The sequence below is a fragment of the Micromonospora sp. NPDC005173 genome (assembly GCF_040608515.1).
Taxonomy (GTDB): domain Bacteria; phylum Actinomycetota; class Actinomycetes; order Mycobacteriales; family Micromonosporaceae; genus Micromonospora.
This window is the reverse complement of record NZ_JBEXIK010000018.1, coordinates 53,505-135,908: the sequence shown is the minus strand read 5'-3', so window position 1 is coordinate 135,908 and position 82,404 is coordinate 53,505. Positions and strand designations below refer to the sequence as shown.

Below are 82,404 nucleotides of genomic sequence, written 5' to 3'. Positions count from 1 at the left end.
AGGCCCAGCGAGTCGTGGTCGTTCATGTCGCCGAGGTGGCCGAGGTTCTCCAGCTTCGACTCCTGCAGACTCGTCGCGATCGAGATGACCGCCGCCCGCTCCGGCAGACCGGCCTTCTTCGTCGCCGCGATGATCGCCTTCACGTTGGCCGTCTGCTCACCGTTCAAATCGATGCGCGACTGCTCACCCTGCGGCGAGACCGACTGCACCGCCACGGCGGCGGGCTTGGTGTCGACGGGGGTGGCGGCGTGCGCGGCGATCGGACCGGCGAACACACCACCGGCGAAGGCCAGACCAGCAACAGACAGCACACTCTTACGCATGATCGTGTTCATGGGGGTAGCTCCTTCACGGGGGTAAACACCCAAACCGACCGGGGGATCGGCGTTACCGGGTGCGAGCACCTCGTCCGGCGCTAACAACAAAGTCTTTTCGGCGGCCTACAAGCGGGGGGCTCGTGGCACCGGGTCTGTGTGTAACGACCGGCGGGCCGAGGTCATTCCGGCATTGGCACCGGGTCGAGCGGGTGCCTGGTGCGGTCGTTCAGGGGATCTGTAACGACCGGGCCGGGCCTGGCATTCCAACCCCGGGAGTTGGGGCGGCGGGCCGTGGTACTGCGATCGTCAGGGTATGTAACGACCCCGGGCCGGCCCCCATTCCGGCCGACGGGTGCAGCCGGTCACACGCCAGAGACCCCGATAACGGACATTCGGCGCCCGGATCGCCCACCGCTCCCGGCGTCAGCCGGACATTCGACGCGCTCGACAACCGCTCCGTCGCAGCCGGACATTCGGCGCGGTCGACCACCGCTCCCGGCGTCAGCCGGACATTCGACGCACGCTCGACCACCGTCCCGGCGCCAGACGCGGCCGGCTGGCCATGGTCAACTCCAGGTCACCGACATGGGGGAATCGTCGCGCCGGGATGCCGCGACATCGCCGACACCGAGTCGATCACCCCGAAACCTCGCGACCCGGCCCGCGGGTCGACAACACCGGTGATACCTCACAGGCATATTTATGCCTCACAGGTATCACGCCAACAACAGCGACCGACCCGAAGACGAGGGCTCGGGTTGGGGCTGAGGGCTGGGGCCGCGTTCAGGGCGATCGGGACAGAGGGCGACCACCGACGCGCGATCGGGACAGGCGGTGACCATCGACGCGGCGATGGACTGACCGCACCCAACCGTGGGTCGGGAAAGACGACCACTCCCAGGGCGGGCCCGCCTGCCAGCGCAGGCATCAGGACCGACGACGGCAGCCGACACGGGGTGGAGCCCGCCGCCGTCCAGCGCAGGAACCAGAAAGCGACGGCGACCACCGACAGGGTGGTGCCCGCCGTGCCCGGCGCAGGGATCAAGCCTGACTGCCCGGAGCCGGGCACGGCGGGCCCCACCCCACCCACGACGCAAGCCCACCATCGGAGCAGACGCCACCCCGGGAGGCAAGGGGCAGGCAGCAAGCCATAGCCAGCCCAGGAAGCCGACAAAAGCCTAGGATCGGGGCAAGAGCCCGAGGAGGTCGGCATGACCACAGCGATCGAGATGCCCCGAGTTCAGGAGTGCGTGGTAGCTGCCTGCGCGTACAACCACGCCGGCGACTGCCACGCCTACGCGATCACGATCGGCAGCATGGATCACGCCCACTGCCACACCTTCGTCGAGTCACCGGTCCGGGGCGGCGTGGAGAGTCTGATCGCCCAGGTGGGTGCCTGCCAACGTTCCGACTGCCAGCACAACGAGCAGTTGGAGTGCCACGCGCCGTCGATCAGGGTCGGGCCGGACAACGACCTGGCCGACTGTATGACCTACGTCGGCCGCTGACCTGCCAAACCCACCCGCTCAGGGCAGGTCGTTGGCGCGACGGATGACCGTCACCAGGTCGTCGATGATGCTGGTGAGGGCGAAGTCCTTCGGGGTGAAGACCCGGGCCACCCCGGCGGCCCGCAGCGTGTCGGCGTCGCCTGCGGGGATGATGCCGCCAACGACCACCGGCAGGTCCGCCCGGCCGGCGGCGCGCAGCCCGTCGAGCACCGCCGGTACGGCGGCCAGGTGCGAGCCGGAGAGCACGGAGAGCCCGACCAGGTCGACGTCCTCCTCCACGGCGGCGGCGACGATCTGCCCGGCGGTCAGCCGGATGCCCTGGTAGACGACCTCGAAGCCGGCGTCGCGGGCGCGTACCGCGATCTGTTCGGCGCCGTTGGAGTGCCCGTCCAGGCCGGGCTTGCCGACCAGCAGCCGCAGCCGGCCGCTGCCCAGCTCGCGGGCGGTGGCGGTGACCCGCTCGCGGACGTCCGCGAGGCCGGGGTCGCCGCCGGTCCCGGTGGCGCCGGCCAGCCCGGTGGGCGCCCGGTACTCGCCGAAGACCTGGCGCAGCGCGCCGGCCCACTCGCCGGTGGTTACCCCGGCCCGCACGCACTCCAGGGTGGCCGGCATCAGGTTCGTGGTGGTCGCGGCGTCCGCACGGAGCCGGGCCAGGGCCGCGTCGACGGCCGCGCCGTCCCGGTCGGCTCGCCACCGGCGTACGCCCTCGGCGGCGGCGGCCTCGACCGCAGGGTCCACCTGCTCGACCGCTTCCGCTCCGGCCCCGGTCAGCGGGGAGGGCTCGGTCTCGGCGAACCGGTTGACCCCGACCACCACATCGGCGCCGGACTCTATCCGGCGGCGACGCTCGGCCAGCGAGGTGACCAGCGCGCTCTTGAGGTAGCCGGTCTCCACGGCGGCGACCACACCGCCCAGCTCCAGCACCTTGTCCAACTCGACCCGGGCGCCGGTGACGATCTCGTCGACCAGCGCGGTCATCACGTGCGAGCCGGCGAAGAGGTCGGGGTATTCGAGCAGGTCCGACTCGTACGCCAGGACCTGCTGCATCCGCAGCGACCACTGCTGGTCCCACGGGCGGGGCAGGCCGAGCGCCTCGTTCCAGGCGGGCAGTTGCACGGCGCGGGCCCGGGCGTCGCGGGACATCGTCACGCCGAGCATCTCCAGCACGATGCGTTGGATGTTGTTCTCCGGCTGCGCCTCGGTCAGACCGAGCGAGTTGACCTGCACGCCGTAGCGGAACCGGCGCTGCTTGGCCTCGGTGACCCCGTACCGGTCGCGGGTGATCTCGTCCCAGAGCACGCCGAACGCGCGCATCTTGGCGATCTCCTCGACGAAGCGCACCCCGGCGTTGACGAAGAACGAGATCCGCTGCACCACGTCGCCCATCCGCTCGGCGGGCACCTGGCCGGAGTCGCGCACGGCGTCGAGCACGGCGACGGCGGTGGCCAGCGCGAAGCCGACCTCCTGCACCGGCGTGGCACCGGCCTCCTGGAGGTGGTACGAGCAGATGTTGACCGGGTTCCAGCGCGGCATCTCGCGCAGCGTGTACGCCACCACGTCGGCGGTGAGCCGCAGCGACGCAGCCGGCGGGAAGATGTACGTCCCCCGGGACAGGTATTCCTTGATGATGTCGTTCTGGGTGGTGCCGGCGCAGCGGGCCAGCTCGGCGTCCTGCTCCAGCCCCACGGTGCCGTACAGGGCGAGCAGCCACATCGCCGGGGCGTTGATGGTCATCGAGGTGTTCATCTCGGCCAGCGGGAGGCCGTCGAAGAGCGCCCGCATGTCGCCGAGGTGGGCCACCGGCACGCCGACCCGGCCGACCTCACCGGCGGCCAGTTCGTGGTCGGGGTCGTACCCGGTCTGGGTGGGCAGGTCGAAGGCGACCGAGAGCCCGGTCTGCCCCTTCGCCAGGTTGCGGCGGAAGAGGGCGTTGGTCGCGGCGGCCGAGGAGTGGCCGGCGTAGGTGCGCATCACCCACGGGCGGTCCCGCTCGGGCAGGCGCCCCGAAAGTGCCTTCTCATCCATGGCCGGAGTTTAAGTTACCGTTCAGTAAAACGGGCTGTGGAAAACCACACAGGTCCATGTCGCGGACGTCCGGGTGCGAACTGCCCGCAGTGGCGCGGACCGACACACCCCGGGCGCCGCTCCGCCCCAGCAAGGACGCACACTGGACGCCATGGATGACGAGCTGGCCATCTCCGTCCGGGGGTTGCGCAAGGCGTACGGCGGCAACGTGGCGGTGGCAGGCGTGGACCTCGACGTCCACCGTGGCGAGGTGTTCGCTCTGCTCGGCCCGAACGGTGCCGGCAAGACCACCACGGTGGAGATCCTGGAGGGCTACCGGCGCCGGGATGCCGGCGAGGTCTCCGTGCTCGGCGCGGACCCGGCCCATCCGGACCCGGGCTGGCGATCCCGGGTGGGCATCGTGCTCCAGGGCACCGGCGAGTTCGACGAGCTGACCGTGGCCGAGGTGATCCGGCACTTCTCCGGCTTCTACCCCGACGCCGACGACCCGGACAAGGTGATCGAGCGGGTCGGGCTGGCCGGTAAGGCGAAGGCCCGCACGCACACCCTCTCCGGCGGGCAGAAGCGCCGCCTCGACGTGGCGCTCGGCATCATCGGCCGCCCCGAGCTGCTCTTCCTCGACGAGCCGACCACCGGTTTCGACCCGGAGGCGCGCCGCGAGTTCTGGGAGCTGATCCGCGACCTCGCCGCGGCCGGCACCACCATCGTGCTGACCACCCACTACCTGGACGAGGCGGAGGCGCTGGCCGACCGGGTCGGCGTGATCAGCGGCGGCCGGTTGGTCGAGGTGGCCGCGCCGAACCGGCTGGGCAACCGGCAGGAGGCGCTGGCCACGGTCTCCTGGCGTACCCCGGACGGGACGCCGGAGAGCGCGCAGAGTGCCACGCCGACGGCCCTGGTGGCCGAGCTGGCCGCGCGCTACGGCGGCGAGGTCCCCGGGCTCACCGTGACCCGGCCGACCCTGGAGGACGTCTACCTCACGATGATCGGACACGCGCGATGACGACCACGACGAAGCCGGCGACGCCGGTCGCCGCGACCCCGGGCCGCCGGCCGGGCGTCGCCGCGCTCGCCCTGCGGCAGGGCCGGCTGGAGATCACCCAGTTCCTGCGTAGCCGGGAGTCCGTGGTCTTCACGATGGGCTTCCCGATCATCATGATCCTGATCTTCGCTTCGATCTTCAGCGGGGAGATCGGCGGCGGGGTCAAGTACACCCAGTACTTCATCACCGGCATGATCGCGACCGGCCTGATGACCGTGAGCTTCCAGAACCTCGGCATCTGGATCCCGATCGAGCGGGACCGGGGCGTGCTCAAGCGCTATCGCGGCACACCGATGCCCAAGTGGGTGTGGTTCGCCGGCAAGGTGATCATGGTGGTCGCGATCGGCATCGCCGAGACCGCGCTGCTGCTGGCGGTCGCGGTGGGGCTGTTCGACCTCGACCTGCCGGGCACCGCCGGGAAGTGGTTCACCTTCGGCTGGGTCTCCGTGCTCGGTGTCACCGCCTGCACCCTGTGCGGCATCGCCATCTCATCGCTGGCCCGCACCGCCCGCAGCGGCTCGGCGGTGGTCACCCCGGTGGCCCTGGTGCTCCAGTTCGTCTCCGGCGTGTTCTTCATCTTCACCGACCTGCCCACCTGGATGCAGCAGCTGGCCGCGCTGTTCCCGCTCAAGTGGATGTGCCAGGGGCTGCGATCGGTCTTCCTGCCGTCCAGCTTCGGCGCCCAGGAGCCGGGCGGCTCGTTCGAGCTGGGCCGGGTCGCGCTGATGCTGGCCCTGTGGTGCGTGATCGGCCTGGTGCTCTGCCTGACCACCTTCCGCTGGACCACCAAGCGCGACGGCTGACGCTGAAAATGGGGGCGGGCGCACGGCGCCCGCCCCCTTTCCATGTCCCGCTCAGTACGTGTAGAAGCCCTTGCCGGTCTTGCGGCCCAGGTCGCCGGCGGTGACCATCCGCTGGAGCAGCTCCGGCGGGAAGAACTTCTCGTCCGCCGTGTCGGTGTAGATGTTCTTCGAGGCGTGCAGCAGCACGTCCACGCCGGTCAGGTCGGTGGTGGCCAGCGGGCCCATGGCGTGCCCGAAGCCCAGCCGGCAGGCGGTGTCCAGGTCCTCCGCGGACACCACGCCGGACTCGACCAGCTTGACCGCCTCCACCACCAGGGCGGAGATCAGCCGGGTGGTGACGAAGCCGGCGATGTCCCGGTTGACCACCACGACCGTCTTGCCGATCTCCTCGGCGAAGGCCCGCACGGTGGCCAGCGTGGCGTCACTGGTCTTGTAGCCGCGGACCAACTCGCAGAGCTGCATCATCGGCACCGGGGAGAAGAAGTGCGTGCCGACGACCGCCTCGGGCCGCTCGGTGACCGCGGCGATCTGGGTGACCGGGATGGCCGAGGTGTTGGTGGCGAGCACCGCGTCGGCCTTGCAGATCTTGTCCAGGGCGCGGAACACCTCGTGCTTGATCTCCAGCCGCTCGAAGACCGCCTCGACCACGATGTCCGCGTCCGCCGCCGCCTCCAGGTCGGTGGTCGGGGTGATCCGGGCGAGCGTCGCCTCGACCTCGGACGCCTCGATCCGGCCCTTCTCGGCGAACTTCTCCAGCGACTTCCGGATGCCGCCGAGCCCCCGGGTGGTGGCCGCCTCGTCGAGATCGCGCAGCGTCACCTGCCAGCCCGCCTGCGCCGCCACCTGGGCGATGCCGGAGCCCATCAGCCCGGCCCCGACGACCGCGAGTCGACCCGCCATCTACTTCTCCCTCGCTGCGATTGAGTGCCTCCCTGCACCCTAGTCGGCGAGCCTGAACGACGGCTAAGGGGCTGTCGGGAGACCCCGCAGCCCCTGGGCCATGTCGGCGTCAGATCTCCAGCGCCGGCTCCTCCGGCGTGGTGCCCCGCTCGACGGCCACCCCGAGCGCACGCAGGTCGGCCACGAAGTCCGGGTAACCCCGGTCGACGTGGTGCACGTGGGAGACCTCGGTGAGCCCGTCCGCGCAGAGCCCCGCGATGATCAACCCTGCCCCGGCGCGGATGTCGGTGGCCCGCACCGGAGCCCCGGAGAGCCGATCCCGGCCCCGGACCACCGCGTGGTGCCCGTCGGTCTTGATGTCCGCGCCGAGGCGGGCCATCTCATTGGCGAACATGAACCGGCCGTCGAAGATGTTCTCGGTGATCAAGGAGGCGCCGTCGCTCACGGCGGCCAGCCCGATCGCCATCGGCAGCAGATCGGTGGCGAAGCCGGGGTACGGCAGCGTCACCACGTCCACCGCCCGGGGCCGGTCGTCCATCCGTACCCGGAAGCTGTCTCCCCGCGTCTCGACCAGGCCGCCGGCCGCCACCACCTTGTCCAGCGCGACCTCCAGGTAGGCCGGGTCGAGCCCGGTCACCGTCACGTCGCCGCGGGTCATCGCCGCACCGAACGCCCAGGTGCCGGCGACAATCCGGTCCCCCACCGTGGCGTGCCGCACCGGGCGCAGCCCGGGCACCCCGGTGATCCGCAGGGTGGACGTGCCGGCACCGGAGATCCGCGCGCCCATCTGGTTGAGCATGGTGCAGATGTCGACGATCTCCGGCTCGCGCGCCGCGTTGTCGATCACCGTGGTGCCCTGGGCCAGCACCGCCGCCATCACCAGGTTCTCGGTCGCGCCCACGCTGGGGAAGTCCAGCACGATGTCCGCGCCGCGCAGCCCGTGCGGGGCGGCGGCGATGACGAACCCGTGCTCACCGGAGATGTCCGCGCCCATCCGGGTCAGCCCGGAGACGTGCATGTCCAACCCACGCGAGCCGATCGCGTCGCCGCCCGGGTGGGCCACCCGCACGTACCCCCGGCGGGCCAGCAGGGGGCCGAGCACGCAGATCGACGCGCGCAGCCGGCGGACCAGGTCATAGTCCGCGTCCGCACCCGGCTGCTCGGGTACGTCGATGGTCACCGACCGGGACCGGGCCACCCCACCTCGGGCGACCATCGGGTCGACGGGGTCGTCCTCGTCGAACCGGACCTCGCAGCCCAGCCGGCGCAGCACCTCCCCCATGATCGCGATGTCGGTGATCCGCGGGACGTTGGTGATCACGCTGCGGCCCGGGGCGAGCAGAGCCGCGGCCATCAGCTTCAACGCCGAGTTCTTGGCACCGACGACGTGCACGGTGCCGGTCAGCCGGGCGTCACCGCGTACCCGGATGACATCGACGTCGTTGACCGCCGGATCGCCCGCGTCGCCGGGGCCCACCACCGCGGGCCAGCCGGCGGTGTCCGGCCGCGCCGGGATCGTCAGGTCCGGTATCCGTAGGCTGTGCGTCATGGCCGTCCACCTCACGCGCATCTACACCAAGGCCGGCGATGCCGGCATGACCAGGCTGAGCAACAACGAACAGGTGCCGAAGAGCGATCCGCGGATCGCCGCGTACGCCGACGTCGACGAGTGCAACGCGGCGATCGGTGTCGCGCTCGCCCTAGGCCAGCTCGACGAGGAACTGCGGGCCGTGCTGGGCTCGGTGCAGAACGACCTCTTCGACGTGGGCGCCGACCTGTCCAACCCGGTCGAGCCGGAGCCGAAGTATCCGCCGCTGCGGGTGACCGAGGAGTACGTCGAGCGCCTTGAGGGCTGGTGCGACGAATACAACGCGCGCCTGAGCAACCTCGACTCCTTTATCCTCCCCGGCGGCACCGCGGGCGCGGCGCTGCTACACGTGGCGCGGACCATCGCCCGGCGTGCCGAACGGGCAGCGTGGGCGCTGGTCAGCCACGATCCGGAGCGGACCAGCACGCTCCCGGCAAAGTATCTCAACCGGCTCTCCGATCTGCTCTTTATCCTGTCAAGAACGGCAAATCCGGCTGGAGATGTGCTATGGGTGCCGGGCGGGAAGCGCTGAACGTCGGCGCGCTGCACCACGTCGAGGTATGGGTTCCCGATCTCGGGGCGGCCACGCGTAGCTAGGCGAGCTGGGCTGGACGCTCCACCAGGACTGGCCGGCCGGTCGCTCCTGGCGCCTCGGCCACCTACCTGGCACTGGAGCGCACGCTAGCGGTCCGCAGACCTACGCCGCCTAGTTCAACGACAACCAGGGCTACGAGGCAGAACTGGTCGCTACAAGTAACGGCAGTTGACAAAAAGCCGCGCCTGGACGACGCACAGCGCCTCGGCAGGGTTTCCGGGGAGCCCGCCCGGCGGAGGGATCAAGCCTGACCGCCCGGAGCCGGGCGGGCTCCCCGGAACCCCCACGGCGAGAGGGAACTAGGCAGCAGGCCAATCTTGGGAGGCCACACGCGGCGAGACCGCCCCCGGAGGGGCGGCCTCGAGCCAGGAGAGGAATCCGGTCACTGTTGACCGCGCCATGGCGATCTCCACCGGTGCGTGGTGACTGGTACAGCGGAGGATCACCCAGTCGGCCGGCATGGAGAGGCGTTCCTGACCCTCGGGCAACCGGCGGCGCTCCACCGCGAGCCCCTTGCGGGAGAGCACCCGCTTGGGCCGCAGCGCGAAGCTGAACATGCGGTACCAGCGCAGCTCGTCGCCAGCGAACCGGCCGAAGCCCGGCGACCAGCCGCGGCCGTCGAGCATGGTGGAGACCCGGACACTGAGCCGGATGATGCCACCGCTACGGGTGACCAGAGCTCGCCGGACGAAGAGAATGAGGAGCGCGCCGAGGATGACTGCGACGCCGATCCCGAATCCCTCGACGATCTCCATCCCCGGTACGGCTCAGTGACTCTGCGCGGAGACCGGGGTCGCGCTCTCGGCCAGGACGGTGACACCGTCGGCGCTCACCGAGAGGAAGCCGCCGGCCACCTCGTAGGAGACCTGCTCACCACCGGCAAGCTTGATGCGTACCTGGCCGGGCTCGGCGAGCTGGCCAAGCAGCGGCGCGTGCCCCGGCAGCACGCCGAGCTCACCCTCGGTCGTCCGGGCGACGACCATCTCGGCCTCACCGGACCAGACTTTCTCCTCGACGGCGACGAGCTCGACGTGAAGCTGCTGTGCCACGCTGTCTCCTTGCTGCGGCGACGGATTGCCGAAAGTCTAGTCGGGTGGCCGACGCGCACCCAAGGCGGGTGGGGAGAGCTGCGCCACGGCTACTTGGTCTTGTTCTGGAACTCCGGGTGCTCCAGCAGGAACGGGTCCAGTTGTTCATTGTGCAGGGCGGTGAAGAAGTCCGGTACGCCTGCCTGGAACTGCTCACCCTTGTATTTCGAGCCGTCGTAGACCGGACCACCGGGCAGCTTGATCATCTGGATGGTGTTCGGCCGGATGTCCTTCAGGGCGAGCCCGAAGTCGACCACGCTGTTGCCCCGACCGTTGAAGACCAGCGACTGGCCGGCGGCGCGGAGCACCTTGTCCAGCTTGAGCGGGTTGGCCACCACGTCGGCGCTGAACGCCTGCCCGACCATCGCCTTGACGAACTGCTGCTGGTGGCGCTGCCGGCCGTAGTCGGCGTCCGGGACACCGTTCTTCGGGTAGCGCTGCCGGACGTAGTCCAGGGCCTGCCACCCGCTCAGGTGGTGGTTGCCCTTCTTGTAGACCGCCTGCGGGCCGACGTAGCCCTCGCCGCGCGTGTTGCCGGGCCGCGGCGTGCCGTCCGGCTGCTTGTGCTCGGACCTCACTTCGCGCTCGACGTACATGTCGACGCCGCCCATCGCGTCGACGATCTTCTGGAAGCCGGTGAAGTTGATGATCGCGCCGCCGTCGAAGCGCTTGATGCCGGTCACCGTCTGCACCGTGGTGGCCAGCAACTCGAAGCCGCGCGCCGCGTCGGGTTTCCCGCCGGGCACCCGGCTGCCGAACGACATGGCCGCGTTGATCTTGTCCGTGGTGCCGTTGAAGTCCGACCTGCGGAACGGCGGGATGTCGACGTAGAGGTCGCGAGGCAGCGAGAAGAGGTACGCCCGGTCCATCGTTGCCGGCACGTGCAGCACCATGATCGAGTCGGCCAGTGGCAACGCCGTCGCATTACGTGGGTCGATACCGACCAGCAGGATGTTGAGCGGGCCCTTGATCTCAGACTTCTTCGCCTGGGCCCCGGCCGCCTGGTCGCCGAAGAGGTCGGCCTTGCCGACCGCGCCCTCGTAGCGGGCCATCAGCACCTCGGTGCCGACCAGCACCGCCCCGCTGAGCATGGTCAGCACGGTGCCGAACACCGTGCAGATCCTGGCCCAGCGCGGCACACCCCGCCAGATGGACGACTTGCGGCCACTCTTGCTGGCCTTACCCACGAGCATCTCCGTTCGTTACGCCCATGAGAAGGAGACGGGCGCACGTCGCCGAAAGGTTGCAAAGATCAACGCTCGTTCAGGTGAACGTGCGGAAGAACCGTATCTCGGGTGGCGCGCAACCGACGACCGCGAGAAACGGACTGCGGCGATGGTAAGGCCTGAAGATGAACAAAAGACTGCCCCGGCATTGCCGGGGCAGTCTTTTGGGTCAGCTCTGGTCGGAGCTGTCAGTCCTTCATCAGTTCCTCGGCCTTGCGCTCCAGGTCCTCAAGACCGCCGCACATGAAGAACGCCTGCTCGGGGAAGTGATCGTACTCACCCTCGCTGATCTTGCGGAACGCCTCGATGGTCTCCTTGATCGGGACCGTCGAGCCCGGCACGCCGGTGAACTGCTCCGCAGCGTAGGTGTTCTGCGACAGGAAGCGCTCGATCCGCCGCGCGCGCTGCACGGTGATCTTGTCTTCCTCGGAGAGCTCCTCGATGCCGAGGATGGCGATGATGTCCTGCAGGTCGCGGTAGCGCTGCAGGATCCGCTTCACCTCGGTGGCGACCTGGAAGTGCTCGGCGCCGACGAACTCCGGGGCGAGGATCCGGGACGAGGACGCCAGCGGGTCCACGGCCGGGTAGATGCCCTTGTCGGAGATCGACCGCTCCAGGTTGGTGGTCGCGTCCAGGTGGGCGAACGTGGTGGCCGGGGCGGGGTCGGTGTAGTCGTCCGCCGGCACGTAGATCGCCTGCATGGAGGTGATGGCCTGGCCCCGGACGGAGGTGATCCGCTCCTGGAGCTCGCCCATCTCGTCGGCCAGGGTCGGCTGGTAACCCACCGCGCTCGGCATCCGGCCGAGCAGGGTGGAGACCTCCGAACCCGCCTGGGTGAAGCGGAAGATGTTGTCGATGAAGAGCAGCACCTCCTGCTTCTTCACGTCACGGAAGTACTCGGCCATGGTCAGCGCGGAGAGCGCCACCCGCAGCCGGGTGCCCGGCGGCTCGTCCATCTGGCCGTAGACCAGCGCGGTCTTGTCGATAACGCCGGACTCGGTCATCTCGGCGATGAGGTCGTTGCCCTCACGGGTGCGCTCACCCACGCCGGCGAAGACCGAGGTACCACCGAAGTTACGGGCCACTCGGGTGATCATCTCCTGGATGAGCACCGTCTTGCCCACACCCGCGCCGCCGAACAGGCCGATCTTGCCGCCCTTGACGTACGGGGCGAGCAGGTCGATGACCTTGATGCCGGTCTCCAGCATCTCGGTCTTCGGCTCCAGGTCGGCGAAGGCCGGGGCCTTGCGGTGGATGCCCCACCGGTCGTCGGCCTGGATGGTCTCGCCCTCGGTGAGGTTGAGGCACTCGCCGATCGCGTTGAACACGTGCCCCTTCACCGCGTCGCCCACCGGCACGGTGATCGGCTCGCCGCGGTCACGCACCACCGCGCCGCGGACGAGGCCGTCCGTCGGCTGCATCGAGATGGCGCGGACCAGGTTGTCACCCAGGTGCTGGGCGACCTCCAGGGTCAGCGTCTTCTCACCGCCGGACAGGTGCACGTCCACGTTCAGGGCGTTGAACAGGGCCGGCATGGCGTCGCGCGGGAACTCGGCGTCGACGACCGGGCCGATGACCCGGACCACGCGACCCGTGGCCGTCTTGGTCTCTACTGGTGCAGTCATCACACTTCACTTCCCGACGCGGCCAGCGCGTTGGCGCCGCCGACGATCTCGCTGATCTCCTGGGTGATCCCGGCCTGCCGGGCCGAGTTCATCTCACGCGTGTACTTGTCGATCATTTCTTCGGCGTTGTCGGTGGCGCTCTTCATCGCCCGCCGCCGTGCCGCCGACTCACTCGCCGCCGACTCGATCAACGCCGCGTAGATCCGCGTGTTGATGTACCTCGGCAGGAGCGCGTCGAGCAGCGCCTCCGCCTCCGGCTCGAACTCGTACGCCGGCAGCAGCCCCTCGGAGCGCGGCCGGTCCTCGACCTGCATCGGCCCGATGACCTTGGTGACCGGGGTCTGCGTCATCAGCGACTGGAACTCGGTGTAGACGATGTGCAACTCGTCGACGCCGAGCACCCCGTCCGCACCGGCGCTGCCGTCGACGTCGTCCGCACCGGCCGTGAACGCCTTGATCAGCGTCTCACCGACCGTACGGGCGTCCTCGAACGACGGCTGCTCGCTGAACCCGGTCCAGTTCGCCTCCATCGGCCGACCGCGGAACCGGTAGAACCCGACGCCCTTACGCCCGATGACGTAGAGCACCGGCTCCTTGCCGTCCTCCCGGAGCCGCGCGATCAGCGACTCTGCCTTCCTGATCGCGTTGGAGCTGTAGCCGCCGGCCAGGCCACGGTCGCTGGTGACCAGCAGGACGCCCGCCCGCTGCACCCGCTCGCGCGGGGTCAGCAGCGGGTGGTCGATCCGTGCGTTGGACGCCAGCGCCGTGAGCACCCCGGTGATGGCCTGGGCGTACGGCAGGGACGCCTGCACCCGGGCCTGGGCCTTGGCGATCCGGCTCGTCGCCACGAGCTCCATCGCCTTGGTGATCTTCTTCATCGACTTCGCCGAGCGGATTCGTTGACGAAGAACGCGTACCTGGGCCGCCACGGGATCAGCTCTCGGCCGGGCGGTCGGTCGTGCCGTCGCGGAAGCGGGTCACCGTCTCGCGGTTCTCCTCGCCCTCCAGCGGAGCGGCCGGCGCGTCGTTGATCCGACGCTCGTCGGCCTTGCCGAGGAAGACCTGCTTGAACTCGCTGATCGCGGTGTCCAGGGAGCCGATGATCTCATCGTTCCACTGGTTGTCGGCGATCCCGGCCAGCACACCCGCGTGCTTGTGCCGCAGGTACTGGAGGAACTCCGACTCGAAGCGCCGGACCTCACCCACCGGGATGTCGTCCAGCTTGCCCTCGACGCCGGCCCAGACCGAGACGACCTGCTCCTGCACCGGGTACGGCGAGTAGTTCGGCTGCTTGAGCAGCTCGACCAGCCGCGAACCGCGGTCCAGCTGGGCCCGGGAGGCCCGGTCCAGGTCGGAGGCGAAGGCGGCGAACGCCTCCAGCTCGCGGAACTGGGCCAGGTTGAGCCGCAGCGAACCGGCGACCTTCTTCATCGGCTTCACCTGCGCGGCGCCACCGACCCGGGAGACCGAGGTGCCGACGTTGATCGCCGGACGGACGCCCTGGTTGAACAGGTCGGTCTCCAGGAAGATCTGGCCGTCGGTGATCGAGATGACGTTGGTCGGGATGAAGGCCGAGATGTCGTTGGCCTTCGTCTCGATGATCGGCAGACCGGTCATCGAGCCGCCACCCAGCTCGTCGGAGAGCTTCGCGCAGCGCTCCAGCAGGCGGGAGTGCAGGTAGAAGACGTCACCCGGGTACGCCTCACGGCCCGGCGGGCGACGCAGCAGCAGCGACACGGCCCGGTACGCCTCGGCCTGCTTGCTCAGGTCGTCGAAGACGATCAGGACGTGCTTGCCGCCGTACATCCAGTGCTGCCCGATGGACGAGCCGGTGTACGGGGCGAGGTACTTGAAGCCGGCCGGGTCGGAGGCCGGGGAGGCGACGATGGTGGTGTACTCCATCGCGCCCGCCTCCTCCAGCTGGCCCTTGATCGAGGCGATCGTGGAGGCCTTCTGGCCGATGGCGACGTAGATGCAGCGAACCTGCTTCTTCGGGTCGCCGGTGCGCCAATTGTCCCGCTGGTTGAGGATGGCGTCCAGGGCGACCGTGGTCTTGCCGGTCTTCCGGTCACCGATGATCAGCTGCCGCTGACCCCGACCGATCGGGGTCATCGCGTCGATGGCCTTGATGCCGGTCTGCAGCGGCTCGTCAACGGACTGCCGGGCCATCACGTTCGGAGCCTGCAGCTCCAGCTCGCGGAAGCCCTCGTTGGGGATGTCACCGAGCCCGTCGATCGGCTGGGCGAGCGCGTTGACCACGCGGCCGAGGAAGGCGTCGCCGACCGGGACGGAGAGGACCCGTTCGGTGCGCTTGACGCGCTGCCCCTCCTCCAGCTTGGCGGAGTCACCGAGAACGACGACACCGATCTCCCGGACGTCGAGGTTCAACGCCACGCCGAGCGTGCCGTCCTCGAACTCCAGGAGCTCGTTGGTCATGGTCGAGGGCAGGCCCTCGACGTGGGCGATTCCGTCGCCGGTGTCGGCGACGGTGCCGACCTCCTCGCGGGAGACGTCGGACGAGTAGGAGGAGACGTAGCGCTCCAGGGCGCCGCGGATCTCCTCCGTCGAGATGGTCAGCTCGGCCATCCTCTGCTTCCTTAAAATTCAGGGGCCCGGGATACCTAGTACCGACCGGTCCGAATGGCGTCTGTCAATCCGGGCGCTGCGCGGCGGAGCCGCCCCAACGTTGGGCGGCGGAGCTGCTCAGCGCTTCGCGAGCGCGTTGCGGGTCTCGTTGAGCCGACGCAGGATGGTGCCGTCGTACAGGTCGGAGCCGACCCGCACGCTCATGCCACCCAGGACGTCGGGGTCCACCGTCTGCCTGACGGAGACCTCTCGACCGTATATCGCGGTGAGGCTCGCACCCAGCCGCCGCTCGTCCTCGTCACTCAACGGGGCCGCGACGGTCACGTACGCCACCTGCCGGTCGCGTCGCTCGGCGGCGAGCTCGACCAGCCGGGTGAGCGCCCCGATGAAGGAGCGTCCGCCGAACCCGCCCAGCGCCACCTCGACGAGGCGGACGGTCACCGGACGAGCCTTGTCGGCGAGCAGCTCGCGAGCCAGGGAGGCGCGCTGCTCGACCGGGGCGACCGGGTCGGCCAGCGCGTTGCTCAGCGCCGACTGACCCGCCACGACCTGGCCGAAGCGGAACAGCTCGTCCTCGACCTCGCCGAGGTCGCCGGCCTTGTCGGCGCTGGCCAGCAGCGCCTCCACGCCCAGCCGCTCGGCGCCGTCGAGCAACTCCGACGGTGCCGACCAACGGCCGGAGACCAGCGACACGAGCAGGTCGAGCGCGTCGACGCCGATCCGGCCGCCCAGCATGTCACCGAGCAGAGCGCCGCGGTCCTCGCCGGAACGGGCCGGCTCGGACAGCGCCCGGCGCAGCCGCGGCTCACGCCGCAGCAGGGTGGCGACGGAGAGGACGGCGTCAGCGGTGGAGGCCACCGCCGACGGCTCCGCGCCGCGGACGTACGCGTCGAGGCTCTCGGCCGCGATCTTGTACGACTCCCGGCTGGCGGCCTGCATCAGCGGGCCCCCGTGCTCTCAAGACCGCTCAGGAACCGGTCGACGGTGCCCTTGCGCCGCGCCTCGTCGGCCAGCGACTCGCCGACGATCTTGCTGGCCAGGTCCACCGCGATGGTGCCGACCTCGGTGCGCAGCTCGCGCACGATGGTGGCCCGCTCGGCGGCGAGCTGATCCTTGCCGGCCGCGATGATCCGGTCGGATTCCTCCCGCGCCTTGGCGAGAACGTCCTGCCGGATCCCCTCGGCGTCGGCCCGGGCGTCGTCGCGGATCTTGGCGGCGTCGGTCCGGGCTTCGGCGAGCTGGGCACGGTACTGCTCGAGCAGCTGGTTCGCCTCGGCCTGGGCGGCCTCGGCGCGCTTGATGCCACCCTCGATCGCGTCGACCCGAGCCTGGAACGTCTGCTCCATGCGGGGGAAGACGAACTTCATCAGCACGAAGCAGAGCACAGCGAAGGCGACCGTACCGACCACGATCTCCTGCCAGAGCGGGATGATCGGGTTGTGGGTCGACTCACCACCCTCAGCGGCGAGGAAATACATGGTTACCTCCCAGTCGAGGGGCGGAATCAGCTAGCAGTGCCGGCCCAGATGAAGCCGAAGGCGATGCCCAGCAGCGCGAGCGCCTCGATGACGGCGAAGCCGATCCAGACGTACGGCAGGGTCATCCGGGACGACTCCGGCTGGCGGGCGGTCGACTGGATGTAGGCGGCGAAGACCAGGCCAACGCCGATGCCCGGGCCGATGGCGGCGAGGCCGTAGCCGATGGCAGCGGTGCTACCGGTGACCTCGGCGAGAACGCTAGCGTCCATTGGTGTGGTTCCTCCTGGGTATCACGCGTGACTCTCACGCGGGACGACAACGGATGGTGCGGTGGATCAGTGCTCTTCGGCGAGCGCGCCCTGCACGTAGCTGGCGGTGAGGACGGTGAAGACGTAGGCCTGCAGGCAGATCACCAGGAACTCAAGGAAGGTGAGCGCGATGGTCATCACCCAGGAGAGCACCGAGACCGGAGCCAGCCAGGCGTTGGCGCTCAGCATGGCGAAGCCGCCGAGCGTGAAGACCAGCAGGAGCATGTGGCCGGCGAACATGTTCGCGAAAAGACGAACCGCGAGCGAGAACGGCCGGACGAGGAAGGTCGAGAAGAACTCGATCGGGATCAGCAGCGGCAGGATGTACCAGGGTGCCGGCGGGATCAGGGAGTTCCGCACGTACTTCTTGAAGCCATGGTGCTTGATGCCGATGTAGTTGAACAGCACGTAGCTGATCACCGCGAGGATCGCCGGGAAGGCGATGTGCGAGTTCGGCGAGATCTGGAAGAACGGGATGATCGCGAACGCGTTCGTCAGCAGCACGAAGCAGAACAGCGTGGTGAAGTACGGCGCGAACCGCACCCCCGCGTGCCCGATCATGTCGACCGCGATGTTGTTCCGTACGAAGCCGTAGATCGACTCGGCGAACCACTGCTTCTTGGTCGGCACCAGTTGCGGGTTCCGGTAGCTCGCCAGGAAGAAGATGATCAGGACGCCGACCGCGATCCAGACCATCGCCGTGATCTTGGTGAACCAGTATGAGTCGTGCGCACCCCAGGGCAGGATGCTGGGCAGGTAAAAGTCCTCCACACTGGGTGGGAATGCCGCCTGGCCCGCTGCCAGAACGTTCGCCTGTCCGAACACCGCGTCCCTTCCTAAGTAGGCGTGCCGAGCCGGCGGACGACGAGGATGATTCCCCCGGCCATGCCGAGCACGACGCCGATCCCGGTGGCGACGCCGCCGGTGTCGAGCCACTGGTCAACCAGCCAGCCGATGAAACCCCACACGAGCATGCCTCCGATGAGGTAGCTGAGCGCGGTCCAACCCTGACCGGCGCCGGACGGAATGTCGTCCGGTTCGCCGGCGGGACGGGGGGTTTGGTCACCAGCCATGACGGGGCGAACGATATCAGCCGGGAAGACGAGGCTGTGCCTCACCCCCCGCACAACCGTCGTTGTGTGGGCATCTCGGGGGCGCCGTCGTCTGTGGGCACGCTACTCCCCTTCCGCCCATGAGAGAATGACCGATGGCCGACAGCTTGTCGCGCGTCCGATGGATGGGACGAGCGGCCGATTGCCAGGTCAGCTACGCGATCGTCGGGCGTGCACGGTGGTCAACCACCAGATGTGCACCGCCGTCCACACTGCCACTCCGGCGACGATGCCGAGGCAGAGCGGGACCAACCCGGGCCAGCCCGTCGACGCCACCGCCACCATCACCACACCCAGCAGGGTGAACTTCAGCGCGTACAGGCCCAGCCCGAGCGGCAGCATCAGCTGTGGGTTGATCCGGTCCGCCCAGGCCAGCACCACGGTGGTGAGGGTGTAGCTGAAGACCGTGACACCGACACCGGCCGCCGCGCCGAACGCGGCCGTCATGCCGCCGGTCACCCCGCCGATCACCGCGGCGACCGCGGCCAGCGCCACCGACGCGGTCAGGAGCACCGGCAGGTGCCGCAGCCGCCAGCGCCGGTCGGCGTCGGGCTCGACCACCCCGGGCTCAGCCACGGGGGTACGCCGGGAACGCGGCAACCAACTCGGCCACCTCGGCACCGATCCGGGCCAGCTCGTCCGCGCCGCCCGGGACGCCGGGATCGGCGCGTACCGCCCGGGCGATCAGGCTGGCGACCTGCCGCAGCTCCCCCTCCCGCATGCCCTGGGTGGTGACGGCGGGCGTGCCCACCCGGATGCCGGAGGCGACCATCGGCGGCTGCGGGTCGTACGGGATCGCGTTCTTGTTCAGGGTGATCGACGCGGCGTCGCAGCGGCTCTCGGCCTCGGCGCCGGTGACCCCCACCTCGCGCAGGTCGATCAGGGCGAGGTGGGTGTCGGTGCCGCCGGACACCGGGCGCATCCCCTCGGCGGCCAGCCCGGCGGCGAGCGCCTGGGCGTTGCGGACCACCTGGCCGGCGTACGTCTGGAACTCGGGCTGGGCGGCCTCACGCAGCGCGACCGCCTTGGCCGCGACCGCGTGCATCAACGGGCCGCCCTGGGTGAACGGGAAGACCGCCTTGTCGATCCGCTGGGCCAGCGACTCCCGGCAGAGGATCATGCCCCCGCGTGGGCCGCGCAGCACCTTGTGGGTGGTGGCGCAGACGACGTCGGCGTACGGCACCGGGGACGGGATCGCCCGCCCGGCGACCAGGCCGATGAAGTGCGCCGCGTCCACCATCAGGTACGCACCGACCTCGTCGGCGATCTCCCGGAACCGGGCGAAGTCGATCAGCCGGGAGTAGGCGGTGGCGCCGCAAATGATCATCTTGGGCCGGTGCGTCAGGGCCAGGTCCCGTACCTCGTCGTAGTCGATCAGCTCGGTGTCCCGCCGGACGGTGTACCCGACCGTGGCGAACCACTTGCCGGAGAAGTTCACCCGACTGCCGTGCGTCAGATGCCCGCCGTGCGGCAGGTCCATCGCCAGCACCGTGTCCCCCGGCTGCACCAACGCGGCGTACGCGGCCAGGTTGGCGCTCGCCCCCGAGTGCGGCTGGAGGTTGGCGTGCTCGGCGCCGAAGAGCTCCTTCGCCCGGGCGATGCCGATCTCCTCGGCCCGGTCGACCTCGGCGCAGCCACCGTAGTAGCGCCGACCCGGGTAGCCCTCGGCGTACTTGTTGGTCAGCGTCGAACCGAGCGCGGCCAGCACCGCTGGCGAGGTCAGGTTCTCGCTCGCGATCAGCTGCAGGCCGCTGCGCAGCCGGTCCAACTCGCCGAGGACCACCCCGGCGATCTCCGGGTCGGTGGCCCTGAGCTGCGCGAAATCCGGCCCCCAGAAGGTGCTCGTCTCGGTGTCCACAGCGAAGGAGTCTAGGGGGCCGCACACTGGGAACCGTGAGATGCCTGGTCACCGGAGCCACGGGATACATCGGCGGGCGGCTGACGCCGCTGCTGCTCGCCGACGGACACACCGTGCGCTGCCTGGCGCGGAAGGCCGTGCGGCTGCGTGACGTGCCCTGGGCGTCGGCGGCCGAGATCGTCGAGGGGGACCTGAGCCGGCCGGAGACGCTGCCCGCCGTGTTCGCCGACGTGGACGTCGCCTACTTCCTGGTGCACTCGCTGGGCCGGGCCGACTTCGAGGCGACCGACCGCACGGCGGCGACCAACTTCGCGGCGGCGGCCCGCGAGGCCGGCGTACGCCGGATCATCTACCTGGGCGGCCCGGAGCCGGCGTCCCACGAGGAGGTGCCCTCGCCGCACCTGCGGTCCCGGGCCGAGGTGGGCCGGATCCTGCTGTCCAGCGGAGTCCCCACGGCGGTGCTCCGAGCCGCGGTGATCATCGGCTCCGGCTCGGCGTCGTTCGAGATGCTGCGCTACCTGACCGAGCGACTGCCCGCCATGGTCACCCCACGCTGGGTGCGCAACCGGATCCAGCCGATCGCGGTCCGCGACGTGCTGCGCTACCTGGCCGGCTGCACCGCGCTGCCGGCGGAGGTCAACCGGGGCTTCGACATCGGCGGGCCCGACGTGCTCACCTTCGGCGACATGATGCAGCGCTACGCCTCGGTGGCCGGGCTGCGCCGGCGGGTCATCGTGCCGGTCCGCCTGCTCACCCCGTCGCTCTCGTCGCACTGGGTCGGCCTGATCACCCCGGTGCCGAACGCCATCGCCCGCCCGCTGGTGGACAGCCTGGTCCAAGAGGCGGTCACGCACGAACACGACATCGCCCGGTACGTGCCCGACCCGCCGGGCGGCCTGATCGGCTTCGACCAGGCCGTCGCGCTGGCGCTGGCCAAGGTGCGCGACGCCCAGGTGGAGACCCGTTGGTCGACCGCGAGCGGCCCGGACGCGCCCGCCGAGCCGCTGCCCAGCGACCCGGCCTGGTCCGGCGGCACCGCCTACACCGACGTCCGGGAACAGGCGGTGAACGCGCCACCGGAGGCGCTCTGGCGGGTCATCGAGGGCGTCGGCGGCGAGCACGGCTGGTACTCGTTCCCGCTCGCCTGGTCGATTCGCGGCTGGCTGGACCGGCTGATCGGCGGGGTCGGGCTGCGTCGCGGCCGGCGCGACCCGCACCGCCTGCAGGTCGGCGAGGCGCTGGACTTCTGGCGGGTCGAGGAGATCATCCCGGGCGAGTTGCTGCGGCTGCGCGCCGAGATGCGGCTGCCCGGCCGGGCCTGGCTGGAGATGCGGGTACTGCCGACCGACGACGGACGCAGCCGCTACCACCAGCGCGCCGTCTTCCTGCCGCGCGGGTTGGCCGGGCACACCTACTGGGGGTCGGTGGCCCCGTTTCACGCCGTGGTCTTCGGCGGAATGGCCCGCAACATCGCCCGCAACGCCGAACACCTGGGTTAGTTGCCGGTTCGGGGTTCGGTGACCTGGAAGGCGGCCCGTTCGCTCGGCGGGACGAAGTCCCGCACCGGCTGGCCGCGCAGGCCGATGGCGAGCACCTCGCCGACGGCATCCACCATCTGGGCCTGCACCGCCTGACCGACGGCGTCGCGTGGGTTGTCCGGGTTGGCAGCCATCGAGGCGACCGCGAGCTGCGGGGTGAACGCCACCACCGTCTCCACCTCGTACCGATCCGAGCTGCCGGTCTTGCCCGCCACCGGACGGCCGAGCTTGGCCCGGAAGTCGCCCGCGGTGGCGCCATCGCAACGTCCGTACATCGACTGGTCGCCGACCGGGCAGCGAGCCGCGTCGGTGGCCGCCCGGGCCACGTCGGTGTCGATCACCTGCCGACAGTCCGGCTTGGCGGCGTCGACCGGCCGGCCGGCCGAATCGGTGATCGAGACCACCGGCAGCGGCGCGCACCAGGTCCCCTCGGACGCCACCGTGGCGTACGCAGTGGCCAGGTCGAGTGGGGTGGTCGCGGCCACGCCCAGGGTGAACGGGCCCCAGTTCTTCGCCCCGTACCGGGCCAGCCGGGCATCGGAGTCGGCGCGCAGCACGATGCCGAGCCGCTCGGCCATCTCCACCACCCGGTCAGCGCCCACCTGCTCGGTGAGCCAGGCGAAGTAGGTGTTCACCGAGCGCCCGAACGCGGTCCACATGGTGCGCCGGCCGTCCATCACCGAGGGGCTGGAGTTCTCCGGGCACCAGCGGCCGTCGCAGCTCGCCTCACCGGTCGCCGCGTAGCGGGTGACCAGCCGGCTCGGCGCGTCGAAGTCGGTCGACAGCGGCAGGCCGGACTCCAGCGCGGCCAGCATGGTGAAGAGCTTGAACGTCGACCCACCCTGGTACCCCTCGATCGCCCCCCCGCCGGCCACCAGCTGGTTCACCGTGTTCGGGTGGTTCTTCTGCCCGACCGGGTTGTCCGCCACGCCATAGCTGCGATTCACCGACATCGCCAGCACCCGGCCCGTGCCGGGCTGCACCACGGCGGTCGGCATGGCCCGGGCATTGGTCGGCTTGTAGATTTTCAGCACCTGCTCGGTGGTGGCCCGCTGGATCCCCGGGTCCAGCGAGGAGACGATGGAGAATCCGCCCCGGCGCAGCGTGCGCTCCCGCTCGTCGGCGCTCGACCCGAACGCCGACTGGCTGCTCCACCATTTGGTGAACCAGTCGCAGAAGAAGCCCCAGTCGTTGTGCCCGTTGGGCACCGCGGTGCAGTCGTTCGGGGTCTCGCTGGGCCGCAGCTCCAGCGCCTCGGCCCGGGCCGCCGCCGCCGCCTCCACCGACACCTGGCTCGACTCCACCAGTTGGTCCAGCACGTACCCCCGTCGCTGCAGCGCACTGTCGGCGTCGCCGTTGATCGGGTCGTCGCTGTCCGGCGACCGGACCAGACCGGCCAGCATCGCGGCCTGGGCCAGGGTCAGCTCGGCCGGGGACCGCGAGAAGTAGCGCTTGCTGGCTGCCGCGATGCCGTACGCCCCGGCGCCGAAGTAGGCGATGTTGAGGTAGCGGGCGAGGATCTCCTCCTTGTTCAGCTCCCGCTCCAGCGCCAGCGCGTACCGCATCTCCTGGACCTTGCGGGCGGTGGTGACCTCGGTGGCCGCGTCGCGCTGCCGCTCGGTCAGCCGCGGGTCGCTGCGGAGCACGTTGCGGACGTACTGCATGGTCAGCGTGGAGGCGCCCTGCCGGGTGTGGCCGTCACGCTTGTTCACCGTGAACGCGCGCACCACGCCTCGCAGGTCCACCCCGCTGTGCTGGTAGAACCGGACGTCCTCGGCGGCCACGATCGCCTGGCGCATCACCGGGGCGACCTCGTGCAGCGGCACGTCCACCCGGTCCTCCTGGTAGAAGGAGGTGATCAGGGTGGTGCCGTCGTTGGCGTAGAGGTTGGAGCGCTGGGCGGTGGGCGGCGTGCGCAACGTGTTCGGCAGCTCCGAGTAGGGCGTGGAGAGGGCGCTGAAGCCGATCCCGAAGACCAGGGCCGCGGGCAGGGCGGCCGCTGCCAACACCAGCCCGGCCAGCACACCGGCAATCAACACGGTCAGCAGTTTGTCGAGTCGGGCCCGGATCATCAGCTCTCCCCGCAGGAGCCGGTCACGCTAGGACCCGTTCAGAATGACCCGGAACGCCCCTTTCGCCCCGGGTTTTCCCCAAACCCGGAGGAAATTCGCACGACGCTCAGGGCAGCAGCGCGCCGGCCAGCGGGTGGACCGTCTCCTCGATCTCGTCGGCAACCCGGCTGAAGCACTGGTCGCCACGACCCCACGGGTCGTCCAGATCATCGGTGGGCAGCGACGAGGCGCCCAACCGGGCGCTGTGGGCCGCCGCCACCAGGGCCATGCCCCGGGCGTACACCGCCTCCGGGGTCGCCTCGGCCGGCGGCAACGCGGCGGCGTCCACCGCGGCCAGCAGCCGACCGAACTCACCCAGCACGAACGTGCGGGCCGCCGCGTCCGGACGCAGCGCCACCACGTACTCCTGCTGATCGGCGGTCGCGGTCAGGACCAGGTCGGCGGCGTCGATGTGGTCCGAGCGCAGCTTGCGCGCGGCGAACCCCTCGACGTCCCCACCCCGGCCGGTGACCTGCCGCGCCGCCGGCGGGTTCATCTCCTCGCCGGCGTGCCAGCCGCCGGTGCCCGCGCTGTGGCTGTGCAGCAGCTCCTCGGCCCGGGCCGGGTCCTGCTCGCGCCGGGCCAACCGCTCCCGCACCGCGAGGGCCAGCAACCGTTCCGCCATCGGCGAGCGGCAGATGTTGCCCATGCAGACGTGCAGAACGGTGAACGGGGGCACTCAGACCCCCTGGCCGTCAATGAGGTCCGGCACCACGTCGCGCAGCTTCTCCAGCGGGATCGCACCGGCCCGCAGCAACTGCGGCACCTCGCCGGTCAGATCCACGATCGTGCTCGGCACCGGGTCCGGGCAGGGCCCGGCCTCCAGGTACGCACGCACCGAGTAGCCGAGCTGGTCGCGGGCCTCCTCGGCGGTGACCGCGGCGGGCTGGCCGGTCTTGTTGGCCGAGGAGACCGCCATCGGGCCGGTCTCCCGCAGCACCTCCAGCGCCACCGGGTGCAGCGGCATCCGCACCGCAACCGTGCCCGACTTGTCGCCGAGGTCCCACTGCAGGCTCGGCGAGTGCTCGACCACGATCGTCAGCGCACCCGGCCAGAACGCCTCCACCAGGTCTCGCGCTGCGCTGGGCAGCGAGAAGACCAACCCGTCCAGGGTGTGCCGCGAGCCGATCAGGACCGGCGGCGGCATCTGCCGACCCCGGCCCTTCGCGTCCAGCAGCGCCTTGACCGCGTACGGGGTGAACGCGTCCGCGCCGATGCCGTAGACAGTGTCCGTTGGCAGGACGACCAGCTCGCCGTTCTTGACCGCCTCGATGGCCGCAGCGATGCCGCGGTCCCGATCGGCGGGCGATCGGCAGTCGTAGAGCATCACGAGGAGTCAGTCTGCCACGCCGGGCCGGCCGTGGCGTGCTGGCCGTCCGCCCGTCGGGACGCGGTCGCGTACCGGGGGCGGCCGGTGAGGTCCAGATGCTCCGTGACGTCGGCGAACCGGCCGTCCGCGGCGAGCAGCCCGGGCACCGCTGCGCCGTGCGTGTCGTCGTGCTCGACCGCGAACCCGCCGCCGGGACGCAGCAGCGCCGCCGCCCTGGTGATCACCGGCCGGATCACCGCCAGACCGTCCGCGCCGCCGAAGACCGCCTCCGCCGGGTCATGCCCGGCCACCTCCGGCGGCACGACCACGTCGACCGGTACGTACGGCGGGTTGCAGAGCAGCACGTCCACCCGGCCGACCAGGTCGGCCAGCAGGTCCGGTGCGGTGACGTCGGCCTCGACCACCTCGATCGGGCGGTCCCCCGCCGCGGCCCGCTCCGCCGCGTTGCGGCGCAGCCAGCTCAGCGCCGCCGGGGACCGCTCCACCGCGATCACCCGCGCCCCCGGCAGCTCCTGGGCTACCGCCAGTGCGATCGCGCCGGAGCCGCTGCACAGGTCCACCACCAGCGGGTCCGGCAGGCCCCGGGCCTGCTCGACGCCCCAGCCGGCCAGCAGCTCGGTCTCCGGCCGGGGCACGAAGACACCCGGGCCGACCACCAGCTCCAGGTGCCGGAAGCCGGCGAGACCGGTCAGATGCTGCAACGGCTCCCGGGTGGCGCGGCGGCGCACCAGTTCGTCGAGCCGGTCCGCCTGGTCGTCGGTCAGGTCGTCGGCGAGGGCCAGCTGGCCCCGGGGCACCGCCAGCACGTACGCCGCCAACAGCTCGGCCTCCGCGCGGGCCGGACCCACCCCGGCGGCGGCGAGCACCCGGGCCGCCCGGGCCACCGCGGCGGACGGACGGAGCCGGCCTGTCCCTTCGGGGGGGTGTTGCGGCAGAGTGGTCACGTCATAATCATGAAGCGTCGCGGGGGACGCCATGAACGGGTGCGACCATGCGCACACGACGGGAGGTTGCGAGTGGGCTGGCTCGACCGGGTCGATGACCAGGTTGACGCCCTCACGCGCGCTCGGGCGTTGCAGGAGGCCAGTCGCTCCGCGGAGGCGTACGCCCTGCTGGAGCGGGTGATCCGCAGCACCACGGACCCGGCGGCGCGAGCGGACGCCCTGGTGCAGCGCCTCTCCGCGTTGATCAATCTCGGTCGGACGGCGGAGTTCACCCGGGCCATCGAGGAGGCCTCGGCGGCCGTCCGCGACCTCGCCGAGCCCTACCTGCACGGGCACCTCAACGCGCTGGCCGCGCTCGCCGCACACCACCAGGGAGCTCTGGACCGCTGCGTCACCCACCTGGTCAAGGCCGCCCGGGCGCTGGGCGCCGTGGAGGACCCGGACCGGGACACCGCCTGGGGCTGGCACGACCTCGCCATGGCCTACAGCTATCTCAGCTTCCACGGGTACGCCCTGGGTGCGATCGAACGTGCCCGGCAGCTCGGGCTGACCTCCGGGATCCCGGAGGAGACGTTCGCCGCGCCGGGGATCCGGCTGCGCAACGCCGTGGCGCTGGACCACAACGGCGACAGCGACGGCTGCCTGCGGGTGCTCCGGGACGTGGCCGGCGACCTGGCCCGGTTCGTCCGCACCGGGCGGGCCGGCCGGCTGCGCCCGAGCAGCCTCGCCGCGTACGGGTACGCGGCGGCCCGACAGGCCGCGCTCGGCGACCGGGTGGAGTCCGCCCCGGACACCGAGCCGTCCCGGCTGCTCGGCCACGGCGGGGACAGCGCCCGTGCCCGCGACATGCGGCAACTCGGGCTGGTCTGCCTGGCCGTGGCCGACGGACGGCCGATCGAGGCGGTCACCCGGCTGGACACCATCCGGGTGTCCACCGAAACGCTGGGCGCAGCCGAGCCGGCCCGGCTGCGCAGCATCGCGCTGACCCGTGCCGGGGACCACCTGGCGGCGCACCGGGCCGACCGGCTGGCGTTCCGGCTCGCCGCACAGCGCAACGACCGGCTGCGCGACGTCTACATCGACGGCATCGCCGCCCGGATCGACCACGAGGAGATGCGCCGGGAGGCGGCACGGTTCGAGGGCGAGGCCCTGACCGACCCGCTCACCGGGCTGCCCAACCGGCGACGGTTGGAGCGCTACATCACCGCCGTGGTCACCCGCGGCGAGCGGGTGGTGATCGGCGTCTGCGACCTGGACGGCTTCAAGGCGGTCAACACCCGGCACGGGCACCACTCGGGCGACCTGGTGCTCCAACGCATCGCCGGGGTGATCAACCGGGTGATGCGCCGGGGTGACTTCGTGGCCCGCTACGGCGGTGACGAGTTCGTGGTGGTGCTGCCCGACACCGGCATGGCCGAGGCCTCCGAGGTCTCCCGCAGGATCGAAGCGGCGGTCAGCGCGGAGGACTGGGAGTCGCTGGTTCCCGGCACCCCGGTCGGGGTGAGCATCGGCTTCGCCGAGGTCTCCGGCGGCGGCGGGCTGCGCGACGCGCTCAGCGTCGCCTTCGAACAGGCCGACCGGGAGATGCTGCGCGCGAAGTCCCGTCCGCGCGCGAGCTGACCGCCGGCTGGTCGGCCGTCGCCGGAGGCCGCCGGTGGCGATCCGTCAGCGGCGGGTCAGCTCGGTGTCGCCGGCCAGCCGGGCGGCGCGGTCGGCCTCGCTCAGGGCGTCCAGCACCCCGTCCAGATCCCCGGCGAGCGCCAGGTCCAGGTTGTACGCGGTGTAGCCGATCCGGTGGTCGGTGATCCGGTTCTGCGGGAAGTTGTAGGTCCGGATCCGCTCCGAGCGGTCCACCGTGCGCACCTGCGCCTTGCGGGCGTCCGAGGCGGCGGCGTCGGCCTGCTCCTGGGCGGCGGCGAGCAGCCGGGCCCGCATGATCCGCATCGCCTGCTCCCGGTTCTGCAGCTGGGACTTCTCGTTCTGGCAGGAGACGACGATGCCGGTCGGCAGGTGGGTGATCCGCACCGCCGAGTCGGTGGTGTTGACCGACTGGCCACCCGGGCCGGACGAGCGGAACACGTCGATGCGCAGGTCGTTCTGGTCGATGGTGACGTCGACGTCCTCGGCCTCCGGCAGCACCAGCACCCCGGCGGCGGAGGTGTGGATCCGGCCCTGCGACTCGGTGACCGGGACACGCTGCACGCGGTGCACGCCGCCCTCCCACTTGAGCCGCGACCAGACGCCGTTGCCGCCCTCCGGGACGCCCTTGGTCTTGATCGACAGCGAGACGTCCTTGACCCCGCCGAGGTCCGAGTCCTGTGCGTCGATCACCTCGGTGATCCAGCCGTGGCGCTCGGCGTACCGGGTGTACATCCGCAGCAGGTCACCGGCGAAGAGCGCGGACTCCTCACCGCCCTCACCGGCCTTGATCTCGACGATCACGTCCTTGGCGTCGTGCGGGTCACGCGGAATGAGCAGCTCGGCGAGGCGCTCCTCCAGGGCCGGCAGGGACGCCGCGATCGCCTCGGTCTCGGCGGCGAAGGAGGGGTCCTCGGCGGCCAGCTCGCGGGCTGCGGCCAGGTCGGCGCGCGCCTGCTCCAGCTCGCCGGCAGCCTTGCGCAACGGCACCAGCTCGGCGTACCGACGGCCGACCCGACGCGCGGTGGCCTGGTCGGCGTGGATGGCCGGATCGGCCAACCGCTTCTCCAGCTCCGCGTACTCGTCGAGGAGACCGGCCAGACGCTCGCTGCTCATGCTGCGGGTGCTCCTTCAGGGGTTGCGGCGCCGGCCGGGCCGGCCGGAGGGCCGGGCGCCAGGCGAAACAGGGCGGAATGCGGACGGCGCCCGCTTCCGGTGGAAAACCGGACGCGGGCGCCGAACGAGAAGTTACTTGGCCTTCTTGGCCTGAACCTTGGCGTACTTCTGCTGGAACTTCGCGACCCGGCCGGCGGTGTCGAGAACGCGCTGCTTACCGGTGTAGAACGGGTGGCAGGCGCTGCAGGTCTCGACGTGGATCGCCCCGCCCTTGGCGGTGCTGCGGGTCGTGAACGTGTTGCCACAGGAGCAGCTGACCTCGGTGGTCACGTACTCCGGGTGGATGTTTGCCTTCATCTTGCCTCGGTCCTCTCGTTGGTGGTCGCCGGGTCGCCGTCACCGCCCGTCGCGCCGTGCACGACGGGCTCGGGCGTGAACCGGAACCGGTGGCCGATTGACCAGTGTGCCATGGGCCTGAGCCGACCCGGCAATCGGGCCGCACACCTCGTCCGGCATCGTCAACACGTGCCTCCCCGTCCGCATTCCCGCCGCTCGGCCGGGCATTCACCCGCCCGGCGGGCCGCGGTCGAGTGCCCCGCCGGGGGTACGCCCGCCGAGCCGAAGAGGAGCCGATGAGCCGCCTGATCGCCACCCGGGGCCTGCCCGCGTCCGGCAAGACGACCTTTGCCCGGACCCTTCAGCCGTCCGTGGTCCGGGTCAACCGCGACGACCTGCGCCGGATGCTGCACGGCGAGCGGCTCTTCACCCAGTGGGCGGAGGCGCAGGTGACCGTCGTCCAGCGAGCCCAGGTCGAGGCGCTGCTGCGTGCCCGGGCGGACGTCTGCGTGGACGACACCAACCTGCGCTCGCGGTCGCTGCGGGACTGGGCCGAGCTGGCCGCCCGGTACGGCGCGGAGTTCGAGGTGCACGACTTCACCGACGTGCCGCTGGCCGAGTGCCTGCGCCGCGACGCCGCCCGCCCGGAGGCCGACCGGGTCGGTGCGGACGTGATCTCCCGGCTGCACGAGCGGTACCTGGCGGGGCGGACGCTGCCGTTGCCGGTGCCGCAAGCCCGCACCGGACGACCCGCCAGCGTCCACCCGCCGTCGACCGAACCGCCGGAGATCGTGCTCGTGGACATCGACGGCACCGTCGCGCTGGCCGTCTCCCGAAGCCCGTACGACATGACCCGGGTTGGCGAGGACCAGCCGAACCCGGCGGTGATCGCGGCGGTCCGGGCGATGCACGCCGCCGGGTACGGGGTGGTCTTCTGCTCCGGGCGGGACGCCTCGGCCCGGGCGGCCACCGAGGCGTGGCTGGCCCGGCACGTCCGGGTCCCCTACCTCGGCCTGCACCTGCGTGCCGTCGGCGACTCGCGCAAGGACGCGATCGTCAAACGGGAGATCTACGAGCGGGAGATCCGGGACCGGTACCGGGTGGTCGGTGTCTTCGACGACCGCGTCCAGGTGGTGCAGATGTGGCGGGCCCTCGGTCTCACCGTCTTCCAGGTGGCCGACGGCGACTTCTGACCCGGCGCCGCCCCGCCCCGTGCGGCTCGACGGGGCGGGGCGGTGGCGGGGTCAGGCCGCGGGCGCGGCGGCCCGGGCGGTGAGGGTGATCGCGGTTTCTGCGCGGATGCCGTTGACGGTGACCGCCAGAACCACCGACCCGGGGCGCAGCGCCGTGAGGGTGCCGCTCGCCGGGTCGAAGCGGGCCGTGTGCCACGGGCGTACCCCGGCCGCCGAGCCGATGTGCACGCCCGGCGAGGCCGACCAGTCCGCACTGACCGGTCCGGCCACCGGAACGGTCCGGCCGCCGGGCTGGGTCAGCGTGGCGGTGACCAGTGCCGGGGTGCCGACCGCGACGCTGGCCGGTGCGGTCAGCGCGAGCTGGTCCACGTGCGCGTGGAACTCCACGTCCACCCAGCGGGGTCCCTCTGCGCGCGGGTCGCGCCGGGCCCGGTCCGCCTCGGCCGGGGTGACCGGGTCCACGCCGAACTCCGTCCAGCCGGTGAAGCCGCCCTGGTCCGCCGGGGTGGACGGCGTCTTGCCCGCGTTGCCGTTGATCACGTACGGCACCCCGTCCACCCGCTCGGCGTGGAAGGTGCCGACGTGGCCGCCGACGAAGAGCGCGCCCTTGCCGGTGCGGTGCTGGAAGTCGGCCAGCCACTGCTCCAGCAGCGCCGCCTCCTTGCGGTCGCCGAGCTGGCTGGCCTGCGCCGGGCTGGGGTCGCGCGGCGGGTGGTGGTGCAGCACGACGACCGAGCCGACACGCTTGTCGGTGGCCGCCGCGTCCAGCGTCTCGCGCAGCATCCGGACCTGGTCAAAGCCACCGCCCCGCAGCGTCCCGGTGGACGAGTTCAGCGTGACGAACCGGGTGCCGGCGTGGTCGAAGACCCGCGAGGTGGCGCCGAACGCCGCCTGGAAGTTGCTGATCGGGGCGCCCATGATCTCGTGGTTGCCGGGCACGTAGTACCAGGGCAGCGCGTCACCCAACTCCTCGTCGAGGATGCGCTTGGCCAGCGTGAAGTCGGCCGGGTAGGCGGTGTCGACGAAGTCACCGTTGATCAGCAGGAAGTCCGGCCGGGCCGCCTTCACCTCGCGCAGCGTCCGGCGGGCCTGGGCGACCAGGTCGCTGTCCGGGTTCGCGGCGACGAACTGGGCGTCGGAGAGCACGGCGAACCGCCAGGGTGCGCCGTCCACGGTGCCGTCTCGGATCACCACCCGGTCGGTACGCGGCGCCTCCACCGGCACGTCGACCGAGGGCGGCACCTTCGCCACCAGGTCGTCGATGATCACCTCGCTGCGGTACTGCGCGGTGGCGATGGTCTCGGCCACGTAGAACCGGCGCACCCGGACCGGGTACTGCACGCCGGCGGGGACCGCGAACTCCACGTACCGCCAACCGGTCCAGGTGATCAGCGGGCCGCGCAGCACGTGCTGGGTGTCCTGGGCGTCGTGCAGGTGCAGGCTGGGCCACTCCCCGGTGCCGTTGCCGTGGATCCACATGCCGAACGCCTGCGGCTGGCCAGGCACCTCGATCCAGGCCGGCGGGTCGGCGTACGCGGCCCGGGTGCCGGTGGACTGGCTGAAGTCGTACGTCATCCGCAGGCCGGTGCCGGTGTGGCCGGGCGCCGGCGCGACCGATCCGCTGGCCCGGGCCTGGCTGAACCGCCAGGACGCGGCGTCGTCGAAGTCGGCCACCGGCACGTCGGTCAACCCGACGGTGACCGGCACGACGGTGCTGTTCCGTCCGACGTGGACGGTGATCAGGCCGGAGCCGGTGTCCCGCAGCGCGGTGACGGCGAGGTTGCCGTCCTCGGTGGGGGTGACCCGCAGCAGGTCCCGGTCGTAGTCGAGGGTCAGGTCGGCCGGCTCGATCGGCGCGGTGTTGCCCTCGGCGTCGTAGCCGACCACCCCGACCACGGCGTTGCCGTCCCGGCCGGTGAGCCCGACCCGCTCCACGGTGAGGCCGATCCGTTCCAGCGAGCCGAGCACGGTGAGGCCCAGTGAGCCGGTGGCCCGGCCGCGTGCGGCGGTGACCGTGCTGGTCCCCGACGCGCCAGCGCGGAACACACCGTGCTGGTCGACGCGGCCGCGCGCCGCCGGGGTGGCCCGCCAGGTCGGCGTGCCGGCCGCCGGGCCGTACGTCTCGTCGTAGCCGGCCGCGGTGAGGGTGCGGGTCAGACCGGGAAAGACCCGGTCCGGCCGGCCACCGCGCACCGGTGAGACGCCCGGGGCCGCGGTGGGGTCGCTGGCGGTCTCCACCCAGTAGCCGGTGAGCCGGCCGCTGCCCTTCGGCGCGTAGATGGCCAGGCCGTTGGGCACGGGTCGCTCGCTGCCGTCGGAGGGGCTGTTCTCCACCTGCACGGCGGGCGCGCCCGGCTCTCGGGCCAGCAACGTGGACGATCCGCCGCCGTCCAGGTTGAGCGCGTGGTGGGCACCCAGCTCGGCCATCATCCGACCCATCTCGGTCTGAGTCACGCCACGGCTGTCGACCTGCCGACCATCCACCGTCAACATGATCATCTTGCGACCGTCGGCGGTGAAGCCGACCGCGGTGCGCGGGGCCAGCGCAGGGTCGGCGACGCTCTGCACGACGCCGTCGCGGACCAGGACGTTGCCGCCGCCGACCGCCGCGTGCAGGGAGCTGCCGTCGGACGACTTCGGCTGCCAGGCCACCGTCACCGGGTCACCGGGGCGGAGCCCGGCCAGCGCGTCCGCGCCGGCGTCGCGGCCGAGCAGCACGGTGCTGCCGGCGACGATCGGGCCGCTGCCGGCCGCGCCGGCCACCGCGGCCACCCGGCCGCCGGCCACGGTGACCTCGACGACCCGGGCCGCGCCCGCGACCGCCCGCTCCCGGGAATACGTCCCCCAGAGCTCGGTGAACGCGCCGATGCCGTTGGCCTGCACGATGTTGTTGAACTGGGTCAGCGGCACCGGCCCGCTGGGCAGGGTGGCGGTGCCGTCGAAGTTCACCTCGATCACGCGGCCGAGCCCGTCGGCGGTGACCGCCACCGCGTTGCGGTGACCGCTGACCGCCGACTGGATCAGCTCGCCGTCGCGGATGCCGACGCCCTGGGCGGCCCCGGAGTTGTTGATGTCGAAGAAGTCGCCGTTGACCGCGGCGACCGCGCGCGAGCCGTCCACCGCGGTGCGCAGCGGCTCGGCCCGGCTGACCGCTCCGGAGTTGACGTAGTCGACAGTGGCGCCGCCGGTGAGATCGGTGGTGAGCGCGTCGGCACGCAGCCAGCCATCGGCGTCGTACCGGTCGAAGGAGGTGAGCTGCACGCCCGGCGCGACCGGCCGGGTGGCCTTCGTGGTCTCCAGACCGTCGGCCGGCTCCAGGCCGGCGGCGACGGTCGGGGCGGCGATCGGGGCGGAGACGGCGGTCGGGGCCGGCGGGGCGGCGGTCGCCGGCACCGGAACGGCCAGGGTGAGCAGCGGTGTCAGCAGCAAGACGCCGGTGCGACGGGCGGAACGTCTGCGGGTACGCATGGACGACAGTCAACCCGATGGTGAATAGAAGTTTCAAGATGTACCGACTGAACCGAAGGAAAACTCCACCCCTCGCCACCGGGCGGGGGTGGACACGACGAAGGGGCACGGCCGGGTTGGCCGTGCCCCTTCGTCGTCTTTGTCACCCGGGGATGGTTACTCCCCCGGCGTCGACTTCGCGATCTGCATCAGGAACTCGATGTTGGTGCGGGACTGCTTGAGCCGGTCCAGCAGCAGGTCCAGCGCCGCCTGCGAGTCCAGCGAGTGCAGCACCTTGCGGAGCTTGTGGATGATGGCCAGCTCCTCCGGCGCGAGCAGGACCTCTTCCTTACGCGTACCGGACGGGTTGATGTCGATGGCCGGGAAGGTTCGCTTGTCGGCGATCTTCCGGTCCAGCTTCAGCTCCGCGTTACCGGTGCCCTTGAACTCCTCGAAGATGACCGTGTCCGCCATGGACCCGGTCTCCACCAGCGCGGTGGCGAGGATGGTCAGCGACCCGCCGTTCTCGATGTTGCGGGCCGCGCCGAGGAAGCGCTTCGGCGGGTAGAGCGCGGTGGAGTCGATACCACCCGACATGATCCGGCCGCTGGCCGGCGCCGCCAGGTTGTACGACCGACCGAGCCGGGTCACCGAGTCCAGCAGCACGACCACGTCGTGCCCCAGCTCGACCAGGCGCTTCGCCCGCTCGATCGCCAGCTCAGCGACCGTGGTGTGGTCCTGCGGCGGCCGGTCGAACGTGGCCGCGATGACCTCGCCCTTCACCGAACGCTGCATGTCGGTGACCTCTTCGGGCCGCTCGTCCACCAGCACCACCATCAGGTGGCACTCCGGGTTGTTACGGGTGATCGCGTTCGCGATCGCCTGCAGCACCATCGTCTTACCCGCCTTCGGCGGCGACACGATGAGCGCCCGCTGGCCCTTGCCGATCGGCATGACCAGGTCGATGACCCGGGTGGTCAGGATGTGCGGCTCGGTCTCCAACCGCAGGCGCTCCTGCGGGTACAGCGGCGTGAGCTTGTAGAACTCCGGCCGGCGCCGCGCCTCCTCCGGCTCCATGCCGTTGATGGTGTCCAGCCGCATCAGCGGGTTGTACTTGTCCCGCCGCTGGTCGCCACTGTTGCCGCCCTCGCGGGCCGCACGCACCGCACCGGTGATCGCGTCACCGCGGCGCAGGCCGTACTTCTTGATCTGGGACATCGAGACGTACACGTCGTTCGGGCCGGCCAGGTAACCGGTCGTCCGCACGAAGGCGTAGTTGTCGAGCACGTCGATGATGCCGGCCACCGGGACGAGCACGTCGTCCTCGCCGACCTGCGGCTCGCGCCCACCGGTGTCGGCACCGGTCTCGGTGCGCTCGCCACGGCCGCGGCGACGGTCCCGGAAGCGGCTGCGCCGGCCACGCCGACCGCCGCCCTCGCCGTCATCGTCGTCGTTGTCGCGCTCGGCGCGCTGACCACGGTCGTTGCGGTCGCCCCGGTCGTTGCGCTCGGGACGGTCACCACGCTCGTTGCGCTCGGCACGCTCGCCTCGCTCGGCACGGTCACCACGCTCGTTGCGCTCGCCCCGCTCGGCACGCTCGCCCCGGTCGTTGCGCTCGGCACGCTCGCCCCGGTCGTTGCGCTCGCCCCGGTCGGCACGCTCTGCCCGCTCCGGACGCTCGGCACGCTCTGCGCGCTCCGGACGCTCGGCACGCTCCGCGCGCTCCGGACGCTCTGCGCGCTCGGCACGCTCCGGACGCTCGGCACGGTCCCGGCGGTTCTCACCCCGGTCGGTCCGCTCGCCGGCCTCCGCCTCGTCGGTGCGTGCCTCAGTGGGACGCGCCTCCGCCGCGGTGGTCCGGCTCCGCCGGGTACGACCCCGGCCCTCGGTCTCGGCGGCCGGCTCGGCCGGCGCCTGGTCGGTGCTGCGTCCCTCGGCCGCCGGACGGTCCACGGTCTCCCGCACCTCCTCACGAGCCGGAGCGGCCGCAGCCGCGACCTCAGCCCGCGGTCGAGGGGTCCCGGCGGCGTTGCCGCCCTGCCGCTCGGAGATCGCGGCGATCAGCTCGCCTTTGCGCATGCGAGCCGTGCCGGAGATGCCGAGCGACGCGGCCAGGCTCTGCAGCTCTGGCAGCAGCATCGCCGACAGACCGGTGCCGCTACGCCGCCGACGGGCGGGAGCGGCGGTGGTGGCATCGCCAGCGACGTTGGAAACATCCGACGTCACGTCGGTGGTGTCGCTCAATGGATTCCTTCCCTCGATAAAGGCCGGGACTGCCCGGAGTCAGAACTCAGGTGGCCGGGCGGCCTCGGTGCACCCGCCTCGCAAGGACGCGTCGCGGGAGTCTGTGACACAGCAGCCGGTCGGTATCCCGACTCACCAAAGGTCGGTGAGCAGGTCTCGCCGTCTGCGGCGACCTGTGGAAACTGCGGTGCGGCGTGGGCCTTGGGCAGGGGTGACGGGCTGACCGCCGAGAGCTTCGGGGGTGCGCCGCCCCGCAGGAGATCGCGTGCTTCGCGGCTGTGCTAGGTCTAGAGCGTAATCAACTCTTCCGACCTGCGGCAACAGGGTCCCGCTCGGCGTGTCCAAGTCTACCCCGGGCAACCCTTGCACCGCTGACGTCTATCGGTAACTGCCAGATCTGCCAATCTGTTCCCATCGGGAAGGCGGCCGGTGGGTCACTGAGCGCCAGGACAGTCGGCCCCGCACCACTGATCACAGCCGCCACACCGGCCGCTCGCAACTCACTGACCAGGGCGGACGTCCCCGGCATCGCGGGTGCGCGGTAATCCTGGTGGAGCCGGTCGACGGTGGCCGGCAGCAGCAGCGTCGGGTCGGCGGTCAGCGCGTGCACCAGCAGCGCGGCCCGCCCGGCGGTCAACGCGGCGTCGCCGTGCGGCACGGTGGCCGGCAACGCCGCCCTCGCGGTCGCGGTCAACCCGCGCTCCGCCGGAACGAAAACAGTGGGCCGGACCCCGTCAGCGACCGGCAGGGACACCGCGCGGGCGCCGGTCGACTCGGACCAGGCCAGCGTGAAGCCCCCGAGCAGGCACGGCGCGACATTGTCCGGATGGCCCTCGATCTCGGCGGCCAGCCGGAGAACGGCACCGTCGTCCAGCCGGCGCTCCCCATCGGTGACCAGGGCGCGAGCCAGCAACACACCGGCGACGATCGCGGCGGACGAGGAGCCCAACCCACGCGCCTGCGGGATCCGGTTGACGCACTCCACGCTCAGCCCCTCGGGCTGGGCACCGAGCACGTCGAAGCCGGCCCGCATCGCCCGCACCACCAGGTGCCGGTCGTCGTCGGGCAGCTCACCGGCCCCCTGCCCGGTCACCGTCACCCGGACCCCACCCGAGGTGACCTCGGCGGCCAGGTCGTCGTAGAGGCCGAGGGCGAGACCGAGCGCGTCGAAGCCCGGGCCCAGGTTGGCACTGGTCGCGGGGACCCGGACCCGGACCGGCCCGGCGGTGAAGTTCGTCGGCACGGGCTCATGCTAGGGGTCGGCACCGACGTTCCGGTCCTGCGCCCGCAGCGTGGGACCGGCGCGCTCAGCCGGCCGGGTCGGGAACCGGCTCGGCAGCCGGGGTGGTGAGCGAGAGTCGGCGGGTGGCGATCCGCCAGCCGACCGCGTACACGAGGGTGACCAGCCCACAGCCGGCCAGCACCACCCGCTCGTCCACCACGTCCACCACCAGGGCCACGGCCAGCTGGCTCACCGAGATGGCCAGCGTCGCGAGCATCATGTCGGTGGCGAAGACTCGCCCCCGCAACCGATCCGGCACTTCGCCCTGCAGGGCGAAGTTCGACATCACCCAGTTGCTCCCGCCCGCGAAGTGCGCCACGAAGACCAGCAGCAGCACCAAGGGGAACCAGCGGACCACCGACGCGCCCAGGTAGGACAGCCCGTAGAGCGACATGGACAGCGCCAGCCCGGGCAGCAGCCAGGACCGGTTGGTCAGCACCCGACGCATCAGGATCGGCCCCACCAGAGCCCCCGCCCCGCGCACCGCGAAGAGCAGGCCAGCGCCCAGCGAGCCGACCCCGTACACGCCGGCGAGCAGCGGGAACACGGTCAGCACCCCGTTGCCCAGGCCGACCGCCGACTTCACCGTGACCAGCGCCAGCACCCGCGGCCGGTGCCCGATGTAGCCGAGTGCCTCGCGGACCGCCGGCCAGGTCCGCTGGGCCGGCCGGTCGGCGTCCCGGGGCGCCTGCAAGGGCCGGCGGATCCGTGTGGCGAGACCCGCGGCCAGCGCCAGGCCCACCGCCGCAACCCAGAAGCAGACGTACGGGCCGGCAGCCGAGCTGAGTACGCCGCCGAGCGAAGCGCCGACCACCGTCATGGTGCCCCAGGCTGAGCCGGCCACCGCGTTACCGGCCGCCAGCTCGTCCGGCTCCAGCACGTTGGGCAGCGCGGCCTGGGCGGCCGGCGAGTAGAACGCCTTGGCGACCGCCACCACCCCGATCGCCACCAGCGCCAGCCAGGCCGTTCCGTCCCGGACGCCGAGCAGCAGCAACACGCCCACCAGCGCCGCCACGTTCGCCGCGATCATGATCTTCCGCCGGTCGAACCGGTCGGCCACCGTGCCGGTGTACGGCAGCAGCAGCGCCACGATGCCGGTGTCCACCGCCAGCACCAGCGCGCCCCAGACCCCGCTGCCGGTCAGCTGGGGCAGCAACACCAGCAGCGGCACCATGACGAACCAGTCGGCACCGAAGACCACCAGCTCGGCGAGGAACAGGTTACGGAAGCTCCGGTTGCCGGTGAGAACCGAGAGGGTGGACGCCACGGAGCAGGACCCTACCCGGATGACAGGGCTCTATTTCGGCGCGACCAGCCACGACCGGTCCCGGGATCCACCCGGAGCCGGCCGGCCTCGGAAGCCGGAACGCCCCCGGCGGGTCGGAACCCGCCAGGGGCGTTTCACCGTGCCGGTCCGACTACTCGGTCGGCTCCGACGGAGGCAGCGGCGAGGTACGGCTGCGCGGCAGCCGCAGCACCTCGAACTGGTCCGTGCCGTCCACCAGCGCACCCGACGGGACGGGTCGCCCCGCCGCCGGCTGCGATCCCTCGGTCTGCGCCGCTGCCGGCGCACCGGACGGCACCGCGACCTGGTTCGGGCCGGCCGGCTCGTCGGTCTCCGGTCCGGTCGACCCGGTCACCGCCGGCTGGCCGGAGCGCCGCTGGCGGCGCCGCTGGCGCAGCGACTCCTTGGTGCGCTCCACCATCGTGTACAGCGTCGGCACCAGGATCAGGGTGAGCAGCGTCGAGCTGAGCAGGCCACCGATCACCACGACCGCCAGCGGCTGGGAGATGAAGCCGCCCTCGCCGGTCAACCCGAGCGCCATCGGCAGCAGCGCGAAGATGGTCGCGACCGCGGTCATCAGGATCGGGCGCAGCCGGCGCCGGCCACCCTCGACCACCGCCTCCCCGACTCCCATGCCCCGGGCCCGGTACTGGTTGATCAGATCCAGCAGCACGATCGCGTTGGTCACCACGATGCCGACCAGCATCAGCACGCCGATCAGCGCCGGCACGCCGAGCGGCGTCCCGGTCACCAGCAGCAGGCCGATCGCGCCGGTCGCCGCGAACGGAATGGAGATCAGCAGGATCAGCGCCTGGGTGAGGCTCCGGAACGTCGCCACCATGATCAGGAACACGATCGCGATCGCGGCCAGCACAGCCAGGCCCAGGTCGCCGAACGCGTCCGCCTGGTCCGCGCTGACCCCACCGATGGTGAAGGTCGCCCCGGGCACGTCGATGCCGTCCAGCCGCTTCTGCAGCTCCTGGCTGGTCGCGCCCAGGTTCGAGCCGGTCGCCGTGCCGGTCACCGAGACGCTGCGCTCACCGTCGATCCGGCTGACCTGCTGCGGCCCCTCGGCCCGGGTGACCTTCGCGATGTCGCCCAGCTTGACCGGACCGATCGGCAGGGCGTTCAGCTGCTCCACCGACACCGGCGGCTGTACACCCAACCGCAGCACCACGTTCTGCTGCTGGCCGTCGAGCGTGACCTGGCCCAGCGGCGCCCCACGGAACGCCTGCGACACGAACTGACCCACCGCGGCCTCGGTGAGCCCGACCCGACCGGCGGCGACCCGGTCGACGGTCACGTCGACCCGCGGCACCTGCGCGGCAAGGCTGGTGGTGACGTCCGCGACGTCCGGCACCCCGGCCATCGCCGTCCGGGCAGCCTCGGCGGCCCGGGTCAGCACCTCCGGGTCGCTGGCCTGGACGACCACCTCAAGCTGGCTGGTCGAGGCATCCTGCCCGCCGCCGAAGGTGACCTCGCCCAGTCCGGTGCCGAGCGTGTCGAACTCCTTGCGCAGCACCTCGCGCATCTGCTTCGCGTCGGTGTCCCCGTCGAGCGCCACCGACCACGTCGCGATGTTGTTGCCGCCGCCCGCGAACGGGTTGTCCCCGCCGCCGGCGGTCACCTGGTAGGTCTCGACCCCGTCGGTACGCCCGAGCACCGTCTCGACCTGCTTGGCCGCCGCGTCGGTGGCGGCCAGACCGCTACCCGCCGGCAACTCCTGCTGGAAGCTGAGCGTGTCCTGGCCGGAGTCGTCCAGGAAGTTGGTCTCCAGCTTCTGGGACAGACCGAAGGTGCCGAAGAGCACCAGCAGGCCGAGACCGACGGTGATCCAGCGGGTGGACCGCTTGCGGGTGGCGAACCCGATCACCGGCAGGTACGCCCGCTGCAACGGGCTGCGCAGCTCCTTCTCCTCCGCGCCGCGCCGCACCGCCTCGTCGTCCACGGTGCCGCCGCGCGGCTTGAGGAACCAGTACGCCAGCACCGGGATCACGGTCAGCGACACCAGCAGCGAGGCGAGCAGCGCCACCGTCACGGTGATCGCGAACGGCGCGAAGAGCTGCCCGACGAACCCGCCGACCAGCGCGATCGGCGCGAACACCGCGACCGTGGTGAGGGTGGACGCGGTCACCGCGCCAGCCACCTCACGGACGCCGGTGATGATCGCGTGCTGCTTCTCCTCGCCGTACTCGAGGTGCCGTTTGATGTTTTCCAGCACCACGATCGAGTCGTCCACCACCCGGCCCACCGCGATGGTCAGCGCGCCGAGGGTGAGCAGGTTGAGCGAGTAGTCGCCGATCCAGAGAGCGATCAGTGCCACCAGCACGGAGAGCGGGATGGAGACCGCGGTGACCACGGTCGAGCGCACCGACAGCAGGAAGACCAGGATGACGATGACCGCCATCAGCAGGCCCAGCAGGCCCTCGGTGGTCAGCGACTCGATCGACTTCTCGACGAACGGCGCCTGGTCGAAGACCACGGTCAGCTCGGCGCCGGAGGCGTCCTTCAGGTCGGCCAGCTTGTCCCGGATCTCGTGCGAGATCTCCACCGCGTTGCCGTCCGGCGCCGCGGTGACCGCGATGCCGAGACTGTCCTGGCCGTTGGTCCGGGTGATCGCGGTGGCCGGGGCGACCTGCTGCTCGACGGCCGCCACGTCACCGAGACGGACCGGGCGCGCGCCAGGGGCGACCACGATGCCGCGCAGGTCGTCCAGGGTGGCGACCGGCGTGCCAACCTGCACCGGGAGGGCCAGGCTGCCGTCGTTCACCGCGCCGGCCGGGATCGTCACGCCGTTGGTCTTCAGCGCGGCGCCGATCGCCGTGGGCTGGAGCTTCGCCGCGGCGAGCTTGGCCGGGTCCGGGGTGACCACCACGATGTCGTCGCGGGTCCCGGTCACATCGACCGTGCGGACCCCCTCGATCCCCTCCAGCTCCGGCACCACCGTGTCGCGCAGCTTCTCGGCGAGCGACCGCTGGTCCGCCCCGCCGGCCGCAGCCAGCACCACCGCCGGCAGGTCGTCGGTGCTGCCCGCGATGACCTGCGGATCGACGCCCTCCGGCAGCTGGGCGTCGATGCGGCTCAGCGCGGTCTGCATCTTGTTGACCATGTCGTCCAGGTCGGTGCCGAACTCGTACTGCACCTGGACGGTGGCCGACCCCTCGCGGGAGGTGGAGGTGACCTTGTCCAGACCGGGGATGCTCTGGAGGGCGTTCTCGATCGGCTCGGTCACCTGCGACTCGACGATCTCGGGTCCGGCGCCGGGGTAGGGGGCCACGATGAACGCGGCCGGGAATTCGAGCGACGGCAGCAGTTGCTGCTTCAGCGACGGTACGGCGAACGCTCCGAACGCCGTGATCACCACCGCGATGAGGGCAACCAGCCCTCGGTTGGCGAGGCTGAATCTGGCGAGCAGCGACATCGGCCTGGCTCACTCCTGAAAGAGAATGCGGGTGGGGATACCCGAAAGTGTGCCGGACTCGATCACCCCGACCCTCGCCGGCCCCACGCCGGCCCCACGCCGGCCACGTTTCCGGAGCCGGCCGCCGCCGAGACCGGCGGCGATGCGGCGGCGCGCTGGCCGCTCAGGCCAGGTCGAGGGCGCGGGCCGCGGCCAGCGGGTCGTTCGCGATGGTCAGCGGAGCGGGCGCCGTGGAAATCGCCCACTCCGGGTCCTTCAGACCATGGCCGGTCACCGTGCAGACCACCGTCGAACCCGCCGGCACCGCACCCGCCGCGGCCTGCTGGAGCAGGCCGGCCACGCTGGCCGCGCTGCCCAGCTCGACGAAGACCCCCACCTCGCGGGCGAGCAGCCGGTACGCGGACAGGATCTCCCGGTCCGTCACCGCCGCGATCAGGCCACCCGAGGCGTCGCGGGCGTCCAGCGCCTTGGTCCAGCTCGCCGGGTTGCCGATCCGGATCGCGGTGGCGATGGTCGACGGCTCCGGCACCACCTGGCCGGTCACGATCGGGGCCGCGCCGGCGGCCTGGAAGCCGTACATCTTCGGGGCCCGGGTGGTGGCGCCGGCGGCGTGCTCCTCCGCGTACCCCATCCAGTAGGCGGCGATGTTGCCGGCGTTGCCGACCGGCAGGCAGTGGATGTCGGGCGCGTCACCGAGCGCCTCGACGATCTCGAAGGCGGCGGTCTTCTGCCCGTGCAGACGGTCGATGTTGACCGAGTTGACCAAGGCGACCGGGTAGTCCTGGGCGAGCTTGGCGGCCGTCGCGAGACAGTCGTCGAAGTTGCCGCTCACCTGGAGCAGCTTCGCGCCGTGCACCAGCGCCTGGGCCAGCTTGCCCAGCGCGATCTTGCCCTGCGGCACCAGCACCGCGCAGGTCAGCCCGGCCCGGGCCGCGTACGCCGCGGCGGAGGCGCTGGTGTTGCCGGTGGAGGCGCAGATGATGGCCTTGTTGCCGGCCTCGACCGCCTTGGAGACCGCGAGGGTCATCCCGCGGTCCTTGAACGAGCCGGTCGGGTTGGCGCCCTCCACCTTGAGGTGCACGTCGCAACCGAGCCGGGCGGAGAGCACCGGCGCGGGCAGCAGTGGGGTGTTCCCCTCGTGCAGCGTGACGACGGGCGTGGCCGCGGTGACCGGCAGCCGATCCCGGTACGCCTCGATCAGACCCCGCCACATGTCGCTCTCCTCGCCTCTACCGACGTGCCGACCTGAGCATTTCCAGGCCACCCTGGACCAGCCTGCCGGAGCGACCGGTGGCGCACCCCGGGTTACCCACCTGGCGGGACGTGAGGGCCGCGCACGGCCTGCCCCACCACCGGGTCAACGACTCACGCGCCACCCTCGACCCGCAGCACGCTGGTCACCGACCGGACGATGTCCAGACCACGAAGCTCGCCCACGGTGGCGGCGAGCGCGGCGTCCGGTGCCACGTGGGTGACGATGACCAACTCGGCGTCGCCGTCCCGGCCGGGCACCCCGCCCGCCGAGCCCTGCCGCACGGTCGCGATCGACACGTCGTGCCGGGCGAACACGCCAGCCACCGCGGCCAGCACACCCGGACGGTCGGCCACGTCCAGGCTGACGTGGTAGCGGGTCAGCGCCTCGCCCATCGGCCGTACCGCCAGGTCGGCGTACGCGCTCTCGCTGGCCGCGCGCACCCCGGCGAGCCGGTTTCGGGCCACCGCCACCACGTCGCCGAGGACGGCGCTGGCCGTCGGCGCGCCACCCGCGCCCCGGCCGTAGAACATCAGCTCCCCGGCCGCGTCCGCCTCCACGAAGACCGCGTTGAACGCGTCGCCGACGCTGGCCAGCGGGTGGCTGCGCGGGATCATCGCCGGGTGCACCCGGACGCTGACCGTGTCCCGGCCGGCCGGGTCGACGCCGCGGGCCGCGATGCAGAGCAGCTTGATCGTGCAGCCCATCGCCTGGGCGCTGGCCACGTCCGCGGCGGTGACCTCGGTGATGCCCTCCCGGTGCACGTCGGCGGCACCGACCCGGGTGTGGAACGCCAGCGAGGCGAGGATCGCCGCCTTGGCCGCCGCATCGAAGCCCTCCACGTCGGCGGTCGGGTCGGCCTCCGCGTACCCCAGCTCGGTGGCCTCCTCCAATGCCTCGGCGAAGCCGGCGCCGGTGGCGTCCATGGCGGAGAGGATGAAGTTGGTGGTGCCGTTGACGATGCCGGTGACCCGGTTGATCCGGTCGCCGTGCAGCGACTCGCGCAGCGGGCGCAGCAGCGGGATGGCCCCGGCCACGGACGCCTCGTAGTAGAGGTCGCCGCCGCCCTCGGCCGCCGCGTCGTGCAGCGCCACGCCGTCCTCGGCGAGCAGCGCCTTGTTGGCGGTGACCACGCTCTTGCCGGCGCGCAGCGCCTCGACCAGCCAGGTCCGGGCCGGCTCGATGCCGCCGACCACCTCGATCACCACGTCCACGTCGTCGCGCTTGATCAGGCCGAGCGCGTCGGTCGTGAACAGGGTGGGGTCGACCGGCAGGTCACCGCGGTCACGGCCGAGTCGGCGGACGGCGATGCCGGCGATCTCCAGCGGAGCGCCGATCCGGGCGGCCAAGTCGGTCCCCTGCTCGTGCAGCAGCCGGACCACCTCCTGACCGACCGTGCCGCAGCCGAGCAGTGCCAAGCGCACAGGTGACGTCATCCCACATCCAAAGCCAGCAGATCCTCTTCGGTTTCCCGCCGGACGATCAGACGCGCCTGGCCGTCGCGCACCGCGACCACCGGTGGCCGGGGTACGTGGTTGTAGTTGCTGGCCATGCTGCGGCAGTAGGCACCGGTGCCGGGCACCGCGACAAGATCTCCGGCCTGCACGTCGGCGGGCAGGAATTCATCCTTCACCACGATGTCCCCGGACTCACAGTGCTTTCCCACCACGCGGGCGAGCATCGGCTCGGCGGTCGAGGCACGGGAGGCCAGCGTCGCCGAGTAGGACGCGTCATAGAGCGCCGTCCGGATGTTGTCGCTCATCCCGCCGTCGACGCTGACGTACGTGCGGATGCTGTCGAGGTCCTTGACCGTGCCGACCTCGTAGAGGGTGAACACGGACGGCCCGACAATGGCCCGCCCCGGCTCGATGGAGAGCCGCGGCACGGCCAGATTCTCCGCCGCGCACTCCGAGTCGACGATCTTGCGCAGCCGCTTGGCCAGGTCCTGCGGAGCGGCCGGGTCGTCCTGGGTGGTGTAGGCGATACCGAAGCCGCCGCCCAGGTCCAGCTCGGGCAGCTCGACCCCGCGCGCGTCGCGGATCTGCGCCTGGAGGGCGAGCACCCGGCGGGCGGAGACCTCGAAGCCGCTGGCGTCGAAGATCTGCGAGCCGATGTGCGAGTGCAGCCCGCGCAACTCCAGTGCGTCCTCGTCGAGGATCTTGAAGGCGGCCGACGCGGCCGCCCCGCCGGCCAGCGAGAAGCCGAACTTCTGGTCCTCGTGGGCGGTGGCGATGAACTCGTGGGTGTGCGCCTCGACGCCGACGGTGACCCGGACCAGCACCCGGGGGCGGACCCCCCGCTCGCGGGCCAGCGCGGTCAGCCGGTCGATCTCGGTGAACGAGTCGACGATGATCCGCCCCACCCTGGCGTCCAGTGCCCGGCTCAGCTCGGCCACCGACTTGTTGTTGCCGTGGAAGCCGATCCGCTCCGGTGGCATCCCGGCCGCCAGCGCGGTGGCCAGTTCGCCGCCGGTGCAGACGTCGAGGTGCAGCCCCTCCTCGGCGATCATCCGGACCACGGCCCGGCAGAGGAACGCCTTGCCGGCGTAGAAGACGTCCTCGGTCGGGAAGGCCGCCCGAAAGTCCCGGCAGCGTGACCGCAGGTCGTCCTCGTCGAGGACGTACACCGGGGTGCCGAACTCGGCCGCGATGTCGCGGACGCTCAGGCCCGCGACGGCGACCGCGCCGTCGGCGCCGCGCGTCACCGTGCGTGGCCACAGCGCCGGCACGAGGGCGTTGACGTCCTGTGGGGTACGCAGCCAGGCCGGCCCCTGGTTGCTGATGTCCGCGTGCAGCGCACCAGCCTCATGAGCCCTCATGTCACATCCTCTCGGGTGCGGAGACGCCGAGCAGGTGCAGACCGTTGGCGATCACCGTGCGGGTGGCGTTGTTGAGCCAGAGCCGGGCCCGGTGCAGGTCGGTGACCTCCTCGTCGCCCAACGGCAGCACCCGGCAGTTGTCGTAGAACCGGTGGAAGGAGGCTGCGACGCTCTCCTCCAGGTAGCGGGCCACCCGGTGCGGCTCGCGCAGCTCGGCGGCGGTGGCGACCACCGCCGGGAACTCGGCGAGCGCCTTGAGCAGCTCGTTCTCCTTCTCGTGCCCGAGCAGCTCGGGGCGGAAATCGTCGGCGCCGCCCTGGAGCAGCCCCACCTCGGCGGCGTTGCGGGCCACGCCCGCCGTCCGGGCGGCGACGTACTGCACGTAGTAGACCGGGTTGTCACGGGTGGCCCGGGTCCACAGCTCGATGTCGATGTCGATCGGGGAGTCGCTGGAGTAGCGGGCCAGCGCGTACCGGGAGGCGTCCACCCCGATCGCCTCGACCAGGTCCTCCAGGGTGATCACGGTGCCGGCCCGCTTGCTCATCCGCACCGGGGCGCCGTCGCGCAGCAGGTTGACCAGCTGCCCGATCAGGATCTCCAGGTTGCGCTCCGGGTCGTCGCCGAAGCAGGCGGCCATCGCCTTCATCCGGCCGATGTAGCCGTGGTGGTCGGCGCCCAGCATGATCACGACCCGCTCGAAGCCGCGCTCCCGCTTGTCCAGGTAGTAGGCGCAGTCCGCGGCGAAGTACGTCCACTCGCCGTTGGACTTGCGCAGCACCCGGTCCTTGTCGTCGCCGAAGTCGGTGGTCCGCAGCCAGGTGGCGCCCTCGGACTCGTAGACCTGACCCTGCTCGCGCAGCCGGGCCAGGGCGAGGTCCAGCTCACCCCGGTCGTGCAGGTCCTTCTCGTTGAAGTAGGTGTCGAACTCCACCCCGAAGTCGCGCAGCGAGGAGCGGATCTCGTCGAACATCAGCGCGACGCCCTCGACCCGGAACACCTCCTGGGCGGCGGCGTCGTCCAGGGTCAGCACGTCCGGCCGGCGGGCCTGCACCTCGGCGGCGATCTCCCCGATGTACGCCCCGCCGTAGCCGTCCTCGGGCGCGGACTGGCCGTTGGCGGCGGCGAGCAGCGAGCGGGCGAACCGGTCGATCTGGGACCCGGCGTCGTTGAAGTAGTACTCCGTGCCCACCTCGGCACCGGTGGCCCGCAGCAGCCGGCTGAGCGCGTCACCGACGGCCGCCCACCGGACCCCGCCGATGTGCACCGGGCCGGTCGGGTTGGCCGAGACGAACTCCAGGTTGATCTTTTCGCCGGCGAGCCGGTCGCTGCGGCCGTACTCCGCGCCGGCCTCGACGATCACCCGGGCGAGCTGGCCGGCGGCGGCCGCGTCCAGCCGGATGTTCAGGAAGCCTGGGCCGGCGATTTCCACCGACTTGACCCCGGGTGCCCGGCCCAGCTCGTCGGCCAGCGCGGCGGCCAGCTCGCGCGGCGGAACGCCCACCTTCTTGCTCAACTGCAGGGCGAGCGTGGAGGCGTAGTCGCCGTGCTCGGGGTTGCGGGGTCGCTCCACCGCCGTACGCTCCGGCAGCGCGGCCTGGTCCAGGCCACGCTCGCTGAAGACGGCGCGGGCAGCGGTGAGGACGACCGAGGCGAGTTCTGCAGGAGTCACCCAGCCATGTTATCGGGGGTAGACTCGGGCACTCGGCGGCTACCCACCGCGTCATCCGGCCCGCCAACATCCCTGACCGACCGACTTGACGAGGCACGATGAGCATCAGCACCCCCGGTGGCCCTGAGCGCCGCCCGACCGTGGTCAGCACCGGCAAGAAGCCGGCCGCAGGCCGGCCGGCGTCCGGCGCCAAGGCCGGTTCCGGCAAGCCGGCGGGCAAGCCTGCGGGCACTCCGCGGGCAGGTGGCAAGGGCCCCCGCAAGCCGGTCACCCCGGTCAAGGTGAGCCAGGGCCGCGCCTGGGGCCCGATCGCGCTCTTCGTCGCCGTGGGCGTGCTCGCCGCCGGCATCATCGGGTACGGCGCCTGGGCGTCGTTCCAGGGCGCCAAGCCGTGGGACAAGCGGGCGAGCGCCATCGACGGCATCGTCAACTACCGCAAGTCGGACCCGGAGAGCCTCAAGTACGAGGCACACAAGTCCGGCCCGCTGACCTACAAGTACTCGCCGCCGGTGGGCGGGGTGCACAACGCCACCTGGCAGAACTGCATGGGTGACGTGTACGACGCACCGATCGCCAGCGAGCACGCGGTGCACAGCCTGGAGCACGGCGCCGTCTGGATCACCTACCGGCAGGGCCTGCCGCAGGACCAGATCGACAAGCTCGCCGGCAAGGTCCGCGGCGTCGAGAAGATGATGATGAGCCCGTACGAGGGCCTGGACAAGCCGATCTCGCTTCAGGCGTGGGGCTTCCAGCTCAAGGTCGACAACGCCGACGACGCGCGGATCGACGAGTTCATCAAGGACCTGCGGGTGAACGCCTCCATCGAGGGCCCGACCGCGCTGTGCAACACCGGCGTCACCGCCACCGGCACCACGCCGCGTGACCTCGACTCCCAGATGCCCACCCAGTAAGGACGGCGATGACTGCTCCCGCCACCACTGACAGCGAGCACGACGCAGCTCCGGCCGCCCCGGACCAGGGCGGCCGGGCCCCCCGGGGGCGCTACGGCGTGCTGGCGCTGACCGCCATGCTCGTGGTGGGCCTGCTGCTCGGGTTCGGCGGCGGCCTGCTCACCCCGGGGCTCACCCGACCGGGTGACTCCTCGGTGGAGGCGGGCTTCGCGCGGGACATGACCACGCACCACACCCAGGCGGTGGAGATGAGCCTGACCGCGTACCGGTCGGCGACGCTGCCCGGGGTGCGGCAGATGGCCGTCGACATCGCCAGCGGGCAGCAGGGCGAGATCGGCGCCATGCAGACCTGGCTGCGGCAGTGGGAGCTGAGCCCGACCGGGTCGCAGCCGCCGATGTCGTGGATGTCCGACGGGGCCACCGTCAAGGACGGGCTGATGCCGGGGATGGCCACCCCGCAGGAGATGGCCGCCCTGCGTGACGCCCAGGGCATCGAGGTCGACCGGCAGTTCCTGGACCTGATGATCAATCATCACCTGGGCGGCATCCACATGATCGACGCGGTGCTCGGCGAGACCGACAACGCCGAGGTGCTGCGGGTGGCGCGGACCATGAAGTCCACCCAGCAGAGCGAGCTGAACAACCTCCGGCAGCTCCAGGCGCAGGCCAAGGGCTGACCTACCGGACGGGCGCATCGGGCCCGCGTCACCGCCGTGGACCGGCGGGGCGCGGGCCCGCGTCATGTGGTGGGAACGACCCCCTCTTGTCCCTGAAATCCTGTATGGGCGTTTTGAGCGGTGCAACCGATTACGTTGCTTAGAGAGTTTTCTCCGCACATATCGTGACCAGTTGCGATTCGGGCTCGTTGCGCAGGACGTGGGGGTTGCACTCAGAGACGCACGGCGTTCGGTCACCAGCTGGTGCCGGCGCCACACCATCGGCGGTGACGGGGCGGTGGCAGCCGTCCGTCGCGGACAGCGGCAGGGCGAGCCGGGAATGCTCAGCCGCGAACAGGAACTCGAACTGATCGACGCGCTGCGGGGCGTCCATCCCGACGAGTTCGGCCTGGACGAGGAGCTGTGGACGCGGCAGAGCCTCACCACGCTCATCCAGCGCCGGTTCGACCTGCCGCTGGACGCGGGCGCGGTCGGGGCGTACCTGCGGGCCTGGGGGTTGGGTCCGCGGGAGCCGCGCGAGCGGGCCTGCGGGCTCTGCGTCAGCGCGGTCGAGCGCTGGGTACGCAGCGAGTACCCGGCGATCACCCGGGCCGCCCAGGAGCACCTCGCCGAGGTCTACTGGCTGGGGCGGGTCCGGCTGCGCGGCACCATGCCGGCGGCCGACGTGATCTCCGCCGTCTCGTCCCGCGGTCGGGTGCGCTTCATGATCACCACGCCGACGGTGGACCCGCCGCTGCCCCGCGACTTCGTGCTGCGACTCAGTGGGGAGGAGCAGCGCACCGTGCACCTGATCGTGGACGGCTCCTGGCCGCGCAACGAGTGGCCCCGGCGACTCCCCCGGCGGATCGTGCTGCACCCGCTGCCCAGCTGCGGTCGGGTGATCGCCGCCGCCTGACGGCTACGGGCCCTCGCCGCCTGACCGCCCCGGGCGGTCGGGCGGCTGACCACCAGGGCGATCGGGCGGTTGGCGACACGATCGGGTCACCGGATACCGATTCGGCGTTCACGGAGGAGGTTTGCTAGTCTTCTCCAGTCGCTGAGCCCCCGTAGCTCAGGGGATAGAGCACCGCCCTCCGGAGGCGGGGGCGCAGGTTCGAATCCTGCCGGGGGCACCATCGTTGAATCGCACATAAGGCCTCTGACAGGGTAAACCCCGGTCAGGGGCCTTAGTCGTGTGTCCAGGGCTGGAGTACGTAGCGACCACGCACCCCACCCTTCGCCATGGCCCGGTGGGCGTCGTCGACCTGGTCCAGCGGCATGACCGTGTGCACTCGGGCCGGCAGTTCGCCGGACGCGGTGCGGGCGAGCAGGTCATCCAATCGAGGGCCGTCGGGGTGCGCCACCACGGCGGCTATGGTGACCCCGCGCTCCATGGCCGGCACGGCGTTCGGCCGGACGCCGACGAAGGCCCCGCCGTCGCGGACCAGGGCGAGACCCTGCTCCTGCAGGGCAGCACCGTCGGCGACCGCGTCCCAGCCCGGCTCGGCTCGGGCGGTGAAGTCGGCGCCGAGGCTGCGGACGAACTCCTCGTCCTCGGCTCGGGCCAGGCCGGTCACGCGCCAGCCGCGGTCCTGCGCGAGCGAGGCGACGTACCCTCCGACCGCGCCGGCCGCCCCGGTCACCAGCAGCCGGTTACCGCCGGTGGGCGCGTCGCCGAGCAGGTCGACGATCTGCGCCGCAGCCAGCCCATTGAGCGGCACCGTCGACGCCGCGACCAGGTCCAGCCCGTCAGGCACGACGGCGAGGTCGGCGGCCGGCACGACGAGCTGTTCGGCGTAGGTGCCGAAGTCGCGGTCGAACCCAGCCACCAGACCGGCGACCCGGGTACCTACGGTCAGCTCCACGCCGCGGCCGGCGGCTACCACGATGCCGGCGAAGTCCCAACCCAGGCCGGTACGCTCCGCCTGATTGATCAGGCCCATGGCGTGGAAGAAGCCACCCGCGACCCCGAGGTCGACGGGGTTGACCGGCGCAGCGGCGATCTCGACCCGGACCTCGCCGGGCCGGGGCTCAGTTACGGGAACGTCAATGATCTCGATCGAGCCGGGTGCGCCCGGGGTGCGCACGACGGCGGTGCGGTAGGTGGACATGCTCATGGGTCCGCTCCTCATGGCTTGTGTTCGACGGTCTTCCCACATCACTATTGAGGGGTAACTCTCCACTAGGAAGTACGCACCTCAGAGTGCGTAGGGCACCGCCCGGTAGGAAGGAGCAGTCGATGCCAACACGGACGGCAGCCCAGAGGCGGGCACAGGCGCAGGCGGACTACGACGCGTTCCTCGCACGCTGCCCCAGCCGCCAGCTACTCGACCGGATCTCCGACAAGTGGGTGACGCTGATCCTGGCGGCACTCGGCAGCGACGGCCCGCATGCCCCCGGCAGCAACCGTGTCGGCGAGCCGCGAGCGATGCGCTACTCGGAGTTGGCCCGCCGGCTGGCCGGCGTCAGCCAGAAGATGCTCACCCAGACGCTGCGCTCCCTCGAACGCGACGGCCTGGTCACCCGCACCGTGACGGCAACCGTGCCGGTCACCGTCACGTACGAGCTGACCGACCTGGGTCTCTCGCTCCACCACCTGATGCGCGCCGTCAAGGATTGGGCCGAGGCGCACATGGACGAGGTGCTCGCCAATCGCGAGCAGCATGACATCCGCGTCGGCTGAACGCTGACCATCAGCGCGAGAGCGTGCTGTTAGCGTTGCCCCCTCAACAGGGGAGACAGAATGACATCGACAACGTTCCGTATCGGAGGAGATCTGGAGGTACGCCGGCTCGGGTTCGGTGCCATGCGCCTGCCGACCGAGGCGGGCGCTGCCCGCGAGGCATCTCTGGCGGTGATCCGGCGGGCCGTCGCGCTGGGCGTCACGCTGATCGATACCGCCCACCTGTATGGCGGAGGAGCAACGAGGAGCTTCTCGCCGAGGCCCTCTACCCCTATCCGGACGGGCTGCTCATCACGACCAAGGTCGGCGTTGCGCGATCAGGCCCGCAAGGGGAGTGGAAACTGGACGGGCGGCCGGCCGTCCTGCGCGCGCAGGTCGAGCAGGCTCTGCGCCGGCTGCGCGTCGAGCGAATCGAGCTGCTCCAGCTGCACCGGATCGATCCAGAGACGCCGCTGGCCGAGCAACTCGGTACGTTGCGGGAGCTGAAGGCTGAAGGCAAGATCGGCCGAATCGGGCTGTCCGAGGTCACCGTCGCCGAGCTGGACCAGGCGCGTCAGATCGTTGATGTGGCGAGCGTGCAGAACCGGTACAACGTGCTCGACCGCGAGCATGAGCCCGTCCTCACGGCCTGTGAGCGGGCAGGCATCGCGTTTCTGCCGTGGCGGCCGGTCGCGGCAGGAACGTCGGGGGCGAAGGCGGGGATCGCCGCCGTAGCATCCGAGGTCGGCGCCACCCCCACCCAGATTGCGCTCGCCTGGCTCCTGAGTCGCTCGCCGGTGATGCTCCCGATCCCCGGCACCGCCCGGATCGACCATTTGGAGGAGAATCTCGCCGCAGAGAGCCTTCACCTGACTCCAGCCCAACAAACCAGCCTGGACCGGCTGCAAGAGCTGGCATAGGCACTGCACGATCTCCCAGCCGGGCGGCGCCGGTACCGGGACCCGTCATGCCGGGTCCGCGGCCCGCAGCCGTGGCCACCGCTGCTCGGTCCAGGCCCGCAACAGCCACTCCATCGGTCCGTACCGGAACCGGGCCATCCACGCCGCGCTGGCGGCGAGCTGCACGCAGTAGATCGCGACCGCGATGAGTACGACGACCGGGGGTGCGACGGCACCGGCGAGGCCCAGCCCGACGCCGGTGAAGACCAGCACGCAGAGCAGCGACTGACCCAGGTAGTTCGACAGGGACATCCGGCCGGCCGGCGCGAGTACGGCGACGACCCGCCGCCCCCGGTCGGTCTGGAAGAACTGGAGCAGGGTGGCGGCGTACGCGGCCGCGAGCAGCGGCGCGGTGAGCACGCCCGCCGTCAGCCCGGTCAGGTTGGCGGTGCCCCCGCCCGATGCGAAGATCACCGCACCGGCCAGGCCGATTGGATAGCCCAGCTGCTGCACCCGGCGCAGGAGCTGCCGGTTCCCGACGACGTCGGTGAGTAGCCGGCGCCGCCCGGCAGCGTAACCAAAGAGGACGGCCGAGAGGGCGAGCGGCCCCTGCACGAGGAGCGTGCCGAACATCGCCGGCAGCTGGCGTACGTGCTCGGTGATCAGCGAGCCGATCCCGCCCTGTAGTGCCTCGGTGGACCGCTGCCCCGCCGCGAGTGCCGTCGCCGGATCGGTGACCAGCTGGGTCCCGCCCGTGGCGGCTAGCGCGAGGACGAAGCCGATCCCGCCGGTCAGCAGTACGGCGGCGCGCAGCGCGGTCCCGGCGCCGACTCGCCGCATGCCGAGCAGGACCAGACCGAGCAATGCGTACGTGGTCAGGATGTCGCCCTGGAACAGCAGAACCGCGTGCAGGATGCCGAGCACGAAGAGCCCGGCCAGCCGTCGCCGGAACCGTGGGGCGAAGTCGACGCCGCGCCGCGCGGCGGAATCGAGCTGGAGCGTGAAGCTGTAGCCGAACAGAAAGGAGAAGAGCAGGTACGCCTTCATCGTGAGGAGCAGTTCGACCAGCCACCGGACCGCCTGGTCGCCCCACGAGTCGTGCGCGGGATCCGGAACCAGCTGGAAGGAATAGCCGGAGGCGAAGAAGGCGATGTTGACGACCAGGATGAGGAGCAGCGCCACGGCGCGCAACGCGTCGACGTCGACGATCCGGGAGAGCGTCCCGGACGACGCTCGATTCTCGACGGGCGGGTCTCCGATGGAGAAATTCACGTGACCACCTCCGGAACGGACAGGAATCGTGTTCGATGACTTTCCTGCGACGCTACGAAGCGGTCTGTCCTGATGACAGCCGGTTAGCGGGAAGTTTCGCCGGTGGGGCAGGCCCTACCCCCGCGAGGCGGGGGGCAACGCGACCATGGCCGGAGACATCTACCGGATCATGAGGGTGTGGGGCCAATGTCCCCGTCCGAGGCGACGCCAGCCGAATCTGTTAACAACCCTTGATATTAAACATCACGGACGTCAATATGTGGAGGTCGCGGGTCGTCGAAGCCTGGGGAGTGAGCCATGAGAAGCCGTCGGATTTTCGCAGTGGTAGCCGGGGCGGCGATGACCGTCGCGGCCGCCGTCGCCTTCGTCCCCAGCAGCATGGCTGCCGTGTCCTCGGCGGACGCCGCCCTGCTGGTCGCCTGTACCGCACCGGCCTGGGCCGAGGGCAACACCTACCCGGCGGGTGCCCAGGTCACCTACGGCGGCCGGCTCTACCAGGCTCTGGTCACCCACACCGCACACCCCGGTGCCGGCTGGAACCCGGCCGCGACCCCGTCGCTGTGGCGTGACCTGGGCGCGTGCTCGGGAGGCACCCCGCCACCGACCACGCCGCCGCCCACCACACCGCCGCCCACAACGCCGCCACCGACCACGCCGCCGCCGACCGGTGGGACCTGCGGGGTGAAGTCGCGGCCCGCCGGCAAGGTGCTGCAGGGCTACTGGGAGAACTGGGATGGCGCCTCCAACGGCGTACACCCCGGCCTCGGCTGGATCCCGATCACCGACAGCCGGCTCAGCCAGCATGGCTACAACGTGATCAACGCGGCTTTCCCGGTGATCCGCTCAGACGGCACGGTGCTCTGGGAGAACGGCATGGACGCTGGCGTCAAGGTGGCCACCCCAGCCGAGATGTGCCAGGCCAAAGCGGCCGGCGCAACGATCCTGATGTCGATCGGCGGGGCCGCGGCGGGCATCGACCTGAGCTCCAGCGCGGTCGCCGACCGGTTCATCGCGACGATCGTGCCGATCCTCACGGCCTACCACTTCGACGGCATCGACATCGACATCGAGACCGGCCTGACCGGTAGCGGGAACATCAACACCCTCTCCACGTCGCAGGCCAACCTGATCCGGATCATCGACGGAGTCCTGGCCCGGATGCCGTCGAACTTCGGCCTGACCATGGCACCGGAGACGGCCTACGTCACCGGCGGCAGCGTGGTCTACGGCTCGATCTGGGGCTCGTACCTGCCGATCATCAAGAAGTACGTGGACAACGGCCGGCTCTGGTGGCTGAACATGCAGTACTACAACGGCAGCATGTACGGCTGCGCCGGCGACTCGTACCCCGCTGGCACCGTGCAGGGCTTCACGGTGCAGACGCAGTGCCTGAACAACGGCCTGACCATCCAGGGCACCACCATCCGCGTGCCGTACGACAAGCAGGTTCCGGGCCTGCCCGCGCAGAACGGCGCCGGTGGCGGCTACATGTCGACGTCGCTGGTCACGCAGGCGTGGAACGCCATACCCGGCCTCAAGGGCCTGATGACCTGGTCGGCGAACTGGGACGGGTCAAAGGGCTGGACGTTCGGCGACAACGTGAAGCGCTTGCAGGGACGCTGAAGGGTCGCGGCTCCCCCGGCCCGACTGGGAGGGGGAGCCGCGCCGCGAGAGCGAGCGCCCGGACCGGACCCCAGCGCGTGCCGTCAGCCGGTCTGTCGGCGGGCGCGGGCCCGGCGCTTGCCCTCGTGCATGGCCTGCACGCGGGCCACCGGGATGGCTCGCCCCTCGGCCACCAGGTCGGCGGGGAGCGGCTGCGGCGCCGGCATCAGCGCGGCCCACGGGTCAGCCCCGGCCACCAGCGACGGCACGGTCCGGATGGTGAAGTCGGCCGGGGTCACCTCGGGCAGGTCGGCCCAGTCGACCGGGAAGGAGACCGGCAGCCCAGGGCGCAGCCGCGGGCTGTACGTGGCCGCCACGGTCGCCCCGCCGGCCCGGGTGGCGTCCACGAAGACCCGGCCGCCCCGGTCCTCCTTGATGTAGGCCGTGGTGGCCAGCGCCGGGTCGAGCCGCTCGGCGCGGACGGCGAGCGCCCGGGTGGCTGCGGCCAACTCCTCCGCCGTGGGCTCGTCGGCCACCGGGACGAAGACGTGCACGCCCTTGGCGCCGCTGGTCTTGACCGCCCCGGCCAGGCCGACGTCGGCGAGCGCCTGGCGGACCAGCAGCGCCGTGGCGACCGCCGCGCCGAACCCGTCCCCCTCCGGCGGGTCGAGGTCGAGCACCAGGTGGGTCGGGCGGTGCAGGTCCGCCGCGGTGGCCAGTGTCGGGTGGAACTCCACGGCCCGCTGGTTGGCGAACCAGAGCAGGGTGCGCCGGTCGTCGCAGAGGGCGTACGCGATCTCCCGGTGCGACGCCTCCGCCCAGACCGGCACCCGGCGGACCCAGTCCGGGGTGTACCGGGGCAGGTTCTTCTGCATGAACGGCGGCTGGCCGGGGCGGACCCGGATCACCGACAGCGGCCGGTCTCGCAGTTGCGGCAGGATCCGGTCCCGGACCGCGTCGAGGTAGTCGACCAGGTCGCGCTTGGTCGCGTCGTCGCGGTCGGACAGCGGCTGGTCCAGGTTGGTCAGGGCCACCCCGTCCCGGGTTTCCTCAGCCTCGCTCACCCGCTCACCCTCCCGGCACCGGCGCCGTCGGTCAACTGGACGCGGCGCTTCGCTGCCGATCGGTTTCGACGCGCGGCGCAGCGGGCCGGTCGCCGGACAGCGTGGTCAACGCGACCAGCAGCGCGGCGATCACCAGGGCGGCGGCGACGGCGAACGCCATCTGGTAGCCGCCGGCCAGCGCGGCCGTCTCGGCCCAGCCGGCGGCCCGCAGGCCGTCGGCGCGCGTGGCGGCCAGGGTGGCCAGCGCGGCCAGTCCGACCGCACCGCCGACCTGCTGGGTGGTGTTGGCCAGCCCGGAGGCGAGCCCGGCGTCCGCGTCGGTCGCGCCGGCCATGGCCAGCGTGGTGACCGCCGGCAGAGTCAGGCCGCCGGCCATCCCGAAGACCACCATCGAGGGGAGTACGTCGGCGAGATAGCCGCCGTCGGCGGGCAGCCGGGCGAGCAGCAGGAAGCCGACGGTCGCCAGACCGAGCCCGGCGAGCAGCACGGTCCGGGCACCCCACCGGGCGATCAGCCGACCGGCCAGGCCGAGCGACACCACCGCGATCACCACCGGGGTGGGCAGGAAGGCCCAGCCGGTGGCGGCCGCATCCAGCCCGAGCACCAGTTGCAGCTCCACGGCGAGCAGGAACTGGAAGCCGAAGTACGCGGAGACCATGAGGAACTGCACGGCGTTCGCCGCGACCAGGCCCGGAACGCGCAGCACCCGGGCCGGCAGCAGCGGAGTGGCCGCCACCCGTTGGCGCATGGCGAACCCGCCGAGCAGCAGCGCCGCGAGCGCCGCCGCACCGAGGGTCCGTGGGCTCGTCCAGCCATGCTCGCCGGTCCCCACGATGCTCAGCACGGCGGCCATCAGGCCGGCGGTGGCGAGCAGCGCGCCGGGCAGGTCCAGGCCCGCCCGCAGGCCGATCCCCCGCTCGGCGGGGAGCCGGCGGACGGCGGCGAGCAGGATCACCGCCCCGATCGGGAGGTTGACCAGGAAGATCGACCGCCAGCCGGCCAGGTCGGTGAGCACCCCACCGGCCACCGTGCCGACCGACGCGCCGGCCGCCCCGGTGAAGCTGAACACGGCGATCGCGCGGGCCCGCTCGGCCGGCTCTGGGTAGAGCCGGACGATCATGCCGAGACTGACCGCCATGGCCAGCGCGCCGCCGACGCCCTGACCGAAGCGCGCGGCGACCAGCAGGGCCGGCCCGGAGGCGACCGCGCAGGCCAGCGAGGCCAGGGTGAACAGCGCGACGCCGGCCAGGAAGACCCGCCGGCGGCCGAGCAGGTCGCCGAGGCGGCCGGCGAGCAGCAGCAGCCCGCCGAACGCGACCAGGTAGGCGTTGACCACCCACGCCAGGCCGGCGGCGGTGAATCCCAGGTCGCGTTGCACGGCGGGCAGTGCCACGGCGACCACGCTGCCGTCCAGGATGATCATCAGGCTGCCGGCGCAGAGCACGAGCAGCGCTGGCCAGCGGGACGGGACGACACGGTCCATGGGGACCCCTCCTTGGTGCACGGTTTGTTACCGACGCCATCGTCTGTGACCATGAGCCTGAGCGGAAGGAGGCACTGTTATGTCCCAGAGGAACAGCGATGTGTCCGCGCTGGTCCAGGCCGAGCTGACCTGCGCGGCCGGGAACGTGCCGTTCACCCCGGGGCAGGCCCGGGCGTGCACCGTCCGCGAGGTGCTCGACCGGGTCGGCGGCAAGTGGAGCATCGGCATCCTGGTGGCCGCCTCGAACGGCCCGGTGCGCTTCACCGAACTGGAGCGGCACATCGAGGGGATCAGTCGACGGATGCTCACGCTGACCCTGCGCAACCTGGAACGGGACGGCCTGCTGCACCGCACGGTCTATCCGACCGTCCCGCCCAAGGTCGAGTACACGGCCACCCCGATGGCGCTGGAGCTCTACGAGTCGCTGGTGGCGCTGACCAGCTGGGCCGAGCGGCACCGCCGGGCCATCGCCGAGGCCCGGACCAGGTACGACACCGAGCACGCCGGTTAAACCGGGTGGTGGTGTGGGGAACGCCACCACGGCAATCTGACCGATCGGTCAGGGTCTGACCGATCGGTCAGGCATGCTGGTCTGCGGAGGTGGACCAGTGATGGCCAAGGCGGTTTTCGACACGCACGGCGAGATCCTCGCCGCGGCGGCGCGGCGGTTCGCGGTGACCGGCTACCGGGGCACCTCGCTCCAGGACATCGCCCGCGAGGTCGGCTGTTCCAAGGCCACCGTGCTGTACCACTTCGCCAACAAGGAAGCCCTGCTCGCCGAGCTGATGTCCCCGGCGATCGCCGTCCTGCGGGACCTCGACGACCAGCTCACCGGGCTGACCGGCGCGGCCGCCCAGCAGGCCGCCGGCGTGGGCTTCGTCGACCTCGCGGTCCGGTTCCGGGGGGAGATCGCGCTGCTCCGCGGTGAGTTCTCGGAGCTGCTCTGCCAGCCGGCCTTCGCCCACATCCAGCAGATCTCCGAACGGCTGCGAGACGCGTTGGCCGGGCACTCCGACCGGCCGGTAGCCCGGATCACGGCGCTGGTGCTGCTGGCCGGCATCCCCGAGGCGTGCGCCGAGTTCGTCGACATTCCCGACGACGAACTGCGCGTCGCCCTGCTCTCCCTCGTCCGGCGGGCCCTCGAACCCGTCGACGACGCACGCCTGCCCCAACCACCCACGACCGAGGACAAGGAATCCTGATGGCCACCCTGCTCTACCGGCTCGGCCGGGGCGCGCTGCGCCGGCGACGGCTCGTCGTCGCGCTCTGGCTCGTCGTACTCGTCGTCGCCGGCCTTGCCGCAGCGACCCTGCGCGGCCCGACGGCGAGCAACTTCACCATGCCCGGCACCGAGAGCCAGCGCGCGCTCGACCTGCTCGCCGAGCAGTTCCCCGCGGCCAGCGGCGCCACCGGCACCATCGCGGTCAAGGCGCCGGGGGACGGCCAACTGGCCAGCCCCGAGGGCCAGGCCGTGGTGCAGGAACTGGTCCAGCAGGCCTCCACGCTGCCCGGTGTGGTCGGTGCGGTCGACCCGTTCCAGGTCGGCGCGGTCTCGCCCGACGGCCGGTACGCACTGGTCCAGGTCCAGTTCGCGACCGGCGCCGACGGGGTGAGCGATGAGCAGCGCACCGCGTACGAGGAGGTCGGTGCCGCCGCCGAGGCGAAGGGTTGGCAGGTCGCCCCGGGTGGCGAGGTGCTGGGTGGTGAGCCGGAGATCGGCTCCACCGAGGCGCTCGGCGTACTGGTCGCCGCGATCGTTCTGATCATCACCTTCGGCTCACTGGTGGCCGCCGGGATGACCATGCTCAACGCCCTGATCGGCGTGGGCGTCGGCATGGCCGGTCTGTTCGCGCTGAGCGGCGTCATCGAGTTGACCAGCACCGCGCCGATCCTGGCACTGATGCTCGGCCTCGCGGTCGGCATCGACTACTCGCTGTTCATCACCTCCCGGCATCGGCAGAACCTGCTCGACGGCCTGTCCCCGGAGGAGGCGGTCGGCCGGGCCGTGGGCACCGCCGGCTCCGCCGTGGTCTTCGCGGGCGCCACCGTGGTCATCGCCCTGGCCGGGCTGGCCGTGGTGAACATCCCGTTCCTCACCGTGATGGGTTTCGCCGCCGCCGGCACGGTCACCGTCGCGGTGCTCGTCGCGATCACCCTCCAGCCCGCGCTGCTCGGCTTCGCCGGCCTCCGGGTGCTCCCCCGCCGGCTGCGATCGGTCGCCGCCGACTCAGCGAGTGCCGGTGACGTCGCACCGGTCGACGGTCCGGACGTCAACGACCGGCCGTCCGTCGAGAACGCGCCGAACGAGGACCGGTCCTCGTTCGGCTTCCGCTGGGCGCGGCTGGTCACCCGGTTCCGGGTACCGGTCATCCTGCTCAGCCTGCTCGGCCTGGGGCTGCTCGCGCTGCCCACACCGGACATGCGGCTGGCCCTGCCGGACCCCTCGACGGCGGCCGTCGGCTCGCCCGCCCGGGTGTCGAGTGATTTGACCACCGAGGGCTTCGGACCGGGCTTCACCGGCCGGCTCGCGGTGGTGGTCGCCGGCGACACGCCGCAGGCCACCTCGGCCGCCGTGCCGCAGGTCACCGCCCTGCTCCAGCGCACCGAGAACGTGCTCGCGGTGGCGCCGGCGCAGGTCAGCCCGGACGGCCGGACCGCGCTGCTCGGGGTGGTGCCGAAGACCGGCCCGACCGACGAGGCCACCGAGACGATGGTGCACGAGATCCGTGGCTCGGTGGGCGGGATCCGCGACGCGGACGTACTGCTCACGGGGGCCACCGCAGTCGGCATCGACGTCTCCGAGAAGCTCTCCGACGCGCTGCCGACCTACCTGCTGCTGGTGGTCGGGCTCTCCGTACTGCTGCTGATGCTGGTCTTCCGCTCGCTGCTGGTGCCGATCAAGGCCGCGCTGGGCTTCCTGCTCACCGTCGCCGCCACATTCGGCATCACGGTGGCGGTCTTCCAACAGGGGCACCTCGCCGACCTGGTCGGCCTGGACACCCCGGCCCCGCTGATCAGCTTCCTGCCGATCCTGCTCATCGGCATCCTGTTCGGGCTCGCGATGGACTATGAGGTGTTCCTGGTGTCCCGGATGCGGGAGGACTTCGTGCACGGCGAGTCCGCCCGGCAGGCCACCATCAGCGGCATGGGGCACGGTGCCCGGGTGGTCACCGCCGCCGCGCTGATCATGATTTCCGTCTTCGGAGGCTTCGTCTTCCTGGAGGACCCGGTGATCAAGTCGATGGGCTTCGCGCTCGCTGTGGGTGTGGCCATCGACGCCTTCGTGGTCCGGATGACCATCGTTCCCGCGGTGATGTCGCTGCTCGGCGACCGGGCCTGGTGGCTGCCCCGCTGGCTGTCCCGCGTCCTGCCGAACGTCGACATCGAGGGCGAGGGCCTGCGGAACCACCTCACCGAGCGCACGCCGACCCGGGTCTGACCCGCTCGACCGCGGAGGCCTGGTGGCATTTCGGACACCACGCCTCCGCGGTCGAGCGGGTCAGACGCCGGCTGGGTAGGTCTCCATCTCACCGGGGGCGGCCGGGACGGGCAGCGGGTGCAGGGCGGTGGTCTCGTCACACCAGATGAAGGCGTCGTAGCGTTCGCCGAGCCGGGTCGGGACGTAGTTGCCCCAGGACTCGAAGGACGGGTCGTAGACGACGCCGATCGCCCGGTGGTCCACGGTGTCGGTGACCCAGCCGGGCTGGTCCTCCCCGCCGAAGACCAGGACCGCCCGATCCGGCATCAACTCGTGCATCCGCCGCTCGACCGATCCCTCGCGGGCCGGTGGCACCACCATCGGCTCGGGCGTCGAGCCCCACCGGGGGGCGGCGATCACCGTCCCGCGGTAGCTGCCGAAGCCGATCAGCGTCACCGCGTCGTCGCCGTGCCGCTCCCGGGCCAGCTGACCAATGTTGATCATCCCGTCCGCGGCCATGTCGGTGGCCCGGGCGTCCCCGACGTGCGTGTTGTGCGCCCAGACGATCCCTCGGGCGTCCGGGCCGTACCGGTCCAGCAGCCGGTCCAGGGTGTCCTGCATGTGGGTGTCGCGGATGTTCCACGAATCCGGCCCACCGGCCACCATCGCCCGGTAGTAGCGCTCCGCGCCGGCCACCACCTCCGCGTTCTGCCAGGCCGAGAAGCGGTCCGGACCGTCGGAGAGGGCATGTTCCCGGGTCCGGGCCAGCAGCCGGACCACCTCCTCCTCGCAGCGGGCGGAGACGAACCGGCTGGCCGCGCCGTACTCCTCGACCCGCTTGCCGTACGGCTCGAAGCACCGGTACGCGTCCTGCGCCGCCTCCAGCGAGGTCGGATCCTCCTCCCCCAGGTAGTCGAAGATGGCCTGCATCGACTCCCAGAGGCTGTACACGTCGAGCCCGTGGAATCCGGCCCGTTGCTCCTCCGGCCGTTCCACGTTCCACGCCCGCAGCCACCGGCAGAACCGGGCCACCTCGGCGTTCGCCCACATCCAGGTCGGCCACCGCTCGAACCGATCGAGCGCGATCTGTGGATCGAGCGCCCCGCCCGGCGCGGCGGTGACCGAGCGGTGCACCCGGTCGCAGTCCGGCCAGTCGCCCTCCACGGCCACGAACGAGAAGCCGCACTCTGCGATCAGCCGGCGGGTGAGCTGCTCGCGCAGCCGGTAGTAGTCGTAGCTGCCGTGGGTGGATTCGCCGATCATCACCACCCGGGCGTCCCGGACGCGCTCCAGCAACGGGTCGAAGTCGCTCGGCGCGCCGAGCCGCTGAACCAGCATGTCAGCGGCTACCCGGCGGCCGCTGCGACAAACCGTCGGCGCGCCGCGGGCGACACGCCGTACACCGGCCGTGCGGCCGACCGGTGTACGGGTGGAGCGAGCGGGTAGCCGGCCGACATGACCGTCACCGGGGTTCAGTTGCAGGAGTACCTGGCCGGGCTCGACTACCCGGTCTCGCGCGAGGATCTGGTCCGCTGGGGGCAGGAGAACGGAGCCAGCACGGCGATGTTGCAGATGTTCCAGGCGTTGCCGGTGGAGCAGTTCGAGTCGCCGGACGAGTTGAGCGCCGCGCTGACCACCCGCACCTGACCGGGACGGTGGGGTCACCGGGCGTGCAGCAGCCGGAACAGCACCAGCCACTGTTCGGGCCAGACGTAGCCGACCGGGGTGTCCGATGCGATCCGGGTGGCCCGCAGCGCCGCCGCCACCCGGGACGGCGGGTGATGCCGGCGCAGGCTCGCGGCGAGGGAGCCGCCGACTCCCTCGAAGCCCACCGCCACCAGCCGCTGGTACGCCGGCAGGGCCGCCCGGGGTAGCAGCGGCTCCGCCCGACGCTCGATGCGCAGGATCCCGGCGTCCACCGCCGGCACCGGCCGGAACGCGGTACGTGGTACCCGTCCGGCCAGCCGCCAGCCGAACTCCGGCCAGGTCGAGACGGTGAGCCGGGTCCACCGGCCGTAGTCGCCGCTGCGCCGACGGGCGTACTCCAGTTGGGTGAGCAGGGTGGCCGAGCGCAACCGGGGCGCCGCCAGGCACCACCGCACCACGGCCGAGGTCAGCGACCAGGGGATGTTGCCGACCACCGCGAACGGCTCCGGTGGTGGCTCGGCGGCCAGGAAGTCGGCCTGTCGGTGCTCGACGGTGGGCAGGGTCGCGCAGACGGCGGACAGCTCCCGGCCGGCGGCCGGATCCACCTCGTACGCCGTCAGTCGCGCACAGCGGGCGGCGAGCGGCCGGGTCAGCTGGCCACGACCGGCGCCGACCTCCAGTAGGAGCCCGTCCGGATCGGGGTCGGCGGCGCGGACCAGCCGTGCCACGGCGGTCGGGTCGGCGAGAAAGTTCTGGCTGAGTACACGACGGGACCGGTCGCGTTCGGTAGGTCGGGATTTGCGGGGCGCCACGGGTCTTCGTCCTGTCTGTCGCCGTTCGGCGACGGGCTGGACAGGCAGCCGGGACTCCGGGCCTGTCCGAGTGGATCGGGACTCGGACGGCCCTGGACGATGGCGCGGGAACGCGGCGGTGCGGCAGCGACGGGGCGACAGCCCCGGGTGCGGCGGCAGGAATGAGCCGATCAGCGGCGGCGGGGCTCAGCCCCGGCTCGCCGCGAGGGTGAACCGATCAGCGGCGGGTCGCGTCCCGGCCGGCCAGGGCCGGACGCCGGACTCGCGGGCGGGACACCAACAAGAGGCCCCGAGCGGCCGGCGTACCGACCCCCTCGATCAGGGCATGCGTGAACATGCCCGCCACCCTAACCAACCCCAACCCCGCCCTCCACCCATTTCCCCCGCCCCCGACCCATCCCCCGGTGGGCGGGGGTGGGGGTGGGGGTGGGGGTGGGGTTACGGGAGGGGGACTGTGCGGGATTCGGTGCGGGCGATTTCGGCGGCGGCGAGGATGCCGACGACCTCCCGGCCGAAGCGGACGTCGCAGCGGTGGTCCCGGGTGCCCGCCTGAACCTGCTCGATGAGCTGGTCGATCGCCACGCCGAACGCCGTCGCGGGGTCGTTCTCCCCGAGCGGGACGGTCTCGATGCCGTTCTCGCCGTAGAACACGAACTCCCGGGCCATCGCCTCGCGCGGTGCGTCCAGGGAGAGCGAGGCGCTGCTGGTGGCCCCACCATCGTGGGTGAGCAGCAGGTGCACCATCCCGCTCGGGCCGTTCATCGCGGCCACCTGAGTCGCCCGGCCCAGCACCGGCAGGATGATCGAAAGCGCGTGCGGGCCGATGTCCCAGAGCGCGCCGTGCTCGCGCCGCCACAGCGAACCGCCGTACGGGCTGCCCTCCTGGAAGATCGACGCGAACGCGGTGGTCCGACCGTGCTGCCAGCCCCCGGCGGCGGCGGTCGCGGCGAGGAACGCGGTCACGTTCGGCTGGAACCGCTGGGTGAAGAAGATGACCGACGCGACCCCGGACGCCTCGGCGGCGGCGACCACCCGGTCGGCGTCGGCGACGGTGAGCGCCAGCGGCTTGTCCAGCAGCAGGTGCCGGCCGGCGGTGGCCGCCCGGACCGCGATGTCGGCCTGGATGTCCGGCGGCAGCGCGACGGCGATCGCGTCACACACCTCGAGCAGCGCGTCGACGTCGGCGAACGCCGGCACCCCGTACACCTCGGCCAGCGCGGCGGCCCGCTCCGGGTTACGCCCCCACACCCCGACCAGTTCCGCGTCCGGGTGTGCGTGCAGCGCCTTCCCGTGCGTCTCAATCGCCCAGTGACCGGTGCCGAACAAGCCGAACCGCAGCACGTGTACCTCCGCCGTTTCCCCTCACCGCGGCGACGCCACGGGCGAGATCCACGCTAGTCGCCCCACCAGGCGTGCCGGCAGCGGGTTGACCAACCGGAGCCCGGAGGTTCCGGCGCGGGCCGGCAGAGCCGATGCCTGATTGGCGCCTGTCGAGCTGCCCCAGATATGGGGCAACGACACCCAGCCCCATGAAGAGCCCCCACCCGCTCCTCGCCTGCGCCCGCATGCCCGCTATCACTCCATCGCACGCCCGGCCCTCGCGCCGCACGCCCACTCCCCCATCGCACGCCCGCGCCCCGCGCCGCACGCCCACTCCCGCGCCGCGGCCCCGGCCCCGGCCCCGGGCCCTCGCCCCCGCGCACTTCATCACTGCCCCATTTGTGGGGCAGCTCGACAGCGAGCGGCGATAGACAGCCAGGCGGCATCACCCGTTTACTACGACGGTTAGTAGGCTGTGCCGGTGACCGAGGCAACGACCGGGTGGGTCCGGTGACCAGCGTGGGCGCCGACTCACCGGTGGACGGGATCCTCGCGACGGTTTCCATCGTGCTGTCGCTGCTCGTCGCGGTGTGGGCACTGGTGGCGGCGCTACGCCACCGTCCGCCGGACCGGGTGCAGTTCATCGGCCTGGGCGTACTCGAGTTGGCGCTGCTCGCGTTGAGTGTGCTGGCGCTGGTCGCGGTCGGCGGCGGGGACCGCCCCGGCGAGCCCGGTGCCTTCTTCGGCTACCTGGTCACGCTCGTCTGCCTGCCGCCGCTGGCCTGGGTACTGGCCCGGATGGAGCCGACCCGCTGGGGTTCGGCGATCGTCTGCGCGGTCTGCCTGGTGGCCCCGGTGGTGGTGGTCCGTTTGCAGCAGACCTGGGAGGTGCTCGGTGGTTGAGACACGACCGGCGCGGCGCGCCACGAACACCGGTCCGGGCCGGCTGCTGATCGCGGTGTACCTGCTCTTCGCCATCGCGGCGACCAGCCGGGCGGGCCTGCAGATCGCCACGAAGTTCGACGAGGCGCCGGTGGCGTACCTGCTCTCCGCGCTGGCCGCGCTCATCTACATCGTGGCCGCGGTGGGGCTGGCCCGCGCCGGGCACACCGGCCGGCGGGTCGCACTGGCCTGCTGCACGGTGGAACTGGTCGGGGTGCTCGCGGTCGGCGTCCTGAGCGTGGTCGACAAAGAACTCTTCCCGGACGAGACGGTCTGGTCGCAGTTCGGCAGCGGGTACGGGTACATCCCGCTGGTGCTGCCGGTGCTCGGCCTGCTCTGGCTCTGGCGCACCCGCCGCGACGCCGACTGACCGGCAGCACCGCCTGACCCGGCTCTGGCGCGCGTCGAGGGCGCTCCATGCAAACGGAGCGCCCTCGTCGGGAGTGCGAAGGCGCGGGGGTACGGGTCAGTCCCGCGGGCCACCGGCGACGTAGATGACCTGGCCGGAGACGAACCCCGCTCCCTCGCTGGCCAGGAACGAGATGGTGTGCGCGACGTCCTCCGGCCGGCCCGGGCGGCGTACCGGGATCTCGGCGGCGGCGTGCTTCTGGAAGTCGTCGAAGTCGACCTTCATGCGGGCGGCGGTGGCCGCGGTCATGTCGGTGACGATGAAGCCGGGCGCGACCGCGTTGACGGTCACCCCGAACGGACCCAGCTCGATGGCGAGCGTCTTGGTGAAGCCCTGGAGGCCGGCCTTGGCGGCGGCGTAGTTCGCCTGGCCCCGGTTACCCAACGCGGAGGTGCTGGACAGGTTGACGATCCGCCCCCACTTGCGGTCCACCATGTGCTTCTGGGCCGCCTGGCTGAACAGGAACGCGCCGCGCAGGTGCACGCCCATGACCGTGTCCCAGTCGGCGCTGGTCATCTTGAACAGCAGGTTGTCGCGGAGCACGCCGGCGTTGTTCACCAGCACGGTGGGCGCGCCCAGCCCGGCGGCCACCCGTTCCACGGCCGCCTCGACCTGTGCCCGGTCGGACACGTCGGCGCCCACACCGAGCGCCCGGCCGCCGGCACCGGCGATGGCGTCCACCGTCTCCTTGGTCGCCGCCTCCTCGATGTCGACCACGGCGACAGCCATCCCGTCGGCGGCCAACCGCCGGGCGGTGGCCGCGCCGATACCGCGCGCGGCTCCGGTGACGATGGCGACGCGGGGCTCCTCCGACATGATTACCTCCCGGTAACGTGGGGTCGATCGAAGGAGCTTAGCGTCAGCAGGCCAGGCCCCGGCAGAGGCGGATCCAGCGGTAGCCGTGGCCGGAGAGCTTGACCGCACCGAGCTTGCCCAACTCGCCGTAGCCACGGTCGGTGAGCACGTCGATCGGCAGGTCGGCCTCCGCCTCCAGGCTGCTCAGGTCCACCTCGACGTCGTCGGTGCCCAGGTTGTGCAGGAAGACCATGGTCCCGGTCCGCCCGTCCGCCCGGTGCGCCAGCACTCCGGCCGGCATCGGCACGTCGATGTGGGTGGTCGAGCCGGAGCCGATCTCCGGCGCCTCGCGCAGCGTCCCGATCATGCGCTCGAACCAGGCGAGCAGCGACTTCGAGTCGCCCCGCTGAGCCGTGACGTTGACCTTCTGGTAGCCGAACTCACCCTTGTCGATCACGGGACGGACCAGCTTCTCCGGGTCCGCCGTGGAGAAGCCGGCGTTCGGCTGGTACGACCACTGCATCGGGGTACGGATCGCCTCCCGACCGGGCAGCGACAGGTCCTCGCCCATCCCGATCTCCTCGCCGTAGCGCAGCACCGGAGTGCCGCGCAGCGAGAACTGCAGGGCGTACGCCAGCTCGATGCGACGCCGGTCGTTGCCGAGCATCGGGGCGAGCCGGCGGCGGATGCCCCGGTCGTAGATGCGCATGTTCTCGTCCGGGCCGAACTCCGCGTACACCTGGTTGCGCTGTTCGGTGGTGAGCCGGGACAGGTCGATCTCGTCGTGGTTGCGCAGGAAGGTCGCCCACTGGCCGCCGACGGGCAGCTTCGGAGTGTCCCGCAGCGCTTCGATCAGCGCCTCCGGGTCCTGCCGGGCCAGGGCCAGGATGAGACGGCCGTTGAGCATGAAGTCGAAGAGCATGTGGATCCGGTTGCCGGAGCCGCCGGCGTCGCCGAAGAACGTGGGCAACTGGTCCGGCTCGACGTTCGCCTCGGCCAGCAGGACGGCGTCGGGGCGCCGCCACTGCACGTGCTGGCGCAGCTCGGTGAGGAACTCGAAGTCCTTCGGCGAGTTCGGGTTGCCCGGCTCGGTCAGCTCGATGATGAACGGCACCGCGTCCATCCGGAAGCCGGAGACACCGAGCTGGAGCCAGAACGACATGATCTTCTTGATCTCCGCCCGGACCTCCGGATTGGCGAAGTTCAGGTCCGGCTGGAACTTGTAGAACCGGTGGTAGAACCACGCCTTGGCGGTGCGGTCGTAGCTCCAGGTCTCGTTCTGCTCGCCGGGGAAGACCATGCCCTGGTGCCGGTCGTCCGGCTCTGTGTCGGACCAGACGAACCAGTCGCGGTACGGCGAGTCCGGCGAGGAGCGGGCGGACTGGAACCACGGGTGCTCGTCGGAGGTGTGGTTGACCACCAGGTCGATGATCACGCGGATGCCCCGGTTCTGCGCCTGGTGCAGCAGCTCGGCGAAGTCGCCGAGAGTGCCGAAGCGCGGGTCCACGTTGTAGAAGTCGGTGGCGTCGTAGCCGTCGTCGCGGTTGGGCGACGGGTGGATCGGGTGCAGCCACAGGCACGTCACCCCCAGCCGGGCCAGGTAGTCCAGCCGGCCGATCAGCCCGCGGATGTCACCGACCCCGTCGCCGTCGGAGTCGGCGTACGTGTCGATGTCGAGGCAGTAGACGACGGCTTCGGAGTACCAACGGTCACCCATGCCGGAAGAACTTCTCCGGTTGATCATCGCGGCAAACCCGCCCCGGCCGGTGGCGGACCGCGGTCGGCTCTTTCCGGCCGGTACGGTGCCGGTCATGGAGATCGACCTCGTACCGCCGAGCCAACCGTTGGACTGGGCCCGGGGCGGTTGGCTGCACCAGCCGGTCCGCGCCGAGGAGGGCCCGGCGGGTGAGCTGGTCGTCGAACCGGCGGCGGAGAGCGACTTCTGGCGGCGGACCAGCTACGGGTTCGTGCACGACAACGGCCCCGCCCTGCTGGCCCCGCTGCCGGTCGGCAGCGCCATGGAGGTGAGCTTCCGGCTCGACCTCAGCGGGCAGTTCGACCAGGCCGGCGCGCTGGTCCGGGTGGACGAACGCACCTGGGTCAAGGCCGGCGTCGAGCTGAGCGACGGCGAGTTCCAGCTCGGTGCGGTGGTGACCCGGGAGTTCTCCGACTGGTCGGTTGCGCCGGTGCCGGAGTGGGCGGGCCGGGAGGTGACCGTCCGGGTCAGCCGCGCCGGCAACGCACTGACCGTCCGGGCCCGGGCCGACGGCGAGCCGTGGCGACTGGTCCGGCTCGCCCCGCTGGACCCGGCGGTCGAGGCCATGGCCGGCCCGTTCTGCTGCTCTCCGGTCCGCGCCGGCCTGACTGTGGTGTTCACCGGTTGGCGGCAGGGACCGGCCGACACCGCGCTGCACCCGGAGCACTGACCGCCAGGACATGGTGGCCCGGCTCACCGGCAGGTGTGCCCCTCGGCCGACGGGGTATGACCATCCGATCCCCGGCAGCCGACACGGAAGGACGATCATGGCGCTCGCCCAGAATGTCGACCCGTCCAAGTTCACTGGGTTGACCGGCTGGGTGGCCAGCGTCATCGAGAGCATGGGGCCGGTCGGTGTGGCGCTGCTGGTGGCGCTGGAGAGCATCATCCCGCCTATCCCCAGCGAAATCGTGCTGGCGCTGGCCGGCTACCTGGCCAGCGAGGGCCGGTTCAATGTGGTGCTCGTGGTGCTGGCGGCGACGGTCGGCTCGCTGGTCGGCGCGCTGGTGCTCTACTGGCTCGGCGCGGCGCTGGGCGAGGAGCGGCTCAAGCGCTGGCTGGACCGTATCCCGCTGGTGGATCGTGACGACCTGGAGAAGGCCGACCGCTGGTTCGAGCGGCACGGCCGCTGGGCGGTGCTGATCGGCCGGGTGGTGCCGGTGGTCCGCAGCCTCGTCTCCGTGCCGGCCGGGGCGAACCGGATGCCGCTGGGCGAGTTCATCCTGCTCACCACGATCGGCAGCGGGGTGTGGAACTCCCTCATCGTCGGAGCCGGCTACGCGCTCGGCAGCCGTTGGCAGGACGTCGAGCGGTACAGCGACTGGTTCAACTACGGGATCGTCGCGATCTTCGTCGTCATGGTGGTTTGGTGGGTGATTCGCAAGATGCGCCGACGCCGGACGCGCGACGACCGGCGGTCGGTGACCGCCGGTCGCTGATCCCGCGTCGCCGCTCAGCCCAACCCGGATGGACGCCGACCGGTCAGGGCAGGGTGTCCAGGTGCGGCGCCACCGCGCGGGCGAAGCCGTTGCCGTTGCTGACGTCCCAGTTCACCGACCAGGTCATCGCGCCACGGATGCCGGGGTAGGTGCGCGGCGGCCGGAAGCTGCCGCAGTTGGTGCCCCGGGCCAAACAGTCCAGCGCGGCGTTGACCACGCTGGGCGCGACGATGCCGCCACCGGCCGCGCCCGGTCCGGCGGGCAGGCCGAGGCCGACCTGGTCGGGGCGAAGTCCGGCCTCCAGTTGGATGCAGGCCAGCGCGACGATGAAGTTCACCGTGCCCTGGGCGTACGCGGCGTTCTGGTCGCAGCCGAGCATCGCCCCCGAGTTGTAGTACTGGGTGTTGACCACGGTGAGGATGTCCTTGATGTCCAGGGCCAGCTTGAAGTAGCCGCCGGCCGGGGACTGCATGTCGATGGTCTGCGGTGCCATCGCGATGATCAGGCCCGCGCCGACCTTGACCCGCAGTGCGCGCAGCGCCTGTGCCATGTACGTCGGGTTGAGCCCGTTCTCCAGGTCGATGTCGATCCCGTCGAAGCCGTAGCGGGCGATCAGCGCGGCGGCCGTGTCGGCGAACACGGTGGCCGAGGCGGCGTCGTTGACCGTGACCCGGCCGGCCTCGCCACCGACCGAGAGGATCACCCGCTTGCCCCGGTCGTGCAGGGTGCGCACGTCCGCGGTGAAGTCGGCGTCGGTGTAGCCGCCGAGCGCGGCGGACAGCCCGGGGTCGATGCCGAAGGTGAGTGCGCCCGGCGTCGCGGTTGCGTCGGCGAAGGCGACCGCCACCAGGTCGTAGTCAGCGGGGACGTCGCGCAGCCGCAGCTCCACGGCGGGGTTGTCGAAGTTGTGCCAGTAGCCGGTGAGCAGGTGCTTCGGCAGTCCACCGGTGGGCGGTGGGTTCGTCGGGGGCGGCGTGGTCGGTGGCGGGGTGGTCGGCGGTGGCGTGGTCGGTGGCGGGGTGGTGGGCGGGGTGCCTCCACCGCAGGGTGCGCCGTTGAGCTGGCAGCCGGTCGGCGAGCCGGAGCCGCTGGCCAGGAAACCGAAGGAGACCGAGGCACCAGGGGCGATGCTGCCGTTCCAGGACCGGTTGGTGAAGGTGTGCCGCTGGCCGGCGGAGCTGAGCAGCGCGTCCCAGTAGCTGCCGAGGGTGGTGCCGGCCGGCAGGTCGAAGGCGAGGCTCCAACCGTTGATGGTCGAGCCGCCGCCGTTGGTGATGGTGTACTTCCCCTCCCAGCCGGAGCCCCAGTCGGCGGTTTTGACGAAGCTGGCGGTGGCCCCGGCGGCGAACGCCGGCAGCGCGACCCAGGCCGCGCCGAGCGTCGCGACGAGCGCGGTGACCAGGGACAGGACAAGGGATCTGGCAGGTTTCATGCGACCCTCCACGCCCGGGCGGGCATCCATGGACGTCAACGTTGGCGCTAATTATTAAGACAGTTAACTGTTTCTGTCCAGGGGTTGCCGCGGATGTTCGGGCCTCCCGCCGCGCGGCGACGCGACGGGAGACCCGAAAGGCGCCCGCCTCAGCGGCGGAAGGTGAACCAGTTGACGTTGACGAAGTCGTTCGGTTGGCCGCTGGTGAAGGTGAGGTAGACGGCGTGCCGGCCGGTCACCGCGCCGACGTTGCCGGGCACCGAGCGCCAGCTCTGCCAGCCGCCGGTGTTGCCGATCGCGAAGCTGCCGATGGGCGCCGCCGTCGGGCTGTCCAGCCGCACCTCGACCAGGCCACTGACCCCGCCACCCGCGCCGGATGCCACCCGCGCCACGAAGTCCCGCGCCGGCGTGGAGCCGAACTCGACGTTGTCGTAGCGCACCCAGTCGCCGTTACGCAGCGCGCCGATGTTCTGCCCGCCCTCGGCGCACGCCTCGACGAACACTCCGTTCTGCCCGTTGAACGACTCGGCCTCGATCTGCCCGTACGCGTCCCTCGTCCCGCCCGGCGGCGGGGTGGTGGGCGGCGGGGTGGTCCCGCCGCCACGGCGGTACACCGCCACGTAGTCGACCAGCATCGGCCGACCCGGGACGGTCGCCGCGGTGGGCGTGCCGCTGCCGGCCACCCCGTTCGGGAACGCCCCGCCCATAGCCACGTTGAGCAGCAGGAAATAGCCCGCGTGCGAGGTCATCTGCGACCAGGCCGGTTCACCGACCCGACTCTGGGTGACGGTGTGGTAGAGCTGCCCGTCGACGTACCAGCGCAGTTGCTGGGGGGTGATCGAGGCGTCCCACTCGAACCGGTAGGTGTGGAACGCGGACTGGCAGCTGGCGCCCGGGCAGGCCCGGGACGCGCCGATGCCGTTGAACTCGTCGCACGGCCCGCCGGGGGCGACGCCGCAGTGCAGCACGCCCCAGACCGAGTTGATGCCGTTGACGTTCTCCATCACGTCGAACTCGCCGATGCCCGGCCAGTTCTGGTAGTTGCCTCGGTAGGGCGCGCCGAGCGCCCAGAACGCAGGCCAGTAGCCGGCCGCCGCGGCACCGGTGACGTTCGGCATCTGGATCCGGCCCTCAATGGCCAGCACGCCGCCGGCCGGGGCCTTGAAGTCGCTGCGCACGGTTTCGATCCGGGCGGAGGTCCAGCCGCCCCCACCGTCGCGCAGCGGCGTGATCCGCAGGTTGCCGCCGCCGTCGTGGCTGACGTTGGCGGTGCTGGCGGTGTAGTTCTGGATCTCGCCGGTGCCCCAGTTGGCCGGGCCGCCGGGGTAGTTGTGCCCGGTGTCGATGATCCAGTTGGCGGCCGACGGCAGGGCGCCGGCCGCGCCGGTGAAGTCGTCGCTCCAGACCGTGCTCCAGCCGGCGGCGGGGGGCGGAACGGCGGCCTGCGCGGTCACGGTGATGCCGGCCAGGACGGTGGTGGTGGCGACGAGCAGGACGGACGCCAGCCGCAGGCGGCGTCGGACGGGCGGGGCGGCGGTGACCGCCGGAGGAGGTGGCATGGACGTGCCTCTCTGCGGGGACGGGTCGAGAGAGCGCTCTCTCAGAGTTGTACGTCCCACCGTGACAGTTGTCAAGGTCGATCTATGTCGACGCTCGCCGGAGCCGCCTGCGGGCGCCGGAGCACTGCCTGCTCCAGTGCCGACCAGGCGGTCGTGGTCACCAGGTAGATCACCGCCGCGAGCGGCAGCACCAGCGCCACCAGCACTGTCGTGAACGGCAGCAGGGGCAGCAACCGGGCGAGCGTGGCGGCACCCGGCCCTTCGGTGGGCGTACCGGCCACCGTGCCGACCGCCGCCGACGCCCGGCGTGCCCGCCGGGACGACCACCAGGCCAACAGCAGCAGCACGGCCAACAGGATGGCGAAGAGAGGACCGGCCGCGCCGGCAAGTCCGTCGCCGAGATGATGGCCGAGCGGCACCCCGGCCAACCGCTCCTCCAGCAGCCCGGTGCCGCCCTCGGTGCTGCTGAACAACCGGTACAGGACCAGCAGGAACGGTGCCTGGAGCAGCAATGGCAGGCAGCCGGCGATCGGGTTGGCGCCGGCCGAGCGGTACAGGGCGAACACCTCGGCCTGGAGCTTCGCCGGGTCGTCGGCGTACCGCCGCTGCAGGTCGCGCACCTGCGGGGCGAGCGCCGCGCGGCGCCGCTCGCCGCGGACCTGCGCGACGGTAAGCGGCGAGATGAGCAACCGGACGGCGATGGTGAACAGCACGATGGCGGCGGCGGTCGCCATGCCGCCGGCCAGCGGTTCGAGCAGATCGGTGAGCCAGGAAAGCGCGGTGCCGGCGGCGCCGACCGCGCCGTGCAGTGGTGCGAAGGCGAGCATGGGAAACCCCTCGGGTCCGATTCCGGTGGGGTCCTCCCGGCGGCGTTAGCCCGGCGGGAGGACCGGTGACGGCGGGATCGGCCGCGCGGCGGCGTGGCGCTACGCGGCCGAGGGGTGACCGGGCGCGCGGGGGCGGGGCCGACCGGCGGCGTCGGGGTCGACCTGTCGGGGCACCTGGCGACCACGGGAGCGGGCGCGCAGCCCGACCCAGCGTCGCCCGGTGCCCGGCGGGCTCATGCGGCCCAGCACCCGCGCCGCGAGCAGCGCGGCCAGCAGCGCCAGGGTGGTCAACGCGGCACCGGCGAGCAGGTCAGTCGGGCGGTCCGCAAGCAGGGTGACCTGGGCGAACGCGGACATCCACGCGACCCAGACGAACCCCAGCGGCACCGGCACGGGATCAGCCTAGGACCCGGTGTCACGTCGGCGGGCCGGATCGCGGGCCCGGTGTGCGGTCGAGGCGCGTACCCGAATCCAGCGGCCGGCCGACACGCCAGGTGCGACGTGCGACGCGCCGCCACCACGTTTCCCGGCATCGCCACTGTGGGTAACCAAACGACCGACCGACGCGGACGGACCGCGACCGGCAGGAACGGACGGTGGTGTCGATGACCGGCCAGTTGGCGGAGATGCCGCACGAGACGACCGCGGGGACCGAACTGCTGACCGTGGGTGTCGAGGAGGAGTTCCTGCTCGTCGACCCGCACACCGGGGCCGCGGTGCCCGCCGTCGACCTCGTCCTGGAGCAGGTGCCGGCGGAGCTGCGCGGGCAGGTGGAGCGGGAGTTCCAGACCAGCCAGATCGAGATCGGCAGCCCGCCCGGCCTGGAGCTCTCCTCGATCCGGCACTCCCTCGGCGTGCTGCGCCGGGCGCTCGCCGACGCCGCCGAGCGGGCCGGCGTACGGCTGCTGGCCATCGGCACCGGCCCGGTGGACGGCCCGGTGCCGCCGGTGGTGGACAAGCCCCGCTTCGACCGCATGATCGAACGGTTCCGGTTGCTCGTCCCCGGCCCCGGCAACAACGGCATGCACGTACACGTCGGCATCCCCGACCCGGAGACCGGCGTGCAGGTGCTCAACCACGTCCGCCCCTGGCTGCCGATGCTGCACGCGGTGACCACCAACTCCCCGTTCGCCCGGGGCGAGGACACCGGCTACGCCAGCTGGCGCTCGGTGGAGTGGGAGCGCTGGCCGTCGGTGGCGCCGACGCCGTGGCTGGAGTCGCACGAGCACTACCAGCGGCTGATCCGCCAGTTGATCTCCAGCGGGGTGATGCTCGACGAGGGGATGCTCTACTGGTACGCCCGACTGTCGGCGAAGTACCCGACCGTCGAGCTGCGGATCGGCGACGTCTGCCCGTCCGTCGACGACGCGGTGCTGGTCGCCGCGCTGGTCCGGGCCCTGGTGGCCACCGCCATGGCGGACGTCGAGGCCGACCGACCGGCGCTGCAGACCGACCACCACCTGCTGGTCGGCGCGCACTGGCGGGCCGCCCACGACGGCCTGGAGGGCGAGGGCGTCGACGTCACCACCGGCGAGCTGCGCCCCGCCTGGGAGCTGCTGGACCGGTTCGTGGAACGGATGCGACCCGCGCTGGAGCAGCACGACGACTGGGCCGAGGTGACCGACCTGCTGGGCGAGCTGCGCCGGCACGGCACCGGCGCGGCGCGGCAGCGCGCGGTTTTCGCCCGCGCCGGGCGGCTCACCGACGTCGTGCAGGACGTGGCGCGACAGACCCGCGGCTGATCACCGCGTGACAGGATGGTTCCGTGGCGCAAAGACTGATCGTCATCGGTGGGGACGCCGCCGGAATGTCGGCGGCGTCCCAGGCCCGACGCCGCCGTGGCCGCGAGGACCTGGAGATCGTGGTCTTCGAACGGGGGCACTTCACCTCCTACTCGGCATGCGGCATTCCGTACTGGATCAGTGGCCTGGTGCCCGACCCTGAGCAGCTGATCGCCCGGGACCCGCAGACGTTCCGCACCGATTTCGCCATCGACGTGCGGATACGCCACGAGGTGGTCGCGATCGACCTGGAGCGCCGCGAGGTGGTCGCCCGGGACCTGGAGCAGGGCGACGAGGTCCGCGAGCGCTTCGACGAGCTGCTGTACGCCGCCGGCGCGGTGCCGGTGAAGCCGCCGTGGGCGGAGACGGACGTGACCGGCGTGTTCGGCATGCAGACCCTCGACGACGGAGCGGAGCTGCGCGACTGGCTGGACGGCGAGCCGCAGCCGCACCGGGCGGTGGTGATCGGCGGCGGGTACATCGGCGTCGAGATGGCCGAGGCGCTGATCCAGCGCGGCCTCTCCGTCACCCTGGTCGAGCGGGGCGACCAGCCCATGTCGACGGTGGACGGCGACATGGCCGAGCTGGTCGCCGACGCGATGCGCGGCCTGGGCGTCACGATCCGCACCGGCCTGTCCGTGAACGGCCTGGAGCAGCGGGACGGCCGGGTGTCCGCGGTGGTCACCGCCGAGGGGTCGATCCCGACCGACGTCGTGGTCCTGGGTCTGGGCGTACGCCCCAACACCGCGCTCGCCGAGGCGGCCGGGCTGCCGATGGGGCCGACCGGCGGGATCCGGGTGGATCGCAGGATGCGGGTGGTCGGGCTGCCCGGGGTCTGGGCGGCCGGCGACTGCGTGGAGACACTGCACCGGGTCAGCGGGATGCAGGTGCACGTGCCGCTGGGCACACACGCCAACAAGCAGGGCCGGGTGGCCGGGATCAACATCGGCGGCGGGTACGCCACCTTCATGGGCGTGATCGGCACGGCGGTCACCAAGGTCTGCGATCTGGAGGTGGGCCGGACGGGGCTGCGCGAGCGGGACGCCACCGAGGCCGGCTTCGACTTCGTCTCGGTCATCGCCGAGTCGACCAACCGGGCCGGCTACTACCCCGGTGCCCGACCGATGACCGTCAAGCTGATCGCCGAGCGACCCAGCGGGCGGCTGCTCGGCGCGCAGATCGTCGGCTGGTCCGAGGCGGCAAAACGGATCGACACGCTGGCCGTGGCGCTGTGGAACGGCATGACGGTGGACGATATGACGGCGCTCGACCTGGGCTACGCTCCGCCGTACGCGCCGGTATGGGACCCGGTGCTGATCGCCGCCCGAAAAGCGGTCGACGTGCTGGCCGCCGCCAGCCGCTGACCCGCGTCCGCCGTGGAGGACCATCCCGTGACCCAGACCCCGATCCGACCGGCCGCGCGCCGCCGCCCGACGATGGTCGACGTGGCCCGACGCGCCGGGGTCAGCCTGAAGACGGTCTCTCGCGTGGTCAACGACGAGCCGGTGGGTCAGGAGCTGGTCGCCCGGGTGCTGGCCGCCATCACCGAGCTGGGTTTCCGGCGCAACGACATCGCCCGCAATCTGCGCTCCCGGCAGCTCAACGCCACCGTCGGTCTGCTCATCGAGGAGATCGCGAACCCGTTCTACGCCACCATCGCCAGCGTCGCCGCCGACATCGCGGCCGAGCACGGCACCATGCTGATCACCGCCTCCTCCGAGGAGGATCCGGAGCGGGAGCGCGCCCTGCTCCAGGACTTCACCCAGCGCCGCGTCGACGGGCTGCTGGTGGTGCCGGCCGGCCTGGACCACTCGTTCCTGCGCCGCGAGGTCGAGCTGGGCATGCCGGTGGTCTTCCTGGACCGGCCGCCGCAGGGGCTGCTCGCGGACGCCGTACTGCTGGACAACCAGGGCGGCAGCCGGGCCGGGGTCGGCGCGCTGCTGGACGAGGGGCACCGCCGAGTGGGTGTCCTGCTCGGTGCGCCTACCGTGCCCACCATTCGCGAGCGGCTGGCCGGCGTGCGGGCGGCGCTGGCCGCCGCCGGGATCGAGCCCGACGAGTCCTTGGTCCGCGACCGGCTCATCGCACCGGAGGAAGCCGGGCGGGCCGTCGCCGAGCTGCTCGACCTGCCGGACCCGCCCACCGCCTTCTTCTGCGGCAACAACCGCCTCACCGTCGGTGCACTGCAGGAGTTGCACCGGCGAGGCAGCGACGCCGCACTGGCCGGTTTCGACGACTTCGAGCTGGCCCACCTGATGCCCCGGCCGCTGACCGTCGTCGGGTACGACACCCGGGAGCTTGCCCGGGTCGCCACCGAGCGGCTGTTCCAGCGGATCGCCGGCGACAACTCGCCACCGTCAACCACGGTGCTCCCCACCCGGCTGCTGCGCCGAGGCCTGCCCCCACCGACCGCCTGAGGCGCAGCCCCCTCTCCAGCGTCGATCATGGAGTTGTGGTGCCTCGCGTATGCCGCGAACTGCGGTCAAACGCCCACCACAACTCCATGATCGACCCCACAGTCAGGCGCCGAGCAGGGAGTCGAGCTCGGCGCGGCGGGGCGGGTCCGCACCCCGGCGGCCGCAGGTGAGCGCGGCCACTGTTGCGGCCTGGCGGAGCACTGCGGCCCACTGCTCCGCGGTTACCGCGGCGAGCCGGCCGGCCGGTCGGTCACCGAGCGCGTCGAGGTCGGCCAGCGCGGCCAGCAGGCCGCCGGTGAACGCGTCGCCGGCGCCGACGGTGTCGACCACTGTGGTGGGCACCGCCGGCTCCTCGTGCATCGACCCGTCCGGGGCGAGCAGCCAGGCACCGTCCCCGCCCCGGGTCACCACTGCACAACACACCCCGGCCGCACGCCACCCGGCCATCACGTCGGACACCGTCCGGTCCGGGTAGAGCCAGGCCAGGTCCTCGTCGCTGGCCTTGACCAGGTGCGCGAGGCTCACCTGCCGTTCCACCCTCGCCTGCTCCGCCGCCCGGTCGGTGACGATGCCCGGACGCAGGTTGAGGTCGATCGAGACGGTGAGCCCGTCCCGGCGGCGTTCGCGGGCGAGCAGGTCCTCCAGCACCTGCGCGCCGGGCGCCAATGCGAGCGCGAGCGACCCGGTGTGCAGGGCGGTCGCCAACGTCCCGGCCAGTTCGGGCAGCTCCTGCGGCGTCCACTGCCAGTCCGCCGTGCCGATCAACCGGAACTCGTAGCTGGCCTGCCCGGTGGCGTCCAGGGTGGCCACCGCCACCGAGGTGGGCTGCTCGGCGCGGACCGCCCACCCCAGGTCCACCCGGTTGGCGGTCAGGTGTTCGGTGAGCTGCTTGCCGTACCCGTCGGCGCCGAGCCGGGCCAGCAGCCGCACCGGCTGGTCGAGTCGGGCCAGAGTGACCGCCACGTTCGCCGGCGAGCCGCCCGGCACCGCCCGCTCGCCCTCGGCGGAGACCACCAGGTCGATCAGGGCCTCGCCGGCCACCACGATCACGCGGGCACCTCGCCCGGGGCGAGCGGGCCGGGGCCGCCGAGCCCGTCGGCCGAGCGGGACAGCAGAACCGCCTGGTAGGCGTGGTAGACGTCCGGCCGGCCGTGCCAGACCGTGCTGGCGGGCCGGTTCTGCGGATCCAGCTCGTGCCGCCACCCACTGTCGTCGATCAGGTAGCGGCGCGCGTATCCCCAGAACACCCGGTACCAGTCGGCGTAGACCGCGTCCCCGGTGCGCCGGTGCAGGGTGATCGCCGCCCCGATCGCCTCGGCCACCACCCAGTGCATCCGGGAGCGGACCACCGGCCGGTCGTCCCAGTCGATCGTGTAGACGAAGCCGTCGGCGCCGTCGACCGCCCAACCACGTCGCACGGCGGCGGCGAACAGGGCGCGGGCGTCGGTGAGCAGCCAACGCGGCGGCTGCGGCAGGACCGCCTCCAGCTCCAGCAGCAGCCGGGCCCACTCCAGCCAGTGCCCCATGGTGGAGCCGTACGGCCGGAACGGGTCGGCGGGCCGGTCCCGGTTGTAGTCGGGTAGGGGCTCCCAGTCGGCGGTGAAGTGCTCGGGCAGCCGCCAGTCGTGCCGGGCACCCTCCCCGTGCACCAGGTGGGTGCCGATCCGCAGGGCCCGGTCGGTCCAGCTCGGATCGCCGGTGGCGGCGGCCGCGCCGAGGAACGACTCGACCATGTGCATGCTGCTGTTCGCGCCCCGGTAATCCTCGGTGACCGTCCAGTCCCGGTTCCAGGACTCGCGGACCGCTCCGGCCTCGTCGTCCCAGAACCGGTCCCGCACCACGGTCAGCGCGTCGGCGAGCAGCCGGTCCGCGCCGGGCCGTCCGGCGCGCGCCGCGCCGGACGCGGCGAGCAGCACGAACGCGTGGTCGTACCCGGCCTTGCGCTCGTTGGTCGGCGACCCCTGCTGGTCTACGGCGCTGAACCAGCCGCCGTACCGGTCGTCGCGCAGCAGTGTGCTGAGCGCGGCGACTCCGTGGTCGACCAGGGCGGCGGCGTCCGGGTCGCCGTTGCGGTAGGCGATGGCCGACACGTGGGTCATCCGGCAGGTGATCCAGGTGTGCAGCGGCTCGGTGGGGTCCGGAGTGCGGTCGTCGGTCAACCACCAGAAGCCGCCCTCGGGCCGGACCGCGCGGCGGACCGTGTCGAGCAGGGCACGGGCCTGGTCGGCGAGGAACTCTTCGAGGTCGGGCAGTTCGGGCGCCCCGGCCGGGGCGAGGGTCAGTTCGGCGTCAGATCGGGGCACGTCGGTCATCTCAGCTGGTCACCGTCGGGTAGGAAAGGGACATACGGTCAGGATCGGCGGGCGGACCGGGTCCGCGCCGGAAAACCGCCAACGGGACGCCGCGAACCGGCCGGCCGCGTCACGGGAAGGATCATGAGTACGATTCCTCCCATTTGCCCGTTGACATCGTTGTCTCGACCCCCACCCTGCTCCGGCACCCGTCGGCTGTCAATTCCCTGCCACATCACATCGGCACCGCGACGACCCGGGCCAGCCGCGCGGCCGCGGATGCTCCACGATGGCCGGATGGAGCTGCCCGAGGGACTCGACTGGGTACGCGGATCACCCGCCGGCCGGGACTGGCTGGCCACGCTCCCCGGCCGGCTGGCGGAGTGCGCCGAACGGTGGTCGCTGCGACTCGGGCCACCCTTCCGGTACGCCTTCGCCTCGCTGGCGCTCCCCGCCGACCTGCCCGACGGCACAGTGGCCGTGCTGAAGCTCCAGTTCCCGGATGGGGAGAGCCGGCACGAGGCCGACGCGCTGGCCCGGTGGGACGGCGACGGGGCGATCCGGCTGCTCGACCACGACCCGCAGCGGCGGGCGCTGCTGGTGGAGCGCTGCCGGCCCGGGACGGCACTGCACGAGTTGCCCATGGATCGGGCGCTGGACGTGCTGACCGGGCTGCTGCCCCGGCTGTGGCGCCCGGCCGGCACGCCGTTCACCCCACTGGCCGAGGAGGCCGCCGGCTGGATCGACCGGATGCCCCAAGCCTGGGAACGGGCCGGCCGGCCGTACGAGCGGCGGCTGCTCGACGCCGCGCTCGCCCTGCTCGCCGGGCTGGCATCGAGCCAGGGCGAGCAGGTGCTGGTCAACCAGGACCTGCACGCCGGCAACGTGCTCGCCGCCGACCGGGAACCGTGGCTGGTGATCGACCCGAAGCCGCTGACCGGCGAGCGGGAGTTTTCGGTGGTGCCGATGGTGCGCGGCCGGGAGTTGGGCCACTCGCCGGCCGCCGTCCGGCACCGGCTGGACCGGCTCAACGCCGAGTTGGGGCTGGACCGGGAGCGAGTCCGAGGCTGGACCATCGGGCACACGCTGGCCTGGAGCATCGACGGGGACGCGGTGCTTCCGCACCAGCTCGAGGTGGTCCGCTGGCTGCTTGACGAGCAGTGACCGCCCACCGCCCTGTCGAGCTGCCCCATATCTGGTTATCGAGCTGCACCGCGGTTGCGAGCCGCACGCGGTTGCGAGCCGCACGCGGTTGCGAGCCGCACGCGGTTGCGAGCCGCACGCGGTTGCGAGCCGCACGCGGTTGCGAGCCGCACGCGGTTGCGGT

The 82,404-nt window shown here is 71.7% G+C and carries 69 protein-coding genes, 1 tRNA gene and 3 pseudogenes; 26 read left to right on the top strand and 47 right to left on the bottom strand.

Going from position 1 to position 82,404, the window contains the following annotated elements; all coding sequences use genetic code 11:
* Positions 1-335 (bottom strand): annotated as a pseudogene (locus ABZV00_RS21130) (hypothetical protein); the annotation flags it as partial.
* Positions 336-1,528: 1,193 nt separating this feature from the next.
* On the opposite strand from ABZV00_RS21130, the gene ABZV00_RS21125 reads away from it, so the two are divergent.
* Positions 1,529-1,825 (top strand): DUF1540 domain-containing protein, encoded by a 297-nt coding sequence (locus ABZV00_RS21125; protein ID WP_355608717.1) that lies wholly within the window; start codon positions 1,529-1,531, stop codon positions 1,823-1,825.
* An 18-nt stretch (positions 1,826-1,843) separates the two neighbouring features.
* Here ABZV00_RS21125 and ABZV00_RS21120 read toward each other — a convergent pair whose 3' ends face one another.
* Positions 1,844-3,850 (bottom strand): protein meaA, encoded by a 2,007-nt coding sequence (locus ABZV00_RS21120; RefSeq protein ID WP_355608714.1) that lies wholly within the window; start codon positions 3,848-3,850, stop codon positions 1,844-1,846.
* A gap of 151 nt (positions 3,851-4,001) precedes the next feature.
* On the opposite strand from ABZV00_RS21120, the gene ABZV00_RS21115 reads away from it, so the two are divergent.
* Complete coding sequence (locus ABZV00_RS21115; protein WP_328419817.1) at positions 4,002-4,853, top strand: ABC transporter ATP-binding protein; 852 nt, start codon at positions 4,002-4,004, stop codon at positions 4,851-4,853.
* Positions 4,850-5,695, top strand: a complete 846-nt coding sequence (locus ABZV00_RS21110) for an ABC transporter permease (protein ID WP_355608711.1) — start codon at positions 4,850-4,852, stop codon at positions 5,693-5,695. The genes ABZV00_RS21115 and ABZV00_RS21110 overlap by 4 nt, the downstream gene beginning before the upstream one ends.
* 51 nt (positions 5,696-5,746) lie before the next feature.
* On the opposite strand, the gene ABZV00_RS21105 is transcribed toward ABZV00_RS21110, so the two are convergent.
* Together ABZV00_RS21105 and murA are read right to left on the bottom strand one after the other, a co-directional pair.
* Positions 5,747-6,595 (bottom strand): 3-hydroxyacyl-CoA dehydrogenase family protein, encoded by an 849-nt coding sequence (locus ABZV00_RS21105; RefSeq protein WP_328419821.1) that lies wholly within the window; start codon positions 6,593-6,595, stop codon positions 5,747-5,749.
* 109 nt (positions 6,596-6,704) lie between these two features.
* Complete coding sequence (gene murA, locus ABZV00_RS21100) at positions 6,705-8,144, bottom strand: UDP-N-acetylglucosamine 1-carboxyvinyltransferase (protein WP_328419823.1); 1,440 nt, start codon at positions 8,142-8,144, stop codon at positions 6,705-6,707.
* Between murA and ABZV00_RS21095 the strand changes: the two genes are divergently transcribed.
* Positions 8,143-8,715 carry a cob(I)yrinic acid a,c-diamide adenosyltransferase gene (locus ABZV00_RS21095; protein WP_328419825.1) on the top strand — a complete coding sequence of 191 codons (573 nt, stop codon included), beginning with the start codon at positions 8,143-8,145 and terminating at the stop codon, positions 8,713-8,715. The two genes, murA and ABZV00_RS21095, sit on opposite strands and share 2 nt — an antisense overlap.
* A 362-nt stretch (positions 8,716-9,077) precedes the next feature.
* Here ABZV00_RS21095 and ABZV00_RS21090 read toward each other — a convergent pair whose 3' ends face one another.
* From ABZV00_RS21090 to glyA, 13 genes are all read right to left on the bottom strand, one after another.
* Positions 9,078-9,533, bottom strand: a complete 456-nt coding sequence (locus ABZV00_RS21090; protein WP_355608707.1) for a DUF2550 domain-containing protein — start codon at positions 9,531-9,533, stop codon at positions 9,078-9,080.
* Between the two features lie 12 nt (positions 9,534-9,545).
* Positions 9,546-9,827, bottom strand: a complete 282-nt coding sequence (locus tag ABZV00_RS21085) for a F0F1 ATP synthase subunit epsilon (protein ID WP_355608704.1) — start codon at positions 9,825-9,827, stop codon at positions 9,546-9,548.
* An 89-nt stretch (positions 9,828-9,916) separates the two neighbouring features.
* Positions 9,917-11,059 carry an LCP family protein gene (locus ABZV00_RS21080; RefSeq protein WP_355608701.1) on the bottom strand — a complete coding sequence of 381 codons (1,143 nt, stop codon included), beginning with the start codon at positions 11,057-11,059 and terminating at the stop codon, positions 9,917-9,919.
* A gap of 221 nt (positions 11,060-11,280) precedes the next feature.
* A complete protein-coding gene (gene atpD, locus ABZV00_RS21075; RefSeq protein ID WP_328419834.1) occupies positions 11,281-12,717 on the bottom strand; it encodes a F0F1 ATP synthase subunit beta in 1,437 nt (478 codons plus the stop codon).
* Entirely contained in the window at positions 12,717-13,646 is a 930-nt protein-coding gene (locus ABZV00_RS21070) for a F0F1 ATP synthase subunit gamma (protein WP_355608698.1), read from the bottom strand. Before ABZV00_RS21070 ends, atpD begins: the two co-directional genes overlap by 1 nt.
* A 4-nt stretch (positions 13,647-13,650) precedes the next feature.
* Positions 13,651-15,303 (bottom strand): F0F1 ATP synthase subunit alpha, encoded by a 1,653-nt coding sequence (atpA, locus tag ABZV00_RS21065; RefSeq protein WP_355608696.1) that lies wholly within the window; start codon positions 15,301-15,303, stop codon positions 13,651-13,653.
* 117 nt (positions 15,304-15,420) lie between these two features.
* Positions 15,421-16,242, bottom strand: coding sequence for a F0F1 ATP synthase subunit delta (locus ABZV00_RS21060; RefSeq protein ID WP_328419840.1), 822 nt, complete (start codon positions 16,240-16,242; stop codon positions 15,421-15,423).
* Positions 16,242-16,781 (bottom strand): F0F1 ATP synthase subunit B, encoded by a 540-nt coding sequence (locus ABZV00_RS21055; protein WP_328419842.1) that lies wholly within the window; start codon positions 16,779-16,781, stop codon positions 16,242-16,244. Before ABZV00_RS21055 ends, ABZV00_RS21060 begins: the two co-directional genes overlap by 1 nt.
* A 26-nt stretch (positions 16,782-16,807) precedes the next feature.
* Complete coding sequence (locus tag ABZV00_RS21050; protein ID WP_328419844.1) at positions 16,808-17,050, bottom strand: F0F1 ATP synthase subunit C; 243 nt, start codon at positions 17,048-17,050, stop codon at positions 16,808-16,810.
* 66 nt (positions 17,051-17,116) lie between these two features.
* Complete coding sequence (atpB, locus tag ABZV00_RS21045) at positions 17,117-17,914, bottom strand: F0F1 ATP synthase subunit A (protein WP_355608693.1); 798 nt, start codon at positions 17,912-17,914, stop codon at positions 17,117-17,119.
* Between the two features lie 11 nt (positions 17,915-17,925).
* Positions 17,926-18,162, bottom strand: coding sequence for an AtpZ/AtpI family protein (locus ABZV00_RS21040; RefSeq protein ID WP_030488045.1), 237 nt, complete (start codon positions 18,160-18,162; stop codon positions 17,926-17,928).
* Positions 18,163-18,351: 189 nt separating this feature from the next.
* Positions 18,352-18,777 carry a hypothetical protein gene (locus ABZV00_RS21035; RefSeq protein ID WP_355608691.1) on the bottom strand — a complete coding sequence of 142 codons (426 nt, stop codon included), beginning with the start codon at positions 18,775-18,777 and terminating at the stop codon, positions 18,352-18,354.
* Positions 18,770-20,059 (bottom strand): serine hydroxymethyltransferase, encoded by a 1,290-nt coding sequence (gene glyA, locus ABZV00_RS21030; RefSeq protein ID WP_355608689.1) that lies wholly within the window; start codon positions 20,057-20,059, stop codon positions 18,770-18,772. Before glyA ends, ABZV00_RS21035 begins: the two co-directional genes overlap by 8 nt.
* A gap of 35 nt (positions 20,060-20,094) precedes the next feature.
* Here glyA and ABZV00_RS21025 point away from each other — a divergent pair, with 35 nt between their 5' ends.
* On the top strand, positions 20,095-21,558 hold the full coding sequence (locus ABZV00_RS21025) for an SDR family oxidoreductase (protein ID WP_355608687.1): 1,464 nt from the start codon (positions 20,095-20,097) through the stop codon (positions 21,556-21,558).
* On the opposite strand, the gene ABZV00_RS21020 is transcribed toward ABZV00_RS21025, so the two are convergent.
* The 4 genes from ABZV00_RS21020 to prmC all read right to left on the bottom strand — a co-directional run bounded on the left by ABZV00_RS21020 (position 21,555) and on the right by prmC (position 25,982).
* Complete coding sequence (locus ABZV00_RS21020; RefSeq protein WP_355608684.1) at positions 21,555-23,669, bottom strand: transglycosylase domain-containing protein; 2,115 nt, start codon at positions 23,667-23,669, stop codon at positions 21,555-21,557. The genes ABZV00_RS21025 and ABZV00_RS21020 overlap by 4 nt on opposite strands.
* 106 nt (positions 23,670-23,775) lie before the next feature.
* Complete coding sequence (locus ABZV00_RS21015) at positions 23,776-24,387, bottom strand: phosphotyrosine protein phosphatase (protein WP_355608681.1); 612 nt, start codon at positions 24,385-24,387, stop codon at positions 23,776-23,778.
* Positions 24,388-25,035: an L-threonylcarbamoyladenylate synthase gene (locus tag ABZV00_RS21010; protein ID WP_328426063.1), complete on the bottom strand. Its 648-nt coding sequence runs from the start codon at positions 25,033-25,035 to the stop codon at positions 24,388-24,390.
* Positions 25,035-25,982: a peptide chain release factor N(5)-glutamine methyltransferase gene (gene prmC / locus ABZV00_RS21005; RefSeq protein WP_355608678.1), complete on the bottom strand. Its 948-nt coding sequence runs from the start codon at positions 25,980-25,982 to the stop codon at positions 25,035-25,037. Before prmC ends, ABZV00_RS21010 begins: the two co-directional genes overlap by 1 nt.
* Positions 25,983-26,054: 72 nt before the next feature.
* Here prmC and ABZV00_RS21000 point away from each other — a divergent pair, with 72 nt between their 5' ends.
* Positions 26,055-27,602: a GGDEF domain-containing protein gene (locus ABZV00_RS21000; RefSeq protein ID WP_355608675.1), complete on the top strand. Its 1,548-nt coding sequence runs from the start codon at positions 26,055-26,057 to the stop codon at positions 27,600-27,602.
* A 45-nt stretch (positions 27,603-27,647) separates the two neighbouring features.
* Here ABZV00_RS21000 and prfA read toward each other — a convergent pair whose 3' ends face one another.
* Entirely contained in the window at positions 27,648-28,736 is a 1,089-nt protein-coding gene (gene prfA, locus ABZV00_RS20995; protein WP_328419863.1) for a peptide chain release factor 1, read from the bottom strand.
* A gap of 132 nt (positions 28,737-28,868) precedes the next feature.
* Positions 28,869-29,093 carry a 50S ribosomal protein L31 gene (gene rpmE / locus ABZV00_RS20990; RefSeq protein ID WP_007464546.1) on the bottom strand — a complete coding sequence of 75 codons (225 nt, stop codon included), beginning with the start codon at positions 29,091-29,093 and terminating at the stop codon, positions 28,869-28,871.
* Between the two features lie 275 nt (positions 29,094-29,368).
* Between rpmE and ABZV00_RS20985 the strand changes: the two genes are divergently transcribed.
* Positions 29,369-30,265, top strand: coding sequence for an AAA family ATPase (locus ABZV00_RS20985; protein ID WP_355608672.1), 897 nt, complete (start codon positions 29,369-29,371; stop codon positions 30,263-30,265).
* Positions 30,266-30,316: 51 nt separating this feature from the next.
* Here the strand turns inward: ABZV00_RS20985 and ABZV00_RS20980 are convergent, their stop codons facing one another.
* From ABZV00_RS20980 to argS, 9 genes are all read right to left on the bottom strand, one after another.
* Positions 30,317-33,733, bottom strand: a complete 3,417-nt coding sequence (locus ABZV00_RS20980) for a phosphodiester glycosidase family protein (protein ID WP_355608670.1) — start codon at positions 33,731-33,733, stop codon at positions 30,317-30,319.
* Between the two features lie 156 nt (positions 33,734-33,889).
* Entirely contained in the window at positions 33,890-35,956 is a 2,067-nt protein-coding gene (gene rho / locus ABZV00_RS20975) for a transcription termination factor Rho (RefSeq protein ID WP_355608667.1), read from the bottom strand.
* A 298-nt stretch (positions 35,957-36,254) separates the two neighbouring features.
* The gene (gene thrB, locus ABZV00_RS20970; RefSeq protein ID WP_355608665.1) at positions 36,255-37,199 is read right to left on the bottom strand and encodes a homoserine kinase; all 945 of its coding nucleotides are present in this window, start codon (positions 37,197-37,199) and stop codon (positions 36,255-36,257) included.
* Positions 37,200-37,263: 64 nt separating this feature from the next.
* Entirely contained in the window at positions 37,264-38,505 is a 1,242-nt protein-coding gene (locus tag ABZV00_RS20965) for an MFS transporter (RefSeq protein WP_355608662.1), read from the bottom strand.
* A gap of 151 nt (positions 38,506-38,656) precedes the next feature.
* A complete protein-coding gene (locus tag ABZV00_RS20960) occupies positions 38,657-41,944 on the bottom strand; it encodes an efflux RND transporter permease subunit (RefSeq protein ID WP_355608659.1) in 3,288 nt (1,095 codons plus the stop codon).
* A gap of 163 nt (positions 41,945-42,107) precedes the next feature.
* Complete coding sequence (thrC, locus tag ABZV00_RS20955; RefSeq protein WP_355608656.1) at positions 42,108-43,157, bottom strand: threonine synthase; 1,050 nt, start codon at positions 43,155-43,157, stop codon at positions 42,108-42,110.
* Between the two features lie 152 nt (positions 43,158-43,309).
* Positions 43,310-44,620 (bottom strand): homoserine dehydrogenase, encoded by a 1,311-nt coding sequence (locus ABZV00_RS20950; RefSeq protein ID WP_328426065.1) that lies wholly within the window; start codon positions 44,618-44,620, stop codon positions 43,310-43,312.
* An 8-nt stretch (positions 44,621-44,628) separates the two neighbouring features.
* Positions 44,629-46,014 (bottom strand): diaminopimelate decarboxylase, encoded by a 1,386-nt coding sequence (lysA, locus tag ABZV00_RS20945; RefSeq protein WP_355608653.1) that lies wholly within the window; start codon positions 46,012-46,014, stop codon positions 44,629-44,631.
* Position 46,015: 1 nt separating this feature from the next.
* On the bottom strand, positions 46,016-47,683 hold the full coding sequence (argS, locus tag ABZV00_RS20940; RefSeq protein ID WP_328419882.1) for an arginine--tRNA ligase: 1,668 nt from the start codon (positions 47,681-47,683) through the stop codon (positions 46,016-46,018).
* A gap of 98 nt (positions 47,684-47,781) precedes the next feature.
* Here argS and ABZV00_RS20935 point away from each other — a divergent pair, with 98 nt between their 5' ends.
* The 4 genes from ABZV00_RS20935 (at position 47,782) to ABZV00_RS20920 (ending at position 50,386) form a co-directional block, all read left to right on the top strand.
* Positions 47,782-48,594 carry a DUF3105 domain-containing protein gene (locus ABZV00_RS20935; RefSeq protein ID WP_355608651.1) on the top strand — a complete coding sequence of 271 codons (813 nt, stop codon included), beginning with the start codon at positions 47,782-47,784 and terminating at the stop codon, positions 48,592-48,594.
* Positions 48,595-48,602: 8 nt separating this feature from the next.
* Positions 48,603-49,271: a DUF305 domain-containing protein gene (locus ABZV00_RS20930; RefSeq protein WP_355608648.1), complete on the top strand. Its 669-nt coding sequence runs from the start codon at positions 48,603-48,605 to the stop codon at positions 49,269-49,271.
* A gap of 199 nt (positions 49,272-49,470) precedes the next feature.
* Positions 49,471-50,166: a winged helix-turn-helix domain-containing protein gene (locus tag ABZV00_RS20925; RefSeq protein WP_328426067.1), complete on the top strand. Its 696-nt coding sequence runs from the start codon at positions 49,471-49,473 to the stop codon at positions 50,164-50,166.
* Between the two features lie 145 nt (positions 50,167-50,311).
* A tRNA-Arg gene (locus tag ABZV00_RS20920) sits at positions 50,312-50,386 on the top strand.
* Between the two features lie 51 nt (positions 50,387-50,437).
* On the opposite strand, the gene ABZV00_RS20915 is transcribed toward ABZV00_RS20920, so the two are convergent.
* Positions 50,438-51,367, bottom strand: a complete 930-nt coding sequence (locus tag ABZV00_RS20915) for an NADP-dependent oxidoreductase (RefSeq protein ID WP_355608646.1) — start codon at positions 51,365-51,367, stop codon at positions 50,438-50,440.
* A gap of 122 nt (positions 51,368-51,489) precedes the next feature.
* On the opposite strand from ABZV00_RS20915, the gene ABZV00_RS20910 reads away from it, so the two are divergent.
* Both ABZV00_RS20910 and ABZV00_RS20905 read left to right on the top strand, forming a co-directional pair.
* Entirely contained in the window at positions 51,490-51,933 is a 444-nt protein-coding gene (locus ABZV00_RS20910) for a helix-turn-helix domain-containing protein (RefSeq protein WP_355608643.1), read from the top strand.
* Between the two features lie 60 nt (positions 51,934-51,993).
* Positions 51,994-52,832: pseudogene (locus tag ABZV00_RS20905) on the top strand (aldo/keto reductase).
* A 45-nt stretch (positions 52,833-52,877) separates the two neighbouring features.
* Here the strand turns inward: ABZV00_RS20905 and ABZV00_RS20900 are convergent.
* Positions 52,878-54,083, bottom strand: a complete 1,206-nt coding sequence (locus ABZV00_RS20900; protein WP_355608641.1) for a DUF418 domain-containing protein — start codon at positions 54,081-54,083, stop codon at positions 52,878-52,880.
* 297 nt (positions 54,084-54,380) lie between these two features.
* Between ABZV00_RS20900 and ABZV00_RS20895 the strand changes: the two genes are divergently transcribed.
* Complete coding sequence (locus ABZV00_RS20895; RefSeq protein WP_355608638.1) at positions 54,381-55,706, top strand: glycosyl hydrolase family 18 protein; 1,326 nt, start codon at positions 54,381-54,383, stop codon at positions 55,704-55,706.
* An 83-nt stretch (positions 55,707-55,789) separates the two neighbouring features.
* Here the strand turns inward: ABZV00_RS20895 and ABZV00_RS20890 are convergent, their stop codons facing one another.
* A complete protein-coding gene (locus ABZV00_RS20890) occupies positions 55,790-56,809 on the bottom strand; it encodes an ATP-dependent DNA ligase (RefSeq protein ID WP_355608727.1) in 1,020 nt (339 codons plus the stop codon).
* On the bottom strand, positions 56,781-58,232 hold the full coding sequence (locus ABZV00_RS20885) for an MFS transporter (RefSeq protein ID WP_355608636.1): 1,452 nt from the start codon (positions 58,230-58,232) through the stop codon (positions 56,781-56,783). Before ABZV00_RS20885 ends, ABZV00_RS20890 begins: the two co-directional genes overlap by 29 nt.
* A 79-nt stretch (positions 58,233-58,311) precedes the next feature.
* On the opposite strand from ABZV00_RS20885, the gene ABZV00_RS20880 reads away from it, so the two are divergent.
* The 3 genes from ABZV00_RS20880 to ABZV00_RS20870 all read left to right on the top strand — a co-directional run bounded on the left by ABZV00_RS20880 (position 58,312) and on the right by ABZV00_RS20870 (position 61,671).
* Entirely contained in the window at positions 58,312-58,743 is a 432-nt protein-coding gene (locus tag ABZV00_RS20880) for a helix-turn-helix domain-containing protein (RefSeq protein WP_328419902.1), read from the top strand.
* Positions 58,744-58,843: 100 nt separating this feature from the next.
* The gene (locus ABZV00_RS20875) at positions 58,844-59,434 is read left to right on the top strand and encodes a helix-turn-helix domain-containing protein (RefSeq protein ID WP_355608633.1); all 591 of its coding nucleotides are present in this window, start codon (positions 58,844-58,846) and stop codon (positions 59,432-59,434) included.
* A complete protein-coding gene (locus ABZV00_RS20870) occupies positions 59,434-61,671 on the top strand; it encodes an MMPL family transporter (protein ID WP_355608631.1) in 2,238 nt (745 codons plus the stop codon). Before ABZV00_RS20875 ends, ABZV00_RS20870 begins: the two co-directional genes overlap by 1 nt.
* Before the next feature lie 60 nt (positions 61,672-61,731).
* On the opposite strand, the gene ABZV00_RS20865 is transcribed toward ABZV00_RS20870, so the two are convergent.
* Positions 61,732-62,988, bottom strand: a complete 1,257-nt coding sequence (locus ABZV00_RS20865) for an erythromycin esterase family protein (RefSeq protein ID WP_328419908.1) — start codon at positions 62,986-62,988, stop codon at positions 61,732-61,734.
* Positions 62,989-63,105: 117 nt separating this feature from the next.
* Here ABZV00_RS20865 and ABZV00_RS20860 point away from each other — a divergent pair, with 117 nt between their 5' ends.
* Positions 63,106-63,297: a DUF2795 domain-containing protein gene (locus tag ABZV00_RS20860; protein WP_328419910.1), complete on the top strand. Its 192-nt coding sequence runs from the start codon at positions 63,106-63,108 to the stop codon at positions 63,295-63,297.
* A gap of 14 nt (positions 63,298-63,311) precedes the next feature.
* On the opposite strand, the gene erm is transcribed toward ABZV00_RS20860, so the two are convergent.
* Positions 63,312-64,109, bottom strand: a complete 798-nt coding sequence (erm, locus tag ABZV00_RS20855; RefSeq protein WP_355608627.1) for an ErmE/ErmH/ErmO/ErmR family 23S rRNA (adenine(2058)-N(6))-methyltransferase — start codon at positions 64,107-64,109, stop codon at positions 63,312-63,314.
* A 438-nt stretch (positions 64,110-64,547) separates the two neighbouring features.
* Positions 64,548-65,450, bottom strand: a complete 903-nt coding sequence (locus tag ABZV00_RS20850; RefSeq protein WP_355608624.1) for a Gfo/Idh/MocA family oxidoreductase — start codon at positions 65,448-65,450, stop codon at positions 64,548-64,550.
* Between the two features lie 454 nt (positions 65,451-65,904).
* Between ABZV00_RS20850 and ABZV00_RS20845 the strand changes: the two are divergent.
* Together ABZV00_RS20845 and ABZV00_RS20840 are read left to right on the top strand one after the other, a co-directional pair.
* A pseudogene (locus ABZV00_RS20845) lies at positions 65,905-66,332 on the top strand (hypothetical protein).
* Positions 66,325-66,741, top strand: coding sequence for a hypothetical protein (locus ABZV00_RS20840; protein ID WP_328419916.1), 417 nt, complete (start codon positions 66,325-66,327; stop codon positions 66,739-66,741). The pseudogene ABZV00_RS20845 and the gene ABZV00_RS20840 overlap by 8 nt, the downstream one beginning before the upstream one ends.
* Before the next feature lie 96 nt (positions 66,742-66,837).
* On the opposite strand, the gene fabG is transcribed toward ABZV00_RS20840, so the two are convergent.
* Together fabG and ABZV00_RS20830 are read right to left on the bottom strand one after the other, a co-directional pair.
* Positions 66,838-67,596 carry a 3-oxoacyl-ACP reductase FabG gene (gene fabG / locus ABZV00_RS20835; RefSeq protein WP_355608620.1) on the bottom strand — a complete coding sequence of 253 codons (759 nt, stop codon included), beginning with the start codon at positions 67,594-67,596 and terminating at the stop codon, positions 66,838-66,840.
* A gap of 43 nt (positions 67,597-67,639) precedes the next feature.
* A complete protein-coding gene (locus ABZV00_RS20830) occupies positions 67,640-69,292 on the bottom strand; it encodes an alpha-amylase family protein (RefSeq protein ID WP_355608618.1) in 1,653 nt (550 codons plus the stop codon).
* 94 nt (positions 69,293-69,386) lie between these two features.
* Here ABZV00_RS20830 and ABZV00_RS20825 point away from each other — a divergent pair, with 94 nt between their 5' ends.
* Positions 69,387-70,001, top strand: coding sequence for a DUF1349 domain-containing protein (locus ABZV00_RS20825; RefSeq protein ID WP_355608615.1), 615 nt, complete (start codon positions 69,387-69,389; stop codon positions 69,999-70,001).
* Positions 70,002-70,098: 97 nt separating this feature from the next.
* Positions 70,099-70,770 (top strand): DedA family protein, encoded by a 672-nt coding sequence (locus ABZV00_RS20820; RefSeq protein ID WP_328419924.1) that lies wholly within the window; start codon positions 70,099-70,101, stop codon positions 70,768-70,770.
* A gap of 43 nt (positions 70,771-70,813) precedes the next feature.
* Here ABZV00_RS20820 and ABZV00_RS20815 read toward each other — a convergent pair whose 3' ends face one another.
* The 4 genes from ABZV00_RS20815 to ABZV00_RS20800 form a co-directional block, all read right to left on the bottom strand.
* Positions 70,814-72,202: a cellulose binding domain-containing protein gene (locus ABZV00_RS20815; RefSeq protein ID WP_355608612.1), complete on the bottom strand. Its 1,389-nt coding sequence runs from the start codon at positions 72,200-72,202 to the stop codon at positions 70,814-70,816.
* Between the two features lie 149 nt (positions 72,203-72,351).
* Positions 72,352-73,761 (bottom strand): carbohydrate-binding protein, encoded by a 1,410-nt coding sequence (locus tag ABZV00_RS20810; RefSeq protein ID WP_355608610.1) that lies wholly within the window; start codon positions 73,759-73,761, stop codon positions 72,352-72,354.
* A gap of 71 nt (positions 73,762-73,832) precedes the next feature.
* Complete coding sequence (gene yidC, locus ABZV00_RS20805) at positions 73,833-74,588, bottom strand: membrane protein insertase YidC (protein ID WP_355608607.1); 756 nt, start codon at positions 74,586-74,588, stop codon at positions 73,833-73,835.
* A 99-nt stretch (positions 74,589-74,687) separates the two neighbouring features.
* The gene (locus ABZV00_RS20800) at positions 74,688-74,981 is read right to left on the bottom strand and encodes a DUF6412 domain-containing protein (protein WP_355608605.1); all 294 of its coding nucleotides are present in this window, start codon (positions 74,979-74,981) and stop codon (positions 74,688-74,690) included.
* Positions 74,982-75,193: 212 nt separating this feature from the next.
* Here ABZV00_RS20800 and ABZV00_RS20795 point away from each other — a divergent pair, with 212 nt between their 5' ends.
* The 3 genes from ABZV00_RS20795 to ABZV00_RS20785 all read left to right on the top strand — a co-directional run bounded on the left by ABZV00_RS20795 (position 75,194) and on the right by ABZV00_RS20785 (position 78,786).
* Positions 75,194-76,330, top strand: a complete 1,137-nt coding sequence (locus ABZV00_RS20795; protein WP_355608602.1) for a glutamate--cysteine ligase — start codon at positions 75,194-75,196, stop codon at positions 76,328-76,330.
* Between the two features lie 23 nt (positions 76,331-76,353).
* Complete coding sequence (locus ABZV00_RS20790; protein WP_355608599.1) at positions 76,354-77,733, top strand: FAD-dependent oxidoreductase; 1,380 nt, start codon at positions 76,354-76,356, stop codon at positions 77,731-77,733.
* Positions 77,734-77,805: 72 nt separating this feature from the next.
* Positions 77,806-78,786, top strand: coding sequence for a LacI family DNA-binding transcriptional regulator (locus tag ABZV00_RS20785; RefSeq protein ID WP_355608725.1), 981 nt, complete (start codon positions 77,806-77,808; stop codon positions 78,784-78,786).
* 102 nt (positions 78,787-78,888) lie between these two features.
* Here the strand turns inward: ABZV00_RS20785 and ABZV00_RS20780 are convergent, their stop codons facing one another.
* Together ABZV00_RS20780 and ABZV00_RS20775 are read right to left on the bottom strand one after the other, a co-directional pair.
* Positions 78,889-79,836 (bottom strand): carbohydrate kinase, encoded by a 948-nt coding sequence (locus ABZV00_RS20780; RefSeq protein WP_355608596.1) that lies wholly within the window; start codon positions 79,834-79,836, stop codon positions 78,889-78,891.
* The gene (locus tag ABZV00_RS20775) at positions 79,833-81,098 is read right to left on the bottom strand and encodes an AGE family epimerase/isomerase (RefSeq protein WP_355608593.1); all 1,266 of its coding nucleotides are present in this window, start codon (positions 81,096-81,098) and stop codon (positions 79,833-79,835) included. The genes ABZV00_RS20780 and ABZV00_RS20775 overlap by 4 nt, the downstream gene beginning before the upstream one ends.
* Positions 81,099-81,374: 276 nt before the next feature.
* Here ABZV00_RS20775 and ABZV00_RS20770 point away from each other — a divergent pair, with 276 nt between their 5' ends.
* Complete coding sequence (locus ABZV00_RS20770; protein ID WP_355608590.1) at positions 81,375-82,241, top strand: aminoglycoside phosphotransferase family protein; 867 nt, start codon at positions 81,375-81,377, stop codon at positions 82,239-82,241.
* Positions 82,242-82,404 lie beyond the last annotated feature (163 nt).

Coding starts and splice junctions, on each gene's coding strand:
- ABZV00_RS21125 (WP_355608717.1), top strand. CDS start 1,529: ATGACCACAGCGATCGAGATGCCCCGAGTTCAGGAGTGCGTGGTAGCT.
- ABZV00_RS21120 (WP_355608714.1), bottom strand. CDS start 3,850: ATGGATGAGAAGGCACTTTCGGGGCGCCTGCCCGAGCGGGACCGCCCG.
- ABZV00_RS21115 (WP_328419817.1), top strand. CDS start 4,002: ATGGATGACGAGCTGGCCATCTCCGTCCGGGGGTTGCGCAAGGCGTAC.
- ABZV00_RS21110 (WP_355608711.1), top strand. CDS start 4,850: ATGACGACCACGACGAAGCCGGCGACGCCGGTCGCCGCGACCCCGGGC.
- ABZV00_RS21105 (WP_328419821.1), bottom strand. CDS start 6,595: ATGGCGGGTCGACTCGCGGTCGTCGGGGCCGGGCTGATGGGCTCCGGC.
- ABZV00_RS21095 (WP_328419825.1), top strand. CDS start 8,143: ATGGCCGTCCACCTCACGCGCATCTACACCAAGGCCGGCGATGCCGGC.
- murA (WP_328419823.1), bottom strand. CDS start 8,144: ATGACGCACAGCCTACGGATACCGGACCTGACGATCCCGGCGCGGCCG.
- ABZV00_RS21090 (WP_355608707.1), bottom strand. CDS start 9,533: ATGGAGATCGTCGAGGGATTCGGGATCGGCGTCGCAGTCATCCTCGGC.
- ABZV00_RS21080 (WP_355608701.1), bottom strand. CDS start 11,059: ATGCTCGTGGGTAAGGCCAGCAAGAGTGGCCGCAAGTCGTCCATCTGG.
- atpD (WP_328419834.1), bottom strand. CDS start 12,717: ATGACTGCACCAGTAGAGACCAAGACGGCCACGGGTCGCGTGGTCCGG.
- atpA (WP_355608696.1), bottom strand. CDS start 15,303: ATGGCCGAGCTGACCATCTCGACGGAGGAGATCCGCGGCGCCCTGGAG.
- ABZV00_RS21060 (WP_328419840.1), bottom strand. CDS start 16,242: ATGCAGGCCGCCAGCCGGGAGTCGTACAAGATCGCGGCCGAGAGCCTC.
- ABZV00_RS21055 (WP_328419842.1), bottom strand. CDS start 16,781: ATGTATTTCCTCGCCGCTGAGGGTGGTGAGTCGACCCACAACCCGATC.
- ABZV00_RS21050 (WP_328419844.1), bottom strand. CDS start 17,050: ATGGACGCTAGCGTTCTCGCCGAGGTCACCGGTAGCACCGCTGCCATC.
- ABZV00_RS21040 (WP_030488045.1), bottom strand. CDS start 18,162: ATGGCTGGTGACCAAACCCCCCGTCCCGCCGGCGAACCGGACGACATT.
- ABZV00_RS21020 (WP_355608684.1), bottom strand. CDS start 23,669: ATGATCCGGGCCCGACTCGACAAACTGCTGACCGTGTTGATTGCCGGT.
- ABZV00_RS21010 (WP_328426063.1), bottom strand. CDS start 25,035: ATGCTCTACGACTGCCGATCGCCCGCCGATCGGGACCGCGGCATCGCT.
- prfA (WP_328419863.1), bottom strand. CDS start 28,736: ATGAGCAGCGAGCGTCTGGCCGGTCTCCTCGACGAGTACGCGGAGCTG.
- rpmE (WP_007464546.1), bottom strand. CDS start 29,093: ATGAAGGCAAACATCCACCCGGAGTACGTGACCACCGAGGTCAGCTGC.
- ABZV00_RS20985 (WP_355608672.1), top strand. CDS start 29,369: ATGAGCCGCCTGATCGCCACCCGGGGCCTGCCCGCGTCCGGCAAGACG.
- ABZV00_RS20980 (WP_355608670.1), bottom strand. CDS start 33,733: ATGCGTACCCGCAGACGTTCCGCCCGTCGCACCGGCGTCTTGCTGCTG.
- ABZV00_RS20960 (WP_355608659.1), bottom strand. CDS start 41,944: ATGTCGCTGCTCGCCAGATTCAGCCTCGCCAACCGAGGGCTGGTTGCC.
- thrC (WP_355608656.1), bottom strand. CDS start 43,157: ATGTGGCGGGGTCTGATCGAGGCGTACCGGGATCGGCTGCCGGTCACC.
- lysA (WP_355608653.1), bottom strand. CDS start 46,014: ATGAGGGCTCATGAGGCTGGTGCGCTGCACGCGGACATCAGCAACCAG.
- ABZV00_RS20935 (WP_355608651.1), top strand. CDS start 47,782: ATGAGCATCAGCACCCCCGGTGGCCCTGAGCGCCGCCCGACCGTGGTC.
- ABZV00_RS20930 (WP_355608648.1), top strand. CDS start 48,603: ATGACTGCTCCCGCCACCACTGACAGCGAGCACGACGCAGCTCCGGCC.
- ABZV00_RS20915 (WP_355608646.1), bottom strand. CDS start 51,367: ATGAGCATGTCCACCTACCGCACCGCCGTCGTGCGCACCCCGGGCGCA.
- ABZV00_RS20910 (WP_355608643.1), top strand. CDS start 51,490: ATGCCAACACGGACGGCAGCCCAGAGGCGGGCACAGGCGCAGGCGGAC.
- ABZV00_RS20895 (WP_355608638.1), top strand. CDS start 54,381: ATGAGAAGCCGTCGGATTTTCGCAGTGGTAGCCGGGGCGGCGATGACC.
- ABZV00_RS20885 (WP_355608636.1), bottom strand. CDS start 58,232: ATGGACCGTGTCGTCCCGTCCCGCTGGCCAGCGCTGCTCGTGCTCTGC.
- ABZV00_RS20880 (WP_328419902.1), top strand. CDS start 58,312: ATGTCCCAGAGGAACAGCGATGTGTCCGCGCTGGTCCAGGCCGAGCTG.
- ABZV00_RS20875 (WP_355608633.1), top strand. CDS start 58,844: ATGGCCAAGGCGGTTTTCGACACGCACGGCGAGATCCTCGCCGCGGCG.
- ABZV00_RS20870 (WP_355608631.1), top strand. CDS start 59,434: ATGGCCACCCTGCTCTACCGGCTCGGCCGGGGCGCGCTGCGCCGGCGA.
- ABZV00_RS20865 (WP_328419908.1), bottom strand. CDS start 62,988: ATGCTGGTTCAGCGGCTCGGCGCGCCGAGCGACTTCGACCCGTTGCTG.
- ABZV00_RS20860 (WP_328419910.1), top strand. CDS start 63,106: ATGACCGTCACCGGGGTTCAGTTGCAGGAGTACCTGGCCGGGCTCGAC.
- fabG (WP_355608620.1), bottom strand. CDS start 67,596: ATGTCGGAGGAGCCCCGCGTCGCCATCGTCACCGGAGCCGCGCGCGGT.
- ABZV00_RS20830 (WP_355608618.1), bottom strand. CDS start 69,292: ATGGGTGACCGTTGGTACTCCGAAGCCGTCGTCTACTGCCTCGACATC.
- ABZV00_RS20825 (WP_355608615.1), top strand. CDS start 69,387: ATGGAGATCGACCTCGTACCGCCGAGCCAACCGTTGGACTGGGCCCGG.
- ABZV00_RS20820 (WP_328419924.1), top strand. CDS start 70,099: ATGGCGCTCGCCCAGAATGTCGACCCGTCCAAGTTCACTGGGTTGACC.
- ABZV00_RS20815 (WP_355608612.1), bottom strand. CDS start 72,202: ATGAAACCTGCCAGATCCCTTGTCCTGTCCCTGGTCACCGCGCTCGTC.
- ABZV00_RS20810 (WP_355608610.1), bottom strand. CDS start 73,761: ATGCCACCTCCTCCGGCGGTCACCGCCGCCCCGCCCGTCCGACGCCGC.
- yidC (WP_355608607.1), bottom strand. CDS start 74,588: ATGCTCGCCTTCGCACCACTGCACGGCGCGGTCGGCGCCGCCGGCACC.
- ABZV00_RS20795 (WP_355608602.1), top strand. CDS start 75,194: ATGACCGGCCAGTTGGCGGAGATGCCGCACGAGACGACCGCGGGGACC.
- ABZV00_RS20785 (WP_355608725.1), top strand. CDS start 77,806: ATGGTCGACGTGGCCCGACGCGCCGGGGTCAGCCTGAAGACGGTCTCT.
- ABZV00_RS20775 (WP_355608593.1), bottom strand. CDS start 81,098: ATGACCGACGTGCCCCGATCTGACGCCGAACTGACCCTCGCCCCGGCC.
- ABZV00_RS20770 (WP_355608590.1), top strand. CDS start 81,375: ATGGAGCTGCCCGAGGGACTCGACTGGGTACGCGGATCACCCGCCGGC.